Origin of the sequence: Stenotrophomonas sp. MYb57, from assembly GCF_002966815.1 — a bacterium.
In the GTDB taxonomy this organism is placed as follows: domain Bacteria; phylum Pseudomonadota; class Gammaproteobacteria; order Xanthomonadales; family Xanthomonadaceae; genus Stenotrophomonas; species Stenotrophomonas indicatrix.
On sequence record NZ_CP023271.1, the window covers coordinates 1106823 to 1219626 of the forward strand.

The 112804-nt window shown below is 66.4% G+C and carries 107 protein-coding genes (2 of these 107 only partly in view); 38 read left to right on the forward strand and 69 right to left on the reverse strand.

Annotated features, from left to right (window positions below):
- The 3 genes in view from CLM74_RS05080 to CLM74_RS05090 are tightly spaced (at most 16 nt apart) and all read left to right on the forward strand, a layout consistent with a single transcriptional unit that may run on beyond the window.
- Positions 1 to 24 carry the final stretch of a YqgE/AlgH family protein gene (locus CLM74_RS05080; RefSeq protein ID WP_025874032.1) on the forward strand. 543 nt of this gene lie to the left of the window's left edge, so only the last 24 of its 567 coding nucleotides appear in the window; the start codon falls outside the window, past its left edge; its stop codon occupies positions 22 to 24.
- On the forward strand, positions 17 to 484 hold the full coding sequence (ruvX, locus tag CLM74_RS05085) for a Holliday junction resolvase RuvX (protein ID WP_025874031.1): 468 nt from the start codon (positions 17 to 19) through the stop codon (positions 482 to 484). Before CLM74_RS05080 ends, ruvX begins: the two co-directional genes overlap by 8 nt.
- Before the next feature lie 16 nt (positions 485 to 500).
- A complete protein-coding gene (locus tag CLM74_RS05090; protein WP_025874030.1) occupies positions 501 to 1451 on the forward strand; it encodes an aspartate carbamoyltransferase catalytic subunit in 951 nt (316 codons plus the stop codon).
- 81 nt (positions 1452 to 1532) lie between these two features.
- Here CLM74_RS05090 and CLM74_RS05095 read toward each other — a convergent pair whose 3' ends face one another.
- From CLM74_RS05095 to CLM74_RS05175, 17 genes are all read right to left on the reverse strand, one after another.
- A complete protein-coding gene (locus CLM74_RS05095; protein ID WP_105164935.1) occupies positions 1533 to 2024 on the reverse strand; it encodes a transposase in 492 nt (163 codons plus the stop codon).
- 132 nt (positions 2025 to 2156) lie between these two features.
- Positions 2157 to 2954 (reverse strand): prolyl oligopeptidase family serine peptidase, encoded by a 798-nt coding sequence (locus CLM74_RS05100; RefSeq protein WP_105164936.1) that lies wholly within the window; start codon positions 2952 to 2954, stop codon positions 2157 to 2159.
- Between the two features lie 70 nt (positions 2955 to 3024).
- A complete protein-coding gene (locus tag CLM74_RS05105) occupies positions 3025 to 3291 on the reverse strand; it encodes a hypothetical protein (RefSeq protein ID WP_025874027.1) in 267 nt (88 codons plus the stop codon).
- Positions 3292 to 3302: 11 nt separating this feature from the next.
- The gene (gene mgtE, locus CLM74_RS05110; protein ID WP_025874026.1) at positions 3303 to 4664 is read right to left on the reverse strand and encodes a magnesium transporter; all 1362 of its coding nucleotides are present in this window, start codon (positions 4662 to 4664) and stop codon (positions 3303 to 3305) included.
- Positions 4665 to 4945: 281 nt separating this feature from the next.
- Positions 4946 to 6715 (reverse strand): phosphoenolpyruvate--protein phosphotransferase, encoded by a 1770-nt coding sequence (gene ptsP, locus CLM74_RS05115; protein ID WP_025874025.1) that lies wholly within the window; start codon positions 6713 to 6715, stop codon positions 4946 to 4948.
- A 2-nt stretch (positions 6716 to 6717) separates the two neighbouring features.
- Positions 6718 to 6987 carry an HPr family phosphocarrier protein gene (locus CLM74_RS05120; RefSeq protein ID WP_025874024.1) on the reverse strand — a complete coding sequence of 90 codons (270 nt, stop codon included), beginning with the start codon at positions 6985 to 6987 and terminating at the stop codon, positions 6718 to 6720.
- A complete protein-coding gene (locus CLM74_RS05125) occupies positions 6980 to 7372 on the reverse strand; it encodes a PTS fructose IIA component family protein (protein ID WP_025874023.1) in 393 nt (130 codons plus the stop codon). Before CLM74_RS05125 ends, CLM74_RS05120 begins: the two co-directional genes overlap by 8 nt.
- Positions 7373 to 7782: 410 nt before the next feature.
- Complete coding sequence (gene rapZ / locus CLM74_RS05130) at positions 7783 to 8667, reverse strand: RNase adapter RapZ (RefSeq protein WP_032951584.1); 885 nt, start codon at positions 8665 to 8667, stop codon at positions 7783 to 7785.
- Positions 8668 to 8694: 27 nt separating this feature from the next.
- On the reverse strand, positions 8695 to 9645 hold the full coding sequence (gene hprK / locus CLM74_RS05135) for an HPr(Ser) kinase/phosphatase (protein WP_004147299.1): 951 nt from the start codon (positions 9643 to 9645) through the stop codon (positions 8695 to 8697).
- Positions 9642 to 10094, reverse strand: coding sequence for a PTS sugar transporter subunit IIA (locus CLM74_RS05140; RefSeq protein WP_032977285.1), 453 nt, complete (start codon positions 10092 to 10094; stop codon positions 9642 to 9644). The genes hprK and CLM74_RS05140 overlap by 4 nt, the downstream gene beginning before the upstream one ends.
- A 21-nt stretch (positions 10095 to 10115) precedes the next feature.
- Complete coding sequence (raiA, locus tag CLM74_RS05145; protein ID WP_004147311.1) at positions 10116 to 10433, reverse strand: ribosome-associated translation inhibitor RaiA; 318 nt, start codon at positions 10431 to 10433, stop codon at positions 10116 to 10118.
- A gap of 58 nt (positions 10434 to 10491) precedes the next feature.
- Positions 10492 to 11931: an RNA polymerase factor sigma-54 gene (locus CLM74_RS05150; RefSeq protein ID WP_105163567.1), complete on the reverse strand. Its 1440-nt coding sequence runs from the start codon at positions 11929 to 11931 to the stop codon at positions 10492 to 10494.
- Positions 11932 to 11971: 40 nt separating this feature from the next.
- Positions 11972 to 12691, reverse strand: a complete 720-nt coding sequence (gene lptB / locus CLM74_RS05155; RefSeq protein WP_025874019.1) for an LPS export ABC transporter ATP-binding protein — start codon at positions 12689 to 12691, stop codon at positions 11972 to 11974.
- The gene (lptA, locus tag CLM74_RS05160) at positions 12691 to 13215 is read right to left on the reverse strand and encodes a lipopolysaccharide transport periplasmic protein LptA (protein WP_025874018.1); all 525 of its coding nucleotides are present in this window, start codon (positions 13213 to 13215) and stop codon (positions 12691 to 12693) included. The genes lptB and lptA overlap by 1 nt, the downstream gene beginning before the upstream one ends.
- Positions 13216 to 13320: 105 nt before the next feature.
- Entirely contained in the window at positions 13321 to 13896 is a 576-nt protein-coding gene (gene lptC / locus CLM74_RS05165) for an LPS export ABC transporter periplasmic protein LptC (RefSeq protein ID WP_025874017.1), read from the reverse strand.
- Positions 13893 to 14441: an HAD hydrolase family protein gene (locus tag CLM74_RS05170; protein WP_033830524.1), complete on the reverse strand. Its 549-nt coding sequence runs from the start codon at positions 14439 to 14441 to the stop codon at positions 13893 to 13895. Before CLM74_RS05170 ends, lptC begins: the two co-directional genes overlap by 4 nt.
- A gap of 66 nt (positions 14442 to 14507) precedes the next feature.
- Positions 14508 to 15509 (reverse strand): KpsF/GutQ family sugar-phosphate isomerase, encoded by a 1002-nt coding sequence (locus CLM74_RS05175; protein WP_025874015.1) that lies wholly within the window; start codon positions 15507 to 15509, stop codon positions 14508 to 14510.
- A gap of 54 nt (positions 15510 to 15563) precedes the next feature.
- Here CLM74_RS05175 and CLM74_RS05180 point away from each other — a divergent pair, with 54 nt between their 5' ends.
- Genes CLM74_RS05180 through CLM74_RS05190 form a run of 3 tightly spaced genes read left to right on the forward strand, consistent with a single transcriptional unit; the run spans position 15564 to position 17401 of the window.
- Positions 15564 to 15794, forward strand: coding sequence for a BolA family protein (locus CLM74_RS05180; RefSeq protein WP_025874014.1), 231 nt, complete (start codon positions 15564 to 15566; stop codon positions 15792 to 15794).
- 21 nt (positions 15795 to 15815) lie between these two features.
- Positions 15816 to 17090 (forward strand): UDP-N-acetylglucosamine 1-carboxyvinyltransferase, encoded by a 1275-nt coding sequence (gene murA, locus CLM74_RS05185; protein ID WP_025874013.1) that lies wholly within the window; start codon positions 15816 to 15818, stop codon positions 17088 to 17090.
- Complete coding sequence (locus CLM74_RS05190) at positions 17087 to 17401, forward strand: hypothetical protein (protein ID WP_105163568.1); 315 nt, start codon at positions 17087 to 17089, stop codon at positions 17399 to 17401. The genes murA and CLM74_RS05190 overlap by 4 nt, the downstream gene beginning before the upstream one ends.
- Before the next feature lie 115 nt (positions 17402 to 17516).
- Here CLM74_RS05190 and CLM74_RS05195 read toward each other — a convergent pair whose 3' ends face one another.
- The 7 genes from CLM74_RS05195 to purM all read right to left on the reverse strand — a co-directional run bounded on the left by CLM74_RS05195 (position 17517) and on the right by purM (position 22425).
- Positions 17517 to 18200 (reverse strand): DUF3108 domain-containing protein, encoded by a 684-nt coding sequence (locus CLM74_RS05195; protein WP_105163569.1) that lies wholly within the window; start codon positions 18198 to 18200, stop codon positions 17517 to 17519.
- Positions 18201 to 18202: 2 nt separating this feature from the next.
- Complete coding sequence (locus tag CLM74_RS05200) at positions 18203 to 19000, reverse strand: DUF3108 domain-containing protein (RefSeq protein WP_025874010.1); 798 nt, start codon at positions 18998 to 19000, stop codon at positions 18203 to 18205.
- Between the two features lie 68 nt (positions 19001 to 19068).
- A complete protein-coding gene (gene purN / locus CLM74_RS05205; protein ID WP_025874009.1) occupies positions 19069 to 19725 on the reverse strand; it encodes a phosphoribosylglycinamide formyltransferase in 657 nt (218 codons plus the stop codon).
- Positions 19722 to 20333, reverse strand: coding sequence for a DUF2238 domain-containing protein (locus tag CLM74_RS05210; protein ID WP_199776092.1), 612 nt, complete (start codon positions 20331 to 20333; stop codon positions 19722 to 19724). Before CLM74_RS05210 ends, purN begins: the two co-directional genes overlap by 4 nt.
- Positions 20334 to 20427: 94 nt before the next feature.
- The gene (locus CLM74_RS05215; RefSeq protein WP_105163571.1) at positions 20428 to 20850 is read right to left on the reverse strand and encodes a hypothetical protein; all 423 of its coding nucleotides are present in this window, start codon (positions 20848 to 20850) and stop codon (positions 20428 to 20430) included.
- A complete protein-coding gene (locus CLM74_RS05220; RefSeq protein ID WP_105163572.1) occupies positions 20847 to 21344 on the reverse strand; it encodes a hypothetical protein in 498 nt (165 codons plus the stop codon). Before CLM74_RS05220 ends, CLM74_RS05215 begins: the two co-directional genes overlap by 4 nt.
- Positions 21345 to 21366: 22 nt before the next feature.
- Positions 21367 to 22425 carry a phosphoribosylformylglycinamidine cyclo-ligase gene (purM, locus tag CLM74_RS05225; protein ID WP_105163573.1) on the reverse strand — a complete coding sequence of 353 codons (1059 nt, stop codon included), beginning with the start codon at positions 22423 to 22425 and terminating at the stop codon, positions 21367 to 21369.
- Between the two features lie 112 nt (positions 22426 to 22537).
- Between purM and CLM74_RS05230 the strand changes: the two genes are divergently transcribed.
- The 3 genes from CLM74_RS05230 to hda are packed head-to-tail and all read left to right on the forward strand — an operon-like array spanning position 22538 to position 25541.
- A complete protein-coding gene (locus tag CLM74_RS05230; protein WP_223482051.1) occupies positions 22538 to 23665 on the forward strand; it encodes a DUF2066 domain-containing protein in 1128 nt (375 codons plus the stop codon).
- On the forward strand, positions 23662 to 24834 hold the full coding sequence (locus tag CLM74_RS05235) for an AI-2E family transporter (RefSeq protein ID WP_080149494.1): 1173 nt from the start codon (positions 23662 to 23664) through the stop codon (positions 24832 to 24834). The genes CLM74_RS05230 and CLM74_RS05235 overlap by 4 nt, the downstream gene beginning before the upstream one ends.
- On the forward strand, positions 24834 to 25541 hold the full coding sequence (hda, locus tag CLM74_RS05240) for a DnaA regulatory inactivator Hda (protein WP_032977533.1): 708 nt from the start codon (positions 24834 to 24836) through the stop codon (positions 25539 to 25541). Before CLM74_RS05235 ends, hda begins: the two co-directional genes overlap by 1 nt.
- A 714-nt stretch (positions 25542 to 26255) precedes the next feature.
- On the opposite strand, the gene murU is transcribed toward hda, so the two are convergent.
- The 4 genes from murU to CLM74_RS05260 all read right to left on the reverse strand — a co-directional run bounded on the left by murU (position 26256) and on the right by CLM74_RS05260 (position 29900).
- The gene (murU, locus tag CLM74_RS05245) at positions 26256 to 26966 is read right to left on the reverse strand and encodes an N-acetylmuramate alpha-1-phosphate uridylyltransferase MurU (RefSeq protein WP_105163574.1); all 711 of its coding nucleotides are present in this window, start codon (positions 26964 to 26966) and stop codon (positions 26256 to 26258) included.
- 11 nt (positions 26967 to 26977) lie between these two features.
- Positions 26978 to 28003: a phosphotransferase gene (locus CLM74_RS05250; RefSeq protein ID WP_105163575.1), complete on the reverse strand. Its 1026-nt coding sequence runs from the start codon at positions 28001 to 28003 to the stop codon at positions 26978 to 26980.
- Between the two features lie 64 nt (positions 28004 to 28067).
- The gene (locus CLM74_RS05255) at positions 28068 to 28337 is read right to left on the reverse strand and encodes a GlsB/YeaQ/YmgE family stress response membrane protein (RefSeq protein WP_025874000.1); all 270 of its coding nucleotides are present in this window, start codon (positions 28335 to 28337) and stop codon (positions 28068 to 28070) included.
- Positions 28338 to 28406: 69 nt separating this feature from the next.
- The gene (locus CLM74_RS05260; protein WP_033830531.1) at positions 28407 to 29900 is read right to left on the reverse strand and encodes a M20 family metallopeptidase; all 1494 of its coding nucleotides are present in this window, start codon (positions 29898 to 29900) and stop codon (positions 28407 to 28409) included.
- A 237-nt stretch (positions 29901 to 30137) separates the two neighbouring features.
- On the opposite strand from CLM74_RS05260, the gene CLM74_RS05265 reads away from it, so the two are divergent.
- From CLM74_RS05265 to CLM74_RS05280, 4 genes are all read left to right on the forward strand, one after another.
- Positions 30138 to 30425 carry a helix-hairpin-helix domain-containing protein gene (locus CLM74_RS05265; protein WP_051562335.1) on the forward strand — a complete coding sequence of 96 codons (288 nt, stop codon included), beginning with the start codon at positions 30138 to 30140 and terminating at the stop codon, positions 30423 to 30425.
- A gap of 337 nt (positions 30426 to 30762) precedes the next feature.
- The gene (locus CLM74_RS05270; protein WP_105164937.1) at positions 30763 to 31830 is read left to right on the forward strand and encodes a L,D-transpeptidase; all 1068 of its coding nucleotides are present in this window, start codon (positions 30763 to 30765) and stop codon (positions 31828 to 31830) included.
- 17 nt (positions 31831 to 31847) lie between these two features.
- Positions 31848 to 32573, forward strand: a complete 726-nt coding sequence (locus CLM74_RS05275; protein ID WP_025873996.1) for a murein L,D-transpeptidase catalytic domain family protein — start codon at positions 31848 to 31850, stop codon at positions 32571 to 32573.
- 34 nt (positions 32574 to 32607) lie between these two features.
- Positions 32608 to 33216, forward strand: a complete 609-nt coding sequence (locus tag CLM74_RS05280; RefSeq protein ID WP_032975832.1) for a HutD family protein — start codon at positions 32608 to 32610, stop codon at positions 33214 to 33216.
- A 625-nt stretch (positions 33217 to 33841) separates the two neighbouring features.
- Here CLM74_RS05280 and CLM74_RS05285 read toward each other — a convergent pair.
- From CLM74_RS05285 to CLM74_RS05345, 13 genes are all read right to left on the reverse strand, one after another.
- A complete protein-coding gene (locus tag CLM74_RS05285; RefSeq protein ID WP_105163576.1) occupies positions 33842 to 35446 on the reverse strand; it encodes a sulfite reductase subunit alpha in 1605 nt (534 codons plus the stop codon).
- Positions 35443 to 36414, reverse strand: a complete 972-nt coding sequence (locus CLM74_RS05290; protein WP_105163577.1) for an FAD:protein FMN transferase — start codon at positions 36412 to 36414, stop codon at positions 35443 to 35445. Before CLM74_RS05290 ends, CLM74_RS05285 begins: the two co-directional genes overlap by 4 nt.
- Before the next feature lie 55 nt (positions 36415 to 36469).
- Positions 36470 to 37273, reverse strand: a complete 804-nt coding sequence (locus tag CLM74_RS05295; protein WP_025873992.1) for a DUF4198 domain-containing protein — start codon at positions 37271 to 37273, stop codon at positions 36470 to 36472.
- A 125-nt stretch (positions 37274 to 37398) separates the two neighbouring features.
- Positions 37399 to 37917, reverse strand: a complete 519-nt coding sequence (locus CLM74_RS05300) for a DUF2271 domain-containing protein (RefSeq protein ID WP_032975835.1) — start codon at positions 37915 to 37917, stop codon at positions 37399 to 37401.
- 40 nt (positions 37918 to 37957) lie between these two features.
- The gene (locus tag CLM74_RS05305; RefSeq protein ID WP_099842053.1) at positions 37958 to 38596 is read right to left on the reverse strand and encodes a PepSY-associated TM helix domain-containing protein; all 639 of its coding nucleotides are present in this window, start codon (positions 38594 to 38596) and stop codon (positions 37958 to 37960) included.
- Between the two features lie 236 nt (positions 38597 to 38832).
- Positions 38833 to 41253: a TonB-dependent receptor gene (locus CLM74_RS05310; RefSeq protein ID WP_105163578.1), complete on the reverse strand. Its 2421-nt coding sequence runs from the start codon at positions 41251 to 41253 to the stop codon at positions 38833 to 38835.
- 148 nt (positions 41254 to 41401) lie between these two features.
- Positions 41402 to 41797: a hypothetical protein gene (locus tag CLM74_RS05315; RefSeq protein ID WP_080149535.1), complete on the reverse strand. Its 396-nt coding sequence runs from the start codon at positions 41795 to 41797 to the stop codon at positions 41402 to 41404.
- A gap of 172 nt (positions 41798 to 41969) precedes the next feature.
- Positions 41970 to 42647 carry a Fe2+-dependent dioxygenase gene (locus CLM74_RS05320; RefSeq protein WP_105163579.1) on the reverse strand — a complete coding sequence of 226 codons (678 nt, stop codon included), beginning with the start codon at positions 42645 to 42647 and terminating at the stop codon, positions 41970 to 41972.
- Between the two features lie 10 nt (positions 42648 to 42657).
- The gene (locus CLM74_RS05325; RefSeq protein WP_105163580.1) at positions 42658 to 43377 is read right to left on the reverse strand and encodes a tetratricopeptide repeat protein; all 720 of its coding nucleotides are present in this window, start codon (positions 43375 to 43377) and stop codon (positions 42658 to 42660) included.
- Between the two features lie 70 nt (positions 43378 to 43447).
- Positions 43448 to 45730 carry a TonB-dependent siderophore receptor gene (locus tag CLM74_RS05330; RefSeq protein WP_105163581.1) on the reverse strand — a complete coding sequence of 761 codons (2283 nt, stop codon included), beginning with the start codon at positions 45728 to 45730 and terminating at the stop codon, positions 43448 to 43450.
- A 153-nt stretch (positions 45731 to 45883) separates the two neighbouring features.
- The gene (locus CLM74_RS05335) at positions 45884 to 46288 is read right to left on the reverse strand and encodes a hypothetical protein (RefSeq protein WP_105163582.1); all 405 of its coding nucleotides are present in this window, start codon (positions 46286 to 46288) and stop codon (positions 45884 to 45886) included.
- A 161-nt stretch (positions 46289 to 46449) separates the two neighbouring features.
- Positions 46450 to 46782, reverse strand: coding sequence for a non-heme iron oxygenase ferredoxin subunit (locus tag CLM74_RS05340; protein ID WP_025873985.1), 333 nt, complete (start codon positions 46780 to 46782; stop codon positions 46450 to 46452).
- Entirely contained in the window at positions 46779 to 47318 is a 540-nt protein-coding gene (locus CLM74_RS05345) for a GNAT family N-acetyltransferase (RefSeq protein WP_100435921.1), read from the reverse strand. The genes CLM74_RS05340 and CLM74_RS05345 overlap by 4 nt, the downstream gene beginning before the upstream one ends.
- Before the next feature lie 241 nt (positions 47319 to 47559).
- On the opposite strand from CLM74_RS05345, the gene CLM74_RS05350 reads away from it, so the two are divergent.
- Genes CLM74_RS05350 through CLM74_RS21435 form a run of 3 tightly spaced genes read left to right on the forward strand, consistent with a single transcriptional unit; the run spans position 47560 to position 54338 of the window.
- Positions 47560 to 52878 carry an RHS repeat domain-containing protein gene (locus CLM74_RS05350; protein WP_105163583.1) on the forward strand — a complete coding sequence of 1773 codons (5319 nt, stop codon included), beginning with the start codon at positions 47560 to 47562 and terminating at the stop codon, positions 52876 to 52878.
- A 3-nt stretch (positions 52879 to 52881) separates the two neighbouring features.
- Positions 52882 to 53835, forward strand: coding sequence for an RHS repeat-associated core domain-containing protein (locus CLM74_RS05355; protein WP_105163584.1), 954 nt, complete (start codon positions 52882 to 52884; stop codon positions 53833 to 53835).
- A complete protein-coding gene (locus tag CLM74_RS21435) occupies positions 53832 to 54338 on the forward strand; it encodes a hypothetical protein (protein ID WP_154879573.1) in 507 nt (168 codons plus the stop codon). The genes CLM74_RS05355 and CLM74_RS21435 overlap by 4 nt, the downstream gene beginning before the upstream one ends.
- A gap of 686 nt (positions 54339 to 55024) precedes the next feature.
- Here the strand turns inward: CLM74_RS21435 and CLM74_RS05365 are convergent.
- The 5 genes from CLM74_RS05365 to CLM74_RS05385 all read right to left on the reverse strand — a co-directional run bounded on the left by CLM74_RS05365 (position 55025) and on the right by CLM74_RS05385 (position 60328).
- Positions 55025 to 56281 (reverse strand): cysteine desulfurase, encoded by a 1257-nt coding sequence (locus tag CLM74_RS05365; RefSeq protein WP_025873982.1) that lies wholly within the window; start codon positions 56279 to 56281, stop codon positions 55025 to 55027.
- Positions 56278 to 57540, reverse strand: coding sequence for a Fe-S cluster assembly protein SufD (gene sufD / locus CLM74_RS05370; protein WP_025873981.1), 1263 nt, complete (start codon positions 57538 to 57540; stop codon positions 56278 to 56280). Before sufD ends, CLM74_RS05365 begins: the two co-directional genes overlap by 4 nt.
- The gene (sufC, locus tag CLM74_RS05375; RefSeq protein ID WP_025873980.1) at positions 57540 to 58304 is read right to left on the reverse strand and encodes a Fe-S cluster assembly ATPase SufC; all 765 of its coding nucleotides are present in this window, start codon (positions 58302 to 58304) and stop codon (positions 57540 to 57542) included. Before sufC ends, sufD begins: the two co-directional genes overlap by 1 nt.
- A gap of 73 nt (positions 58305 to 58377) precedes the next feature.
- Entirely contained in the window at positions 58378 to 59853 is a 1476-nt protein-coding gene (gene sufB, locus CLM74_RS05380) for a Fe-S cluster assembly protein SufB (protein WP_033830551.1), read from the reverse strand.
- Positions 59854 to 59872: 19 nt separating this feature from the next.
- Positions 59873 to 60328 (reverse strand): SUF system Fe-S cluster assembly regulator, encoded by a 456-nt coding sequence (locus tag CLM74_RS05385; RefSeq protein ID WP_025873978.1) that lies wholly within the window; start codon positions 60326 to 60328, stop codon positions 59873 to 59875.
- Positions 60329 to 60538: 210 nt separating this feature from the next.
- Between CLM74_RS05385 and CLM74_RS05390 the strand changes: the two genes are divergently transcribed.
- Positions 60539 to 61006 carry an SET domain-containing protein-lysine N-methyltransferase gene (locus CLM74_RS05390; RefSeq protein WP_010483549.1) on the forward strand — a complete coding sequence of 156 codons (468 nt, stop codon included), beginning with the start codon at positions 60539 to 60541 and terminating at the stop codon, positions 61004 to 61006.
- A gap of 172 nt (positions 61007 to 61178) precedes the next feature.
- Positions 61179 to 61721 (forward strand): type 1 glutamine amidotransferase domain-containing protein, encoded by a 543-nt coding sequence (locus CLM74_RS05395; RefSeq protein WP_025873977.1) that lies wholly within the window; start codon positions 61179 to 61181, stop codon positions 61719 to 61721.
- Positions 61722 to 61793: 72 nt separating this feature from the next.
- On the opposite strand, the gene CLM74_RS05400 is transcribed toward CLM74_RS05395, so the two are convergent.
- The 4 genes from CLM74_RS05400 to CLM74_RS05415 form a co-directional block, all read right to left on the reverse strand.
- A complete protein-coding gene (locus tag CLM74_RS05400; protein ID WP_025873976.1) occupies positions 61794 to 62390 on the reverse strand; it encodes a DUF1439 domain-containing protein in 597 nt (198 codons plus the stop codon).
- 81 nt (positions 62391 to 62471) lie between these two features.
- Positions 62472 to 63014: a hypothetical protein gene (locus CLM74_RS05405; protein WP_105163586.1), complete on the reverse strand. Its 543-nt coding sequence runs from the start codon at positions 63012 to 63014 to the stop codon at positions 62472 to 62474.
- A 70-nt stretch (positions 63015 to 63084) separates the two neighbouring features.
- Positions 63085 to 63393 carry a DUF3861 family protein gene (locus CLM74_RS05410; protein WP_025873974.1) on the reverse strand — a complete coding sequence of 103 codons (309 nt, stop codon included), beginning with the start codon at positions 63391 to 63393 and terminating at the stop codon, positions 63085 to 63087.
- Positions 63394 to 63697: 304 nt separating this feature from the next.
- Complete coding sequence (locus CLM74_RS05415) at positions 63698 to 64096, reverse strand: HU family DNA-binding protein (RefSeq protein WP_105163587.1); 399 nt, start codon at positions 64094 to 64096, stop codon at positions 63698 to 63700.
- Positions 64097 to 64466: 370 nt separating this feature from the next.
- Between CLM74_RS05415 and CLM74_RS05420 the strand changes: the two genes are divergently transcribed.
- Entirely contained in the window at positions 64467 to 64898 is a 432-nt protein-coding gene (locus CLM74_RS05420) for an OsmC family protein (RefSeq protein WP_105163588.1), read from the forward strand.
- Positions 64899 to 64985: 87 nt separating this feature from the next.
- Here the strand turns inward: CLM74_RS05420 and CLM74_RS05425 are convergent, their stop codons facing one another.
- Positions 64986 to 65864: a PhzF family phenazine biosynthesis protein gene (locus CLM74_RS05425; RefSeq protein ID WP_032975860.1), complete on the reverse strand. Its 879-nt coding sequence runs from the start codon at positions 65862 to 65864 to the stop codon at positions 64986 to 64988.
- 94 nt (positions 65865 to 65958) lie between these two features.
- Positions 65959 to 66831, reverse strand: a complete 873-nt coding sequence (locus CLM74_RS05430) for a PhzF family phenazine biosynthesis protein (RefSeq protein ID WP_105163589.1) — start codon at positions 66829 to 66831, stop codon at positions 65959 to 65961.
- Positions 66832 to 66906: 75 nt separating this feature from the next.
- On the opposite strand from CLM74_RS05430, the gene CLM74_RS05435 reads away from it, so the two are divergent.
- From CLM74_RS05435 to murD, 3 genes are all read left to right on the forward strand, one after another.
- Positions 66907 to 69501: a bifunctional aspartate kinase/diaminopimelate decarboxylase gene (locus CLM74_RS05435; protein WP_025873969.1), complete on the forward strand. Its 2595-nt coding sequence runs from the start codon at positions 66907 to 66909 to the stop codon at positions 69499 to 69501.
- A gap of 90 nt (positions 69502 to 69591) precedes the next feature.
- Positions 69592 to 70944 (forward strand): UDP-N-acetyl-alpha-D-muramoyl-L-alanyl-L-glutamate epimerase, encoded by a 1353-nt coding sequence (murL, locus tag CLM74_RS05440; RefSeq protein ID WP_025873968.1) that lies wholly within the window; start codon positions 69592 to 69594, stop codon positions 70942 to 70944.
- Positions 70925 to 72334 (forward strand): UDP-N-acetylmuramoyl-L-alanine--D-glutamate ligase, encoded by a 1410-nt coding sequence (gene murD, locus CLM74_RS05445; RefSeq protein ID WP_105163590.1) that lies wholly within the window; start codon positions 70925 to 70927, stop codon positions 72332 to 72334. The genes murL and murD overlap by 20 nt, the downstream gene beginning before the upstream one ends.
- A gap of 103 nt (positions 72335 to 72437) precedes the next feature.
- Here the strand turns inward: murD and CLM74_RS05450 are convergent, their stop codons facing one another.
- Positions 72438 to 73025: an SMI1/KNR4 family protein gene (locus CLM74_RS05450; RefSeq protein ID WP_025873966.1), complete on the reverse strand. Its 588-nt coding sequence runs from the start codon at positions 73023 to 73025 to the stop codon at positions 72438 to 72440.
- A gap of 129 nt (positions 73026 to 73154) precedes the next feature.
- Between CLM74_RS05450 and CLM74_RS05455 the strand changes: the two genes are divergently transcribed.
- Positions 73155 to 73946: a dienelactone hydrolase family protein gene (locus CLM74_RS05455; RefSeq protein ID WP_105163591.1), complete on the forward strand. Its 792-nt coding sequence runs from the start codon at positions 73155 to 73157 to the stop codon at positions 73944 to 73946.
- Positions 73947 to 74063: 117 nt separating this feature from the next.
- Here CLM74_RS05455 and CLM74_RS05460 read toward each other — a convergent pair whose 3' ends face one another.
- A complete protein-coding gene (locus tag CLM74_RS05460; protein WP_080149467.1) occupies positions 74064 to 75062 on the reverse strand; it encodes a polyprenyl synthetase family protein in 999 nt (332 codons plus the stop codon).
- Positions 75063 to 75277: 215 nt separating this feature from the next.
- Between CLM74_RS05460 and CLM74_RS05465 the strand changes: the two genes are divergently transcribed.
- Entirely contained in the window at positions 75278 to 76891 is a 1614-nt protein-coding gene (locus CLM74_RS05465; protein WP_105163592.1) for an alpha-glucosidase family protein, read from the forward strand.
- A gap of 411 nt (positions 76892 to 77302) precedes the next feature.
- Here CLM74_RS05465 and CLM74_RS05470 read toward each other — a convergent pair whose 3' ends face one another.
- Positions 77303 to 80062, reverse strand: coding sequence for a TonB-dependent receptor (locus tag CLM74_RS05470; protein ID WP_105164938.1), 2760 nt, complete (start codon positions 80060 to 80062; stop codon positions 77303 to 77305).
- 254 nt (positions 80063 to 80316) lie between these two features.
- Positions 80317 to 82371: a glycoside hydrolase family 97 protein gene (locus tag CLM74_RS05475; protein WP_105163593.1), complete on the reverse strand. Its 2055-nt coding sequence runs from the start codon at positions 82369 to 82371 to the stop codon at positions 80317 to 80319.
- A 236-nt stretch (positions 82372 to 82607) separates the two neighbouring features.
- On the opposite strand from CLM74_RS05475, the gene CLM74_RS05480 reads away from it, so the two are divergent.
- The 6 genes from CLM74_RS05480 to CLM74_RS05505 all read left to right on the forward strand — a co-directional run bounded on the left by CLM74_RS05480 (position 82608) and on the right by CLM74_RS05505 (position 89423).
- Entirely contained in the window at positions 82608 to 84800 is a 2193-nt protein-coding gene (locus CLM74_RS05480) for a Six-hairpin glycosidase-like protein (protein ID WP_105163594.1), read from the forward strand.
- On the forward strand, positions 84797 to 86284 hold the full coding sequence (locus CLM74_RS05485; protein WP_105163595.1) for an MFS transporter: 1488 nt from the start codon (positions 84797 to 84799) through the stop codon (positions 86282 to 86284). Before CLM74_RS05480 ends, CLM74_RS05485 begins: the two co-directional genes overlap by 4 nt.
- Positions 86284 to 87999 carry an alpha-amylase family glycosyl hydrolase gene (locus tag CLM74_RS05490; RefSeq protein ID WP_105163596.1) on the forward strand — a complete coding sequence of 572 codons (1716 nt, stop codon included), beginning with the start codon at positions 86284 to 86286 and terminating at the stop codon, positions 87997 to 87999. The genes CLM74_RS05485 and CLM74_RS05490 overlap by 1 nt, the downstream gene beginning before the upstream one ends.
- 153 nt (positions 88000 to 88152) lie before the next feature.
- The gene (locus tag CLM74_RS05495; protein WP_025873957.1) at positions 88153 to 88539 is read left to right on the forward strand and encodes an SseB family protein; all 387 of its coding nucleotides are present in this window, start codon (positions 88153 to 88155) and stop codon (positions 88537 to 88539) included.
- Between the two features lie 117 nt (positions 88540 to 88656).
- Entirely contained in the window at positions 88657 to 89121 is a 465-nt protein-coding gene (locus tag CLM74_RS05500; RefSeq protein WP_032975876.1) for a GNAT family N-acetyltransferase, read from the forward strand.
- Positions 89118 to 89423 (forward strand): hypothetical protein, encoded by a 306-nt coding sequence (locus CLM74_RS05505; RefSeq protein WP_033830565.1) that lies wholly within the window; start codon positions 89118 to 89120, stop codon positions 89421 to 89423. The genes CLM74_RS05500 and CLM74_RS05505 overlap by 4 nt, the downstream gene beginning before the upstream one ends.
- A gap of 155 nt (positions 89424 to 89578) precedes the next feature.
- Here the strand turns inward: CLM74_RS05505 and CLM74_RS05510 are convergent, their stop codons facing one another.
- The 3 genes from CLM74_RS05510 to CLM74_RS05520 all read right to left on the reverse strand — a co-directional run bounded on the left by CLM74_RS05510 (position 89579) and on the right by CLM74_RS05520 (position 94606).
- Positions 89579 to 93157, reverse strand: coding sequence for a M1 family aminopeptidase (locus CLM74_RS05510; protein ID WP_105163597.1), 3579 nt, complete (start codon positions 93155 to 93157; stop codon positions 89579 to 89581).
- 12 nt (positions 93158 to 93169) lie between these two features.
- Positions 93170 to 94069, reverse strand: coding sequence for an ABC transporter ATP-binding protein (locus CLM74_RS05515; protein WP_059063355.1), 900 nt, complete (start codon positions 94067 to 94069; stop codon positions 93170 to 93172).
- A gap of 72 nt (positions 94070 to 94141) precedes the next feature.
- A complete protein-coding gene (locus CLM74_RS05520) occupies positions 94142 to 94606 on the reverse strand; it encodes a GNAT family N-acetyltransferase (protein ID WP_105163598.1) in 465 nt (154 codons plus the stop codon).
- A gap of 335 nt (positions 94607 to 94941) precedes the next feature.
- Here CLM74_RS05520 and CLM74_RS05525 point away from each other — a divergent pair, with 335 nt between their 5' ends.
- Positions 94942 to 96438 (forward strand): ATPase domain-containing protein, encoded by a 1497-nt coding sequence (locus tag CLM74_RS05525; RefSeq protein ID WP_033830567.1) that lies wholly within the window; start codon positions 94942 to 94944, stop codon positions 96436 to 96438.
- A complete protein-coding gene (locus CLM74_RS05530) occupies positions 96428 to 98482 on the forward strand; it encodes a PAS domain-containing sensor histidine kinase (protein ID WP_105163599.1) in 2055 nt (684 codons plus the stop codon). Before CLM74_RS05525 ends, CLM74_RS05530 begins: the two co-directional genes overlap by 11 nt.
- A gap of 94 nt (positions 98483 to 98576) precedes the next feature.
- On the opposite strand, the gene CLM74_RS05535 is transcribed toward CLM74_RS05530, so the two are convergent.
- Entirely contained in the window at positions 98577 to 99608 is a 1032-nt protein-coding gene (locus CLM74_RS05535) for a LacI family DNA-binding transcriptional regulator (RefSeq protein ID WP_025873949.1), read from the reverse strand.
- Positions 99609 to 99892: 284 nt separating this feature from the next.
- On the opposite strand from CLM74_RS05535, the gene CLM74_RS05540 reads away from it, so the two are divergent.
- The 5 genes from CLM74_RS05540 (at position 99893) to CLM74_RS05560 (ending at position 104604) form a co-directional block, all read left to right on the forward strand.
- A complete protein-coding gene (locus CLM74_RS05540; RefSeq protein WP_105163600.1) occupies positions 99893 to 100468 on the forward strand; it encodes a single-stranded DNA-binding protein in 576 nt (191 codons plus the stop codon).
- 200 nt (positions 100469 to 100668) lie between these two features.
- On the forward strand, positions 100669 to 101559 hold the full coding sequence (locus CLM74_RS05545) for a TIM barrel protein (protein ID WP_199776077.1): 891 nt from the start codon (positions 100669 to 100671) through the stop codon (positions 101557 to 101559).
- 26 nt (positions 101560 to 101585) lie between these two features.
- A complete protein-coding gene (locus CLM74_RS05550; protein WP_033830571.1) occupies positions 101586 to 103271 on the forward strand; it encodes a GMC family oxidoreductase in 1686 nt (561 codons plus the stop codon).
- On the forward strand, positions 103271 to 103846 hold the full coding sequence (locus CLM74_RS05555; RefSeq protein WP_105163601.1) for a gluconate 2-dehydrogenase subunit 3 family protein: 576 nt from the start codon (positions 103271 to 103273) through the stop codon (positions 103844 to 103846). The genes CLM74_RS05550 and CLM74_RS05555 overlap by 1 nt, the downstream gene beginning before the upstream one ends.
- Positions 103831 to 104604 (forward strand): DUF1080 domain-containing protein, encoded by a 774-nt coding sequence (locus tag CLM74_RS05560; RefSeq protein ID WP_105163602.1) that lies wholly within the window; start codon positions 103831 to 103833, stop codon positions 104602 to 104604. Before CLM74_RS05555 ends, CLM74_RS05560 begins: the two co-directional genes overlap by 16 nt.
- Positions 104605 to 104634: 30 nt before the next feature.
- On the opposite strand, the gene CLM74_RS05565 is transcribed toward CLM74_RS05560, so the two are convergent.
- From CLM74_RS05565 to CLM74_RS05585, 5 genes are read right to left on the reverse strand one after another with little or no spacing between them, the layout of a single operon-like run.
- Positions 104635 to 104931, reverse strand: a complete 297-nt coding sequence (locus CLM74_RS05565) for a cytochrome c (protein WP_170919600.1) — start codon at positions 104929 to 104931, stop codon at positions 104635 to 104637.
- Between the two features lie 18 nt (positions 104932 to 104949).
- Positions 104950 to 105816 (reverse strand): sugar phosphate isomerase/epimerase, encoded by an 867-nt coding sequence (locus tag CLM74_RS05570; protein ID WP_105164940.1) that lies wholly within the window; start codon positions 105814 to 105816, stop codon positions 104950 to 104952.
- A gap of 19 nt (positions 105817 to 105835) precedes the next feature.
- Positions 105836 to 106960, reverse strand: a complete 1125-nt coding sequence (locus CLM74_RS05575; RefSeq protein ID WP_105163603.1) for a Gfo/Idh/MocA family oxidoreductase — start codon at positions 106958 to 106960, stop codon at positions 105836 to 105838.
- Positions 106961 to 106972: 12 nt separating this feature from the next.
- Positions 106973 to 108190, reverse strand: coding sequence for a nucleoside permease (locus tag CLM74_RS05580; protein ID WP_105163604.1), 1218 nt, complete (start codon positions 108188 to 108190; stop codon positions 106973 to 106975).
- A gap of 26 nt (positions 108191 to 108216) precedes the next feature.
- A complete protein-coding gene (locus CLM74_RS05585; protein ID WP_105163605.1) occupies positions 108217 to 109269 on the reverse strand; it encodes a sugar phosphate isomerase/epimerase family protein in 1053 nt (350 codons plus the stop codon).
- A 95-nt stretch (positions 109270 to 109364) separates the two neighbouring features.
- Between CLM74_RS05585 and CLM74_RS05590 the strand changes: the two genes are divergently transcribed.
- The gene (locus CLM74_RS05590) at positions 109365 to 110372 is read left to right on the forward strand and encodes a LacI family DNA-binding transcriptional regulator (protein WP_105163606.1); all 1008 of its coding nucleotides are present in this window, start codon (positions 109365 to 109367) and stop codon (positions 110370 to 110372) included.
- Between the two features lie 39 nt (positions 110373 to 110411).
- Here the strand turns inward: CLM74_RS05590 and CLM74_RS05595 are convergent, their stop codons facing one another.
- The 4 genes from CLM74_RS05595 to CLM74_RS05610 form a co-directional block, all read right to left on the reverse strand.
- On the reverse strand, positions 110412 to 110804 hold the full coding sequence (locus tag CLM74_RS05595) for a DoxX family protein (protein WP_105163607.1): 393 nt from the start codon (positions 110802 to 110804) through the stop codon (positions 110412 to 110414).
- A gap of 188 nt (positions 110805 to 110992) precedes the next feature.
- Positions 110993 to 112015 carry an ACR3 family arsenite efflux transporter gene (gene arsB / locus CLM74_RS05600; RefSeq protein WP_032951566.1) on the reverse strand — a complete coding sequence of 341 codons (1023 nt, stop codon included), beginning with the start codon at positions 112013 to 112015 and terminating at the stop codon, positions 110993 to 110995.
- 14 nt (positions 112016 to 112029) lie between these two features.
- The gene (locus tag CLM74_RS05605) at positions 112030 to 112536 is read right to left on the reverse strand and encodes an arsenate reductase ArsC (RefSeq protein WP_105163608.1); all 507 of its coding nucleotides are present in this window, start codon (positions 112534 to 112536) and stop codon (positions 112030 to 112032) included.
- 15 nt (positions 112537 to 112551) lie between these two features.
- On the reverse strand, positions 112552 to 112804 hold the 3' portion of the coding sequence (locus CLM74_RS05610) for a metalloregulator ArsR/SmtB family transcription factor (RefSeq protein ID WP_105163609.1). Its footprint extends 77 nt past the window's final position; only the last 253 of its 330 coding nucleotides appear in the window; its start codon lies beyond the right edge, outside the window; it ends in the stop codon at positions 112552 to 112554.

Consider the following 112804-nt stretch of genomic DNA (forward strand, 5'->3'; position numbering starts at 1 on the left):
ACCGATTACAGCGGCCATGTCTGAGCCGGCCCTCATCCGTCGCGATGGCACCGTACTCGGTTTCGATGTCGGCTCGCGCCGGATCGGCGTGGCGATCGGCAGTGCCTTCGCCGCGCATGCACGCGCGGTGGCCGTGGTCGATGTGCACGGCAATGGCCCCGACTGGGCGGCGATCGAACGCCTGCTCAAGGAATGGAAGCCCGATGGCCTGGTGGTCGGCGATCCGCTGACCCTGGACGGCCAGGACCAGCCCAACCGCAAGCGCGCGCAGGGCTTTGCCCGCCAGCTGCGGGAACGTTTCAAGCTGCCGGTGGTGATGATCGACGAGCGTTCCAGCTCGGTCGAGGCCGCCCGCCGCTTCGCCGTCGAGCGCGCCGAAGGGCGCAAGCGTCGCCGCGACGCGGCTGCGCTCGATGCCGTGGCTGCGGCGGTGATCATCGACCGCTGGTTGTCGTCGCCGGACGACGCCATTCCCATTCCCTGACGATACGAACCCCGCCATGACCGCCCAGCAACTCGATGACTCCGGCCGCCTGCGCCACCTGTTGACGCTTGAAGGTCTTCCCCGCGACACCCTGGTGCAACTGCTCGACCGCGCTGGTCAGATCCGCGATGCCGCGGTCGGCCGTGTCGGCAACAAGCGCCACGTGCTGGGCGGATCGGCGGTGTGCACGTTGTTCTTCGAACCTTCCACCCGTACCCGCAGCTCGTTCCATCTGGCGGCGCAGCGGCTGGGTGCGGACGTGCTGAACTTCGACGCCTCCACCTCGTCCACGCGCAAGGGCGAAACCGCCTGCGACACGCTGAAGAACCTGGAAGCGATGGGCGTGCGTGGTTTCGTCGTGCGCCACCCCGATGACGGCGCCGTGGCGGCGCTGGCTGCGGTGGCGGGCGAGGGCACCGCGCTGGTCAATGCCGGCGACGGCCGCAGCTCGCACCCGACCCAGGGCCTGCTGGACATGCTGACCCTGCGCCAGGCCAAGGGCCCGGACTTCTCGAAGATGAAGGTGGTGATCGTCGGTGACGTCAAGCACTCGCGCGTGGCCCGCACCGACCTGCATGCCCTGCGCACGCTGGGCGTGGGCGAGATCCGCGTATGTGGCCCGCAGTCGCTGCTGCCTGACGACGACACCCTCAAGGGCTGCGTGGTCGGTGATGATTTCGACGCGATGCTGGAAGGCGTCGACGCGCTGATGATGCTGCGCCTGCAGCGCGAGCGCATGGAAGAAGGCCTGGTGCCGTCGCTGGAGCAGTACCACGCACAGTACGGCCTGAACACCGCACGCCTGGCCCGCGCCGGCAAGGACGCAGCCGTGCTGCACCCGGGCCCGATCAACCGCGGCGTGGAAGTGACCGATGAAGTGGCCGACGGCCCGCAGTCGTGGGTGCTGCGCCAGGTCGCCAACGGCGTCGCCGTACGCATGGCCGTGCTGGAAACCCTGCTGGGTTGATTGCCTCCGATTGCTGCGTTGGTGGGTGCCAACCTGGGTTGGCAGGTGCACTGCTTTGGTAGATGCCAACCTTGGTTGGCACTATCCGTCCGTGCTGAATGCCTTTGGTCGATCACCCAAGGCCTCGAGCTCCCACTCGCACCATGCGTGCCGATACTGCCCCAACTGCGTCGTCAGACCCGCCCTGATCGGATTGCCCATCAGGTACATCGCATGCCGGTACAACGATTCGTCCGAGCGGATCGCATGATCGTGGTAGCAGGCCTGCCAGAAGCGCCCGCCCCTTCCCAATAACCGGTTTGCCTGCTGCGCCGTGCGCGATTTGAAGCGCTTCATGACGGTTTCCAGTGTTCCCGCGCGTAGTTCGAGCAGCCAGTGGATGTGATCGGGCATGACCACGTAGGCGATCGAGCGGGTGAAGCCTTCCTGATCCAGCCTCTGGAATTCCTGGATTGCCAGGGCTGCGGCAGCGTCGTTGGCGAACAGGGGCGCGCGACGATCCACGACGGTAGTCAGGATGTAGCTGAGACCGATGCTGGAGCGACGGCCGAGCAGGAGGCGGACGTTTTGCATGGCGCAAGCTTGGACGGACACGCTTGCGACGGACATCGGGGAATGGCTTGATCTTGGGTAGGCTGGTGCCAACCAAGGTTGGCATCTACCAGAAGGGGGCCAACCAAGGTTGGCCTCTACCGGAGCAAGCGCTCAGCGCTTCTGGGCGAACAGCCACGCCCACATCGCCGCGTCGGCGTAGGTGGCGTCCCAGGCGTTGTGGTTGCCTTCCGCGTACTCGGTATAGCGCACGTCGCGCGCGCCGGCGGTCTGGAACGCGGCATGCAGCCGGCGATCATCATCCGGTGGCACCACATCATCCAGCGCGCCGTGGAAGATCCAGATCGGGGTGCGCTGCAACCGTTGCGCGATCACCGCATAGGGATCCGCTTCGTTCGCCACCTGCTCGACGAACAGGGTAGGGCGTACCGCACGTGGTGCCAGCACCGCACCGCACACCGGCACGATCGCGGCAAAGCGCTTCGGATCGTCCAGCGCGATGTTCCAGCTGCCATAGCCGCCCATCGACATTCCGGTCAGGTACTGCCTTGCCGGGTCAGCGCCGAATTCGGCGATCGTGGCGTCCAGTGCCGCGATCGCCACCCGGTTGTTGCGGCCGCTCCATTCCTCGTCGCCGGGTACCTGCGGAAACACCGCCAGCGCGGGGAAGTCGGCCGCGTGCCGACGCAGGTACGGGCCAAGGCCTGCGTGGGTCTGCTTCACGCCATCGCCGCCGCGCTCGCCGGAGCCGTGCAGGAACAGCACCACCGGCAGCGGACCAGCTGCGCGCGCGGCGGCGGCCGGTATGAACACCTGGTAGTAGGCGGTGTCGCCGTCCACCTTCACCGCGCGTGCCTCGAAGTGGCCGCGGGCACCGGACGGCGTACTGGCACACCCGGTCAACATCAGCAGGGCCAGCAGCGGCAGCCAGCGCAGAAGCGATCGAAGCATGGCGGTTCCCATGAGGGCGATGTCGCCTCGATGGTAGTGCGCCGCGACCGGCCCGGCATCGTGCGCCGCATCACTGCGGGCGCGGGAAGCTGGCGATGATCTCCAGCTGCTCCTGTGCTTCGGCATTGCCGCCTGCGGCCGCGGCCTGCACCTGCGCCATGTCCGGGTGCAGCACCACCAGCAACGGGTTCTCGCACACCGGGCACACATACTCGGTGGCGTCCTCGTCCAGTTCCATCACCATTGCCCGCGAACTGCCTTTCCACTCGCAGGCGGCACAGGTGTGAAGCTGGTCGCGCCAACCCGGTGCAAAGTAGTTTTCGATCGTCGTTGCCATGGCAGTTCCAGTCAGTGCAGCAGGACCATGGTGGCCAGGCCGAGGAAAGTAAAGAAGCCCATCGAGTCGGTCACCGCTGTCAGGAAGATGCCGCTGGCCAGCGCCGGATCGAAGCCGAAGCGCTTCAGGCCCAGGGGCACCAGCACGCCGGCAAGCGCCGCGAACAACAGGTTGCAGGTCAGCGCGATGGCGATCACGGCCGAGAGTCCGGGCGAGTGGAACCAGGCGAGCACGATCAGGCCCAGCACCGAGCCGAGCACCACGCCATTGAGCAGGGCCACCCGCACTTCCTTCCACAGCAGCGTGCGTGCGTTGGAACTGCCGACCTGGCCCAGTGCCAGGCCGCGCACCATCAGCGCCAGTACCTGGGTGCCGGCGTTGCCGCCGAGGCCGGCGACGATCGGCATCAACACCGCCAGGGCGACCAGCTTGTCGATGGTGCCCTCGAAGTGGCCGACCACGCTGGAGGCCAGGAAGGCTGTGCACAGATTCACCGACAGCCACATCAAGCGGCGGCGCATCGCGCGCCAGACCGGGCTGAACAGGTCCTCGTCCTCGTCCAGGCCGGCGGCGCCCAGCGCCTGGTGCTCGGCCTGGCCACGGATGATGTCGACCACGTCATCGATGGTGATGCGGCCGATCAGGATGTTGTTGTCATCCACCACCGGCGCGGAGATCCAGTCATGGTCGGAGAACTGCCGCGCCACTTCCTGGTCGCTCTCGCCGACATCGATGGCAGGCTGCTCATCGTCGATCAGGCGGTTGATCGGGGTGGTGTCTTCGTGGGTCACCAGCGAGGCCAGCGACACCCGGCCCAGGTACTGGTGGCGGCGGCTGACCACGAACAGGTGATCGGTGTGGTCCGGCAGTTCGCCGCGCAGGCGCAGGTAGCGCAGCACCACATCGACGTTGACGTCGGCGCGTACCGTCACCACGTCCGGGTTCATCAGGCGGCCGGCGCTGTCCTCGGGGTAGGACAGCACCTGCTCCAGGCGCTCGCGGTTCTCGCGGTCCATCGACTTGAGGACTTCGTCGATGACCGTGTCCGGCAGGTCTTCGACCAGATCGGCCAGATCGTCGATGTCGAGGTCTTCGACCGCGGCGATGATTTCGTCCGGGTCCATGTCCGCGAGCAGGCTTTCGCGCACGTCGTCGCCGACGTGGACCAGCACCTCGCCATCGTCTTCCGGATCGACCAGGCCCCAGACGATCTCGCGTTTGCCCGGCGGCAGCGATTCGAGCAGGTTGCCGATCTCGGCCGGCGCCAGGGTATTGACCAGACGGCGTACCGGGCCCAGCCGACCGCTGTCCAGTGCATCGGACAGCATCCGCAACTGGCGCGCAGTCTTGTCGTGGCGTACGGCCTCAGCCATCGCAGCTCCCGCGGGATAAGAAAAGCCGCGATCCTGGCAAGGATGCGGCAACAGGGGTGTTCAGCGCGTCATTATCGCAAGGGGATGTTTCAGCGCATACCCCGCTGGCCACAGGCCACTGGGGTCCACGCATGCCACCTCATCCCCCGCCTGTCGGCGCGCTCCTTGAACAACAAGGGGCTGCTGCTCCAGACCGAATCCGCCGGGCATGGCCCGGCGCTACCAAAGGTGACACGCGGCGGTATCGCCGGGCCGTGCCCGGCGAGCGCGTAGCGCGGGGGTCAGGACGCGTCCGCCACAAGCGCCAGCCAGCGCTCGATGCCGCGGCGGTCACGCATGCCCAGCAGCTTCGGTGCGCGGGCGCGCAGGGCTCCCAGATCGGCATCACGGACAGCACGGCGTACTTCCAGCAGGGTGCCCGGGTGCAGGCTGAACTCGGTCAGGCCCAGTGCCAGCAGCAGCGGGGTCATCCGTGCGTCGCCGGCGATTTCGCCGCATACCGCCACCGGGATGCGATGGCGTGCGCCGGTCTCGATCACCATCTGCAGCAGGCGCAGCACGGCCGGATGCAGCGGCGAATACAGTTCGCCCAGTGCTTCGTTGTTGCGGTCGGCGGCCAGCAGGTACTGCACCAGATCGTTGGTGCCGATCGACAGGAAGTCGACCAGATCGATGAAGCTCTCCAGCGCCAGCGCGGCGGCGGGTACTTCGATCATCGCGCCCAGTGGCACGTGCTCGGCCACCATGTGGCCCTCGGCGCGCAGTTGCTCGCCCAGTTTCAGCATGCGCCGCCGTACCGCCAGCAGTTCGTCGCGGGTGCTGACCATGGGCACCAGCACGCGCAGCTTGCCGTAGGCCGAGGCACGCAGGATCGCGCGCATCTGGGTGTCGGCCACCTTGGGCCGGGCCAGCGACAGGCGCACGCCGCGCAGGCCCAGCGCCGGGTTTTCCTCGTTGCTCAGGGTCAGGCCGGTGCGGTCGGCCTTGTCTGCACCCAGGTCGAGGGTGCGGATGGTCACCGGCCGGCCACTCATGCCCAGCGCCGCATCGCGGTAGGTCTGGAACTGTTCTTCTTCGTCCGGCAGCTCGTTGCGCTGCAGGAACAGGAATTCGGTGCGGTACAGGCCCAGGCCGTGGGCGCCCAGCGCATGCGCCTGGGTCACATCTTCCAGCGATTCGGCGTTGGCCAGCAGTGCGATGTCGACCTGGTCGCGGGTGCGGCTGGGCTTGCTGCGCAGGCGGCCAAGCTCGCGCTGCTCGCGTGCGTGCTCCTTCAGGCGCGCCCGGTAATCACGCAGGTTGTCGGCCTGCGGGTTGACGGTGATGCTGCCGTCGGCGCCATCGATGATCAGCACGTCGCCGTCGATCACCTTGTTCAGCAGCTGCGGCACGCTGACGATCAACGGCAGGTGCAGGCTGCGGGCAAGGATCGCACTGTGCGAAAGCGCGCTGCCAGCGCTGGTGACGATGCCGACCACGCCGTGCGATTGCAGCTGGGCCAGCTCGGAAGGGGCGATGTTGTCGCAGACCAGGATTTCGCCGGCCAGGCCCTTCACCGCTGCGGGCCGTTCCGGCTGCAGGAACGCGTGGATGCGCCCGATCACATGGTCGAGGTCGTCCATGCGGCTCTTCAGGTAGGCATCGTCCATGCCGTCGAAGACTTTGGCCAGGCGGTCGCGCTGCAGGCGCAGTGCGTAGCCGGCACTGTAGGGGCCGCTGCGGATCAGTTCGTCCAGGCCGAACAGCAGTTCGGGATCGTCCAGCAGCAGTGCATGCAGGTCGAGGAACTCGCCCACTTCCTGGTTCAGCGCGCCATGCAGGCGCTGGCGCAGCTCGTGCATCTCCGTGCGCGCCGCGTCCACGGCGCGGTGCAGGCGTGCCAGCTCGGATTCAACCTGGGAGGGGGCGACGCGCTGTTCGGCCACTTCCAGTGCATGCGGCAGGCGCACGCGGGCGCGGCCCATTGCCGTGCCGCGGGCGGCGCCGTGGCCGGCCAGCAGCTGTACCGGCCGTTGGCCGGTAGGGGTTTGGCCGGCGCGCGCGCGCGGCACGCTCAGTTGTCCTCGTCGAAGCGACGCTCGAACAGGTCGACCACCGCATCCATCGCGGCGACTTCGTCTTCGCCGTTGATGCGGATGGTGACCGGCGTGCCTTGCCCGGCCGCCAGCAGCATCACGCCCATGATGCTCTTGGCGTTGATCTCACGGCCCTTGGCGGCCATGGTCACGTTGCAGCGGAACGGCGCCAGGGTCTGCACCAGCTTGGCGGTGGCCCGGGCATGCAGGCCCAGGCGGTTGCTCACAGTGAGTTCTCGTTCAAGCATCGTCGACTATCGCTCCATTACGGGTGCCCGCCGCCGCAGTGGCGGGCAGTTGATCCAGTCCCTGTTCCGGATAATTCATCACCCGCAGCAACATCGGCAGACTCAGCGCCGACACCCGGCGAACCGGGGTCCCCAACCGGGCCAGCTGCCCGGCAAGGTTGGCAGGGCTGGCGCCGTACAGGTCGGTCAGGATCAGCACGCCATCGCCCCCATCGACCCGCCGCAGAGCGGCCGAGGCGAGCGGGAGCAGAGCATCCAGGTCTGCGTCGAACGGTACTTCGAAAGCTTCGGTCTTCAGCGGCAACTGCCGCAGAAGCCGGGTCGCCACGTCGAGCAGGGCGATCCCGACCCCAGGATGTGTTACGAGGAGAATGCCACAGGTCATTACTGCACGTTAACAGGTCAAGGTGAATTGGCGATAGCAGCAGGAGAGGGGCACTGTGTCCCGTATTCAGCGTTGTTCGGGTCAGAGCCCTTTTTCGTTGAAAAAGGGATCCGACCCCATCCGTTTTTTCGATGCCTGACAGAGATTCATCCACGCATGGCGTGGATCTACCGTGTCGACCAAGGTCGACACCCACCAACAGCCAAACGACGATGCGCCGCTATCTGTCGAAGGCGGGGTGGGTCCGGTGTCGGGGGTGTCCGCGGCATGGATGCCGCGGCCAAGCCCCCAAGGATGGGTTTACGGCGTCCCCCGCCACCGGACCCACCCCGCCGTCCCACGTAATCCGGCTCTTGCCGTTGACGTTGCCGTGGTTTCTGCGGGTGCCGGGCGCAGCCCGGCCGACCCCCTCAATCCTGTTCGCGGTGGTACGTCGCCACGTCTTCCCAGCCCATCTCACGCGCATGGCGGGCCAGACGTTCGGCCAGGAACACCGAGCGGTGCTTGCCGCCGGTGCAACCGAAGGCCACCGTCACATAGCTGCGGGTGCCATCGCCCAGCTTGGGCAGCCAGGTATCCAGGAAATCCATCAGCTGCGCCAGGTAGCGCTGCACATCCGGCTGCGCCTCCAGGTAGTCGCGCACGCCGGGTTCGCGGCCGCTCAACGCACGCAGTTCCGGATCCCAATGCGGGTTGGGCAGCACGCGCGCGTCGAACACGAAGTCGGCCTCGGCCGGTACGCCACGCTTGTAGGCGAACGATTCGAACAGCAGCGACAGGCGGCTGGCATGGCCCATCGCAAATTCAGTGATGATCCGGCGCCGCAGCTGGTGCACGTTCAACGCACTGGTATCGATCACCGCATCGGCTTCGCGGCGCAGCGGCGCGATCAGCTCGCGCTCACGGGCAATCGCTTCGGGCAGCGACAGGCCCAGCTGGCTCAGCGGGTGCCGGCGGCGGGTGTCGGCGTAGCGCTTGAGCACCGTTTCATCGCTGGCCTCGAAAAACAGCACCTTGGCGTCGACGCCGGCATCGGTGGCCAGCTGCCGCCAGCTGGACAACTGGGTCAGGTCGCTCTGCCCACGCACGTCGATGCCCACTGCCAACCGGCGCGATGCCGCGCCGTCATGGTGGCTAAGCACATTGCGCACGAAATCCGGCAGCAGCTGGATCGGCAGGTTGTCCGAACAGTAGTAGTCCTGGTCCTCGAAGGTCTTCAGGGCGACGGATTTACCCGAGCCGGACAGGCCACTGACGATGATCAGGGTCGGGGCGGTGGGAATGACGGTGCTCATGGACGGGCTCTTCGAAGGACAGGGAGGTCAGGGCGTTCGCCGTTCCAGCAGGTTGCTGTGGCGGGCGATGAACATCGCCGCCGGGTCGATACCCTTGGTACGCAGAATGTGCAGGCGGGTGGCCGCCTCGGTCAGGACGGCCAGGTTGCGGCCGGGCATCACCGGCAGGGTGATCAGCGGCACGTCCAGGTCCAGCACGTGGCGCGTGCCCGAGTCGCCGGTCAGGCGCTCGTAACCATGGGGGGTGGGCTCGGTCATCGGCTTGGTCAGGTGGACGATCAGCCGAAGGTACTTGTTCTTCTTTACAGCGGTGTCGCCAAACATCTCGCGCACGTTCAGCACACCCAGGCCGCGCACTTCCAGCAGGTCCTGCAGCAGTTCCGGGCAGGTGCCATCCAGCACGTCGGGGGCGATCTGGGTGAACTCGGGGGCGTCGTCGGCCACCAGGCGGTGACCGCGGCTGAGCAGTTCCAGGGCCAGCTCGCTCTTGCCTGATCCCGCTTCACCGGTGATCAGCACGCCGATGGAGTAGATCTCCATGAACACGCCATGCAGGATCACCCGCGGCGCCAGCGTCCGGGCCAGGTGGTAGGACAGATGGTTGAGCAGTTCGTGGCCGCGCTTGGGTGACAACCACAGCGGCGTGCCGGATTCATCGGCGGCCGCGCGCAGGTCTTCCGGGCACGGCTGGTTGCGGGTCAGCACCAGCGCCAGCGGATGCGACTGCATGATCTTTTCGATGGTTTCCCAGCGCTGGCGTGGTTCCAGCGCGTCCAGCCAGGACAGTTCCTCGGTACCGAGGATCTGTACCTTGTTGGGATAGATCGCATTGAGATAGCCGGCCAGCGAAGGGCGTCGCGAGACCGTATTGCCGGCCTCCAGCTCGCGCTTCTCGCCGGATTTGCCCGCTGCCCAACGCAGGCCGAGCCGCTCTCGCTGCTGTTCGAACAGTTCGCGGGCAGTGATGCTGGTATTCATGCGGCGCTCGCCGGTGGGGTCAGGTCCAGGGCCTGGCGCAGCTCTCGTGCATCACCGGCCTCGCGCAACGCCTGGCGGATGCAGGGCGCGGAAAACAGCTCGGCCAGCTCGGACAGCAGCATCAGGTGTTGATGGGTGTAGTGGGCGGGAACGGCCATGGCGAACACCAGGTCCACCGGCTCGTCACCACCGAAATCGACCGGGGTCTGCAGACGCAGCAGCGCACCACGGGGACGATCCAGGGTCGGCGCACGACCATGCGGGATGGCGATGCCGTAGCCGATCGCGGTACTGCCCAACGCCTCGCGCTGGCACAGGTTGAGATAGATCTGTTCGGCGTTGGCCTGGCGGCAGGCCAGCAATCCGGCCGCGGCCTGCAGGACGCTGTCGCGGTCGGTGGCCGTGCAGAGCTGGGTCTGCACGGCCGCCAGGAGGTCAGTCAGGGGCATGTCTGCGGGGAGCGGTGGCGATCAGCCACCATTGTCGCCCACCGGCAGCGGTGCGTGCTGCTGTTTTTTCTCCTTGTGCTTGATCACCAGGCGGTCAAGCTTGTCCGCCAGCAGGTCGATCGCCGCATACATGGTCTGCGCATTGGCTTCAGCGTGCAGGGTCTGACCCGGAATATTGAGGCTGGCATCGACGTGGTGTTCAGTCTTCTGCAGCTTGAGCGTCACCCGCGCTTCGCAGTGCTGGTCGAAGTGTTTGCCGATCCGGGCCAGCTTCTCCTCTACATAGGACTGCAGGGCCGGGGTGACTTCGACATCTTTGCCAAACGTTTCGATGCGCATCGGGTTTCTCCTTTGATCGGAAGTGCCAATGAACCTCTCCGCCGGGCGCGGCGGCGCGTCAAACGATTCTGACTCTTTCGTGCGAGGCGGAGATGTTCATGGCCTCACGATACTTCGCCACGGTGCGGCGCGCTACTGGGATTCCCGACGATTTGAGCAGGTCAGCCAGCTTGGCGTCAGAAAGCGGCTTGCGTGGGTTCTCGTCATCGATCAGGCGCCGGATCATGGCCTGGATGGCGGTGCTGGACGCTTCGCCGCCGCCGTCGGTGTCGATGCCCGAAGCGAAGAAGGCGCGCAGCGGCAGGGTGCCGCGTGGCGTACGCACATGTTTGCGGGCGATCGCGCGCGATACGGTGGATTCGTGCAGGCCCAGTTCGCCGGCGATCTCGCGCAGGGTCAGCGGGCGCAATGCCTGTTCGCCGAATTCAAGGAAGCCGGCCTGCTGCTGGATCAGGCTTCGCACTACCCGCAACAGCGTCTCGCCTCGCGCCTGCAGGCCCTTCAGCAGCCAGCGCGCCTCCTGCAGCTGGCCGCGCAGATAACCGGCATCGGCGTCACCGCAGCGGCGGATCATCTGCTCGTAACCGCGGTGGATCACCAGCTTGGGGCCGGCATGGGCGGCCAGCGCGGCGCGCCAGATGCCGTTCTGCCGCCATACGACGACGTCGGGCACCACGTAGGTGTCCTGGGCGAGCGGGGCGATCTGGGTGCCGGGGCGCGGGTCCAGCGAGCGCAGCAGGGCCACGGCGGTCTCGACCTCGGCCAGCGGCTGTTTCAGCTGCTGGGCCAGGCCGGTCACGCCGGAGCGCGGCAGTTGTTCCAGTGGGCCGGCGGCAACCTGCCGGGCCAGGGCCAGGCACGGGGTATCAGCAGGAAGCACGTCCAGCTGCAGTTGCAGGCATTCGCCAAGGCTGCGTGCGGCCACGCCTACGGGGTCGAAGCGCTGGATCTGGTGCAGCACGGTCAGGATTTCGTCTTCACCGGCGTGGATCGCCGGCAACAGCGCTTCGGCGATGGCCGAGAGCGGCTCGCGCAGATAGCCGTCGTCTTCCAATGAATCGATCAGCGCGGCGCCGATGCTGCGGTCGCGCTTGGACAGGTGGGTCAGGTGCAGCTGCCACAGCAGGTGGTCGGCCAGGGTTTCGGTTTCGGCAACGCGTTCGGCGGCACTGCCGTTGTCGTCGTCGTCATCGAAACTACCGCCGCTGCCGCCACTACTCCAGTCCAGCTCGGCAGGCGCCCAGTCGTCGCCGCTGCTTTCAGCGTTGTCGGGCGGGGCGTCATTGTCGCCGCCCGCGTCCTCGCTGCTGCCGTCCTTGTCGACACCGGCGCCTTCGTCGCTGCTGTCCGACCAGTCCAGCAGCGGATTGCTCTCCACCGCCTGGGCGATTTCCAGCTCCAGCTCGATCGTGGACATCTGCAGCAGCTTGATCGCCTGCTGCAGCTGGGGCGTAAGCACCAGCTGCTGTCCCAACGATGTCTGCAGCCGAGTCTTCATGCCTGTGCCGAACGGAAGGGAGAGGGCCCGGCGGCCGCGGTTACAGCTTGAAGGAGTCCCCAAGGTAGACGCGACGCACGTCGGCATTGTCCAGGATCGCCTCGGGCGAGCCCTGGGCCAGTACGGTGCCCTCTGCGAGGATATACGCGCGGTCGCAGATTCCCAAGGTCTCGCGCACGTTGTGGTCGGTGATCAGCACACCGATGCCGCGTTGCTTGAGATGGGTGACGATGCGCTGGATTTCGCCGACCGAGATCGGGTCGACACCGGCGAAGGGTTCGTCGAGCAGGATCAGGCGCGGTTTGGCGGCCAGTGCACGGGCGATCTCGCAGCGACGGCGCTCACCACCGGACAGGCTGGCGCCGAGCTGTTCGGAAACATGCCCAAGCTGCAGTTCGTCGAGCAGGCTGTTCAGTTCGCGCTCGCGGCCCGCCGAATCCAGGTCCTCGCGCAGTTCCAGCACCAGGCGCAGGTTGTCGGCCACGGTCAGCTTGCGGAACACCGACGGTTCCTGCGGCAGGTAGCCCACGCCCTGCTTGGCGCGGGTGTACATCGGGTCGCCGGTGATGTCCTTGCCGTCCAGCACGATGCTGCCGGCATCGGCACCGACCAGGCCGACGATCATGTAGAAGCAGGTGGTCTTGCCGGCACCGTTGGGACCGAGCAGGCCAACCACTTCACCGGCGTCCAGGGTCAGCCCGAAGTCCTTGACGACTTCGCGCTGCTTGTAGCGTTTGCGCAGGCCAGTTGCGACGAGCATTACTTCTTGCCTCCAGCCGGAGCCGGAGCGGCAGCAGGCGTCTTGTTCTTCGGCGGAATCACGGTGCGCACGCGGCTGCCATCACCGCCGGAGTTCATTTCACCGCTGCGGGTGTTGTAGACCATGCGCTGGCCCGCATTGGTGCCGCGCGCGCTGGTGACCTTGTAGTTGCCGGTCAGGGTGATGATCTCGGTGGTGATGTCGTAGTCGATCCGGTCGGCCACCGCATCCATCCAGGTGCCATCGTCGAGCTGCTGTTTCATCTTGGCCTGCTTGCCGGTGAACACCGCACGCACGGCTTCGCCGCCCTTGAGGTAGATCTCCGCTTCGGACGAGCGCAGGTCCAGGGTGCCCTGGGTGATGATCACGCCACCGGACAGCACGGTCTTGCCATCACCGGTGAGGGTGCCGGACTGCGCACCGGAATCAATGTTCATCGCTTCGTTGCGGTCCGTCGACTTGGCAAAGGCGACAGCGGGGACAAGAAGACTGAGTGCGAGCACGGCTGCAAAGGGAATCTTCATCGGGGTCCGTTCTACCGGTGGTGGCCCTCCGGCGGGACCGGGGGCGGCGGGTGGGGGCTGCCGGCTTCGCGCCTGTCGGGAAGACGTCGCGGGCGGGCGGCGGAATCAGCGCTTGGGCGTGTAACGGCCCTTGGACTGGCTGAGGAAATGATACGTGTTGTTCTTCGAATCCACCTCGAACCCGACGCCGGACTGCTCCATGCCGGGCCGGGTCATGGTCACCAGGGCATCGGTGCGGGCGCGGTTGTCCTTCGGGAATACATCCAGGTGGTCGGTGCGGAAGGTGGTCGGGACCACGCCCGGGCCGGCCGGGCTGTCGCCGGCGACGTTGCCCCGCAGCTTCATCTCGTCGCCCTTGGCACTGAGCCAGCCGGTCTGGGCGCGCAGCGTCCAGTGCTTGCCATCCTTGTCGGGCATTTCGAACAGCGGCGTGGTGATGTTGAGCGTCTGGTCACCACGCTGGCGTTCCAGCAGGGGCGCGCGCAGGGTGGTCGATTCCTTGCCATGTTCGTCCAGGGCGACGATCTGGAAATCGTGCAGGATGTAGTCCACGCCGGCGTCCTGGCCTTCGACGGCAGGTGCCTTTTCGCGGTTGCGCAGCGCCGCCCAGCTGCTCAGCAGGGCCGCCAGCAGCAGGCCGACGCCGAGGATCATCCGCCAGTTCAGGGTGGGGGCATTCATGCGCCGAACCTCGCCAGCACGGCGTCCACGCGGCCCTGCGCGGCCAGCAGCACGTCGCACAGCTCGCGCGCGGCACCACGGCCTCCGTCGGCACGGGTGATCCAGTGCACGCGCTCGGCGATCCACGGATGGGCATTGGCCGGAGCCACCGCCAGGCCGACCGCGCCCAGTGGCGCCAGGTCGGGCAGGTCGTCACCCATGAAGGCCACCTGCTCCAGGCCGATGCCGTGCTGGGCGCACAGCGCCTGCACGCTGGCCAGCTTGTCGCCCACGGCAATCTGGGTGTCGATGCCCAGGTCGGCGCCGCGCTTGAGCGCGGACTGGCTGTTGCGCGCGGTGATCAGCACGGGGTGGATGCCGTGCTGCTGCAGCAGTTTCAGGCCCAGACCATCCTGCACGAAGTACGCCTTGCTCTCGTTGCCATCCTTGTCGTAGTACAGCCGACCGTCGGTGAGGGTGCCGTCCACGTCGAAGCAGGCCAGGCGGATACCGGCCGCAACGGCATGCAGGTGGGTGGGGAAGGCGGGCAGGGGGGACCAGGGCATCAGGGCATCGGACTCGGTGGTTGCGGGCTCGTTGGTACAGACTGAATGGGGTCTACGGACTGTCGGTTAAACCACCCGCGCCCGCAACAGGTCATGAATGTTCAGGGCGCCGACCGCGCGGCCCTGGCTGTCGACCACGATCAGGCCGGTGATCTTGTGGGTTTCCATCAGCCGCGCAGCCTCCACCGCCAGCTTGTCGGCGCTGATGGTGCGCGGTTGCCGGGTCATCACATCGGCGATCCTGGCGGTGCGCACGTCCAGGTCGGTGTCCAGGGCGCGGCGCAGGTCGCCGTCGGTGAACAGCCCGATCAGCACGCCCTGGTCGTCGACCACGGCGGTCATGCCCAGGCGCTTGCGGCTCATCTCCATCAGCGCTTCGCTGAGGCTGGCGCCGACATCGACCTTGGGCAGGTCCTCGCCGGTGTGCATGACGTCGGTGATGTGCAGCAGCAGGCGGCGGCCGAGGCTGCCGGCCGGGTGCGAACGGGCGAAATCGTCGGCGGTGAAGCCGCGTGCATCCAGCAGGGCCACCGCCAGCGCGTCACCCATCGCCAGCGAGGCGGTGGTGCTGGAGGTGGGCGCCAGCGCCAGCGGGCAGGCTTCGGCCGGCACGCTCACATCCAGGTGGAAATCGGCGGCGCTGGCCAGGCTCGACTGCGGGCGGCCGGTCATGGCGATCAGCACATTGCCTTGGCGCTTGAGCACCGGCAGCAGCATCAGCAGCTCATCCGATTCACCCGAATAGGACAGGGCCAACACCACGTCGTCCTCGGTGATCATGCCCAGGTCACCATGGCCGGCCTCGCCCGGGTGCACGTAGAACGCCGGGGTGCCGGTGGAGGCCAGGGTGGCGGCGATCTTCCGCGCGACATGGCCGGACTTGCCCATGCCGGTGGCGACTACCCGGCCGCGGCTGCCCAGGATCGCCCGGCAGGCCTGCTGGAAGGCATCGCCGAGGCGGTCGGCCACGGCGTCCAGCGCCTGCCGTTCGATCTCGAACACGCGCCGGCCACTGGCGACCAGGGCGGCAGGGTCGGCGGAACGGGGGGGCAACAGGGATTCGGCCATGCGGACGCCACGCAGCGGAAGTAGAATGGACGCACATTTTATTAGGAAAGCCCGTTGGACGCCGACACCATCCGCAATCTGATCGAAACCGGCCTGCCCGGCGCCCGCGCCGACGTGCAGGGTGACGATGGCGTGCATTTCGAAGCGACCGTGGTCAGCGAGGCCTTTGCCGGCAAGCTGCCGCTGGCCCGCCACCGGATGGTGTATGCCACTCTGGGTGACCTGATGGGCGGCGCGATCCACGCGCTCGCACTGAAAACCGTGACCCCGGCCGAAGCCGGCTGAACCGCAGAAGATCCCCAATACATGGCCAAGATCGTTGTGACCGGCGGCGCTGCGCTGCACGGTGAAGTAAGCATCTCCGGCGCCAAGAACGCCGTCCTCCCCATCCTGTGCGCGACCCTGCTGGCCGATGCGCCGGTGGAGATCACCAACGTGCCGCATCTGCACGATGTGGTCACCACGGTGAAGCTGCTGGGCGAACTGGGCGCGAACGTGACCATCGACCAGGGCACGCTGTCGCGTGGCAGCGCGATCGTGGTCGACCCGCGTCCGGTCAACCAGCATGTGGCTCCTTATGAGCTGGTCAGGACCATGCGCGCCTCGATCCTGGTGCTGGGCCCGCTGCTGGCCCGTTTCGGCGCCGCCGAAGTATCGCTGCCCGGCGGCTGCGCGATCGGTTCGCGCCCGGTCGACCAGCACATCAAGGGCCTGCAGGCACTCGGTGCCGACATCGTGGTCGAGAACGGCTTCATCAAGGCCACCGCCAAGCGCCTGAAGGGTGGCCACTTCACCTTCGACATGGTCAGCGTGACCGGTACCGAGAACGTGCTGATGGCCGCAGTGCTGGCCGAAGGCACCACCATCCTCGACAACGCGGCGATGGAACCGGAAGTCACCGACCTGGCGCATTGCCTGATCGCTCTCGGCGCGAAGATCGAAGGCCTGGGCACCGCCCGCCTGGTCATCGAAGGCGTCGAACGCCTGTCCGGTGGCCGCCATGAAGTGCTGCCCGACCGCATCGAAACCGGCACCTTCCTGGTGGCCGCAGCGATGACCGGTGGCAAGGTCACCGTCAACCGCGCGCGCCCGAACACCATGGACGCGGTGCTGGCCAAGCTGGTGGAAGCCGGCGCGACCATCGAGACCACCGAAGACAGCATCACCCTGGACATGCACGGCAAGCGGCCGAAGGCAGTCAACCTGACCACCGCGCCGTATCCGGCGTTCCCGACCGACATGCAGGCGCAGTTCATGGCGCTCAACTGCGTGGCCGACGGCGTGGGCGTGATCAATGAAACGATCTTCGAGAACCGTTTCATGCACGTCAACGAGCTGCTGCGCCTTGGCGCGGATGTGCAGGTGGAAGGCCACACGGCCATCGTGCGTGGTCACGAGCGCCTGAGCGGTGCACCGGTGATGGCAACCGACCTGCGCGCGTCAGCGTCGCTGATCCTGGCCGGCTTGATGGCCGATGGCGATACCACCATCGATCGCATCTACCACCTTGATCGCGGCTACGAAAACATCGAAGAAAAGCTGTCTTCGCTCGGCGCCACCATCCGGCGCGTAGCCGCATGATCCTGCGCGGCAGGTTCAGCCGTCGCCGCAAGGCGCTTCTGGTGCTGGTGCTGATCGTGCTGGCGTGGCTGGGCTATGCCTGGTACGCCAACATCGCCATCACCAAGGGCATCGAGCAGAAGGACATGGACTGGAATGGCGACGGCACGGTAACCCGTGAAGAGATCATCCAGTCGTTCTACGCGGTTGCGGTGAACGACAGCCAGGAGGGCAGCCGCCATTGCCGCACGTTCGTGCGCCGATCCACGGGCGAGCAGATCCGGGTCGACTGCCGCACCGAGTTCAAGCCGGCGGAAGAAACGAAGAAATGAAAAAACGCCCGCGAAAGCGGGCGTTTTTGTGTGCGGGGCGTGAATCCACGCTTGGCGTGGATCGACGTTGGGCGGTAGCGCCGGGCCATGCCCGGCGAGCGCGCAGCGCGTTCGGTCAGTTCATCGCCTTGATGGTCAGGTCCAGCGCATCGCGGCCGCTCTCACGCTGCAGCATGCGCGCCGGCACCGGGAACTCCGGCACGATCCAGGCGATCAGCTCCTTGTTGCCGTCGACGCGAGAGACCTTGGTGGCCTCGTAGCTCTTGCCGCCGACGGTGACCGATTCCTTGCCCACCACGCGGTAGGTCATGTTCTTGATACGGCCTTCGTCGACCATGCGATAGGTCAGCGGCTTGCCGGCGGCCAGGTCGCGGGCGATGGCCAGGTTGATCAGCAGCGCGTCCATGTCGCCGGCCCTCAGGGCGATCGGTCCGGCGCGGTCCGGCTTGATGTCGCCGGTCCAGGTGGCCTGGTTGCTGGTCCAGTTGTAGTTGGCCTGCACATTGCGCTTCTTCACCAGCAGCGCAGAGCGGTCCTGGCTGCTGAGCGGTCGCAACTGCCCGCGCACTTCCTCGAACACCGTGGTCTGGCTCAGGTCCGCCAGCTGGTTCTTGACCTGCAGGCTGTAACGCCACTTGTTGGTGCCTTCGCTGGCCAGGGTCATGCTGCCATTGGCCTGCATGCCCATGTAGCTGGCGAGGTAGTCGGCCTTGAACGGCTGCAGGGCCATGGCCGGCAGGCTGGCCACCGACAGTGCGGCAGCGGCGATCCAGGTCAGGGGGCGGGTCAGGGTGTTCATGCTCAGACTCCTTGGTATTCGATCAGGCGCAGATCGACGCGATCTTCGCCGTCTTCACGTTGCAGGATGCGCACCGGGGTGGGGACACCGTTGGCGATCCAGAGAATGGTTTCATTGTTGCCGCCGTTGGTGCGATACACCCGCAGCGCGTTGTAGGACAGGTCGCCGACCTCGACGTTCTCGGTCTGCGGCGCAGCCTGGTAATCGTGCTGGCGCACCTTGCCCATGTCGACGTAGCGATAGTGCATGGCCGCGCCGGGACGGGCGTCGCGCATGATCGCCAGGTTGATCAGCAACGCGCTCTGGTCGCCGGCCTGCAGTGGAATCGGCTGGGCGCGCTTCTTTTCCACGTCGCCGCTCCATTGCGCGGTACCGGCCTGCCAGTTGTAGGTGCCGACCGCCTTCTTGCCGAGGAACAGGCCCTTGCGCACCGTGCTCTGGCTGAGCGGCGCATACACACCGCTGCGCTCCTCGAACACCGTGCTCTGCTCGATGTTCAGGCCGAGCACGCTGGCAAAGCCGCGGCGGCCGACCACCTGCATGTCCACCCGCCACTGGCTGCCGCCGGTGTGGGTGACCTGCATGGTCGCATCGCCTGCTTCCTTGCCCTTGAAGAACGCCTGGTAGGTCGCGCTGAACGGCTGCAGCGGCGGCGGCTCCCAGGCCAGTGCAGGCAACACCGGCGGCGCCACCTCCGCAGGTGCCGGCGCAGCGGGCGCTGTTGCCTGGCCCCAGCCCGCACAGGCAAGGACGGCAAGCGGCAGCAGCAGAGTTGTACGCAGCAGGGACGTGGTCTTCATGGCCGACAGGAACCGCAGGAGGGGAGCAGGATGCCAGCCCCGCAGTCAGCGGGGCGTGTGCACGGGCGTTACCGGTTCAGGTTTCCGGCGGAATCTAGAGCCAAGGGGCTAAACAGGGGGTGACCGTCGAACATCGGCTGGCCTTCCCGTTCAGCCAGGCGGCCTGCACAGAGCAGTTCCAGGGTGGCGATCAGCAGCGGATGCTCCACCGCAAGCACGCGTTCGGCCAGGGTCTGCGCATCGTCGCCGGCAAGCACCGGAACCCGGGCCTGCGCCAGCACCGCGCCGGCATCCAGTTCCGGCACCACCAGGTGCACGCTGGCGCCGTGCTCGCTATCGCCGGCCTCAAGCGCCCGTGCATGGGTGTGCAGGCCCTTGTGCAGCGGCAGCAGCGAGGGGTGGATGTTGACCAGGCGGCCATTGAACCGCTGTACGAAATCGGCGCCCAGAATGCGCATGTAGCCGGCGCAGACGATCCAGTCCGGCGTGGATGCTGCCAGCGCATCACCCAGCGCCTGCTCGTAGGCGGCGCGGTTGCTGAATTCCTTCGGCGCATGCCCCCAGCGTCGATCCGTTGCCACCCGCTCCAGGGCGGTCGCATCGGGACGATCGGAGAACACGCCGACAATCTCGGCCTGCAGTCGCCCTGCCGCGATGGCGTCGACAATGGCCTGCAGGTTGCTGCCGCGCCCGGATGCCAGCACCGCGATTCGGCGGATGCTCATCGCACCACGCTCCGGCGTACCAGCGGCCACAGCAACAGGCTGCCCAGGGTCGCCAGCAGCATGTCCGCATGCGCGTCCCACATGTCGCCCTGCTGGCCGTTGTAGGCCTCAGCCGCTTCCGGCGACAGGGCAAGGGCGATGCCCCATTCCAGCCACTCATACACCAGGCTGGAACACATCACCGCCATCACCGCCAGGGTGAATGCCTGGCCGATGCGCAGCGCAGGCCAGGAATGTCGCGCCAACTGCAGCAATGCGGGGGTGAAGCAGACGCCATAGAGGAAGTGGATCAGGCGATCGAAGTGGTTGCGCTGCCAGCCAAAGACTGCGTCCGGCGACCACCCGAGCAGCGACTGCAGCCATGCGTCATACGGCACGTTGGAGTACAGCCAGCGCGCGGCCACGCAGTGGATGGCGATGAAGCCGCAGATGGCGATGAACGCGCCGTTGCCCAGCTGCCAGCGCCGGTCCACCCACCACAGGGCCAGCAGGCCGATCACCGTCAGCGAACTGTGCAGGGTCTGCTCGAGCGGCCACAGCGGATGGATCCAGGTGGCGGCGAAGATGCCCAGCACCGCGACCAGTGCGGCCTTCTTCGGTGCCGACAGGGAGTGGGTGGCGCGGTTGCGGGCGAGCGTGGAGGCAGCGGGCGTGGACATGTCGGGGCGATCAGCAGAAGAGACGGAACATGCGCTTGCCAGCTCAGACGCTGACGTGGTCGCCGCGGTCGAACAGGGCGGCGATCTCCGGCTTGCGCAGGAAATACACCGCGTAGGCGGTCAGGGCCATGCCCAGTGGGCCGGCCATCACCGCTGCCCAGACCGCGCCGCGACACCAGGCCAGGTGGCTGCGCTGGCCAAGCAGCCGCGCGGTGCGCAGCTGCAGGAAACCCAAGCCGATGGCCAGCAGCGACACCGCGGCGTACACCGTCGCCAGCACCGCGCCGTCGTCCATTCCGCGTTCGAAGGCGACGATGCCGACAAAGCCGAGGAAGACCAGCGCTGCCAGCCAATGGAAGCCGGCCAGCGCGTAGAACAGGATCTTCAGGTTGTGCAGGTGGCTTGCGGTCTGCAGGTCGGCCAGGGCCTGCCGTGGCAGCGGCGGTGGGTTCATTCCATCGCTCATGCCACACCCGCCTGGCCAGCGAAGGCGGCTTTCACCTGCGGGCGCAGCAGCACGACCAGGGTGAACACGCCGAGGATGGTGCCGATGGGGGTGAACAGGCACGCCAGCCCCGCCACGATCATGCACAGCAGGTAGCGGCGCTGCCGTGACAGGCAGCGGCCGGCATAGGCCACGAAGCCTGCCAGGGTAAGCCCGCCGAGCACGATGCAGACGCCCATCACGGTGAACAGCCAGCCGACGAACTGCTGCTCTTCCGGCGATGACGGTTCACCGCCGGACTTCATCGGCAGCGAGCCGGACAGCATGGCGATGCCCAGCACGATGTGCAGGACGAAGACCAGCGAGAACACCGCCATCAGGCCAGCGACCACATAATGGCCGATCGCCAGCTGGCGCAGCTGGGTGGCGTCCTGCGGGCCGAACACCGGCACGGCCGGGTTCGGCGGCAGCACCGGCGGAGCCGGCGGCGTCGACAAGGGAGGAGGTGCGTCCATGCGGGTTCCTTTGTCCAGTGGATCAGGCGATGTGGACGCGTTCGCCGCCCTGGGCGGTGACCACCTGGCCGATCGTCCAGTGCTCCAGGCCTTCCGCCTTGACCGCAGCGGATACGGCCTCGAGCTGTTCCGCAGCGACGATCAGCACGAAGCCGATGCCGCAGTTGAAGGTGCGCCACATCTCGCTGTCTGCCACCGCGCCTTCCTTCTGCAGCCACTGGAACACCGGCGGCAGGGTCCACGACGAGGCCTGGATGTCCAGGCCGAGGCCCTCGGGCACCACGCGGATGATGTTCTCGGTCAGGCCGCCACCGGTGATGTGGGCCATGCCGTGGATGGCATCGCCGTGCGACTTCAGCAGCGACAGGATCGGCTTGACGTAAAGGCGGGTGGGGGCCATCAGCGCATCGACCAGCTTGACCCCGCCTTCCAGTTCCAGCTCGGCCGGGCGGCCGGCGCGGTCATAGATGCGACGGACCAGCGAATAGCCGTTGGAGTGCGGGCCGGACGAGGCGATGCCGATCAGCACGTCGCCGGCGGCGACATTGGCGCCGTCCTTCAGTTCACTCTTTTCGACGGCCGCGACGGTGAAGCCGGCCAGGTCGTACTCGCCCGGCGCGTACATGTCGGGCATCTCGGCGGTTTCGCCGCCGATCAGGGCGCAGCCGGCCTCGGTGCAGCCATTGGCGATGCCGCCCACGACCGCGGCGGCGGTGTCGATGTCCAGCTTGCCGGTGGCGAAGTAGTCCAGGAAGAACAAGGGCTCGGCGCCCTGCACCAGCACGTCGTTCACGCACATGGCGACCAGGTCGATGCCGATCGTATCGTGGCGGTTCAGCTGGTGGGCCAGCTTCAGCTTGGTGCCGACGCCGTCGGTGCCCGACACCAGCACCGGCTCGCGGTACTTGTTGGACAGGTCGAACAGGGCGCCAAAGCCACCCAGGCCGCCCATCACCTCCGGACGGAAGCTGCGCTTGACCAGGGGCTTGATCCGCTCGACCAGTTCGTTGCCGGCGTCGATGTCGACACCCGCGTCACGGTAGGTGAGGGGAGAAGGGGCGGAAGACGGGCTGTTGGTCACGGGCGTCGGCGCTGGCAGGGGTTGAATCGCCGATTTTAACAGGCCGCATTGGCGCAAAGGCCGTATTCGGGCAACAATTCCCCCCGGATACGTCGAGCCAATGGATGTCCTGATGCGCCGCAGCCTGTTTTTGACCCTGCTCCTTGCGCTGTGCCTGCCGGTGGCCACGATGGCCCAGAGCGGCATGCGAACCGAGGGGGATGTTGCCACTGCCAGTGGTGCGTACGAGGCCGAAGTGCCCGTCAACAGCCAAGCCGAGGCTGACCGCAACGGTGCACTTGCCCGCGCGTTGAGCGTTGTACTGGGCAAATTGTCCGGCGATCGCAGCGTCATGTCGCGCCCCGGCGTGGCGCAGGCGTTGCGCAATGCCAAGGACTATGTGGCCAGCTACGACTACAAGCAGGACCAGAGCGTGGGCGCCAGCGGTGCGCCGAGCTTCCGTACCCTGCTGGTCGCGCGCTTCCGCGAGGATGACGTGGACGGGCTGGTGTCGGCCCTGGGCCTGCCGCTGTGGCCTCAGCCCCGGCCGAAGCCGGTGCTGTGGCTGGCCGTCGACGACGGCAGTGGTCCGCGCCTGGTCAGCGTGCAGCAGGCCAACGCTGCGCGGCCGCTGCTGAGCCGGGCCATCGAGCGCGGCTACAAGCTCGGCCTGCCCAGTGGTGGCGCCGCCGAGCAGGCCCTGGCCGGTGCCATCTGGCGCCAGGACAGCGCTGCTGTCGCCCGGGCCTCGTCGCGCTATTCGCCGCCGATGCAGCTGATCGGCAAGCTTTACCGCGCCAATGGCGGCTGGCAGGCGGACTGGGTGTTCGTCGACAACGGCCGTGAACTGAACAAGTGGACCAGCAAGGACGCCAACGCCATGCGCGCGATGGCCGCCGGTGCCGATGGCGCTGCCGACGCGCTGGTCAAGCGTTATGCCAAGGCCGGTGCGGCCACCGGCCAGGCGGGCACCTACCGCGTGGTGGTGACCGGCATCAACAGTGCCGACGAATACCTGCGCCTGGCCGCCGGCCTGCGTGAAGTGGCGGTGGTGCGCAACGTCACCCCGCTGCGCGCGACCGCCGACCACCTGGAACTGAATCTGGAAATGACCACCGGCCTGGCCGGCTTCAACCGCATGCTTGGCGACAATGGCGTGCTGGTGCCGTCGGCGACACTGCCGGCCCTGCCGACGCCGATCGACGATACGACCGGTGCGCCGGCACCGGCGCCGGTCAGCAATGAGTACCGCCTGCGATGATCCTGTCCCCGGAAGCGGAAATCGCGCAGTTCCTGCGGCGGCTGAAGTTCATCCTGCTGGCCGGCCTGATCGGCTGGGTCGTGTGGCTGCTGGCGCCGATCCTGACGCCATTCGTGCTGGCGCTGGCGCTGGCCTGGCTGGGCGATCCGCTGGTGGACCGCATCGAGGACACCGGCCGCTCGCGCATGACCGGCGTGGTGCTGGTGTTCGTGGCAATGGTGCTGGTGATCGTCGCGCTGCTGCTGGTGCTGGTGCCGATGATCGAGCGCCAGATCAGCACCCTGATCGCCGCGGCTCCGCAGGCGCAGGCTTGGCTGATGGAGAAGGGCATTCCCTGGTTCGAGCAGAAGACCGGGCTGGAAGTGATGCAGTGGATGGATCCGGACCGTGTGATCGAATGGGTGCGCAGCCATTGGCAGCAGGCCGGCGGATTCGCCACGACCTTCATGGGCTACGTATCGCGTTCGGGCTTCACGGTGGTCACCTGGGTGGTCAACCTGTTGCTGCTGCCGATCCTGGCGTTCTACTTCCTGCGTGACTGGGACAAGCTGGTCGAACGCGTGGCATCGGTGATCCCACGCAACCAGATCGGCACGATCACCACGCTGGCACGTGAATCCAACGAGGTGCTCGGTGCGTTCATCCGCGGGCAGTTCCTGGTGATGCTGGCGCTGGGCGTGATCTACGCCGGTGGCCTGTCGCTGGTCGGGCTCAAGCTGGGCCTGCTGATCGGCCTGATCGCCGGCCTGATCAGCTTCATTCCCTACCTGGGCGCGACCACCGGCATCCTGATGGCGATCGTGGCTGCGCTGGTACAGGCGCAGGGGTTCGACCTGAAACTGCTGATCCTGGTGGGCGTGGTGTTCACCGTTGGCCAGCTGCTGGAGAGCTACGTGCTGACCCCGCGCATCGTCGGCGACAAGATCGGCCTGCACCCGGTGGCGGTGATCTTCGCGGTGATGGCAGGCGGCCAGCTGTTCGGCTTCCTGGGCATGCTGCTGGCGCTGCCGGTGGCGGCGGTCAGCAATGTGCTGTTGCGCTATGCGCACCAGCGTTACCGCCAGAGTGAGCTGTACGCCGGCGAGAAGCCCGCGATCGTGCTTGATGGTGTGATCGACCAGCCCCATATCATCGTGCCTGGCAATGACAAGGGTCCGGAACTGAAGTGATTGGTGTGCCGCAACTTCCGCTGGCCCTGCATTACCCGCGGGACCAGCGGCTGGAAAGCTTCATCGGCGCGCCGGACGGCGCGCTGGCGCAGCTGCATGCCATCGCGGTAGGGGCCAGCCACGACTGGGTGTACCTGGAAGGCGCGGCCGGCACCGGCAAGACCCACCAGGCGCTGGCGATGTGCTCCAGCGCCGAGCAGGCGGGGCGCCTGCCGACCTATGTGCCGCTGGCCAGCGTGGTCGGCCGGGTGCGGGTGGCGCTGGAAGGGCTTGAGCAGCGCGAGCTGGTGGCGCTGGATGGCCTGGATGCGGTGGCAGGCAATCGTGAGGATGAAATCGCGCTGTTCGATTTCCACAACCGCGCGCGCGCTGCCGACGTGACGGTGCTGTACACCGCACAGAAGTCGCCGGGCGAACTGGGCTTGGTGCTGCCGGACCTGCGTTCGCGCCTGGGCCAATGCGTGCGCGTGCTGCTGCAGCCGTTGGACGAGGAAGGCCGCGCGGCGGTGCTGCGCGAGCGCGCGCTGCGCAGAGGGCTGGCGATCGACGAGGCCGCCATCGAGTGGCTGCTGTCGCACACCGGGCGCGAGCTGGGTGGGCTGATCACGCTGCTGGACTGGCTGGATCGCGAGTCGCTGGCGGCGAAGCGGCGGATCACCGTGCCGTTCCTGCGCCAGGTGCTGGAAGAAGGCCGTCCTCGTTACTGAGGGGTGTGGTTCGGCAGGGCTGCGCCCTGCACCCGCCGAAGCCAGGGCAACGTCAACGTCAACGTCAACAGCAAAAGCTCGCTATCCGTGGGATGGCGGGGTGGCTCAGGTTGCGGGGGACGGCGCAAGTACGTCCCTGTAGCCTCGGTCGCGCCATCCATGGCGCTCACGCCCCCGCAACCTGAGCCACCCCGCCTTCGACAGGTTCCCGCGATCTGCCGTGTCGGCGTTCTGCACTGCTGTTGGTGGGTGTCGACCTTGGTCGACACGTGTCTTGCTTGTAGTGGGTGACGACCGTTGGTCGTCACAAGAGCGAAGCGACCCGCTTCTGCGTTTCTTTTTTCTTTTTCGTGGCTGGACGCGCACGGAATTTGTCAGAGGTCGTTGGCGCCATGGATGGCGACAAGTAGATCCACGCCATGCGTGGATGAGACTTTCCCAGGAAGGACTGCCTTGGATCCGACGTTCTCTGCTTGTGGTGGGTGACGACCGTTGGTCGTCACCAGAGCGAAGCGACCCGCTTCTGCTTTTCCTTCTTTTCCGTGGCTGGACGCACACGCAGACTGTCAGAGGTCGGGCGGGTGGGCCATGCAGGGGCGTTGGCGCCATGGATGGCGCCATCGAGCTTACAGGGACGTACTTGCAGCGTCCCCTGCATGGCCCACCCGTCCGGCCAAGCACGGCTTTTGATTCAAGCGACCAACCACGAGGGGCTCAGCCGTTCGCGGTCAACTCCGCATCCAGCGCATGCAGGCGATCAACGGTCCCGACATCGGTCCAGCGCCCGCGATGATGCTGCCCCGTCATCAACCCCTGTGCCATGAAATGCTTCTGCAACGGCACCACCGAAAACTTCGGTGGCACACGCTCGCTGCCCGGTGCCTCACCGATCACCGCACGCCAATCGGCCACGATCGACGGACGATAGACGCCGATGCCCGCATAGGTCAGGCACGGGCCTTCGCGGTCATGGTGCAGCACACCGTGCGCGTCCAGCCGGTAGTCGCCAGCGGGGTGCTGCGCCGGGTTGTCGACCAGTACCAGATGCGCTTGGCCGGCCGGTTCACGCGGCAGCGTGGCGAAATCGAAATCGGTCCAGATATCGCCGTTCACTACCAGGAACGGATCGTCCCCCAGCGCCGGCAATGCATTGAGGATGCCGCCACCGGTTTCCAGCGGGGTATCGCCTTCGTGCATGAAATGCAGGCGCAGGCCCCACTGGCTGCCATCGCCCAATGCGGCCGGGAACTGCTCGGCGAGCCACGCGGTATTGATCACCACGTCGTGGATGCCGAGCGCAGCCAACCGCTCCAGATGCCACGCGATCAGGGGTTTGCCGGCCACTGCCAGCAGCGGCTTGGGCGTGTGCAGGGTGAGGGGGCGCATGCGCTCACCCAGGCCGGCGGCGAAAATCAGTGCCTTCATCGATGCGGCCTTCAGCGCTGCACGCGCATCGGCGCGGCCAACTCGGCCAGTGCCGGTTTGATCCGCGTTTCCAGCAACTGCTGCAGGGGCGCCAGCTCGCGGTAGCGCGGCAGCACTTCATCGAGGTAGGCGATGAAGCGCGGCGCATCGTCCAGGTAGTGGCCCTTGTTGTCGCGATAGCGCAGGCGGCAGAACAGGCCGAGGATCTTCACGTGGCGCTGGATGCCCATCCAGTCGGCATCGCGCAGGAAGGTGGCACGGTCGGGTACCGGCAGGCCGGCATCGCGTGCGCGCTGGTGATACTGCGCCAGCCATTCGTCCACGCGCTGCAGCGGCCAGCTCAGGAAGGCATCCTTGAACAGACTTACCGCGTCGTACGCGATCGGGCCACGCACCAGGTCCTGGAAATCCAGCACCGCCGGGCCGCCATCCACCGGCATCAGGTTGCGCGGCATGTAGTCGCGGTGGGTCATCAGCTGGGCCTGGCCCAGCGCGTTGTCCATCAGCCGACGGTGCACCAGCTGCAGGCCTTCGATCTCGCCGCAGTCCAGTTCAAGGCCAAGATGGCGTTGCAGGAACCACTCGTTGAACAGGCCAGCATCACGCTGCAGCAGTGCTTCGCCGAACTGGCCGAAATCGGCCGGCACCGGAATGGCCTGCAGGCGCAGCAGCTGATCGATGGATCGGCTGAACCACTCGTCGGCATTGCGTTCGTCGAGGATCTTCGCCAGCGTCGGGCCGCCCAGGTCTTCCAGCAGCAGGAAGCCGGCGTCGAGGTCCTGGGCAAGCAGGGCGGGCACGCGCAGGCCGTGATCGTGCAGCAGGCCGCGCATGCGCAGCCACGGCGTGGGGTCTTCCAGCCCCGGCGGGGCGTCCATCACGATGTGGCTGCCGCGCTGGCTGGTGGTGCGCCAGTAGCTGCGCATGCCGGCGTCGACCGAGGCGCGTTCGACCACGGTGTTGCTGTCGTCAAGCTGGGTACGGGCCCATTGCAGGCGCTGTGCGCTGCGCTGGGGATCAGAGGCGGGTTCGGTCATGCAGGCATATCCGGGCGCGCCGGGCGCGCCAACGTCGGGGCAGAATGGAAAAGGAGAGGGCGGCTCAGCGGCGGCCGCTGAACAGGCGCAGGATCGCCAGCACGACGACCGCACCCAGCACCGCGCCGAGGAAGCCGGCCGGTTCACCGGGCGCGTACCAGCCCATGTACTGGCCGAACCAGCCGGCCAGCAGCGCGCCGATGATGCCCAGCACGATGGTCAGCAGGCAGCCCATGCGGTTGTTGCCGGGCATGAAGAAGCGTCCCAGCAGGCCGACGAAGAAGCCGACCAGGATGATGTAGAGCCAGCTGGTGCTGCCAAACAGACCGTTCATGCGATCAGTGCTCTGGAAGGTTGGACGCAGCCTAGCAAGGCCGGGCTGCGTCCGTCACTGCGTGCTGGATCAGCAGCAGCCGTGGTCGCCGTGGCGGGTGCCGCTGTCGGCGGCTACCGGCGAACCGCTGGTCTCGCCACGCAGGCTGGCCGCGTAGTGCTCGCTGATCACCTTGGACACGCACGCGGTGACCTTCTTGCCCATCGGGATGTGCAGGAACTCGTTCGGGCCGTGGGCATTGGAGTGCGGGCCGAGCACGCCGGTGATCATGAACTGGGCGCCCGGGAACTTCTCGCCCAGCATGCCCATGAACGGGATCGAGCCGCCTTCACCCATGTACATCGCCGGCTTGCCGAAGAAGGTCTGGCTGGCATCGTCGATGGCCTTGGTCAGCCACGGTGCCATCGCCGGCGCGTTCCAGCCGGTGGAGGCCTTTTCCAGGTCCAGGGTGACCTGCGCGCCGTTCGGCGGATCGCGCAGCAGCGCTTCCTTCAGCAGCTCGCCGCAGGTCTTGCCATCGGCAGTGGGCGGCAGGCGCAGCGACAGCTTCACTGCGGTATGCGGGCGCAGCACGTTGCCGGCCGATTCCAGCGGCGGCATGCCGCCGATGCCGGTCACCGACAGCGCCGGGCGCCAGGTGCGGTTGAGCACCAGCTCGGTCAGGTCGTCGTTCATCGGCTTGAGGCCATCGACCAGCGGGAATTTCTCGAAGATCGCGGTGTCGACCACGTCGGCCGCACGCTTGGCCTGTTCCAGGCGCTCGGCCGGGATCTCCACGTTCATGCCGTCGATCAGGATGCGGCCGGTGTCCTGGTCCTCGATGCGCGACAGCAGCTGGCGCAGCAGGCGGAAGCTTGACGGCACCACGCCGGAGGCATCACCGGAGTGCACGCCTTCGTTGAGCACCTTCACCGAGAAGTTGCCGCCGGTCAGGCCGCGCAGCGAGGTGGTGCACCACAGCTGGTCGTAGTTGGCACAGCCCGAATCCAGGCAGACCACCAGCGACGGCTTGCCGATGCGGTCAGCCAGATGGTCCACGTAGGCCGGCAGGTCGTAGCTGCCCGACTCTTCACAGGCTTCGATCAGCACCACGCAGCGGGCATGCGGCAGGCCCTGGGCCTGCAGTGCCAGCACGGCGGCCAGCGAGCCGAAGATGGCGTAACCGTCATCGGCACCGCCACGGCCGTACAGCTTGTCGCCGCGCAGGACCGGGGTCCACGGGCCCAGGTCGTCGTCCCAGCCGGTCATCTCCGGCTGCTTGTCCAGGTGCCCGTAGAGCAGGATGGTGTCGTCGCCGGTTTCGGCGCCGGTAGCCGGAATTTCCAGCAGAATCAGCGGGGTACGGCCTTCCAGGCGCACCACTTCGACCTTCAGGCCGGGCAGGTCCTGGGCCTTGGCCCAGGTTTCCATCAGGGTGACCGCCTGCTCCATGTAGCCGTTCTGCACCCAGTTGGCGTCGAACATCGGCGACTTGTTGGGAATGCGGATGTAGTCGACCAACTGCGGGACGATTTCGCTGTCCCACTTGTCATTGACGAATTGGCCGAGCTTGGCGCTGTCCATCTGAAACTCCGGTTGCATGGCTGATCCGCCCATTCTACGCCTCGGCCAAGGGTAGGGTTTTCCCTACATCACGTCGGGTATTTGGCTGGCTTTTAGAAATCCGTGAACCCTATACGCTGTGTGCATGTGGTGACGGACACTGTTTCGACCGACGGGATTGCCGGTCGGGACGGTCAGAACCACAAGGAGATACACGTCGTGCCTTGGTTTGTCGTGTTAAGGGCGCTGGTGCTGGGAATGTGGATCGCGGGAGCGCAAGCTGCCGAGCCGATCGACATCAACCGGGCCGATGCCCAGGCGCTGCAGCAGGGATTGACGATGGTCGGGGCTACCAAGGCTGCGGCGATCGTCGAGCACCGGCGCAGACACGGCCCGTTTCACCGCGTCGAGGACCTGACGCAGGTGAAGGGGATAGGGACATCGATCGTCGAACGGAATCGACGACGGATCACCGTTGGCAACACGATGTTGCCTGCGGATCCGGTACCCGGATCGGTACCGGTGCGAACCGTACCCAGGCGCTGACAACAGGAATCGTCGGAATCTGCAGGATGCAGGTTCAATGGCTGCGGACAGGATGGCTGCAGCCGCCGACCGTCGCAGGGATGCGGCACCAATCACCAGGATGGTGGCATCACAGACCTGTGGAAGGGGCTGAGATACAAACAGGACAGACGCGGCCGCGTGCAGGACGCAACGCCGCCCCCGCTTCGCAGGATGCGAGGGGGTGGCAGCAGGCCGACAGGGACGTGACGATTGCCCGGTACGACACATGGCTGTGTCGCCGGGCAATTTCTTTTGGCGCGGCTGCGACGTGCCCATGGTGTACGGTGAGGTCTTCGCATGGAATGGAACCCGCTGGATGCACCTGCACCGTTTGACCTTGATGCTCGCCGTGGCCTTGGCACTGCCGTGCGCCGCACAGGCGGCCGCCCCCTCCAAGCCTGTCGTGGCCACGACTTCCGAAGTACGCGGGCCGACCGACCTCAAGCCGGGCGAGTACCTGTGGCATCCGGAAGTCTCGCCGGCCGGTCCGATCGTGCTGGTGGTGAGCCTGGATGAGCAACGGGCTTACGTGTACCGCAATGGCATTGCCATCGGCCTGACCACGATCAGCTCGGGCAAGACCGGCCATGAGACGCCGACCGGTGTGTTCACCATCCTGCAGAAGGACAAGGACCACCGCTCCAACCTCTACAACAGCGCACCCATGCCGTACATGCAGCGGCTGACCTGGGACGGCATCGCCCTTCACGGCGGCAGCCTGCCCGGGCATCCGGCCTCGCATGGCTGCGTGCGCCTGCCGCAGGCCTTCGCCCAGAAGCTGTTCAGCGAAACCAAGCGCGGCGATACGGTGGTCGTGGCCGATGCCAAGAGCGCGCCGATGACGCTGGCCTATCCGGCGGTGCTGGCGCCGGTGAATGCACGCGGCCAGGCCCTGCCGGAAGGCGAGGGCGGTGCTCCCGACAAGGCCTGGTGGGATGATGCGGCCGCACCCAGTGGCCAGGTCGGCATCCTGGTCAGCCTGCACGACCAGCGCTTGTACGTGCTGCGCGATGGCGTGATGATCGGTGAGTCGCCGCTGAAGGCCGACGCGCTGCCAGCGTTCCAGGGCACCACCCTGTTCGTGATGGGCCAGGGCTACAGCGATACGCCCAGCCCGCTTGATGCACAGCAGCGCCTGCACCAGTGGACGGCCTATCCGCTGCTCGGCCAGGACCGCGCCCAGGCCACGCCGGACCTGCTGGCCACGCCGTCGTTGCCGATGGCCCTGCCGGCCGATTTCGCCCGCCAGCTGTACCAGGTACTGGTGCCGGGCACGACCCTGCTGGTGACGTCGCTGCCGGCGGTGCGCCCAAGCGCGGCTGAATCGGGAATGCAGCCGGTCTTGGAATCAGAGCCGCCAGCGTCCACCCTCAAGGGATCCTGAGACCTCCCTACGTGCCCATGTCTGCTTCCCGCCTGTGCCGGCTGGCCGCCCTTGGTCTGCTGGCAACCACTGCCAGCGCCCCGGCCGGGGCACAGACGCCCATTGCCGCCATCAGCGCCGATGACCTCGCCGCGCAGCTGGCACGCACCGCGCCCAAGGCCGACCGTCGGGTTCTGCAGTTGGCTGCCCACGCCATGCGCTGCGCACTGCAGCGGCCGGAGCTGGGTGTCAGCAGTGAACGCCTGAGCGTGATCGATTACTCGCGGCCATCCACCGAGCCGCGGATGTGGGTCTTCGATCTCGCCCGCCAGCGGCTGTTGTTCGAGGAGTGGGTGGCGCACGGCCGCAACAGCGGCGAGAACCGCACCGAACATTTCTCCAACCGCGATGGCAGCTTCATGTCCAGCATCGGTGCGTTCACCGCGCAGGAAACCTACATGGGCGGCAACGGCTATTCGCTGCGCCTGGCAGGGTTGGAGCCGGGGTTCAACGATCGTGCACGCGAGCGCGCCATCGTCATCCACGGTGCGCCGTATGTGAATCCGTCCACTGCGCAGTTGCAGGGGCGGTTGGGGCGCAGTCTGGGCTGCCCGGCGGTGCGGTTGTCGGTGGCCAAGCCGCTGATCGACGCGCTGCGAGGCGGCACGATGGTGTTTGCGTACTACCCCGACAAGGACTGGCTCAAGCACTCACAGCTGCTGGGCGGCGATTGCGGTACGGCTGCGGGTCTTGCAACGCGTTGATGCGTTGCGGCGCGCGGCATGATGCAATGCGCGCATGAACATCGACTCCCTGTTGCAGACCCCGAGCCAGGTGATTTCCAGCCTGGACTACCGCCGCGAACGCTGGCGCAACGGCCTCGGCTGGACCCGCGAGATCCTGCGGTTGCCAGCGCAGGGCGATGATTGGGCGTTGCGCCTGTCGGTGGCCGAGATCGAGCAGGACGCCGCGTTTTCCGCATTCCCGGGCGTCGAGCGCGAACTGGTGCTGCTGCAGGGCAATGGCGTGCGCCTGCGTTTCGAGGACGGCCGCGTAGCCGAGGTGCTGCCACCGCATGGGCGCGTGCGTTTTGCCGGTGAAGCTGCGCTGCACGGCGAGCTGGTGGACGGCACCACCCACGATTTCAACCTGATGTGGAAGCGCGGACTGCTGCAGGCCGAGCTGCTGCATCGTCCACTGGTCGGGCCGATGTTCTTCTTCTGCGAGCCGGGCGTGGCCTGGGCCCTGCACCTGTTGGGCGGGCAGGCCACGTTCGGCGCGGACAGCGGATTGCCTGCGATGCAGGCCGGCGATACCGCGTGGTTGGCCGCCGGTGAGCGTCAGCGGCATGCATTGCAGGGCGGCGGCGAGTTGTTGGCGATACGGGTGAGCGCGGCGGGCGGCTGAGCCAGCGTCGGCGCTCGGAGGCAATCATCCACGCATGGCGTGGATGTACTGCAGCATGGTTGTCACCCTGGATCCGGGTAGATCCACGCCATGCGTGGATGCGGCAGCCGATATCGCAGGTGCGGACAAGGGATCGCCGCCAGCCGTTCAGTAGATCCACGCCATGCGTGGATGCGGCAACCGATATCGCAGGTGCGGACAAGGGATCGCCGCCAGCCGTTCAGTAGATCCACGCCATGCGTGGATGCAGCAGCCGATGCCGCAGAAGGGTGCGAACAAGGGATCGCCGCCAGCCGTTCAGTAGATCCACGCCATGCGTGGATGCAGCAGCCGATGCCGCAGAAGGGTGCGAACAAGGGATCGCCGCCAGCTGTTCAGTAGATCCACGCCATGCGTGGATACAGCAGCCGATATCGCAGGTGCGAACAAGGGATCGCCGCCAGCCGTTCAGTAGATCCACGCCATGCGTGGATGCAGCAGCCGATGCCGCAGAAGGGTGCGGACAAGGGATCGCCGCCAGCTGTTCAGTAGATCCACGCCATGCGTGGATGCAGCAGCCGATGCCGCAGCAGGGTGCCAACAAAAGTTCGCACCCACCAGGAGGCAATTCGCCCCAAACGTTCGCTCAATACACGTCGCGCCGGTAACGACCGGCCAGCAGCAGCGCTTCCTTGCCGTCGGCACCGAGCACCTGCTCGATCACCGCATCCACTGCCGGGGCCATGCCCTGCAGGCTGCCGCAGACCAGGATCGTCGCGCCGTCATCGACCCACTGCCGCAGCGTGGATGCTTCGGCCAGCAGGCGATCCTGCACGTAGCGATGTGCGCCGCCATCACGGCTGAACACCGTATCCAGGCGGGTCAGCCTGCCGTTGCCGAGCATCGCCTGCAGTTCATCGCCGAAGTGGAAGTCATGCGCGGCCGAGCGTTCGCCGAACAACAGCCAGGTGCGGGCACCGCCAATGCGTGCGCGTTCGTGCAGGTGCGCGCGCAGGCCGGCGATACCAGTGCCGTTGCCGATCAGCAGCAGTGGAACATCAGCGGCGACGCCATGGAAATTCTCGTTGCGGCGCAGGCGCATCTGTACCGGCCCGCCGATCGCGGCGTGGTCGCACAGCCAGCCACTGCCGATGCCCGGCGTGCCATCGGCACGCAGCTGCCGGCGCAGCAGCAGTTCCACCGCGCCGTCGTCCATCACCGAGGCGATGGAGTATTCGCGATGTGGCAGGGGCTGCAGTGCCGCCAACAGCCCAGGCAGATCGCCTGCTGCAACCAATGACGGCAGGTGCGAGCGCGCAACGCGGGCGAGCAGCGTAGTGCCGTCGTCCAACACGGTGTCCGCATCGAAGCCCTGCGTCTGCAGCCAGTCGCGCGTGTTCCGTTCGGCATGCTGCGGACCGACCTCGGCGATGTCACCGGCCTGCCACTGCGCGCCGCTGCCGGTCGGGGGCTGCAGGCGCAGCCAATAGACCGGACCACCGGCGCTGCCGGGGTTGAGGTGGGTACGCTGCAGCAGCGTCCACGGCTGGTACTCGGCCGGTGTCCAATCGGGAAGTTCGCTCGCGCCGCCGCCGAGTTGGCCAAGCAGTTGCTGCCAGTGGCGCAGGGCAGCTGGATCGGCGTTGTCGACTTCAATGGCATCGAACAGCGGATGTGCTCCGTGCTGGCGCAGCCAGTCGTGCAGCTGGTGGCCGAACGCGCAGAAATGCCCGTAGCTGCGATCACCCAGTGCGAGCACCCCGTACTGCACGTGGTGCAGCGGCGGCGGCGTGCTCATCACCTTGCGCAGGAAGGGCAGGGCGTGGTCGGGTGCATCGCCTTCGCCGGTGGTGCTGACGATGAACAGTACACGCGCGCTGCCCGCCAGCAGGGTGGCATCGACCTCATGCAGACCGCGCAGGCGCACCGGCATGCCGGCCGAGCGCAGAGCCTGCGCACTGCGCTCGGCCAGTTCGCGGGCGAAGCCGGTCTGGCTGGACCAGACCAGCAGCATCGGTGGGTTGCCGCCTTCGGGCGTGTCGTCGCGCGGACGGCTGCGCCACCACAGCACGCCACACGCCAGCAGATACAGCGCGGTGGCGGCCAGCGCGATGCCCCATTGCCGGGCCGGCGGTGCACCCTGCCACCACGCTTCGCCCAGGTGCAGACGCAGCAGTGCCCCGCCGATCACGGCCAGCAGGGCCAGTACCATGACGTTGCCAACGGTCGCGCGCGGGAAACGCATGCTCATGCAGCCTGCTCATCCAGCAGCTGCTGGAAGGCGCTGCTGAGGGTTTCGCGTGGGCCGGTGGTGGTGCGTTCCAGATAGCGCGCGGCCAACCCCTCGCGCTCTGCCAGCGCGATGCCTGCATCGCGGCCGAGTACGGTCAGCGCGGTGGCCCAGGCGTCAGCGTGCATCGCGTCGCTGGCGACCACGGTGACGGCGGCTGCGACCTGCCGTACCGGCGTGCCGCTGCGCGGGTCAAGGCTGTGGCTGTAGGCCACGTCATCGTCGTGATAGTGGTGCCAGCGATCGCCGGAGGTGGCCACCGCCTTTCCGTCCAGCGCCAGGACACGCGGTGGCGTATCGGTGTGGGCATCTTCTTCCGGCGCCGACTCCACCAGCACGCGCCACGGCTGGCCGTCCGGCTTGCGGCCGTAACCGGCCAGTTCCCCACCGACTTCAATCAGTGCGGCATCGACACCCTGGCCGCGCAGCCAGGCGGCGACGTGGTCGACGCCGAAGCCCTTGGCGATCGCCGAAAGATCCAGCTCCAGGCCACCGGGCTGCAGCAGCGCATCGTCCTGCCAGTGCAGGCGCTGCCAGCCGCAGCGTGCACGGGTTGCCTGCAACGTGGCGGCATCGGGTGCGCGCCGTGCGCCGGCATGGGCGCCGAAGCCCCACAGCGCCACCAGCGGGCCGACGGTGGGGTCGAACGCACCGCCGCTGGCTGCAGCGATGGCCTGCGCGCAGGCCAACACATGGCGTGTTTCGATGGGAAGCACGAGGTACTGACCTGCGTCGGCACGGTTGTAGCGGCTCAGGTCGGAACCCGCTTCCCAGGTGCTCATCTGCGCGACCACTTCATCCAGACGTGCCTGGATGCCAGCATGCAGTGGATGCAGGTCGCGCTGGCGCGGTACGACCAGTGACACGCTCCAGGTGGTGCCCATGGTGGTGCCGCCCAGCCGGGCGATGTCGAGTGCGGTAGAGGTCATGGGTATGCGTGGCAGGCTGCGATACCAGGGCGTGCCGGGTATCGCAGCGCTGTCTTTACTGCGGCAGCACTTCCAGCGTGGCGACGTAGCTGAGGCGGCGCTTGGCGGCCTGCTTGACCGAGGTCTTCTTGTCCTCGGTGCCGGTTTCCAGCCAGTACATGCCGGCTTCCGGCCAGGTCACCTTGATCTCGCCCTTGGCGTCGCTGGTCAGCTTCTGCTCGTCCTGCGCGTTGCGGTAGCGGGTGCCGCCGCGCACGATCTCGAACTCCAGGCCTGCGGTCGGCTTGCCGTCGACCAGTACGCGGAAGGTGGCTTCCTCGCCGGCGAACAGGTCGTTCGGGTGACCGACGGCCACCAGTTCGATGCCGCGGTTGGTCGGCTTCAGCGCGGTGTCGTTCGGCGCCCCGTTGGTGACGAAGGTCTCCACGCGGCCGACCGACTGGCTCACTTCCAGCTTCTTCGCATCCTTGGGCAGTTCGCCGAAGGTGGCGGCGGTACCGCGCCAGCGCTTGCGCTCGCCGTTCAGCTCATAGGTGGCCGACAGGCCGTCGTTGACCGAGGCGATGCGGTAGGTGCCCTGCTGCTTCAGCTCGACGTCGAACACGCTGCGGTACTTGCCGGTGGCCGCGTTCTGCGCCTGCACGGTGCTGCCATCCGGGGCGGTGATCACCACCGATTCCAGGCGCAGCGGCACGTGATTGAAGTAGAACAGGTCGTTGGAGACCGCACCGTCGACGGTGATCCACGGCGCGTTGCCGGCGATCACGGTCTGCGAGGGCAGCAGCCAGGCCTTGTGGGCCAGGGCAGAGAAGGGAAGGGCAGCGGCCAGAGCGGCGGCGAGGACGAGCGTGCGCTTCATGCGGAAGACTCCAGGATGATTGATGGGGTCAGAGCCCTTCCTGCGGAAGTGATCCGACCCCTGGGGTGCTGCGATGGGGTCGGATCCCTTTCCAGCGGAAAGGGCTCTGACCCCGGCTCAGGCAATTACGGTTTGACGGCGAGGGTGACCTGGCCCAGTTCGGTGGCGCCCTGCGCGCGACCGTTCTGTGCGGCGGTGGCCGGCCAGGTGAAGGGAATCTTCAGCAGTTCACGGCCGCCGACTTCGCGCACCGCTTCCACCACCAGGGTGTAGTTGCCCGGGGCCAGCTGCTTCAGTGCGGGCTGCTTGTCGTTGAACGACAGCGCGTGCTTGCCGGCCGGGCGGGTCGGGCCGGTCACGCCGTCCACCGGCACCTGCAGGGTGCGGCCGCTCTTGCGCCACCACTGGCGCAGGTCGGGCAGCCACTTGGTGCCATGGCCTTCGCTGTTGCTGGTCTGCTGGTACCAGACCGACAGGTTGGCGGCGACCTTCTGGTCGGCGCCTTCCAGCCACACCGCCACATACGGGCGGTGGTACTCGGCCACGTTGAGCTTGGGCACTTCGACGTTGATGTCGAGGGTGGTGGCGTAGGCCGGCGAGGTGGCCAGCAGGCCGCTGAGGGCGATGGTCAGGGTGACGCGCATGGGGCGGCTCCGGAAGAACGGATGGAAGTCACAGTGGAAGTCAGTGGATCAGCAGCAGGGCGATCAGCAGCGGGATCATCAGGCCCAGGCCGACCAGTGGCCAGGTCATGCGTCGCTGCCGCGCATGCAGGTGCAGCAGGAACAGGCCGGTGATGCAGAACACCAGGCAGGCCACGGCGAACACGTCCAGGAACCAGCCCCATGCGGGGCCGGCATTGCGGCCCTTGTGCAGGTCGTTGAGATAGGACACCGCGCCGCGCGAGGTGGATTCGTATTCCACCGTGCCGGTTTCGCGGTCGATGCTCAACCAGGCGTCGCCGCCGGGGCGTGGCAGTGACAGATAGATTTCCTCGGCCGACCATTCGGCGGGTCGACCGCCGATGGAGATGCCCAGCTGATCGTCGAGCCATTGCCGGGCCGGGCGCGGCAGTGGTGCATTGCCGTCCTCGCGGGAGCCCAGACCGCCGAGCAGTTCGGCCGGCAGTTCCAGGTGCTGGTTCTGCACCTGTGGCTTGGCTTCGATCTTCGCGGCATGGTTCAGCGTCAGACCGGTCACCGCGAACAGGAGCATGCCGATCAGGCAGACCGCAGAGCTGATCCAGTGCCACTGGTGCAGGGTACGCAGCCAGAAGCCGCGGCTCTGCTGCTGCTGCACGGTGGAAGATGCGGGACGGCTCACGGCACGGTTCGGGACGGATGAATACTGGCCATTACATCATTGATGAGAATTGCTCGCAATTAGATGTCGTTGTGTATCCCTGAAGGGGTAGTGCCGGCCGCTGGCCGGCAATCCCATGCCACCTGAAAACATCGCGCGGTCGCCGGCCAGCGGCCGGCACTACCACGGGTCGGTGGATCCACGCCATGCGTGGATGGAGAGGTGCCGACCAAGGTCGGCACCCACCAGAGCGACGATCAGAACTTCGCGTTGAGCGAGATCCAGTAGCTGCGGCGCTGGTCCTTGGTGGCGTAGTCGTCCACGCAGTTGTACTCGCTGGGGCTGGTCAGCAGGCACGACTGCGAGACGAAGTTCTTGTCGAACAGGTTGTTGACCCGCGCGTTGACCGTCAGCCACTGCGTGGCCTTCCAGCTACCACCGAGGTGGAAGAGGGTGTAGTCCTCGTAGTAACGGGTGTGACTGGCACCGGCGGCATCAAGGATCGTGTCGCGGTAGCGGTCGTAGCGGCCTTCGCCGATCAGCGACAGGCTGATGGCATCGTTGAGCTGCCAGTTGAGGCTGGCGTTGGCCATGTGCTTGGCCGGCATGGTGCCGGTGATCGGCAGGCCCTTGCCGGAACCGGCGGTCTGCTCGCTCTTGGTCCAGGTGTAGTTGCCGCGCAGCTGCAGGTTGTCCAGCAGGTCGACGTGGCCGGCCAGTTCTGCGCCACGTGTCTCGGCCTTGTCGATGTTCACGCTCTGGGTGAAGGTGCTGTAGCCCAGCGACGCCCAGCCCGGGCCGATGTCCACGCAGTAGCCACTGCCGGCCGGCGCGACTTCACAGTTGGGGAACGTGCCGCCGCTGGCGATCTTGTCTTCGAACTTGTTGATGAAACCGGCGACGTTGAAGCCCCAGCGCTGGCCCTCGTAATAGGCGGCCAGCTCGTAGTTGGTGCTGGTTTCCGGCTTCAGGTTCGGCGAGCCCACCAGCGGCAGCACGCCCTGGCCACCAAAGCCGGTGATGCCGGGGAACAGCTGGTCCGGACGCGGGGTCTTGTAGCCGGTGCTGACGCCACCCTTGAAGGTCCAGGCATCGGTGGCATTCCAGACCAGGTAGCCGCGCGGGCTGAGGTGGCTGCCGAAGATGTTGTGGTCGTCGTAGCGCAGGCCGAAGGTGGCGGTCAGGGTGTCGGTCAGCGACCAGTTGTCCTCGGCGAACAGCGCCCACATGCGGTGCTTCTGTTTGGTGTTGCTGCGGTAGCCGGCACCGTCCATGCCGAACACGCCGTCCACCATGTCGGTGTCGTTGTACTGGCCGCCCACGGTCAGCTTGTGCGCACCGAAGTCGAGGTCGAGCATCGTGTCCAGCACGTAGCCTTCCAGTTCCATGGTACGCAGCGGCCGCGGCAGGAACGCCTGCAGGCGTGCCTGTTCGCTGGTGTTGAGTGCGGCCAGGCCGTTGTTGCGGCCGGCGGCACAGTTGTTGGCGGCACCGGTGCGGCGGCAGACGTCGTTCCACAGGGTCTGCAGGCCGGCGCGCTCGTCCAGCGTCAGCGGCAGCGAGCGGCCGAGGTTGTTGCTCTTGCTGTGGGTCAGCGAAGTCTGCCAGGTGCCGAAGCTGTAGCGGCCTTGATGGGTCAGCGAGAGCTGGTCGCGCTCATAGCGCTGGTAGGCGGTGTAGCCCACGCGCGGCTGCACCACGCGGCGGGTGACGGTGCCGCTGCCATTCGGGTTCGGCACCACCGCGTTGCCCACGCGCCACAGGCTGGCCAGGCTGTCGAGGGTGCCGGTCTGGCCTTCGCTGTTGTCGTACTTCTGGCGTGAGACGTCGTAGTCCAGCCACAGTTCGTGGTCGTCGTTGACATGGAAGTTCAGGCGCACGCCGCTGTTCCAGTTGGTGTTGGCCACCGACTTGCCGCCGCCGCCGAAACCGATGCTGCGTTCCCACAGCGTGCCGTCGGGCAGGGTCAGTGCATCCCATTCGGGATTGGATGCCTTGGCGTCGTAGTAGCTGCCGCGCACGGCCAGGCCCAGGCGATCCTTGACCAGCGGGCCGCTCAGGTACAGATCGGTGCTGCGCGCGTCGCCGAACTGGTCGTCCTGCTGCACGGTGAAGCCCTGGGTGACCGCACCGTGCCAGCTGCCCTGGTTGCGGCGGGTGATGATGTTGATGACGCCGCCCATTGCATCCGAGCCGTACAGCGTGGACATCGGGCCACGCACCACTTCGATGCGCTCGATCGCATCCAGCGGCGGCAGGTAGGCGAACTGGCCACCACCGAAGTTGTTCGGATACAGCTGGCCGGCGTTGCTCTGGCGGCGACCGTCGATCAGCACCAGGGTGTACTCCGACGGCAGGCCGCGCATGGAGATGGTGGCGCGGCCGTTCTTGTCGGTGGCTTCCAGGCCGACGTCGATGCCTTCGACGTCGCGCAGGGCGTCGACCAGGCTGGTGTAAGGGCGCTTGCTCAGCTCTTCGCGGCTGACCACGCTGATGCTGGCCGGTGCATCGACTACCTTCTGCTCGAAACCGGAGGCGGTCACCACCACCTTGTCCAGCGTCTGCGGCGCGCCGCCGGCGGCACCATTGGCGTAGGCGGGCGCCGCGACCGCAGCCAGCACAGCGCTGGTCAACAGGTGGCGGGACAGGGACGAACGGACACGATGGCGCTGGGCCATGGCAGATACCTCGAAGGATGTAGGGCAGCGCGATGCAGGGCGCGGAACGCGCACGGCAGGGCAGGGATGGCCCGGTCAGGGGCGGCAGGGGCGAAACAGGCAGCGGCGAGCCGTCGCAACCGCGCAGGCGGTCACGGCGTGCCGTGGATCAGGCGAGCGGCGGCGCCTGGCCGCGTTGCTGGCGGCGCCCGGGCGCATCGGCCCAGGGCATGTCCGGTACGGCCAGCGGCCAGTGCGGACGCGCGCCGGAGGGAACCGACGCAGAGGGAACCAGATCAAGTTCGGTGCGCAGCCAGTGGCTGGCCAGCAACAGCGGCGGGATCGGCTTGTCCGTGGACTTGGCCGGTGCCGAGGCGCAGCGCCGCAGTTTGGCCGGCGCTTCTTCCTGCAAAGGGCCTTCGCCGCCGCGCTCTTCCAGCGGCTGCTGCAGCGCCTGGGGCGCGGCAGCGTGGGCGACCGGCAGCAGCGGCAGGGTGCCCAGCAACAGCGTCAACATCGCCACCCACGCCAGCAGGCTGGCCAGCGCAGGCCGACGGCCGCGCATGGCGGTGCCGAGCTGTACAAGCCGAAGCGGGCGAGGGCGGAACGGGCGACGCAAGCGGAGATCCCTGGCTGGCCGGAACATCCGGCGTCAACGGGGCGTGATTGTAATGAGACCCGTTAGCCGTTGCAAATGAGAATGATTGCCAAATTGCGACAGGGGTGGCCTGATCGGTTCAGACCTCGCTCCAGCGTCGCAGCAGGTTGTGGTACACGCCGGTCAGCTGCAGCACCGCATCGGCATCGCCATTGGTCTGCCGCAGGCGCTCGATGGAAGTATCCATCTCCCACAGCAGACGACGCTGCACATCGTCGCGGATCATGCTCTGCACCCAGAAGAACGATGCCACGCGCGCACCGCGGGTGACCGGATTGACCTTGTGCAGGCTGCTGGAGGGATACACGATCAGATCACCGGCCGGCAATTTCACTTCGTGCTCGCCGTAGGTATCACTGATGATCAGCTCACCGCCGTCGTACTCGTCCGGGTCGGACAGGAACAGCGTGCAGGAGATGTCCGAGCGCAGCTGCTCGCCGTTGGCCAGGTTCATCACCGCGCCATCGACGTGGAAGCCGTAGGTGCCGCCGCCGCTGTAGCGGTTGAAGCGCGGTGGCAGGTACTTCAAGGGCAGCGCGGCGCTGAAGAACAGCGGATGCCGTGCCAGGGCCACCAGAATGGTTTCGCCCAGTTCGCGGCGCAGCGGCGAAGCTTCAGGCAGCTGCTGGTTGTGCTTGGCCTGCGCGCCGAGGTGGCCGACGGTCTCGCGGCCATCGGTCCAGTCGGCTGCGTCGAGCCTGCTGCGGATGTCAGCCACCTGTCCGGCGCTGAGGATGTCGGGGATGTGCAGCAGCATGCGGAAGTCCTCAGCAAGCAGACGGTGCGACCAGCGCGCGCACCTGCGGGTAGGGTGAGGCGGCCAGCTCGGGCACGATATGTGCCATGAACGCGGGACTGCCGTGATGCAGCGCCAACTGCAGCCAGTGCACGGCCTGTTCGATCTCACCGGCCTGCAGAAGGATGGAGGCGTAGTTGGCCTGGCCGCGGAAATCGCCGGCCTCGGCCGCGCGCCGATACCAGCCCAGTGCAGCCTGCGGATCGCGACCGGTGTCCAATCCATCTTCCAGATGCCGGGCCAGCAGGTTCATCGATTTGGCGTGGCCCAGATGGGCCGCGCGGGTGTACAGCGCCAGTGCCTGTGCACGGTCCTGTGGTACGCCGCGGCCGGTGGCCAGCAGGTTGGCCAGGTTGTACAGGCCCCAGTCCAGTCCGGTGTCGGCGGCGCGCCGGTACCAGACCGCTGCGAGCGAAGGATTGGCGGTGGTGCCCTGGCCCAGCTCATGGCAGCGGCCAAGCATGTTCATCGCCATCGGCGCGCCGTTGTTGGCTGCAGTCTCGTACCAGAGCAGGGCCGCAGCAGCGTCCTGGGGCGTGCCTTTGCCTTCCATGTGCATCTGCGCCAGCAGCAGCTGCGCCTCCACCTGCCCGGCCTGTGCTGCATCGCGCACGCGCGCGAAGGCAGCCTGCGGGTCGTGCAGCAGCAGGTCGGTCAGGGCGTCGGAATCAAAGGGGATGTTGGAAGCCATGCGCGGAGTATCGCCGGAAACAAAAACGGCGGCAGGAGATCCTGCCGCCGCGTGGGTGCTGCGGGTTACATCAGAACTTCACGTTCAGTGCCAGGGTGGCCGAACGACCCGGGGCGATGCTCGCGTAGTGCGACGCGTAGGCCTTGGTGAAGTAGGTCTTGTCGGTCAGGTTCTGCACGTTCAACTGCAGGCTGATGTTGTCCTGGATCGCGTAGCTGGCCATCGCATCGAAGCGGGTGTAGCTGGGGATCCACTTGGTGTTGGCCACATCACCGTACTGCTTGTCGGAGTAGTTGGCGCCGGCGCCGACGGTCAGGCCGAACGGGAAGCGGTAGGTGGTCCACAGGGTGGCGCTGTGCTTGGCGGTGTTCGGGAACACGTTGCCGTTGTACGGCGAGGGCACGTAGATGTTGGACGGGCAGGTGCGGCCGGACACGGCGCAGACGAAGCCGTTGTCCTTCAGTTCCGAATCCAGGTAGGTGTAGCCGCCGTACAGGCTCCAGGCGTCGGTCAGCTGGCCGGTGAAGCCCAGTTCCACGCCGTTGATTTCCTTCTTGCCGGCGTTCTGGCTGGTGCCGTTGTCGACGGTCACGCGCGCGTTGTCCATCACGGTGTGGAAGATCGCCGCGGTCAGGTTCAGGCGGTTGTCGAACAGGTCCCACTTGGTACCCAGTTCGAGGTTCTTGGTGTCCTGCGGCTTGAGGTCGGCCACGGCCGCGCTGAGGCCATCGGAACCATCGCCACCGTCCATGCCCGGCGGGGTGGAGGAGGTGCCGTAGGACAGGTAGATGCTGCCGTTGGCGGTCGGCTTGAAGACAATGCCGGCCTGGTAGTTCAGGAAGTCATTGTCGTTGCGCACGCGGGTCGGCGCCTTGCCGGCCACCGGGGTGGTCAGGGTGGTGGAGAAGTCGTCGTAACGCAGGCCGACGTTGATCATCCACTGCGCGTTCAGTTCGATGGTGTCGAACAGGTAAGCGGACTTGGTCTTGGTGCGCTGCTCGACGTCCAGCGCCTTGTCGCTGCGGTACACCGCATGGGTGGCCGCCCACGGATCGTTCGGGTTCGGGTTGTCGAAGCTGGTGCAGTTGTAGCCGGTGGCCGCGCCGATGGTGGGGCACTTGCTGCTGTTGGTCAGCGGATTGTTGGTGCCCGGGGTCATCAGGTAGCTGCCTCGGGTCATCTTCTCGTCGCTGTATTCCGCGCCGGCGCTGTAGCTGTGCTTCAGTGCACCGGTCTGGAAGCTGCCGGTCAGGCTCAGCTGGTCGGCGAAGCTCTTGACGTCGACGGCGCGGCTGTTGGTACGGCGCCACAAGGTGCCGTAGTTGTTCGGGTTGCCCTGGCTGTCGTCCGGCTGGGTCCACAGGTAATCGTTGCTGGTGTTGCCCAGGCGCGCGATGTTGCGCAGCTTGTGGCTGCCGAAGTCGTAGCTGCCGTCCAGCGTGCTGATGTCGGCGCGGGTGCGCTGGAAATCGCGGTCCACCAGGCCGTAGTAGTTGTTGCGGTCGGGCACCATCGGGCGGCCGTCGACCCACTTCGACACCGGCGCGCCGTTCGGGTTGCCATACGGGAAGCCGCCTGCGTCGGGCAGGTCGTCGCTCTGCATGTGGTAGTGGCTGGCGATCAGCTGCGCCGGGCCGTTCAGGCCGAACGCGATCGACGGCGCGATGCCCCAGCGGCTGACGTTGGCCGCGTCACGACCGGCAATGTCCGACTCGTGCTTCATCAGGTTCAGGCGTGCGGCGATGCCATCGCCCAGCACGTAGTTGGCATCCACGGTGCCGCGTGCGTAGCTGTCGGTGCCGATGCCCATGCTGGCAGTGGTCTCGTTCTTCAGCTTCGGGGTCTTGCTGACCAGGTTGAGGCTGCCACCACCGGAGTCACGACCGCCGTAGGCCGAACTCGGGCCCTTGACCACTTCCACCTGCTCCAGGTCGAACACTTCGCGGGTCTGCGAACCGACGTCGCGCAGGCCATCGACAAACATGTTGCTCTGCGAGTCGAAGCCGCGGATGAAGGGGCGGTCACCGGTCGGGTTGCCGCCTTCGCCGGCGCCGAAGGTGATGCCCGGGACCATGCGCAGCGCATCCTGCAGGTTGGTCGCACCGGTTTCGGCGATCAGCTTCTCCGAGACGATCGAGACCGACTTCGGAGTGTCCAGCAGCGCGGCGGTGAACTTCGGCGAGGACGGGTTGAACCAGCTGCCGCGCACCTGGACCTTGTCCAGCTCGGTGGCCTTGCTGGCGCCGGCGTCGTCGGCGGCCTGCGCGGCCAGCGGCGCGAAGCCGGCGGCGAGGGTGGCGGTGGCCAGTACGGAAACGCGAGGTGCGTACTTGCGGGTCTTGATGTGGGTCATGGGTAGGTTGGCGATGGCTTGGATCGGGAATGAGCGAGAGCTGGCCAGCACGACTCAATGGCGCGATGGCGGCGGCGAGGTTCGGGCAGTGCCAGGCCATGCCTGGCGGCAGTTCAGACGAGGCGAGGCGCACGGCAATGGCCGCAGGGCGCCTCAGATGGCGTGCGGTGCCGGAGGTGCGTGGCCGGGATTCAGGCGCAGCGAGGGGTCGTGCCGCTGCCAGCGCAGGGCATCGGAGTGCCACAGCGGGATGTGGGCCACCAGCGCAGCACGCGGCGGCGCAGCGCCGGCACAGGGCGTGCTGCCCTCTCCGTCCAGCGGAGGCTCCGGGGCCGGCGCAGCGTGGTGGGGGCATTCGTCGCTGGAAGGAGCCGGCAGCGGAGCGGCCTGGTCCATATTGTCCAGATGCGCCTGCCAGCCGGCGTGGGTGGCGTGGCCGCCGCGCCCTTCGTGCAACGCCGACCAGCCCAGCAGCAGCGTCAGCAGCGCGGCCACAAGCAGCGGCCCCCCCTGACGGGCAAGCTGGCACAGCGTGGCAGTGGGCGCGGACGAAGCCATGGCGCAGGCGGAGGCGTTACGAAGATGTTACATAGGATAACATCAACGATAATGATTCGCATGTACGGGCGTGGCAGGCCACCCGGAACGGACCCGAAAGGCCCTGGCTGGGCCCTCAGGCTGTTTCAGTAGATCCACCCCATGGGTGGATGCCTTGAACTTCAATCGCGGTCGTCGCGGGTCCAGATGGCGTCGTGTTCGCGCTTCACCGGAAACTTCGGCACTGCGGTATAGGCCGGCGCACACAGGGCGCGGCCATCACGCACGTCGAAGCGCGCGCCATGCAGTACGCATTCAACGCTGCCCTCGGCGGTGTTGAACTCGCCCGAGGACAGCTCAAATTCCTCATGCGTGCACTGGTCTTCCAACGCGTAGAGCTCGCCGTCGAGGTTGAACACCACGATCGGTGTGCCGGTCACTTCGTCGAACACGCTCTTCATTTCGCCCGGCAGCAGTTCGGCGCCGGCACAGACAAAGGTCCAGGCCTCGCTCACGCGGTGGCTCCGGCCAGCGGCTTTTCCAGGATCTCGAAGCGCAGGTCGTCGCGCTTGGGGATGCCGAAACGTTCGTCACCATACGGGAACGGCTTCTTGATGCCGGTGCGCTGGTAACCGCGGCGCTCATAGAAGGCGATCAGTTCGTCGCGGATGTCGATCACGGTCATCTGCATCACCGGCACGTTCCATTCGCGTGCGGCGAGGGCTTCGGCCGCGTCCATCAACTGCTTGCCGACGCCGCCGCCCTGCTGGGCCGGGTCGACCGAGAACATGCCGAAGTAGCCCTTGCCGTCGACGTCGGCGACGTGGGCACAGGCCACGAGCTGGCCGTCGCGTTCAGCCAGCAGGATGGTCGAGCGCGGGCGGTCCAGGTCGCCCTGGATGCCTTCGGCATCGACGCGGGCGCCGTCCAGCAGGTCGGCTTCGGTGGTCCAGCCGACGCGGCTGGCGTCGCCGCGGTAGGCCGAGGTGACCAGGGTGATCAGGGCGGGGATGTCGGCCGACGTGGCGGCGCGGAAGGTCAGAGTGCTCATGGGGGCATTCTAGGTGGGGCGGGGGCGGGCGGGGAGCTTGCTGATTCGGCTGGCTTTGCCGAGTGTGTCGGATACGCCTTGTTGACATGATCTTCATTTTTCATTCATAAATGAAGCAATGCCCGCCCACCGCGTTCAAGCGTGTGGTTGTCTGCCGGAGTGGGCACCGTCCGATCTGATCATCGACAGTGGCGCGATGTGGGCGGGGCCCTCAAGGAAGGTCGATCCAGGGAGGATCTTCATGCAGTCACGGCTCATTGCTCATCCGCGCGCGGCAAACACCATCAAAGCCCTGCTTCTGACAGCACTGGCCTTCTGCGTACTGGCACCGGTTCCCGCCTCCGCCCAGCTCGTGCCTACCTGGCGCCAGGAGTACGACAAGCGCTTGAAGTACGGCGACCTGGTCGAGCCCTTGAAGGGCGAGATCTTTGGCGAGCAGGTCAACCTGTATGACGGTTCGATCAGCTTCAAGGCCACGGATATTTCGATACCGGGCAATGGCAGCTTGCCGATGACGCTGAGCCGAAGCTACAGCGACGGTGACGGCAGTAGCGAGAGCCCGTTCTCCGATTGGGGCCTGGATATTCCGTCATTGTCTGGTGTCTACGGCGACCTGCCGGAAACTGCTGCTGCCGGCTATTGGGCGCCGGCAGCACGCTGTTCGACGGTGGGTGCGCCACCTGCGCTCGAGGTCTGGAATCGCCGTCATACGCAGATCGTCAACTTCAATACGCATACGTTCTGGGACGGCGTGCGCCTTTCCCTGCCGGGGGGCGGCGGAGAGCCGGTGCTCGGGGGCAGCGGTGACCCGCGCCAGCCGCAGCCGCAGTTTGGCGAGCCTGCGCCCTGGAGCACGAAGGGAGGCTGGACGTTCAGTTGTTTGACTGCGTTGAAGAGCGGGCATCCGGGGCAGGGATTTCTTGGCCATGCACCGGATGGCACCAAATACTATTTCGATTGGATGGTCGCCAGGCCCAACACCGCCGCGACGTTGCAACCGTACGGGCCGGAAAGCAATGCGCTGCTCAATCGCAAGCGTGTGTTTCTGTACCCATCTCAAATCGTGGATCGATTCGGCAACTGGGTGCGCTATGAGTGGAGCGGCGATCGGTTGCTGCGCATGGTTGCCAACGATGGTCGGGAGATCAGCCTGGCCTATAACGCGAAGGGCTTGATCGCTTCTGCCACGACAGCAGGGCGTACGTGGACCTATGGCTACACCGAGGCAGATATCCTGAGGACGGTGACGCTGCCGGACGGAACCCAGTGGGTCTACAACCTGCCGCCGCTTTCAGTCACACATAAGTATGCCGACTACATCGGGCAGAACATCTGGGAGTACATGGATTATCCGGCAACGTGTTCTCGCATGAACAAGATCGTGCCTAGTGAGATTTCCATGACCGTCCAGCATCCTTCGGACGCCTTGGGAACCTTCCTGTTCCGGCCGTTCCGCCACGGGCGCAAGAACGTCTCTTTGGATTGCCAGACTTCCGGCGACAATCACTTGTTTGCTGATGGTTGGAACTACACGCCGATCTATCGTGACGCAATGTCCCTGGTGGCCAAGACCATCAGTGGTCCGGGGATGCCAACTGCGCAATGGACCTATCAGTACACCAATCTTGATGGCGCCTACGCGCAGGATCTCGGCGGCCCGGCGATTCCTCCGGGCCAGGCCGAACCGAAGGTCACCACCGAAACGCTGCCCGATGGTGTTGTGCGTGTGTATGAGTTCGGCAAGGAGGTGGCGTACAACGACGGTCTGCTGCTGTCGACCACCACGCGCTCGGGCGGCTCCGTCGTGCGCGTCGACCGCAACAACTACTATCCCGACGCCCAGCTTGACTCGGCGCCATTCCCGAAAGAAGCCGGCAAGGACTTCAAGTACGGTGCGAACGACCTCAAGGCACACTACAACAGGCCCGTGCAGTCCACCGTGGTGGAACAGGATAGCGTGCAGTTCACCCGCACGGTCCAGGCTTTCGATGCCTTTGCACGCGAGGTGAGCGTCGTCGAGGGCAATTCAGCCGGACAGGGCCGCGCCAGCACAACCACCTACTACGACAACCTGGCGCTATGGGTGAATGGCCAGTCAGCGCGCAGCGTAGTCAATGGTGTCGAGCAGTCACGCACCGAGTTCGACACGACCAATGCGTTGCCGCTGCGCGCTTATACCTTCGGCCGGTTGGCGCAGCAGGTGACCTACGCGGCTGATGGTACGGTGGCATCGGTTGCCGATGCCCGTGGCAACACCAGCCACCTGTCCGCGTGGAAGCGCGGTGTCCCGCAGCAGTTGCGGATGCCGGCCACGGCTGAATCTCCCAATGGGGCGACGCGCACCGTTGTGGTGGACGACAACGGCTGGATCACCTCGTTGACCGATGAAATCGGAGCAACCACCAGCTTCAGCTACGACAGCATGGGGCGCCTGCGCAGCCAGCAGTTCCCCGGTGGCGACACCGTGAGCTGGAATGCGGTCACCATGGACCTGCAGCGGTTGGGCGGGCCGCAGTTCGGCGTGCCGGCCGGCGCCTGGAAGCATTCACGAACCCAGGGCGGGCGACGGACCGATACCTATCTGGATGCCATGTTCCGCCCGGTGCTGGTCACTGAAAATGCAGACAACGCTCTCGATAGCGCAGTCGTGACCCGCTACGACACCACCGGCAAGACGGTGTTCGCGTCCTATCCGGTTCGCCAGCTTTCCGACATCAATGCGGCGTTTGACGGCACCACCACGCAGTACGACGCGCTGGGCCGACCGGTCATGGTCAGCCAGTCGTCCGAACTGGGTGCCTTGGTGACCCGCACCGAGTACGTGGGCAACCTGTCGGTGAAGGTGACCAATCCGCGCGGCCAGTCGACCACAACACGGCATCTGGCCTATGACCAGCCTAGCTACGACATGCCGCTGACGCTGCAGCACCCGGAAGGCGTAGTGACCGAGATCCAGCGCGACGCTCTCGGCAAGCCGCTGGCGATCACCCGTCGCAGCGCCGACGGCAGCCAGGCACTGACCCGCCGTTATGTCTATGACGATTACCAGCAACTCTGCAAGACCATCGAGCCGGAAACCGGGGCGACGGTGCAGGACTACGACGCCGCCGGCAATGTTCTGTGGTCGGCTGCCGGCACGGGCCTTGCCAGCAGCGCAGACTGCAACCGCAGCGAAGCACTCGCGACTGGCCGCGCCGTGCAGCGCACCTATGACGCTGCCAATCGACTGCTGGCGCTGACCTTCCCCGATGGCCGCGGCAACCAGACCTGGTCGTATACGCCGGATGGACTGCCCGCAGAAATCAGTACGCAGAACGATGCCGGCCGTCCGCTGGTCATCAATCGTTACCAGTACAACCATCGTCGGCTGCTCAGCAGCGAGACGCTGCAACATCCAGACTTCGGCAATCTGAGCCTGGCCTATGGCTACGATGGCAACGGCGCGCTTGCCAGCAACACCTACCCGGGCGGGCGCATCGTCAGCTATGCCCCGGACGCCCTCGGCCGCGCCACATCGGTGGGGGGCTATGCGAAGGAGGCCAGCTATTTTGCCAACGGCGCCTTGGCGCGCTTCGTATATGGCAACGGCATTGTCCATACGATGAGCCAGAATGCTCGCGGTCTTCCTGACCGAAGTCGCGATGCCACCGCTGCGGCCGCAGTGCTCGATGACAGCTACGACTACGATGCGGTTGGCAACGTGATGGCCATCTCTGATGGCTTGCCGGGTGCACCAGGCAATCGTGACATGGCCTATGACGGGCTGGATCGGCTGCGCTCGGTTACCGCGCCGGGCTTTGGCAACGCGCTGTATGAGTACGACGCACTGGACAACCTGCGCCGGGCCAAAGTCGGCAGCCGGGATCGCATGCATTATTTCGATCCGACCAATCGTCTGGTCAACGTTGTCGATACTGGCAGCAGCGCGACCGTTGTCGGTCTCGGCTATGACGTGCAGGGCAATCTTTCGATCCGCAATGGCCAGACGTTTGGTTTCGACTACGGCAACCGCCTGCGTACGGTGGGAACGACGGAGGCCTATCTGTATGACGCGCATGGACGCCGGTTGAAAGCCTGGAATAGCGAGTCGGGCGTCATCTACTCGTTCTATGACAATGGCGGCGTGCTGCGCTTCCAGCGCAATGAGCGCACGGGAAAGCAGACGGACTATCTGTACCTGTCCGGCAGTCTGGTGGCGCAGGTGCACGGCGAGGCTGCACCCAGTGTTCCTGCGCTGAGCGCCCCAGGCTACATCACCCAGGGCAGCGTCAACCTGACGTGGAGCCCGGCCGGTGGCGCCAACCGCTACGAACTGCAGCGCGCCCAGGCAGGTAACTGGAGCACGATTTTCGACGGCGCGGCGCAGGCATTCACCAGTAGCGGTCTGGTCACCGGCACCTATCAGTTCCGTGTGCGCGGGTGCCGCGTGGTCTGTGGCGAGTGGAGCAACACCGCCACGGTCGCCGTCGAGCTGCCGCCGGCTGCAGTGCCTGCGCTGAGCGTACCGGCAACTGCATTCAACGGCAGCTACAGCATCAGCTGGTCGGCCTCTGCCGGCGCAGAACGCTTTGAACTGGAGGAGAGTGCCAATGGCGGAGCCTGGACGCAGGTTCACAATACGGCGGGCCAATCCAAGGCATTCAGTGGCAAGCCGGCAGGCACTTTCAACTATCGTGTCCGTGCATGTAATCCGGTGGGGTGTACCGAATACAGCAATGGCGCCGCGGTGACGGTGGTCTACCCGCCTGTCGGTGCTCCTGGAGTATCAGCGCCGGCTCGATCGGCACCCGGCAGCATTGGCATCGGTTGGAACGGGATTGGTGGTGCCGACCGCTACATGCTGCAGGAAAGCACCAATGGCGGTGGCTGGGTGACGCTGGTGGATGCACACGTGGTGTCCTTTGCAACGCCCGCACGCGGAGTGGGTACTTATGCGTACCGCGTCGCCGCCTGCAACGGCGCGGGATGCGGGCCTTGGTCAGGATCTGCGACGGTTGCAGTGATCGGTGCGCCGACGATCGAGCCGGTGATCAACGCCCCAGGGCTGGTGAATGTGCCGCAGTACAGTCTCAGTTGGTCTGTGCCTGCCAACAGCGAAAGCTTCATCCTGGAGGAGAGCGCCAACGGCGGTGGATGGACCGTGGTGCATAACGGCGGTGCGAACAGCTTCGGCGCGGACCGCGCCAAGGGCAGCTATGCCTATCGCGTGCGTGCCTGCAACTTCGTGGGGTGCAGCCCTTACTCGGGCATCGTGACGGTAACGGTGGCACTTCCTCCAGGGACGCCCCATTTCTATCTGGCCGAATGGCTGACCACGCGCAAGGCGCCCTATCAGGTGCAGTGCTCGGTGGGGTGGAGCCAAATGGCCGACGCCACTGAGTACCAGCTTGAGAGTGGTGGCGGTGGCAAGCGTCTGTATACCGGGCCCAACGCCTATGTGAGTGCGAACGGCAATGCGTATTGTGCCGGCAACTATCGTGTGCGGGCCTGCAATGCAGGCGGTTGCTCGTCGTGGTCAGCCGACCATCCCGTCACCCGCGGTGTACTGAGCTGGGACTGAGCCATGAATGGAATCACTTCTTTACTAATTCGCGCAGCGCTTCTTGTGGTGACGATGCTGGCGTGTATTGCGCCGGCAGCAGCCCAGGAGGTGGTGGAGTATATCCACACTGACGCACTGGGCTCACCGGTGGCGATCACCGATGCCAGTGGAAATGTCATCGAGCGCACGGTATATGAACCGTATGGAGGCGTGGTCAACCGGCCGTGGAAGGATGGACCTGGGTACACCGGGCATGTGGTGGACTCGGGCACAGGTCTGAGCTACATGCAGCAGCGGTACTATGATGTGGAGACTGGGGCATTTCTATCAGTCGATCCAATAGCCTCATCAGTTGCTGCTTTTGGACGCTACGCGTACGCGCTGGGGAACCCGTATCGGTTCCTTGATCCGGATGGAAGGCAGCCCAAGGAAGCTCGGCAGGCTATTACCGGGAGCAAAATAAAAAATAATGGTATCGCCGCTGGAGTAAGGGTGGCGGCAATCGGAGGGGCTCTTCCGTCTGGTTTTACTAAGGAGAATGCGCAGGCTCGGTATGATGCTATGAAGGGTGTTGTCGATGCTACGAAGGGTAAGATGGAGTCAATTGCGAACGCAAATTCAGACGATGCTGCCAAGGTCTTTTCACAGGTTTATCAGAAATACTCTATTAGATTCGGATGGGAGGTGAGTGCGGAAATCGTGATGAAGAATAGCGGTGCTTTTCATCTTTCCGATATTGGGATTTCCGCTGATGTTCGTCGCGAAGACTGGTTGGGGGGCTCTGCTGGACGACCGTTGCTTGGAGGGATCAACATTCATACGCATCCAGTTCTGGATGGCTTCAAGACGGCGTACTCGCCGTTCTCATATGGTGATATTCAAACTTTCAGAACGTCCAAGTCCACAAATTACGTGTCCGATCCGTCGGGGGTGTATAAGATGAATTCGAGTGGTGAGTCGGAGATGATCAAATGAAGCAGATTGGGGTCGTGGCTTCTGCGGCGTTTCTTGCATTTCAGTTGGCAGCATGTCAAATGCCTGCAGAAGATCATGCGTCGCACAGAGTGAGCTGCGGTGAGACGGCGCAGAATGCGTGCAGGGTGACTTTCAGGGCGCTTGCAAGCGATGCTAGTGGATTCAATGGCCGCATGATTCGGATTGAAGGTTATCTTGCTGTTTCTCGGGATCTATTTGTCCTGAATTCAAGCAAGGAGTTTTATGAGGCAGGAGTGACCGACGAGACTTCTATCAGGATTAGAGGTCCGATGGATGTCCAGGAGCGCATCTTTCAAGAGCATGCTTACTCTTGGGTGTCAGTGATTGGAACCTTCAGGGATAGAGAAAAGACTGGAACAACTGAGGATCTATTGCTCGGGGAAATTTTCGCGCCTCTTGAAGTGCGTCCGTTGGGGTTGCCGGTCGAAGTTAAGCGCCAGACTTTCGGAGACGTGTTGCTTGATCTTGAGGATATCAAGTAACTTTCCACCTTTGCATTGATGATGGCGTGGCTGCCCCTGATGGCAGAACTCAGGGGGGGGGGCTTCTAGGTCGTCGCAGGAGTCGTCAGCAATGCGTCTGAAAGTACTGCTAAGAATAGGCGCGGCAATCTCTGCGGCTTGATTGATGCTTGAGGGCAGTAATGTGGATTCGAGAATGGAGGCGCAGGCTGCGGCATTCCTGGTGAGATTTCTTTGCATGACCAAGAGATATTGGCGTTATATGCTTATTCCAACTCCAAGGGTCCTTTGATGGCCTTTTGCAAATTGGTACTTGGTCCAGTGCTGTTTCTTGCTGCGGCAATGGATTGTTCGGCCCATGAAAAAATAGTGGGCGCGTTGATGTCTGTTTGTCGGTCATAAGTGCATATGTTTCCGCGTCTCGGGAATGGGCTGAGTATGTCTGCGTTGTCGTTCCTGAGGCTGGGGGTGGCGGGCTCCGTGGGTATGCTGTAATGCATCGCGCAGGCAAAGTTAAGGTGCCTTCCGAAGAGCTTAAGTCATTTCATGTTTACTTGGATTCAAAATGCAAGGCCGTGGTCGGTGAACTCGGGTGTCAGTGACGAGAGCCTGCCGTTGCGAATGGTCGTGTTTGCCGGTGCTCCTCGCAAAAGAAAAACGCCACGGTCTCCCGTGGCGTACGTATCTTTCCAGCGGTTACTGAAGCCTTACCCCAGCAACTTCCGCACCTTCGTCAACGCAGTCATGAACCGCTCGATCTCTTCATGCGTGTTGTAGAACGCCAGCGACGCACGGCAGGTCGCCGCCACGCCGTAGTACTGCAGCAGCGGATGCGCGCAGTGCTGGCCCGAGCGCACGGCCACACCCTCCAGATCCAGCAGGGTAGCCAGATCGTGCGCATGGGCGCCGTCGATCAGGAATGACACCACCGCCGCCTTTTCCGGTGCCTCGCCGATGATGCGCAGGCCGTCAACCCGGCGCAGCTCTTCGGTGAAGTGCGCCAGCAGCTCGGCTTCGCGCGCTTCCACGTGGTCCAGGCCGACGTTCTGCAGATAGTCCGCCGCCACGCCCAGGCCGATGAAGCCGGCGATGTTGGGGGTGCCGGCTTCGAACTTGTGCGGGGCGTCGTTGAACACGGTGCCGTCGAAGCTGACTTCCTTGATCATCTCGCCGCCGCCCAGGAACGGCGGCATGGCGTCCAGGTGCTCGCGACGCGCCCACAGCGCACCGGTGCCGGTCGGGCCGCACATCTTGTGGCCGGTGATGGCGTAGAAGTCGCAGCCGATCGCGGTGACGTCGACCTTGCGGTGCGGGGCGGCCTGCGAGCCGTCGACCACGGTGACGATGCCGCGCTTGCGCGCTTCGCGGCAGATCTCGCGGACCGGGTTGATGGTGCCGAGCACGTTGGAGACATGGGCCACGGCCAGCAGCTTGACCTCGGCGGTCATCGCCGCGCGCAGTGCGTCCAGGTCCAGCGCGCCGTCGGGAGTGATCTCGGCCACGCGGATGGTCGCGCCGGTGCGCTGGGCGACCAGCTGCCACGGCACGATGTTGGCGTGGTGTTCCATGCGCGACACCAGGATCACGTCGCCGGCCTTCAGCCGGGGCAGGGCCCAGGAGTAGGCAACCAGATTGATCGCGAAGGTGGTGCCGCTGCACAGCACCAGGTCGTTGCTGCGCACGTTGAGGAAACGGGCCAGCTTGTTGCGTGCGCCTTCGTAGGCGTCGGTGGCCTCGGTACCCAGCGCATGCACGGCACGGCTGACGTTGGCGTTGTAGCGGCGGTAGAACTCGTCCACCGCGCCGATCACCTGCACCGGCTTCTGGCCGGTGTTGGCGTTGTCGAAATAGACCAGCGGCTTGCCGTGCACTTCGCGCATCAGCAGCGGGAAGTCCAGGCGCACGCGTGCCCAGTCGGGGGCGTCGGCGGGTGCTTCGATCGGTCGCGGGGTGGACAGGTTCATGCCACGCCCGCCTCAGCCAGGGCCTTGTCCAGCCGGCGTGCCAGCTGTTCGCGCAGCGCTTCGGGCAGCACCCTCAGCGGCTCGTGGCAGAACGCGGCGCTCAGCAGCGCCTGCGCCTGGGCCTGCGGCAGGCCGCGCGAGCGCAGGTAGAACAGCGCGTTGGCGTCGAGCTGGCCGACGGTGGCACCGTGTGCGGCCTTCACTTCGTCGGCGTCGATCACCAGCGTCGGCTGGGTATCGATCTCGGCGTCGGCCGACAGCAGCAGGTTCTTGTTGGACAGGTTGGCGTCGGTGCCATCGGCACCGGCACGGATCTGGATGCCGCCATGGAACACCACGCGGCTGCGGTTGGCCGCCACGCCACGCCACTGCAGCTCGGCGCTGGTGTCGCGGGCGATGTGGTCGATGCCCAGGCGGGTATCGACGTGGCGGCGACCGTTGCCGAGCAGCACGCCATTGGCGGTCAGCTGGGCGTTGTCGCCTTCCAGGCGCACGTTCAGCTCATGGCGGCTGAGCGCGGCACCCAGCTCCAGGTCCACGCGGTGGTACTGCGCGTCCTTGGCCAGCACCGCGTCGGTACGCAGGAAGCTGGTCTGGCGCGCGCTGCCGGCCTGCACGCGGGCGTGCTTGAGCACCGCATCGCGGGCGACGTGGGCGTGCAGTACCGTGTTGTCCAGATGCGCCGAATCACCGACGCTGAAGCGGTGCTCGACCACGCCCAGGCTGGCGCCGGCACGCAGTTCGATCAGGTGGCGGTGGTGCCAGGCCAGATCGGTGTCGCCGGCCACGCTGGCGAATACCAGCTGCAGCGGCACCTCGACCTGCACGCCGTCGTCCACGCGCAGCACCACGCCTTCATCGGCGAGGGCGGCGTTGAGGCGGGCGAACACATCGTCGCTGCGATCGTAGCGGCGGCCGAGGAAGCGCACGGCGTCCTCGCCAGCGGCCAGTGCAGAGGACAACGTCTCCAGCTGCACGCCGGCCGGCAGGCCCTGCACGTCGCTCAGCGCGTCGTTGAGGCGGCCATTGACGAACACCAGGCGCGGTGCGGGGATGTCCTCCAGCGCGGCGGCATCCAGCAGCGCCGGGGCCAACGGTGCGGCCGCGAAGCTGCGACGCTCCAGCTGGCGCAGCGAGGTGTACTTCCAGGTTTCGCTGCGTGCGCCGGGCAGGCCGTCGCGCAGCACGCTGTCGAGCACTTCGCGGCGCGCATCGCTGCCGCAGAAGGCCTGGGCCATGGAATCGAGCAGGGCGCTCATCAGACCGCCGCCTCGGGCACGACCCGGTCCTTCAGGAAGTCATAGCCGTGCGCTTCCAGTTCCAGCGCCAGTTCCGGGCCGCCGCTCTTGACGATGCGGCCATCGGCCAGCACGTGCACGACGTCCGGCTTGATGTAGTCCAGCAGGCGCTGGTAGTGGGTGATGACCAGGAACGAGCGGTCGGCGCTGCGCAGCGCGTTGACGCCGTCGGCCACGCTCTTCAGCGCATCGATGTCCAGGCCCGAATCGGTTTCGTCCAGGATCGCCAGCTTCGGCTCGAGCACGGCCAGCTGGAAGATCTCGTTGCGCTTCTTCTCGCCACCGGAGAAGCCTTCGTTGACGCCACGGTGCAGCAGTTCGTCCTTCAGGTGCAGCACGGCCAGCTTCTGCCGCACCAGCTTGAGGAACTGCATGGAATCGAGCTCTTCCTCGCCGCGCGCCTTGCGCTGTGCATTCAGCGCGGCGCGCAGGAAGTAGGTGTTGTTCACGCCGGGGATTTCCACCGGGTACTGGAACGCCAGGAACAGGCCGGCAGCGGCGCGCGCTTCCGGGTCCTGGTCGAGCAGGTCGACGCCTTCGAACTGCACGCTGCCTTCGCTGACCTCATAGCCGTCGCGGCCAGCCAGGACATTGCCCAGGGTGGACTTGCCGGCGCCGTTGGGGCCCATGATGGCGTGCACCTGGCCGGGCTTCACTTCCAGGGACAGGCCCTTGAGGATTTCCTTGTCGCCGATGCGGGCGTGGAGGTTTTCGATCTTCAGCATGGTGGGGGTTTCCGTGGTGCGGGCCGTGGCCCGCCGGTAAAGAGAATGCGTTGTGCGAGGGCAGGGCGGGCGATCAGCCCACCGAACCTTCCAGCGAGACTTCCAGCAGCTTCTTGGCTTCCACCGCGAATTCCATCGGCAGTTCGCGGAACACCTGCTTGCAGAAGCCGTCGACGATCATCGACACCGCGTCTTCCTGGCTGATGCCACGGGCGCGGCAGTAGAACAGCTGGTCGTCGGAGATCTTCGAGGTGGTGGCCTCGTGCTCGACGGTGGCACCCGGGTTCTTCACCTCGATGTAGGGGAAGGTGTGGGCGCCGCACTGCTTGCCGATCAGCAGCGAATCGCACTGGGTGTAGTTGCGCGCGCCGTCTGCGTTGCGGTCGATCTTGACCAGGCCACGATAGGTGTTCTGGCCGCGGCCGGCACTGATGCCCTTGCTGATGATCTTGCTCTTGGTGCGCTTGCCGACGTGGATCATCTTGGTGCCGGTGTCGGCCTGCTGGCGATGGTGGGTCAGTGCCACCGAGTGGAACTCACCGACCGAGTCGTCGCCCAGCAGCACGCAGGACGGGTACTTCCAGGTGATCGCCGAGCCGGTCTCGACCTGGGTCCAGGTGACCTTGCTGCGCGCGCCACGGCATTCGGCACGCTTGGTGACGAAGTTGTAGATGCCGCCGACGCCGTTCTCATCGCCCGGGTACCAGTTCTGCACGGTGGAGTACTTGATCTCCGCATCGTCCAGCGTCACCAGCTCGACCACCGCCGCATGCAGCTGGTTCTCATCGCGCATCGGCGCGGTGCAGCCTTCCAGGTAGGACACGTACGCCTTCTCTTCGCAGATGATCAGCGTGCGCTCGAACTGGCCGGTGTGGCCGGCGTTGATGCGGAAGTAGGTGCTCAGTTCCATCGGGCAACGCACGCCCTTGGGAATGAACACGAAGCTGCCATCGGAGAACACCGCAGAGTTCAGCGCGGCGAAATAGTTGTCGCCGACCGGCACCACGGTGCCCAGGTACTGTTTGACCAGTTCCGGGTGCTCCTTGATGGCTTCGGACATCGAGCAGAACACGATGCCCTTTTCGGCCAGTTCCTTGCGGAAGGTGGTACCGACGGACACCGAGTCGAACACCGCGTCCACCGCTACGCCGGCCAGCTTGGCGCGCTCGTGCAGCGGCACGCCCAGCTTGTCGTAGGTGTCCAGCAGTTCCTTGGGCACGTCATCCAGCGAGGCGTACTTCGGGCCCTTCGGCGCGGAGTAGTAGCTGAGCGCCTGCAGGTCGATCGGGGCGATCTGCAGCTTGGCCCAGTTCGGCATCGGCATGGTCAGGAAGTGGCGGTAGGCGTCCAGGCGCCACTGCGTCATCCATTCCGGTTCTTCCTTCTTGGCCGACAGGGCGCGGATGGTGTCCTCGTCCAGGCCGGCGGGAAGGGAGTCCGACTCGATGTCCGTGATGAAGCCGGCCGAATACTTGCGGCCGAGCTGCTCATGGATCTCGCGGTTGGGGGTGTCGTCGCTGGCGACGGTTTCGATGGTTTCGGTGGCCATGGGGGGGGCTGCCTACGGATCAGGAGACGACGTCGACAGCGATGGTGCGGCGCTGTTCTTCGTCGACAAGGGGAAGAGGGGGCAGGATCTGCGCCAGGCTGACATCGCGCAGGGCCTCGGAGACCACGTCGTTGATCAGCCGCCAGCTGCTGCGCGCACCGCACTTGGGCGCCATGCCGCACTGGTGGTGGTCGTGGCTGCACTCGGTCAGGGCCAACGGCCCTTCCATGGCTTCAACCACTTCAAACAGCGAGATCTCGATCGATGGGCGGGTCAGCCGGTAGCCGCCGCGGACGCCGCGCAGGCCTTCGACCAGGCCGGCCTGGGCCAGTGGCTTGAGCACCTTGCTGACGGTGGGCGGCTCCAGACCGGTGAATTCGGCCAGCTCGGTGGCACTGAGCACCTCGCCCGGACGGGCGGCGAGCACGGTCAGTACGACGGTGGCGTAATCGGTGAGCTTGGTGACGCGCAACATGGGATGCGAGTGGTTCTTAAAGCGGACTGAAATTGTACGCTTTTATTCGCCGGCATCCAACCCGGCCATTCAGCGGGCGCTTGGGCCCGGCCGGAGGGCAGTCGCCAAGGGCCGCCATCGGGGCGACATGCTGCGGCATGGGGGTGATTTTCGCAATCACCCGGAATGGGCGAGAATCAACGTTCCTTCCGCTGCAAACGTCTCTTGCCGATGCCCAAGAAGATCCAAGCCCGCAAGTCCGCCATCCACGGCAACGGTGTGTTTTCCGTGGCCCCGATCAAGCAGGGCGAGCGCGTGATCCAGTACAAGGGCCTGCTGCGCAGCCACGGCGATGTCGATGCCGATGACAGTGGCGACGTGGAAAGCGGCCATACCTTCCTGTTCACCCTCAACGACGACTGGGTGATCGATGCCAACTACAAGGGCAACGACGCGCGCTGGATCAACCACAGCTGCGACCCCAACTGCGAGGCGGTGATCGAGGAAGACGAAGACGGTGACAGCCGCGGCGACAAGGTCTTCATCGAGGCGCTGCGCGATATCAAGGCGGGCGAAGAGCTGACGTACAACTACGGCATCACCCTGGCCGAGCGCCACACGGCCAAGCTGAAGAAGATCTGGGAGTGCCGCTGTGGCTCGCCCAAGTGCACCGGCACGATGCTGCAGCCCAAGCGCTGATCCGGTAGCGCCGGGCCATGCCCGGCGAGCGCGAAGCGCGGGCGGAACCAGAAGCCGCCGGGCACGGCCCGGCGCTACCCGGGCGATTCTCCACCTGCCGTGCACGTGAGGGTCACCGCCGTTCAAGGGCCACTCGGCCACCCTGTGCGCTCCCCCTTATCTGGAGCACGACATGGCACAGCGTCTACGCGGCAAACAGATCGCCATCCTCGCCACGCATGGTTTCGAGCAGTCCGAACTGATCGAGCCCAAGCACCTGCTGGAAGCGGAGGGCGCGCGCGTGAGCGTGGTGTCGCCGGCCAAGGAGGCGAGCATCAAGGGCTGGAAGGACAAGGACTGGGGCGATTCGGTCGCCGTGGATCAACCACTGGATGGCGCCGACGCCGGCCGTTTCGATGCGCTGGTGCTGCCCGGTGGCGTGATCAATCCGGATACCCTGCGCACCAACGAAGCAGTACTGGATTTCATCCGCAGCATGGCCGGTGCCGGCAAGCCGGTGGCGGCGATCTGCCACGGCCCCTGGCTGCTGATCAACAGCGGGCTGGCGGAGGGACACGAGGTCACCTCGTGGCCGTCGCTGCAGCAGGACCTGGCCAATGCCGGCGCGCGCTGGCGCGACGCAGAAGTGGTGGTGGACGGCAACCTGATCACCAGCCGCAAGCCCGATGACATTCCGGCCTTCAGCGAGGCGGTGGTTAAAGCGCTGGCGGCGTGATGTGGCGCTGGTAGTGCCGGCCGCTGGCCGGCACGTGCGTGAAAGGATTGCCGGCCAGCGGCCGGCACTACCTTATTTGCCGAGGATGCCCGCCGGCACCAGGTCGCCCAGGTTCTGGTTGAAGGTCACCACCAGCTTGCCGTTCTTCACCTGCGCCGACTGCACCTGCAGGGCACCGAGCAGGCCGGCCACGGCCGGGTCCAGCTTGTAGATCGGTTCGCGCTGGGCGTAGTCGCTCAGCCATGCGTTCAGCAGGCCACGGGTCCGTGAATCGAGACGGCCACCCTGGCTGGCCGGAGTAAAGTCATCCACGCTCGGCTGCTGCAGGTGGAAGCCCTGGGTCTGCGCGTCATAGCGCAGGCCACTGCTGAGCTTCACCGTACCCAGCTTGGCCGGGTTGCCGCCGGCGGTGGCCAGCGCCACGTCCATGCCCAGGTTCAAGCGCTCGCCTGCGGGCAGGCTCAGCTGCGGGTGGCTCATGGTCAGCGCGATCAGGCCGCCCAGCGCGTCCTGCGTGCGCGGGAAGCTGCCGTCCAGATACTGCTGCACGTCGCTGGCGCCAACCGCCAGTTCACGACCGGAGATCGAAGGGGCGGCCTGCGCACCGATCGCAGCAGCAATCAGCACGGTCGAGGCGGCTAGGCGGGTCATCAGGGAACGCAGGCGCATGGCGGTGACCGGAAGAAGGATCCAAGAGGCCTACAGAGTAGCTTTGCCCGCTGAATCGCGGGTACACACGGTTGCAACGGTTCAGTCCAGCGTTGGTTGCAGGCTGGCCGACTGGATCTGCCAGCTGCGGCCATCGGCGCTAGGCTGCACGCGGTACCAGCCGTGGTAGCGGAAGGTGCCGTTGGCGGTCACCGCGCGGATCTTCACTGGCACCTCCAGCAGGCGTGGCGGCTGCCCATCGTCGCGGGGCAACGCCACGTCACTGTCCAGGCGCAGGTTGCGCACGTCGGGCAGCAGGCGCAGCACGGCATCGTCGGCATGACGCGGGTCGGCGGGGGCATAGGCCCAGGCCGCATCGCTGCGCGATGTGTTGCGGTTGAGCAGATCCAGCATGTAGCGGTTGAGCATCGCTGCGGGCGTTTCGCTGCCGTTGGCAACGGCGCCATACAGCGGATCGATGGCGATCGCGTCAACGGTAGCGGCCTGCGGTGCCGCTTTCGTCGTTGGCACCGACGGGGCGGTTGTGGCGCCGCTCGCGTCGCGCTCGGCTGCATCGACCGGGGGCGCCGGGTTCGAACACCCCGCCACAAGCAGCGGGATCAACAAGGAAATAAAACCGCGCATGTCTGCCTCCTCCCCGAGGCAGCCTGGAAGGCGGCAGTGTAGAGGCCGGGGGCCGCTCAGCGCGAAGTGGTCAGCGCGAAGAGGGAAGCTGTTCCAGCGCGTCCAGCGCCGGCAGGACCTGCGCGGCGACCGCTGCCAGTGCATGGCCGTCGGTGTCGGCATGGCGCTGCACGATGTCACGCAGCAGCTGGGTGGCCACCACCAGGGTGGCACGTTCGTCACCGCTCAGGCCTGCCGTGCGCGGGGCCGATTCCAGCAGGCGCATCAGGTCGCGGCTGGCGCGGTGCTCCAGTTCGATGGTGCAGCGCCCGGTGCACTGGTGCCCGTCCTTTTCGATCGGGGTCACCGAGATCCGGTAGCGGGTGGAAGGGCTGGCCATGGGGGTGCTCGCGCTCGTGGGGAGGAATGGCACCACCATAGGCAAGGCGTCGGCCGGCGGCGATGGCCGGCGCTGCACGCAGTGTTCCACCCGGTTCGTTCCTGCGCTGGAAAAACAGCGGCGCGGCCATGGGCGGCGGGCCTGTGCGGGAAATTGCGTGGGCGCGGGAAACGCTGTGTTGCGGGGGCGCAGTGGACGGCATCCACGCATGGCGTGGATCTACGGCAGAGCGAGCGCGGATGCGCGGCAAAAAAAACGGGACGGCCAAGGCCGTCCCGTCAGGTATCCGCTGCAGGGCGCGCGCTTAGAGCGCAGCGTCCTTGAGCTTCTTCAGCGGGCGAACCTTGAGCTTGGTGGTGGCCGGCTTGGCGGCGAACCACTGCTCTTCCTTGGTGAACGGGTTGATGCCCTTGCGCTTCGGCTTGGCCGGCACATTGACGGTGGTGATCTTCAGCAGGCCCGGCAGGGTGAACGAGCCGGCGCCCTTCTTGTGCACCGAGGAAGCGACAGCGCCTTCCAGCGAGGCCAGCACAGCGCGGACGTCCTTGGCGACAACGCCGGAGACTTCAGCGATGTGTGCAACCAGGCCCGACTTGGTCAGCACTTCCTTGATCGGCTTCGGAGCGGCCGGCTTGGCGGCTACCTTCGTCGCGACTTTCTTCACTGCCTTCTTCGGGGCAGCCTTCTTAGCGGTCTTTGCCATGGTTTCCTGTTCCGTGAACGGTTGGTTGTTTGGTCGGCGCCGAACCCCGTCGGCAAGCGCAATGTAGGGCAACTCTTGGGCGCCGCCAATAGCCTGGAGCGCTGAAAGTGCATGTTTTTTCATATCCAGGCCGATTCAGTACATGGCCGGCAGTAGGGGGAGCGGGTGCGGTGGTGCGCTGCACCGCAGTGTCGGTGATTTCGACTGGATGGGCGAAATGACTGAAAACAAGGGGGAAATCGCCAGAGTGCTGGCGAAGAAGTGTCCAGTCGTTGGCTCGGGACAGGCGCGCCGCATGCGGCGGGGCGACGCAGGGCTAACGCGGCGCGTGCCAGGGTATTGGTTCATCACAGCCACAACGGAGCAGGACATGGGAATCTCGCGACACGCTACCGCGCATTGGGAAGGCGACCTGAAGTCGGGCAAGGGCCAGTTGAGCACGCCGCAGAGTGGTCTTCTGGACAAGACCCGCTACGGCTTCAACAGCCGTTTCGGTGATGAAAAGGGCACCAATCCCGAAGAGCTGATCGCCGCCGCGCACGCCGGATGTTTCACCATGGCGCTGTCGGCCAAGCTCGGCGAGGCAGGCTTTACCCCGACCTCGCTGGATACCGAAGCCAAGGTCGATCTGTCGATGGAAGGCGGCCCGCAGCTGTCGCAGATCCGGCTGGAAGTGAAGGCGGTTGTGCCGGGAATCGAGGCGACGCAGTTCCGCGCGATCGCTGATGACGCCAAGCAGAACTGCCCGGTTTCCAAGGCGCTGAGCGCGGTGCCGATCAGCCTGGAAGCCGAACTGGGCTGAGAAGGTAGTGCCGGCCGCTGGCCGGCAACCACATGAAACCGGGTATAAGGTGGCAGCCGGCCAGCGGCCGGCTCTACCGCCTTGCGTTCACCAATCGATGGTGCCGGAAATCACCGTCTGCACCTGGCCGCCGGACCAGACCTCGCCCTCTTCATCGACCAGCAGCGTCAGCCGCGCATCGTGGCCGACTTCGCGTCCCTGGCTGACGTCGAAGGGCTGGCGGCCGCGCGGAAGGGCGTCGCGCAGGTCCAGCCAGGCCGCCAGCACAGCGTTGGCTGCGCCAGAAGCGGCATCCTCGAAGCGGCGCCCATTGCCGACGAAAGCGCGCACGGCCAGGTCGTAACCTTCGCTGCCATCGGCAAAGGCATAGGCGAACACGCCCATGCTGTCGGTCGATTCAGCCAGCGTGGCGATCGCATCCCAGTCCGGGTGCAGGGCGCGCAACGCTGCCTCATCCGCGACCTCTACGACCCACCAGCTGCGGCCACCCTGCATGCGGGCCGGCGGCAGCGAACCCAGCGGCCAGGTGCGCAATGCGGCCTGCAGGCGTGGGTCATCGGTGGCGGCGATCTCGGCCAGCTGTGCACGGGGCGTGCGGATGGCGATGCGCTGCTGCGCGCCTTCGCCGGTCACGCGCAGTGGCAGCGCACCGGCGATGCCGTCCTGAACCAGTACCCCGTCGACCGGCATGGCCAGTCCGGCCTGCAGCACCGCGTGGGCGGTGCCGACGCTGGGATGGCCGGCGAACGGCACTTCCTTCTGCGGGCTGAACATGCGCAGCCGATAGCTGGTGCCGGCCGTCTGTGCCGGGAACACAAACGTCGTTTCGGGCAGGCGGGTCCAGCGGGCGATGGCCTGCATCGTCGCATCGTCCAGGCCTTCGGCATCGAGCACGACGGCCAGCGGATTGCCGGCGCCCGGGCGCGGGGAAAACACATCCAGCTGCAGGAAGCGGCGGGTGGTCATCGGGCAGGAACTCCAGGAAACAGGCGGCATAGGGTAACGCGGGGCCATGCCCCGCGAGCGCGCAGCGCGGCAGGCCGCCGGGCATGGCCCGGCGTTACCAGCGGATGTGGCCGTCGATCACCAGCTGCACCTGGCCGCCGATCCACACCGTGTCCTGCGCATCCACAGTGACCTGGACGCGGCCATCGCGGCCGACCTCGCGGCCCTGGCTGGCCACATAGGTCCGGTTCTCGCCGGGCAGGGCATTGCGCTGCCGAAGCCAGGCGCCGATGAGCGCATTGGCGCTGCCGGTCACCGGGTCTTCCGGCACGTTGGGCGCATCGGCGGGGCAGAACGCGCGCACCACCAGGTCGTGCCCGGTATCGGCTTCGAGCGCGAACACGGCGATGCCGAGCGCGTCGGTGGCAATGCTCCAGTCGCGCAGGGCCGCCATGTCCGGTGCCAGCGTGCGTACGGCCTCGGCGTCGCGCAGCGGCAGCAGCCACCAGCGCGGGCCGTTGTCCCACAGCTCGGCGCGCTGGCCCTCGGCGGCAGCGGCACGCAGAGTGTCAGGAATGTCGCCTGGCAGAGCCGGCAGCGGCCGTGCCACTGGGCTCGCCAGGCGGATGGTGGGCGCGTTGGCCGGCCCGGTGACCTGCACCGGCAGCAGGCCGGCCGCGCACTGCTGCACCAGGGCCCCGTCGCGTGGCTGCGCCAGGCCGCAGGTGACCGCAGCCCAGGCGGCGCCCACGCTGGGGTGCCCGGCGAAGGGCAGCTCGCTGGCAGGGGTGAAGATGCGCACGTGGTAGTCGGCGCCGGCAGCGGTGGGGCGAAGGAAGAACACGGTCTCGGACAGGTTCAGCCAGGCGGCCAGGGCCTGCATGCGGTCGGTGGACAGTCCATCCGCGTCGAACACGACACCGAGCGGGTTGCCGGTACCGGGCTGGTGGGCGAAGACATCGAGCTGCAGGTAGCGGTAGGCGGTCATTGACGGGTGTATTGGGCTTAGAATCGAAGGTTCCGCCCCCTCGGGCGGCTTCCCCACATTACACATAGCCTATCCATGTCAGCTTCCCCCCTTGTCGATCGTTGGATCGTACTGAAGTTCGGCGGCACCTCGGTGTCGCGTCGCCACCGCTGGGACACGATCGGGAAGCTGGCGAAAAAACGGGCCGAAGAGACCGGTTCGCGCGTTCTGGTGGTGGTTTCGGCGCTGTCCGGGGTCACCAATGAACTGACCGCGATTGCCGATGGCGCGCCGGACAGCCGCGATCGCGTGGCGGCGCTGGTCGAACGCCACCAGGCCTTCCTGGACGAGCTGGGGCTGGGCGCGGAGGTGCTGGCCGAGCGGCTGGCCGCGCTGCAGGGCCTGCTGGACGACCCGCGTGCGCCCAGCCGTCCTCTGGACTGGCAGGCCGAAGTGCTCGGCCAGGGTGAACTGCTGTCTTCCAGCCTGGGCGCGGCCTACCTGCGTGCCAGCGGCCTGGATTTCGGCTGGATGGATGCGCGCCAGTGGCTGGACGCGCTGCCGCCGCAGCCGAACCAGAGCGACTGGTCGCAGCGCCTGTCGGTGAACTGCCAGTGGCGCGCCGATGCGGAATGGGCGCAGCGCTTCCGCGCGCAGCCCACGCGCCTGCTGATCACCCAGGGGTTCATCTCGCGTCACGCCGACGGTGGCACTGCCATCCTCGGCCGCGGCGGCTCGGATACCTCGGCGGCATACTTCGGTGCGCTGCTCGGCGCCAGCCGCGTGGAGATCTGGACCGATGTGCCAGGCATGTTCAGCGCCAATCCCAAGGACGTGCCGGACGCGCGCCTGTTGACCCGCCTGGACTATTACGAAGCGCAGGAAATCGCCACCACCGGCGCCAAGGTGCTGCACCCGCGCTCGATCAAGCCGTGCCGCGATGCGGGCGTGCCGATGGCGATCCTCGATACCGAGCGTCCGGAGCTGCCGGGCACCAGCATCGACGGCAATGCCGCGCCGGTGCCCGGAGTGAAGGCAATCAGCCGTCGCAACGGCATCGTGCTGGTGTCGATGGAAGGCATCGGCATGTGGCAGCAGGTCGGCTTCCTCGCCGATGTATTCGGCCTGTTCAAGAAGCACGGCCTGTCGGTGGACCTGATCGGTTCGGCCGAGACCAACGTCACCGTATCGCTGGATCCGTCCGAGAACCTGGTCAACACCGATGTGCTGGCCGCGCTGTCGGCCGACCTGTCGCAGATCTGCAAGGTCAAGGTGATCGTGCCGTGCGCGGCGATCACCCTGGTCGGCCTGGGCATGCGCTCGCTGCTGCACAAGCTGTCGGACGTGTGGGCGACCTTCGGTCGTGAGCGCGTGCACATGATCTCGCAGTCGTCCAACGACCTGAACCTGACCTTCGTCATCGACGAAGCCGATGCCGATGGCCTGCTGCCGATCCTGCACGCCGAACTGATCGACAGCGGCGCGATGCCGGTGGAAGAGACCGAAGTGTTCGGCCCGCGCTGGCGCGAAATCGCCGGCACCGTGCGCCCGCGTGGTACGCCGTGGTGGCGTGGCCAGCGTGCGCACCTGCTGCAGCTGGCCGATGCCGGCACCCCGCGCTACGTCTACCACCTGCCGACGGTGCGGGCGCGTGCCCGCGCGCTGGCGGCGATCAAGCCGATCGACCAGCGTTATTACGCGATCAAGGCCAACAGCCATCCGGCCATCCTGCAGTTGCTGGAGGCCGAAGGTTTCGGCCTGGAGTGCGTGTCGCACGGTGAGCTGAAGCATGTGTTCCAGGCCATTCCGGAACTGTCGCCCAAGCGCGTGCTGTTCACCCCCAGCTTCTGCCCGCGCAGCGAGTACGAAGCGGCGTTCGCGCTGGGCGTGACCGTCACTGTCGACAACGTCGAAGCCCTGCAACGCTGGCCGGACCTGTTCCGCAACCGCGAACTGTGGCTGCGCGTGGACCTGGGCCGTGGCGAAGGCCATCACGCCAAGGTCCGCACCGGTGGCAAGGAATCCAAGTTCGGCCTGCCGATCGCGCGCGTGGACGAGTTCGTGCGCGCGGCCACCGAGCTGGGCACCCGCGTGGTCGGCCTGCATGCGCACCTTGGCAGCGGCGTGGAAACCGCCCAGCACTGGCGCCTGATGTGCGATGAGCTGGCTGGCTTCGCGCGCCGCATCGGCAGCGTGCACACCATCGACATCGGTGGTGGCCTGCCGATCCCGTACAGCGAGGAAGACGAGCCGTTCGACCTGGATGCCTGGGCCGAGGGCCTGGCCGAGGTCAAGGCGCTGCATCCGGCGTTCCGCCTGGCGATCGAGCCGGGCCGCTTCCTGGTGGCCGAGTCGGGCGTGCTGCTGACCCACGCCACCCAGGTGGTGGAGAAGGATGGCGTGCGCCGCGTCGGCCTGGATGCCGGCATGAACACGCTGATGCGCCCGGCCCTGTACGACGCCTGGCACGACATCGAGAACCTCAGCCGCCAGGGCGGTTACGCCGAAGCGGCGTTCGATGTGGTCGGCCCGATCTGCGAATCCAGCGATGTGTTCGGCAAGCGCCGCAAGCTGCCGGTGTCGACCGCGCCGGACGATGTGATGCTGATCGCCGACGCCGGTGCCTACGGCTATGTGATGTCCAACACCTACAACCAGCGGGCGATGCCGCGCGAAGACGTGATCGAATGATCGCCGCCTTCCGCGCCCTGCACCCGCCCACCGACACGTCCCGCGCCTGCGCGCGGGCACGTGCCTGACCGTGCTTGAACTGGATTCACCATGACTGCTTTCGATAAACACCAGGTTTCCCGCTTCCGTTTCGTCCGCTGCGAATTCGCCGCGGACACCGGCGTGGCCAAGCTGGTCTACGCCTTCGATGACGGCCCGGAAATGGTGGAAACCGTTACCGTGCCCGGCGCCCCGTTCGTGCTGGAACCGGCCCGTGCCGATGCCGTGCAGCGCGCGCTGCGGCTGCTGCACCTGATTGCCGGCGTGAGCTACTACAAGGCCGGCGTGCCCGATACGGTCAGCATCGACAGCTACAGCATCGATGCCGATACCGCAGCGCTGGTGGAGACCATCTACCTCAACGGCCTGGGCGAATTCGCCTACCGCAACGGCCTGAACCTGCGTGGGCGCTTCCGCCTGCCGGTGCAGGGCGAAACGGTGCAGGCACCGGTGCTGGGCCTGCAGGCGCATGCGCTGGTGGCCATCGGCGGTGGCAAGGATTCGCTGGTCAGCATCGAAGCGCTGCGCCGCGCCGGCGTGGACGAGACGGTGACCTGGATCGGGGGTTCGCAGTTGATCCGTGCCTGTGCCGAGCGCACCGGGCTGCCGACGTTGAACCTTGGCCGCGCGCTGGCGCCGGAGTTGTTCGAACTCAACCGCCAGGGCGCATGGAACGGGCACATCCCGGTCACTGCGGTGAACTCGGCGATCATGGTGCTGGCTGCGCTGCTGCAGGGCGTGGACCAGGTGGTGTTCTCCAACGAACGTTCGGCCAGCTACGGCAGCCAGATTCCGGGCACCGGCGAGGTCAACCACCAGTGGTCGAAGGGCTGGGCGTTCGAGCAGGCCTTCGGCATGTACGTGCAGAAGCAGGTGGCCGCTGATCTGCAGTACTACTCGCTGCTGCGGCCGATGTCGGAGCTTGCGGTGGCCCGCCAGTTCGCCAAGAGCGATTTCTACGACGCGCATTTCTCCAGCTGCAACCGCAACTTCCACATCCTTGGCGAGCGCCCGGTGAACCGTTGGTGCGGCGTCTGCCCGAAGTGCCACTTCGTTTTCCTGGCGCTGGCACCCTTCATGCCGAAGACCCGCCTGGTGCGCATCTTCGGCCGCAACCTGCTGGATGACATCGAGCAGGCTGGTGGCTTCGATGCGCTGCTGGAATTCCAGGACCACAAGCCGTTCGAATGCGTGGGCGAAGGCCGCGAATCGCGTGCGGCGATGGCCACCCTGGCGCAGCGCCCGGAGTGGAAGGAAGACGTGCTGGTGAAGCGCTTCTGCAATGAAATCCAGCCGCAGCTGGATGCGGCCGAGCTGGAGCTTGCACCGCTGATGCAGCTGCAGGGCGAACATCGTATTCCGGCGGCGCTGTGGGAACGGGTGCGTGAAGATTTCGCAGCTTGAAGGCAAGCGCGTAGCGCTGTGGGGCTGGGGACGTGAGGGGCGTGCTGCGTATGCGGTGCTGCGCGCGCGCCTGCCATCGCTTGGCCTGAGCCTGTTCTGCCCGGCCAGCGAGGTCGCGGCCGCGCGTGCGGAAACGCAGGGCGTGCTGGACGTGCGTGGTGAACCGTCGGCCGAGGCCTTGGCGGCATTCGAGGTGGTGATCAAGTCGCCGGGGATCAGCCCGTACCTGCCGATCGCGTTGGCGGCGGCGGAGCAGGGCACCCGCTTCATCGGCGGCACGGCGTTGTGGTTTGCCGAACATGCCGATGCCGATGGCTCCGTGCGCGACACGATCTGCGTGACCGGCACCAAGGGCAAAAGCACCACCACCGCGCTGGTCGCGCACCTGCTGCGCGCAGCGGGACATCGCACCGGCCTGGTCGGCAACATCGGCCTGCCACTGCTGGAAGTGCTGGACCCGCAACCGGCGCCTGCGTACTGGGCGGTGGAGCTGTCCAGCTACCAGACCGGCGAGGTCGCGCGCAGTGGTGCGCACCCGCAGGTGGCGGTGGTGCTGAACCTGTTCCCGGAACACCTGGACTGGCACGGCAGCGAACAGCGCTACATCGAAGACAAGCTGCAGCTGGTGACCGGGGCCGCGCCGCGCGTTGCCGTGCTCAATGCCGCAGACCCGCATCTGGCGGCGCTGTCGCTGCCCGGCAGCGAGGTGGTCTGGTTCAACCAGCCGCAGGGCTGGCACATGCGCGGTGACATCGTGCATCGCGGCGGGCAGGCGGTATTCGATACCCGCAATACGCCACTGCCGGGCCGCCACAACCGCGGCAACCTGTGCGCGGTGCTGGCCGCGCTGGAGGCGCTGGGCCTGGATGCCGTGGCGCTGGCGCCGGCGGTGCAGGATTTCCGGCCGCTGCCGAACCGCCTGCAACGCATCGGCCAGGCCGATGGCCTGACCTACGTCAACGATTCGATCAGCACCACGCCGCATGCCAGCCTGGCGGCGCTGGAGTGCTTTGCCGGCCAGCGCATCGCGTTGCTGGTGGGTGGGCATGATCGTGGCCTGGACTGGACTGATTTCATGCAGCACATGGCGCACGACGTGCCGCCGGTGGAGATCGTGACCATGGGCAGCAACGGCCCGCGCATCCACGCGATGCTGCAGCCGCTGGCCGACGCCGGCCGTTTCGGCCTGCATGCCGCTGCCGATCTGCCCGACGCGATGTCGCTGGCGCGTCGCGCACTGGGCGAACAGGGTGGGGTGGTGCTGCTGTCGCCGGGCGCGCCGAGCTATGGCGCCTACCGCGATTACGTTGCACGCGGGCGGCATTTCGCCGAGCTGGCCGGGTTCGACCCGGATACGATCAGCGCGATTCCGGGTATCGGAATCGCCTGACGGTCGTGCCGGCCGGTGGCCGGCAACCTGGGGATTTCATCCACGCATGGCGTGGATCTACTGGAGAGCCGAGCCCACGCCGGCTGCCGTCACCACGACGCGGTCAACGTTCCTCGTCGAGGAAGCTGTAGTCGCGGTCGATCAGCTGCTGCAGGTAGGCATCGAAGCTGGGGGCGATGACCGCGTAGCTGTCCGGGTCGTGCAGGTAGCGCACCACCTGTCCAACGCTGCCGCCGGGTGCGGGATCGAAATCCAGATACAGCATCGAGGTGCCGCCGTTGTTCATGCAGTGCGAGAAGCACAGGCGGCGGCTCATCGGCAGGTCGGCATCGATGCCGGCACCAAGGATCTCCGGTTCTTCTTCCAGCCATTCCTCGTAGATGGAACGGATGCTGTCGTCCCATTGCTGCTGGTCTTCGAAGATCTGCGCGATGGAGCGCAGGTAGTACGGGTAGTCGCCCACGTCCGAGCCCAGCATCAGCACGCAGACCTCGCCCTTCGGATAGTCGCGGAAGTGCGTGCCGTCCACGCGCGAAAGCAGCTCGACCAGGCTGTCGGGCACCTGCGGCCACTGCGCGCGCAGCCGTTGCAGGTCGGCCTCGCTGGCGCCTTCGGTCCACGCCCATTGCGGGGCATCGTCCTCGGGCAGCCGCGGGATCAATCCAGACAGAAAGCGATCAACAAGGTTCATGCAGAAAAGGGGACGGAGGGGATCAAGTCGTATCCAACCACACCTGCGTCACGCCGCCAATGCAGAATGCGACGCGGGAGGGGCGATTACGGCTTAATCCCCTCCGTCCCCTTTTTCTGGAGCAGGCGCATGAACCGTTGGCGTTGCGGCGTGGCGATGGTACTGGGGCTGGCAGCGATGCCAGCGTGGGCGGCGATGAAGACCCAGCCAGTGGAGTGGAAGCATCAGGGCACGACCTTCAGTGGCGTGCTGGTCTATGACGAGGGAGATGCTGACAAGCGTCCCGGCCTGGTGATGGTGCCGAACTGGAAGGGCGTGAACGAATCGGCCATCGAGAAGGCCAAGCAGCTGGCGGGCGATGACTACGTGGTGCTGGTGGCCGATGTGTACGGCAAGGGCGTGCGGCCGAAGACCGATGCCGAGGCCGGACCGGTGGCGACCAAGCTGCGCAATGACCGGCCGCTGCTGCGGGCGCGGGCGCTGGAGGCGGTCAACGTACTGAAGGCGCAGGCGGGCAAGGCACCGCTGGACGCCAGCCGGATCGGCGCAGTGGGCTTCTGCTTTGGCGGCACCACGGTGCTGGAACTGGCCCGCGCCGGCGCGCCGCTGGCGGGCGTGGTCAGCCTGCATGGCGGGCTCGGCTCCCCCTTGCCGGCGCAGGCCGGCGGCAGCCACCCGTCGGTGCTGGTGCTGAACGGCGCCGACGACAAGAGTGTGACCGCCGAGGATATTGGCAGTTTCCAGAAGGAAATGGATGCGGCCAAGGTGGACTGGGAGTTCACCAACTACAGCGGTGCGGTGCACTGCTTTGCCGAGCGCGATGCCAACAGCCCGCCGGGCTGCCAGTACAACGAACGCGCCGCCAAGCGTGCCTGGAAGGCACTGGATGAGTTCTTCGAGGAGCGGTTCGAGAGGCGTTGAAAAGGTGTGCCGACCAACGGTCGGCACCCACCCGCTGTTGCAGGTCCGTGTCCGCCGGGCATGGCCCGGCGCTACCAGATCGCGCGCGGTAGCGCCGGGCCGTGCCCGGCGAATCCATCAATGCGAACGCTGTACCGCGTAGCGGGCCAGGCCGCGCAGGGCGGCGACGGCATCGTTGTCGGCCAGGCCGTCAAGCGCCCGTTCGGCGGCCTCTGCATATTCCTCGGCACGACGGCGGCTGTATTCCAGACCTCCCGTGGCGTGGATCGCCGCCAGCACTTCCGGCATCGCCGAGGCGTCACCGTTCTGCACGATCGCGCGCAGGCGCTGGCGGGTGGCCTCATCGGAATGGGCCATGGCATGGATCAGCGGCAGCGTCGCCTTGCCTTCGGCCAGGTCGTCACCCAGGTTCTTGCCCAGCTCGTCGGCGTTGGCTGAATAATCCAGCACGTCATCGGCGATCTGGAAGGCGTAGCCCAGGTGCATGCCGTAGTCGTACAGGGCCTGCTGGGTGGCTTCATCGACACCACTGGCCAGTGCACCCAGGCGCGTGCCGGCGGCGAACAGCACCGCGGTCTTGCGCTCGATCACGCGCAGGTAGGCGGCTTCGTCGGTATCCGGGTTGTGCACGTGCAGCAGCTGCAGCACTTCGCCTTCGGCAATGCGGTTGGTGGTGTCGGCCAGGATCTGCATCACCGGCATCCGGTCCAGCTCGACCATCAGCTGGAAGCTGCGCGAGTACAGGAAGTCGCCCACCAGCACGCTGGGCGCGTTGCCCCACAGTGCATTGGCGGTGCTGCGGCCGCGGCGCAGGCTGGATTCGTCCACCACGTCGTCGTGCAGCAGGGTGGAGGTGTGGATGAACTCGATGATCGCTGCCAGCTGGTGGTGCTCGGGGCCGGAGCCGCCGACCGCATGGCCGGCCAGCATCACCAGCATCGGCCGCAGGCGTTTGCCGCCAGCGGAGATGATGTGGTCGGCGATCTGGTTGATCAGCACCACATCCGAGGACAGCCGGCGGCGGATCAGGGCATCGACGGCAGCCATGTCGGCTGCGGCAAGCGACTGGATCTGGGACAGGCCCAGGGCGGGACGGGTGTCTTCAGTGATGGTCATGCGATCAGGCTTTCAGGCTCATCCCTGATTATAGGCGTTGCCTGTGAATTGGGGAGGAAACCGGGGGCCAGGCCACCGCCGCGCGCCACCGGGCGTGGCGTCTGGCGTGAATACGTATGCAGGCAGCGCCATCGTCGTGGGCCGCCGCTAAGCTTGCGGGAGTTGGTTTTCGGCCCGCTTCCAGCGGGTCCCGCATGCCCGGAGGGGGGCTGTCGATGTCGCACTATCCATGGTGGCGCGGAGCCGTCATCTACCAGATCTACCCGCGCAGTTTCCTCGACGCCAACGGCGACGGGGTAGGCGACCTGCCCGGCATCATCCAGCGCCTGGACCATATCGCCGCGCTGGGCGTGGATGCGATCTGGATCTCGCCGTTCTTCCGATCGCCGATGGCCGACTTCGGCTATGACATCGCCGACTACCGCGATGTCGATCCGCTGTTCGGCAGCCTGGACGACTTCGACCGGCTGCTGGCCAAGGCCCACGGCCTGGGCCTGAAGGTGATGATCGACCAGGTACTCAGCCACACCTCGATCGAGCACGCCTGGTTCCGCGAGAGCCGCCAGGACCGCAGCAACCCGAAGGCGGACTGGTATGTGTGGGTGGATCCGCGCGAAGACGGCACGCCCCCCAACAACTGGCTGTCGCTGTTCGGCGGCGGTGCCTGGCAATGGGAGCCGCGCCGCGAGCAGTACTACCTGCACAACTTCCTGGTGGACCAGCCGGACCTGAATTTCCACCACCCGGAGGTGCAGCAGGCGACCCTGGACAACGTGCGCTTCTGGCTGGACCGGGGTGTGGATGGCTTCCGCCTGGATGCGATCAATTTCTGCTTCCACGACGCGCAGCTGCGCGACAACCCGCCCAAGCCGGCCGACAAGCGCGTCGGCCGCGGCTTCAGCGCGGACAACCCGTACGCCTACCAGTACCACTATTACAACAACACCCAGCCGGAGAACCTGCCGTTCCTGGAGCAGCTGCGCGCCCTGCTGGACCAGTACCCGGGGGCGGTGAGCCTGGGCGAGATCTCCTCGGAGGATTCGCTGGCGACCACCGCCGAATACACCCAGGATGGCCGCCTGCACATGGGCTACAGCTTCGAGCTGCTGGTCAACGATTACAGCGCGGCCTACATCCGCGACACCGTTTCGCGCCTGGAAGCGGCGATGACCGAAGGCTGGCCGTGCTGGGCGGTGTCCAACCACGATGTGGAGCGGGCGGTCAGCCGCTGGGGTGGCCATCCGGCCGACCCTCGCCTGGCGCGGATGCTGGTGGCGCTGCTGTGTTCACTGCGCGGTTCGGTCTGCCTGTACCAGGGCGAGGAACTGGGCCTGGCCGAGGCCGAAGTGCCGTTCGAGGCGCTGCAGGACCCGTATGGGATCACCTTCTGGCCCAACTTCAAGGGGCGCGACGGCTGCCGCACGCCGCTGCCGTGGATCGACGCGCCGCTGGCCGGCTTCACCACCGGCAAGCCGTGGCTGCCGATCCCGGCCGAGCACCAGGCGGCGGCCGTGGCGGTGCAGGCGCAGGATCCGCATTCGGTGCTGTCGGCCTTCCGCAGCTTCCTGGCCTGGCGCCGTACCCAGCCGGCCCTGCTGCACGGTGACATCCGGTTCCTGGACAGTGCCGAGCCAGTGCTGCTGTTCGAGCGTATGCTTGCAGATGAAACTCTCCTGCTGGCCTTCAACCTGTCGGCCGAAGCGGTGAGCCATCCGCTGCCGGCGGGCAACTGGCAACAGGTGGCTGTGCCGGGCCCGGATGCGGGGACGGTGCAGGGCAATGAACTGCAGCTGCCGCCGCGTGCGGTGTATTGCGCACGACGCAGCTGACCGATTTCTCCGGTGGCGGTACTTGCGGGGACGGGGCCGAAGCGCCCCGTCCCTTTTTTGTGGGCGCGGTTCCGGTGCAGGACATCCACGCATGGCGTGGATCTACCAGGGGGGTGCCGAATGGATGCCCGCCACGCATTGATTGCGATGCGGCGGGGGAGAACCACGGCATGCGTGGATGGGTGATGGATGCGACGGTAGATCCACGCCATGCGTGGATGGGGCCGTACCGATCACGCTTCACTGGCCATCGCGTTGTGCGCACAAAGGAAAACCCGCTGCCTGCGCAGCGGGTTTCCGGTCCTGTTCCCTGTGTCCTGTCGCCGGGCGTGGCCCGGCGCTACCGATGGCGGTACCGGCCAGCAGCCGGCACTACCGAGTCCGGGTCGCCGGGCATGGCCCGGCGCTACCTCAGAACTTGTAGTTCACGCCCAGCATGTAGGTGCGGCCCCACTCGATGTACTCCAGCGGGCGATCCTTGGTGCCGGCGTAGGTGCGGTACGGCTCGTTGGTCAGGTTGCTTCCCTGCAGCAGCAGGGTCAGCCCACGCAGGCTGCTGCTGTCGCTGAAGGTGTAGCTGACCTGCGCATCGGTCACGTTCTCGCCCACGACATAGCGCAGGGTGCGGTTGCCGTTGAAGTTGCCGATCTCGCCGATGAAGTCCGAACGGCGGCGCTGGCTCACGCGTGCTTCAAAGCCACTACGCTCGTAGTAGGCAGTGAAGTTGTACACGCGCTTGGACAGGCCGGGCAGGCTGATCGGGTCGGTGCCCACGCTGGATGCGCTTTCCGGATCCAGGATCTGGATGTCGCTCTTGTTGAAGGTCGCGCTGGCCTGCACGCCGAAGCCACGCAGGCTGTCGGTCAGCATTTCCAGCGGGAACGACGCGGTCAGCTCCAGGCCCTTCAGGGTGCCGCCCTTGCCGTTCACCGGGGTCGAGAACGTGCCGGTCGGCAGCACCGGCACCACCATGCCCGGCGGCGGCACATAGTCGCCCAGCAGGCCGGTGAAGTCGTAGTTGTCCACCGACTGGGTGTAGACGTAGCTCTTCAGGTCCTTGTAGAAGATCGCGGCGGCCACGTAGGCCTTCTCGCCGAAGTACTTCTCATAGGACAGGTCCAGCGCGGTGGCGCGCCACGGGTCCAGCAACGGGTTGCCGCCACTGCCGCCGGGGCGACCGGTACCGGTATCCACGCCGAACTCCAGGCCCGCGCGCATCTGGTCCACGCGCGGGCGCGCGACCTGCTTGGCTGCGGCAAAACGCAGGGTCTGCTCATGCGGGAACATGAAGGCCAGGTTCAAGCTGGGCAGCCAGTCGTTGTACTTGCGGCCGTCCGAGTAGGGCTGGATGTTGTTGCCGGCCGCCTGCGAGCTGTCCCAGTAGCGCGAGTCCGAGCTCTGGTCGGTGTGCTGCATCTGCACGCCGATATTGCCGCGTACGCCCACCACACCGATGTCGGTGTTGATGTTCAGGCGCGCCCAGGCGGTGGTGATCTTTTCCTGCACCGTCCACGACTTGGGAATCAGGTAGTCCAGGTTGTCGACCGGATTGAAGGTCATGTAGCGACCGACCGCGCCAGGCACGTTCCAGGCCGGGATGGTGCCCAGGCCGGCGAAGCCGAGGTTGACCGGGCGGTACTGCAGATCCGGTGCGATGTTGGCATCGCCCTGCGCGCCCAGCAGGATGTTGCCTTCGGACTGGGTCTTCACCTTGCGGCGGTCGGCATAGTTCACGCCGATATCCAGATCCGGTGCCCACGACGCCATTGCTTCGGGCAGGGCGATGGTCGCGGCCAGCTTGCCACCCTTCAGGCGGTCTTCCACCTTCGGCACCTTGCCGTAACCAGAACCGTAGATGGTGTTGGTCAGGAACAGCGCGTCCGGGTTGGAGTAGTTCAGGCCCGGGCTGATCTGCGAGAAGCCATCCTGGCGGAACTGCACACCGACCGTATCCAGCTGCGGCATCGGGGTCAGCTGCAGGTTGTTTTCCAGGTTCAGTTCGTCGCGGGTGGCCTTGGAATAGTTCAGGTCGGCAACCAGCTTGACGCTGCCGAAGGTGAACTCGTTGTTCCAGCCGAACGCATCGATCTTGTCCTTGCGCTTGTTGTACATGCCGCGTACCAGCGGGTACACGCCACTGGCGGTGCCACCGGTGAAGGTGCCATTGGCATTGACCTGCGGGTTGCTGACCAGCAGGCCCGGGGTGTAGTTGCCGTTGTAGTTGCTGAGGTTGAGCTCGAACTGGTTGGCGGTGTCGATCTGCTCTGCTTCGGTGTGGAACGCGTCGAAGGTGCTGGTCCAGCTGTTGTTCGGCCGAAACTGGATCGTGGCCATCACACCGTCGCGCTTGTTGTTGCCGGTGCGGCGCAGCGCCTTGATGCCGTCGGTGAAGTAGGTGCCAGCGGCAACACCGGGGCGGTTGCCGTTGGTGGTGTGCTCGGTGGTCCACGGCTCGTACAGGCCCACCTGGTTTTCCTGGATCGGCATGTCGCTGTGCGCGTAGCCGATGGCGATGCCGAGGGTCTTGTCCAGGAACTGGTCGATGTAGCTGGCGCTGAAGCGGTTGCCGTACGGGTCGGTGTCGGCGGCGCGGCCGAGCGAGCTCTTCTGGTAGCGGCCGCTGACGGCGATGACGCGGTCGGGGAAGCTGAGCGGACGTGCGGTCTGCATGTCGATGGTGCCCGACAGGCCCTGGCCGACCAGCGCTGCATCGGGGGTCTTGTACACGGTCACGCCGTTGACCAGCTCGGACGGATACTGGTCGAACTCGACGCCGCGGTTGTCGCCGGTGCTGACCACTTCACGCCCGTTGAGCAGGGTGGTGGCGAAATCCGGCGACAGGCCGCGCACGCTGATCACCTGCGCACGACCGGCCACACGCTGTGCGGCAAGGCCAGGCAGGCGCGAGATCGATTCGGCGATGCTGACGTCGGGCAGCTTGCCGATGTCCTCGGCGGAGATGGCTTCGACCACCGAGGTGGCGTCCTGCTTGGTGGCGATGGCGCTTTCGATGCCGCGACGGATGCCGGTGACCTGCACGGTGTCCAGGTTGGTGGCGGCGGTGCCGGTTGGCGGGGTTGCCGTGCTCTGCGTGGACTGCGCTGCTGCCAGCGATGGCGTCAGTACGACGGCCAACGCGATGCTCAGCGCACTGCGCTTGTGGTTCAACATTTTCCCCTCCCAGGCAATGTTGTAGTGCGATTCGTGGTCGTCCCGATGGTGTCGAGGACGTGCGACGCGGTGGCCGCTGTCGTCGCCGCTATGGTAGGCAGCGCGTTCTTCGTGGGAATCACCCTGCATACGTATTCAATGGCGTTTGCAGGGTTGTAATCGCTTCCAGATCATCATTCCGGTAGTGCCGGCCACTGGCCGGCAACCATCCACGTCGCAACGATGCCGGCCAGCGGCCGGCACTACCTGCGCATTCACAGCGGGGTGAAGCGGATGGCCTGTCCGCCGCCCGGCGCCAGCACCAGCGTGAGTGAATCGGTGCTGCTGACCTCGCGTGTTTCGCGCTTGAAGGCGAAGGGACTGGTGCGGAAATCCGCGCCATCGCCATCGCGGTAGACCTCGGCGCGGTAGCGCACGCCCGGCTCCAGGAAACCCAGCGACACCGGCAGCACGCGGCCGTTCTCGTCGGTGATGCTGCCCAGGAACCAGTCGCGGCTGTTGCGGTCGCGGCGCACGATCGTCACGTAGTCGCCGACCTCGCCATCGAGCACGCGGCTCTGCTCCCAGTCCACCGCCACGTCCTCGATGAAGCGGAACGCTTCGCGGTGCTGCAGGTAGTGCTCGGGCAGGTCGGCAGCCATCTGGATCGGGCTGTACAGCACCACATACAGGGCCAGCTGGCGGGCCAGCGTGCTGGGAATGGCCTGGCCGTGGCGGCCCTTCAGGCTGAGGATGCCGGGCGTGTAATCCATCGGCCCGGCCAGCATGCGGGTGAACACCAGGTTGACCTCATGTTCGGGCGGGTTCGGTGGCTGGCCCCAGGCGTTGTATTCCATGCCACGTGCGCCTTCGCGGGAAATCCAGTTCGGGTAGGTGCGGCGCAGGCCGGTGTCCTTGATCGGCTCGTGCGGGTTCACCGACAGGTGCCGACGGGCGGCTTCCTGCACCACCTTCAGGTGATGGCGGGCCATGAACTGCCCGTCGTGCCACTCGCGCCACAGCGGGCCGCCGGCCGGATTGCGGCGATCAACCTGGCCGTCGTCGCAGACGTAGCCGGTCTTGAACTGGTCCACGCCAAGCCGCGCATACAGATCCAGCGCAGCACCCAGCTGGTCTTCGTAGTGTTCGATCGCACAGCCGGTTTCATGATGTCCGACCAGGTGCACGCCCTTCTTCAGCCCGTACGCCGACAATGATTCGATGTCGAAATCCGGCGTGGCGCGGGTGAAGTCGAAGTCGTAACCGTTGCCGACCCAGTTGCCGTCCCAGCCTGGATTCCAGCCCTCCACCAGCACACCACGGAAGCCGTGCGCGGCGGCGAAATCGATCACCTTCCGCGTCTTTGCGGTGGTGGCCGCATGCTTCGGTCCGGTGGCCCAGCTCTCTTCATCCAGGTGCATCGACCACCACACGCCCAGATACTTGGCCGGTTTCACCCAGCTCACATCGCCCAGCGCATTGGGCTCGTTGAGGTTGAGGATCAGGTCGGACTCGACCAGGCCGCCGGCACGGTCGGCGATCTGCAGGGAGCGCCATGGCGTGGCGAAGGGCAGGGCGCGGCGCACCTTCCAGCCTTCGGCCGAAGGCGAAAGCTGGGCGCGCAGGCGCTGGCCCTCGGTGCGGCGCAGCCACATGCCCGCGTAGTCGACCAGTGCCGCCTCATGGATGGCCACGTGCAGGCCGTCGTGGCTGCGCAGGGTCATCGGCGTGTGCACCAGCGGCACTTCGCGCAGCGGGGTGCGCTGGTACAGGTATTCGTAATGGATCGGCTCGCCCGCGGGTATCCACCATGCGGTGGACTCCGGCGCGATGGCGAACTCGGTCAGCTCGTCATCGATGATCGCTTCGCGCAGGTTCGGTTGCTCGGGGAACACATAGCGGAAGCCCAGGCCGTCGTCGTAGACGCGGAACACCAGGTCCAGCCGGCGCTTGCTGCCGGTGCTTTCGGCCAGGTGCACGGTCAGTTCGTTGAAGCGGTTGCGGGTGAGCCGGCGCTCGCCCCAGGGCTGTTCCCAGCTGTCATCGACACTGCGCCGTTCCTGCGCCAGCAGGCTGAAGTCGCGGTCGAGGCGGCCATCGCGCAGTTCAAAACCCAGCTTCGAATCGGCCACCACGGTCTGGCCGAGGCGCTCGACGCGGTAGCGCGCGGTACCGCCGTCCAGCACCAGGCTGACCTTCAGCACCTTGTCCGGTGATTCGACGCTGGCGATCTGCGGTGCCGCCGCCTGTGCCAGCGTGGCCCATCCCAGCAGGGCCAGGCCGAAAGCGTGCGCGAACACTGCGCGTACCGTTGTGGGTGACGTCGGCATTTCCCCTCCCAAGGCGCCGTTGACAGACCCGGACCATAAGCCAGCCCGGCAGGCCTGCCGGTACTGCACGCCATGAATACGTATGCAGCTGGACGCAGTCGACAGCCCCGCGTCTACCATGGGGCCAGGGCACCTTGAGGGAGGTGCCGCGCCCGCACGCCGGCAACGGCAGTGCGGACCCACAACGGTGCAGAGAGGGAGGGAGGTCGACGGGCGCAAGCCGGTCTGCCGCTTCGATGCTGAAGATCATTTGCCTGACCGCTGCCCTGGGGGCAGCGCTGGGGACGACCGCGCACGCGGCCGACCTGACATTCGACGGCCGCCAGGCGCGCGCCGAATCCGCTGCCAAGGGCAGCTTCGTGCTGCATGCGCCGAAGGGTGAGGTGCGCATCGCCGCCGCGCCCATGCGCAGCCAGACCGGCAGCGTGATGTTCGATGCGCTGTTCGCGCTGGCCCAGCAGGAAATGGACCAGGACCGGGTGGATGCCATCCGCGATCCGGCCTTCGACGAAGGCCGTCCGGTACCGTGCGAGTGCTTCCAGACCGGCGCGCGCTGGCCGTATGTGTGGACGCGTGACGTCAGCTTTGCAGCCGATCTGGCGCTGGCGAAGCTGGACCCGAAGCGCACCCGTCAGTCGCTGCAGTTCAAGTTGTCGGCTGCGCGCGACGGGCATACGCCCGGCCTGTTCGTGGCCCAGGACACCGGCTCCGGTGGCAGCTGGCCGATCAGCAGCGACCGCGTGGTGTGGTTCCTCGCTGCCCGACACCTGCTGGATGATCCTGCGTTTGCCGAGCAGGTCTGGCAGGCCCTGCAGGGCACATTGGCGCAGGACCGGGCGATGGTCTTCGACGCGCAGGTGGGCCTGTATCGCGGCGAGACCTCGTTCCTTGACTGGCGCGAGCAGACCTATCCGGACTGGACGCGCGAGGACGTGCGCTTCATCGGTGATTCCTACGCGCTGTCCACCAACGTGCTGCATTACCAGGCGCTGCGCCTGGCGCAGCAGATGGCCGCGCAGCTGGGCGACGAGCGCAGCGAGCAGTACAGAGCCTGGGCCGATGCACTGGCGGTGCAGATCGACGCGCGCTTCTGGCGCGAAGACATGGGCCAGTACATGAGCTACATCGGCGAGGCGGCGCACCCGGTGCCGTACGCCAAGATCGATCTGCTCGGCCTGTCGCTGGGCATCCTCGCCGACGTGCTGCCCACTGAACGTGCGCGTCGTGCGCTGGCGGACTATCCGATGGGCGCTGCCGGCAGCCCGGTGGTGTGGCCGCAGGAAGCGAAGCAGCCGATCTACCACAACCGTGCGATCTGGCCGTTCGTCAGCGCGTACTCGCTGCGCGCGGCGCGCAAGGTGGACGATGCGCCGCGCATTGCTGCCGAGATCCGCTCGCTGATGCAAGGGGCGGCGCTGGCAGGTTCCAACATGGAAAACTACGAGCTGGTCAGCCAGGCCGTGCACGTGGACGAAGGCGCGTTGAGCGGGCCGGTGGTCAACTCCGAGCGCCAGCTGTGGTCGGTGGCCGGCTATCTGTCGATGGTCACCGAAGGCGTGTTCGGCGTGCAGGACGACGGTCGCGTGCAGCCCAAGCTGCCGGCCGAGCTGGTGCCGGAGCTGTTCGGAAAGCAGAAGCGGATCAGCCTGGAGGCGGGCGGCAAGCGCTATGTGCTGGAGCGCCCGAAGCAGGTGGGCGCTGGCTTGTTGATCGCGGGAAAAACGCGTACGCGCGGCACCACGACCACCGTGCAGCTGGTCGCTGCGCCGGCAGCCGTGAGCCGTGATGTGCCGCGTGCCGATGCCAATGCACGAGCACCGGCCACGCCGCTGGCACCGCAGGCAAAGCGCAGTGGCAAGGGCTGGTCGGTCGCGGTGGCTGCCGGCCAGGTCCTCTGGCAGGACGGTGTCGCGGCCACGGCCAGCAAGGGCCAGGTGCGCGTCGGCGATGATGGCCTGCAGCACTGCCTGAGCCTGACCCGGCGCGAAGGTGCGCTGGAATCCCTGCACAGCCCGATGGTCTGCGTCGGCCCGCAGCAGGTGCTGCGGGGCAGCCGGCAATGGCAGTTCAATGCAGCCAGGGCGGGCCACGTGCGCCTGCGCCTGCAGTACAGCAACCCGAACGGCCCGATCAACACCGGTGTGACCGCGGCGGTGAAGCAGCTGGCCGTGCAGTGCAAGGGCCAGCCTCCGCAGCGGCACACGGTAACGCTGCCGCACAGCGTGGCGGCGCAGGACTCGACCGCGGCAACCTTCGCGGTACCCAAAGGCCGCTGCACGGTGACGCTGGAAGAGGGCTTCAACATGAGCGCGCTGCAGCACTTCGCGCACTACACCGGCGGCAAGGGCGGGCGTGATGGCGTGCTGAACCAGGCCCAGGTGCAGGCGCTGAAGATTGCGCCGGTGGCGGCAGCAGAGGACGCACGATGAGCCGTCCTGCAAAGCCGCAGTTGTCGTTCTGGCAGATCTGGAACATGTGCTTTGGCTTCCTTGGCATCCAGTTCGGCTTTGCCCTGCAGAACGCCAACGCCAGCCGCATCTTCGAAACGCTGGGTGCAGACATGGACGCGGTGCCCGGACTGTGGATCGCCGCACCGCTGACCGGCCTGCTGGTGCAGCCGGTGATCGGCTACCTGTCCGACCGCACGTGGACACGCTGGGGACGGCGCCGCCCGTTCTTCATGATCGGCGCGGTGCTGACCACGCTGGCCCTGCTGGTGATGCCGAACTCGCCGACGCTGTGGATCGCGGCCGGCACGCTGTGGGTGCTGGACGCCTCGATCAATGTGTCGATGGAGCCGTTCCGCGCCTTCGTTGGCGACCAGCTGGCACCGCGGCAGCGCCCGGCCGGTTATGCGATGCAGAGCTTCTTCATCGGCGTCGGCGCGATCGTTGCCAGCTTCCTCCCCTTCATCCTGGCCCACTTCGGTGTTGCCAACACGGCAGCGGCGGGCGAGGTGCCCGATACCGTGCGCTATGCGTTCTACTTCGGCGCGGTGGTGCTGCTGGCGGCGATCACCTGGACGGTGGTCAGCACCCGTGAGTATTCGCCCGACGAGCTGGCCAGCTTCGATGACTCCGAACCACCGGCGCATCACGCCGGGACCGCGGTCACCGGGCCCGCGCCGTGGACGCAGGTTGCGCTGTGGCTCGGTCTCGGCGCGTTGCTGGCGGTACTGATCGCGTGGCGCCACGGCGACAAGATGCTGTACGTGCTGGCCGGCCTGTGCGCGGGTTACGGCGCACTGCTGGCGGCAGCGCGGGTACTACCGGGCACGCACATGCTGGCCGCCATCGTCGGCGACCTGCGCGCGATGCCGATCACCATGCGCCGGCTGGCCTGGGTGCAGTTCTTTTCCTGGTTCGCCCTGTTCGCGATGTGGATCTTCACCACGCGCGCAGTGGCCGGCATGCATTTCGGCTCCACCGATGTCGAATCGGCGGCCTACAACGAAGGTGCCAACTGGGTGGGCGTGCTGTTCGGTGCCTACAACGGTTTCGCCGCACTGGCCGCGCTGCTGATCCCGCCGATGGTGCGGGCGATCGGCCTGCGCTGGAGCCACCTGGTCAACCTGTGGCTGGGTGGGGCAGGGCTGATCTCGATGATGTTCATCGACGATCCGCAGTGGCTGCTGCTGTCGATGGTCGGCGTCGGCTTTGCCTGGGCCTCGATCCTGTCGCTGCCCTATGCGCTGCTGTCGGACAGCGTCCCGGCAGCGAAGATGGGCGTGTACATGGGCATCTTCAATTTCTTCATCGTGATCCCGCAGCTGGTCGCGGCCAGCGCGCTCGGTTTCGCCCTGCGTGCATGGCTGGGGGGCCAGCCGATGCATGTCCTGGTGCTGGGTGGCTGCAGTCTGTTGATTGCCGGTCTGTGCGTGTTGCGGGTTCCGTCCCGTCCGGAGGTGGTGTGATGCGTGTTGCCCTGTCTGCTGCTGTATCCCTTGTGCTGTTCGCTGGCCATGCCTCGGCTGCGCCACGCCCGGCCTATGTTGGTACCACCGAGCCGTTCGCCAGTGACGCGGTGTACTTCGTGGTCACCGACCGCTTCGTCAACGGCGATCCGTCCAACGACCATCGCGACCAGGGCGGCAAGCACCGTACCTTCGATATTCCGGTGCCATGCCCGGACAAGGTGGACGGCAACATCGGCTATCTCGGTGGCGATTTCCGTGGTGTGCTCGACAATGCCGACTACATCCGCAACCTCGGTTTCGGCGCGGTGTGGATCACGCCCATCGTCGACAACCCGGATGAAGCCTTCACCGGCAGCAAGCCGATCAGCTGTACCAGCACCCTGACCGACCGTGGCAAGACCGGCTACCACGGCTACTGGGGCATCAACTTCTACACGCTGGACGAGCACCTGCCGAGCAGGGACCTGGATTTTGCCGGGTTGACCAAGGGCCTGCACGGCGCCGGCCTGAAGGTGGTGCTGGACATCGTCGGCAACCATGGTTCGCCGGCTTGGACCATGCCCAAGCGGCAGCCGCAGTTCGGCCAGATCTTCGACAAGGACGGCAGGCTGATTGCCGACCACCAGAACCTGCCGCCACAGACGCTGGACCCGAAGCACAATCCGCTGCACGCGTTCTACAACAACATCGGCCCGGTCGACAGCAAGGACGGCTCGATCTTCGATGGCAACCTGGCCGAGCTGGGCGACTTCAACCAAGACAACCCGGCAGTGATGGACTACCTGGTGGGGGCGTACCTGCAGTGGACCGCGCAGGGTGTGGATGCGCTGCGCATCGACACCATCGGCTGGCTGCCGCATCCGTGGTGGCACGAGTTCGTCAACCGCATCCGCGCGCAGCACCCGGGCATGTTCATGTTCGGCGAAGCGTTCGACTACAACGCCGCCAGCATCGCCGAACACACCTGGCCGGCCAACGCCAATGTCAGCGTGCTCGACTTCCCGCTGCGCGGCGCGCTGGAGCAGGCCTTCGGCAGCGCCGGCAAGGGCTTTGAAACGCTGGCTGAGCCGCTGCACCTGACCGGTGGCCCGTACGCCAACCCGTATGAGCTGATGAGTTTCTACGACAACCACGACATGCCGCGCCTGCAGGCCAGCGACAGCGGCTTCATCGACGCGCACAACTGGTTGTTCACCGCGCGCGGCATTCCGGTGGTCTATTACGGATCGGAAACCGGCTTCATGCGCGGCCGTGCGGAGCACGCCGGCAACCGTGCCTACTTCGGCCAGCCGCGGGTGGATGCAGCCCCGCAGAGCCCGATCTTCGCCCCGCTACAGCGCATCGCCAAGCTGCGCGAGAGTACGCCGGCGTTGCAGCGCGGCCTGCAGGTGAACGAACGTCTGCAGGGCGATGAAGCGGTGTTCTTCCGTGTGCTGCAGCATGGCGACGTGGCGCAGACCGCGCTGGTGCTGCTGAACAAGGCCGATGCCGCGAAGACCTTCAGCGTGGACCGCTACCTGCAGCCCGGCCTCTGGCGCGACGCGCTGGACGGTGGCCAGGTGACGGTGAAGGGCAGCCTGAAGGCGGAGGTGCCGGCGCACGGGGTGAAGGTGTTTGTGCTGGATGCGGACGTGCAGCAGCCGGCCCTGCAGGCCGAACTGGACAAGGCCATGGCAGACCAGCTGGCGCGCGACCAGCGACTGAAGCGCTGACCGCGCAGTGACCAGCGGAAACGGTAGTGCCGGCCGCTGGCCGGCAGCCTCTTCGTCGTTGGAGCCAGTGCAGTTGCCGGCCAGCGGCCGGCACTACCTGGTGTGGCGGCATCCGGCACAATAGGCACCCCCTGATGCCGCGCCCGTACTGCCATGACCGACCTTGCCCCGCAGACTCCCATCGAAACCCTGCTCAAGGCCGCGATGGACGGAACAGTGCCGATCCGGGCATTCATGGAGGCCTTCGTTGCTTCCCAGGTGGTGCTGCTGACGGGCAGCCTGGTCACGCCCGATGGGAGTGGCTTCGATCCGCTGCTGTTCGACAAGCAGGGCACCCTGCACGTGGCCGTGTTCACCGATCCGGCGCGGGTGGGCATCTACAGCCAGCAGGCCGAGCATCAGGTCCGCTGGCTGATGCTGGACGTGCTGCGCCGCGTGCCGGGCGGCTACGGCGTGGTGATCAACCCGGGCACTACGCTGGGCTTCGAGATCTCGCCCAGCGGCGTCGGTGAGATCCTGAAGGACTTCTCGCAGGGCTGAGGTGCATATCGCCGGGGAGCCGATCCCATGCACGGTTGGATTGATTGCAACGATTTGCAGTGACTGCAGGGGTGAAGCATGCTTTCCTGAAGGACGATCAGGACAGCGAGGTTACCCATGGAGTTCAGGATGCTGGCGCCGGCGGCGCCGGAGTGCGAGCAGCTGGCGCAGTGGTATCACGCGCAGTGGGGAAAGGATGCAGGCTTCACTCTGGAAGATGAGCGTCTGCGGCTGCGCAAGCCCAAGGACGCGCAGGGATTCCCGCATCTGCTGGCGGCAATCGATGATGGGCAGGTGGTCGGCGCCGTGCAGCTCAAGCGCGGTGAGATGCCCGGTTTTCCCGAGTATGAGCACTGGCTGGGAAGCGTGTATGTGGCCGACAGCCAACGCGGGCGAGGGTTGGCCAGCACGCTTGTCGAACACGCAGTGAAGCAGGCCCGGTCGATGGGCATATCGCAGCTCTATCTGCAGACCGAGTCGCTGGACGGTGGTCTGTATGCGCGGTTGGGGTGGAAGCCCGTTGTCGAGTCCGACACGCGTGGCTTCCCGGTGCTGGTGATGGTCCGCGGGTTGAGCGCATGAGCACCGCCTCGGCCCGGCATTCCCGTCTTGCCCTGGTCTTCCTGATCGGCGCCATCGTCGCAGCCCTCATCGCCGCGCCATTGCTGAGCGCGGTCGGCATCGTGCAGTGGCCGGTGTTCGTCATCGCCTGGCTGATCAATCTTGGCGCGGCCTGGCATCTGGGCGTTTGGGCAGGGCTGCAGGGCCGTTCGGAGTTTGCCTTCATGTTGCTGGCTGCACTCGGCACCGTGGCGTCGATCGTGATCTACGTGCTGCTGGCGGTGCTGGGGCCGAAGGCCGGTTCGCAGGGCCCCGCAGCGTAGCCCAGGGCGTCAACCGGTCAGTACGGCATCCACGCCGCGCATGGATGCATTCCAGTAGATCCACGCCATGCGTGGATGCATCCCCGTAGATCCACGCCATGCGTGGATGCCGTAGGAGATCGGTGCCGGCCCGAAGGCCGGCACCGCCGCTCACATCACATCGTCACCTTGCGCCGGTTGTCTTCGCTCACCCGGTCGATCAGCTTGTTGTACGGATCGAAACCGGCCTCGTCCGGCTTGGCATCCACCGTCACCGTGATCGTCGGCGCTGCCGTGGTGATGTGATGGCGCTGCAGGTACAGCACCTTCTGGTCGCGTTCCTTGCCCGAGGGACCATTGGCGAACACACCGATCTCGACCCAGTCGTCCAGCGTGGCCGGCGTTTCCTTGCCCTGGCCATCGGCATGGACCTTGGCGGCGTGCAGCTTCAGGGTGACGTCGTAGCGGCCATCGGCACGCTTGCGCGCGCTGGCGGTCTCCAGCCGGTTGTCGTACAGCGTGATCTTCTCGAACAGATCGGTCAGCAGCTGCTGGCGGTCGGCCGGGGTCTCCGCACGCAGGTAGTCCAGCAGCTCCCGCGAGGTGGTGTACGGCGGCTGCTGGTAGCCCTTGTCCTGCAGGAAGCGCTGCAGGGCGCGGTTCAGCGCCTGTTCGCCGATTTCCTCACGCAGGCGGTAGAACACCAGCGAACCCTTGCGATAGTGGATGTACTGCTGGTTCTCCACCCGTTCCAGCGGCAGTTCCTCGATGCGCTCGCCGCCACGGCCGGCCAGATAGCGGTCCAGTTCGGTCTTCAGGAACTGGCGCATGTGCGCGCGGCCGTACTCCTTTTCCATCACCATCAGCGCCGAGTACTGCGACAGCGATTCGGACAGTACCGTGGCGCCCTGCACGTTGGCACCGATCACCTGGTGCGCCCACCACTGGTGTGCGATCTCATGCGCGGTGACGTAGAACACGTAGTCCACCTTGTCCGGGTCACGCAGGTCGGCGATGAAGCCGATCGACTCGGAGTAGGGGATGGTGTTGGCGAAGGACTGGGCAAAGCTCTGGTAGCCCGGGAACTCGATGATGCGCACCTGGCGGTGCTGGTAGGGCGTGAAGTTCGCCTCGTAGTAGGCCAGCGACTTCTGCACCGCCTCGATCATGCGGTCCACGTTGTAGGCATGGGCCGGGTCGAAGTACACCTCGATCGGAATGTCCTTGTACATGCCCTTCTTCATCTGCCAGCGCGCCGACAGATAGGCGTAGAAGTTGAGCATGGGCCGGTCCATCGCATAGCTGAAGCAGCGGCGGCCGTTCACGGTGGTCTCGTGCTGCAGGTAGCCCGGGGCCAGCGCGACCTGGTCCGGTGCGGTGCAGATGGTGGTACGGAAGTCCAGCCAGTCGGCGTCGTCGGAGATGTAGGTGTTGGCACGTGCTGCTTCATCCTCCAGCTTCGGCATGCGGGTCGGCTCACCCAGCCCGCGCTTGCGCCGTTCGTTGCGGTCCTCCAGCTCGCCGCGCGGGTCGTAGCCGAATGACGGCAGCAGGGTGCTGTTGAAGAACGTGCCGTTGTCCACGATGTTGCTGGGTGCCTGGCCGGCGGTGATGCCCTTGGGGCGTTGTTCGACGCGGAAATGCACCTGCCGCTGCTCGCCGGGTTGCAATGGCGTGGCCAGGCGGTAGATGCGGTAACCCAGGTCGACATCATGGAAGGCCAGGGTCTGCCCGCCCAGGTCGACCTTGACCAGATTGCGGTCATCGCCCATCGCGATGTGGATGTCACTGATCGGGGCAGCGTGGGTGTTGCGCACCGTCCAGTCGGCATCGATGACCATCGACTGGGTTTCCGGATGCAGGTCCACTCGGTTGTCGACGGCGATGATGCGCGGTTGCGGCAGGTTCCTGTACTTGGACAGCTCGCGCTCGTAGCGCACCTGCAGGTCGCGCTGCTGGTCGGGAGACAGGAATTCATTGCGGATGTTGGTGCTCCAGTACAACCATCCGCCGAGCGCGACAAAGCCGAGCAGGGATACGGCAAAGCCCGCGCCGGTAGGACCGCGCAGGCGGCGTGCCGCCAGCTTCAGCCGGTCACGCGCACTGGCGCCGACGCCGCGCACCCAGAACGCGGAGGCAAGGAACAGCAGCGCGGCCAGCAGCAGGCCCCAATAGGCCTGGAAGACCAGCTGCCCAGGCAGGAAGTGGCCGTAGCCGTTCATGTCCGAGTACGGGGCGTTGGGCCAGTTGCCGAAGTTGTACAGGTTCTGTGTGTAGTCCAGCAGGCCCAGCGCGACCTGCGCGATCATCACCACGATCAACAGCGCGTAGCCGAAGAACTTGTTGTTGGTCAGGACCTGCAGGACCAGCGCCATGCCGCCCATCAGCACATAGAACACCGAACCGAGGGCCAGCACCTTCAGGTACAGCAGCGGCTCCAGGTGGGTGTAGCCCTGCACCAGCTGCATGGCCATCGACACCACCGCACCGATGGCCTGGAAGCAGGCGACGATCACCACCAGGGTGGTCAGCCGGGCCAGCAGCGGTACCCAGTTGGGTACGGGCATGGCGTCGTTGACTTCGTTCAAGCGGACCGCGCGCTCCTTCCAGACCAGTTCGCCGGAATAGAACAGCACGATGATCACCAGCAGCCAGCTGTAGGCGCCCTGCAGGGCCGACAGCATTTCGGTGGTGACCGGCCAGATCGGCGTGCCATAGACCGCGCTCTGGTGCAGGGCGGCGGGGATGAAATTTGCCAGGCCCAGCACCAGCAGCACGATGAACGGCACCCCGCGCAGGACGCCGAGGGTGTCAAAGCGCACCTGGCGCACGAACTGGTGCCAGCCGGTTGCCGCGCTGAAGCGGGGGCGCACGCGCGGCGCGGTGATCGCCGCAGGTCGCGGCGCATCGGCGCTGGCCACGGCCTGGCGACGGCCCCAACGCCTGCGCCCACTGCCGGTACGCTCGGTGCGGAACAGAGCGAAGGTGGCGGCGAACAAGACGGCGGCCACCCCCAGCCACAGGGCACGGTTGGCCAGCAGGTAGCCCGCCACCTCGGGCAGGCGGGTGTTGCTCTGCTCGGCGGCCCAGTAGCGGACCGTGCGGCCGAGCGCGCGCATGCCCAGTGGCTCGGTCAGCGTGGCGACCCAGACGTTGTCGATATCGCTCAGCAGCGAGGCACTCACGCCATACAGCACGAAGTAGCCGACCAGGCCGATGTAGACCCACAGGATCGAGCGCGTCAGCGCCGCCAGCAGCGACAGCAGGGCGGTGGTGAACAACACGTTGGGCAGCACGATCCAGGTGAAGGCCCAGGCATAGCTGGCCAGCGAAACCGGGCCGACGCGGGCCTTGTCCACCCAGGGCATGAACGGCCCCAGGAAGATGCCCAGCGCGATGATCAGGTAGACCACCAGGCTGGCGCAGATCGCTGCCAGGATGCGTCCGGCCAGGTAGTCGCGGCGCTTGATCGGGCTTGCGAAGATCAGCTCCGAGGTGCCCAGCTCGAAGTCGCGCAGCAGTGCATTGCTGACGAACAGGGTGGACACCAGCATGCCCATCATGGTGAAGATGCCCATGAAGCGCGCGATGACGATCGGCGCATTGCTGTGCACGTTGTTGACGCCGCCGCCGATCTGTACGGCTTCGGAGGAGGCGGCGGCGAAGGCCAGCGCGGCGAACAGGAACGCCAGCAGCCACAGCAGCGGCGAACGCAGCTGCTCGCGCAGCTCGAAGCGGAAGAAGGTGAGGATCATGGTGTGCTCCGCTCAGGCTGCACGGGCACGCGCCTGCAGGCGCAGGCGCTGGAAGTACACATCCTCGAGATCGGGGGCCACTGCAGTGAAGCCATCACCGGGGTCGCTGGCGCTGTGCACGTGGATCACCGGGCGGCCGCCCACCAGGCGCGAGGACAGCACCGTGTAGCGCGCCTCGTGGTCGGCCAGTTCGGAAGGCTCCACCTGCTTGCGCCAGACCTGCTGCTGCAACGCCTCGATCGCATCGGTGGGGCGACCGGTCAGCAGCACCTGGCCCTTGTTCATGATCGCCATGGTGGGGCACAGGTCGGTCACGTCCTCGACGATGTGGGTGGACAGGATCACCGCCACGTTCTCGCCGATGGCCGCCAGCAGGTTGAGGAAGCGGTTGCGCTCTTCCGGATCAAGGCCGGCGGTGGGTTCGTCGACGATCACCAGGCGCGGGTCGCCCAACAGCGCCTGGGCGATACCGAAGCGCTGGCGCATGCCGCCGGAATAGGTGCCCAGCTTGCGCTTGCGCGCATCCCACAGGTTCACCTGCTGCAGCAGGCCATCGACCACCTCGCGGCGCTGACCGCGCTGGGTCAAGCCCTTCAGTACGGCAAAGTGCTCCAGCAGGTCCAGTGCGCTGACCTTCGGGTACACCCCGAAATCCTGCGGCAGGTAGCCCAGCCGGCGGCGCACGGCATCCTTGTCGCGCAGCACGTCGATCGGCGACTCACCCGGAATGCTCAGGGTGGCACTGCCGCTGTCGGCTTCCTGCAGGGTGGCCAGCGTGCGCATCAGCGAGGATTTCCCCGCGCCGTTGGGCCCGAGCAGGCCAAACATGCCGCGGGGAATATCCAGTGTGACCCCGTTCAACGCGTGTACGCCGTTGGCGTACGTCTTGGACAGCGAATCGATCTTCAGCATGCGACGTACACCTTTCCGTGTGTTGATCTGCTGTTTATCGCGCTGAACGGGGGCGGCGTCATGCCCCTTTGGTCATGGTGCCGTTGGCGGGCGGCCCAGCTCCCAGCACAGCAGCGCACCGTCCTCGGCATCCATGCGCTGGCCGGCCACGCAGAAACCGTTCCGGCGCAGCACAGCCTGCGAGGGCAGGTTGGCCACGGCGGTTTCCGCCTTCAGCATGTGTACGCGCGGGTCGGTCCACGCCCATTGCACGAACGCGGCCAGTGCGGCGCCGGCAAGCCCGCGTCCCTGGTGGGCCGGGGCGACGCCATAGCCGAGGGTGAGTACGCCGGCGCGCGGCGCGCAGGTCAGGGACAGCAGGCCAACCGTGTGGCCGGCCTCGACGATCCGCCATGCGGCTGGAGCAAAGCGGGGCTCGATGGAGGCGGTGAGGTCGGCCAGCATGGCGATCACATCGGGCGGGGCGACCGCTTCGTCAGCGGGATCGGTGCAGGACAGCAGAGCGCGCACGTCGTGCGCGGACGCGGGAATGAGCATGGGAACCTCGACAGGGAACTGCCCGGAAGGGCATTGCCGGTACGAGGGCAGGAGCGTGGGCCTCAGCCCAGGTGCAACGCGCCGTCCGCCGCCGTCACCGGTGCGGTGTGGGAAATGCTGGCGGAGGACAAAGGCCTTCTCCCGGAAGGGTGGATTGGTGCGTCGTGGCGCCAATCTAGCGCATCGCACGCCCGTCGGCACTGGCGTGCGGGCCCAGGGCCGGAACCGGCGCCAACGCCGTGAAGGCATTCTGAATGCGGATCTGGACTTGCGCTGGATCACACAATGCGTCGACAGGGGCGCCGATAGGCTTTCCCCCTCAAACGTCGACGTCGATGCAGGCACGCATGCGGATCACAACCGGAATTGAAGGACTGGACAGCATCATTGGCGGCGGGTTGCCGCAGGCGCGGCTGTACCTGCTTGAGGGGCCGCCGGGCTCCGGCAAGACCACGCTGTCCCTGCAGTTCCTGCTGGAAGGCCTGCGGCGCGGCGAGCGCTGCCTCTACATCACCCTGTCCGAGACGGCCGAGGAGCTGCGCGAAGTCGCGTTGGCGCACGGCTGGTCGCTGGACGGTCTGCACCTGTTCGAGCTGGGTTCGGCCGAAGGGGCGATGGGCAATGGCCGCCTGCAGTCGGTGCTGCATTCGTGGGAAATGGAGCTGGACGAGACGGTCAACCTGATCATGTCCAAGGTGGACAGCATCGGGCCGACCCGGGTGGTGTTCGATTCGTTGTCGGAACTGCGCCTGCTGGCGCAGGATTCGCTGCGCTATCGTCGGCAGATCCTCGCACTCAAGCAGTTCTTCGCGCCCAAGAGTGCGACGGTTTTCCTGGTGGACGACCTGACGTCCACCGGCGATGAGCGCGACGGCCAGCTGCACAGCCTGTGCCACGGCGTGGTCTCGCTGGAACGCCTGACCCTGGACTTCGGCCCTGCCCGGCGCCGCATGCAGGTGCAGAAGCTGCGGGGCGTCGATTTCGTTGCCGGCTACCACGACATGGTGATCCGTCGCGGTGGCGTGCAGATCTTCCCCCGCCTGATCGCCTCGGAACATCACGGACGGTTCGTCGGAACGCCCATCAGCAGCGGCGTGGCCGAGATCGACCGGCTGCTGGGCGGCGGTCCGCTGCGCGGTACCTCCACCCTGTTGACCGGCCCGGCCGGCAGCGGCAAGACCAACGTGGCGCTGCAGTATGTGTGGGCGGCCTGCGAGCGCGGCGAGCGCAGCTGCATCTTCGAGTTCGACGAGCGCGTGGGCACGCTGCTGGCACGCGCTTCGGCGCTGGATATCGATCTGGACAAGCATCTGCGCTCCGGCATGCTGGAGATCCTGCAGATCGACCCGGCCGAAGTGTCGCCCGGGGAGTTCTCCTGGAACCTGCGCAAGTCCGTGGAGGAGCGCAACTGCCGTGTGCTGGTGATCGACAGCCTCAACGGCTACGTGACCGCCATGCCGCAGGAAAAACAGCTGATGCTGCAGCTGCACGAGATGCTGTCCTACCTCAACCAGAAGGGTGTGGCGACCTTCATGATCAACCCGCAGCATGGGCTGGTCGGCACCATGTCCACCGGCAGCCTCAATGTGTCCTACATCGCTGATGCGGTGGTGCTGTTCAGATTCTTCGAAGCCAAGGGACGCATCCGCAAGGCGATCTCGGTGATCAAGAACCGCGGCGGTGCGCATGAAGACACCATCCGCGAACTGAAGATCGACGGGCGCGGCATCACGGTCAGTGCCGCATTGGCCGATTTCCAGGGCATCCTCACCGGCACGCCGGAGTTCGTCGGCGACAGCGCAGCGCTGCTGGGCCAGTCCGATGTCCGATAGCGATGAGGGCGGCACCGTTGTCCGTATCGTCGCTCCCTTCGGCCGTGATGCCGACAGCATCGCGGCGGTGCTGGCCGGCGCAGGGTTGAGGACAGGCATCGCGCCAAGCCTGGAAGTGCTGGCTGAGCAACTCGATGACTGCACCGGGCTGGTGGTGGTGACCCAGGAAGCGGTGGCACGCGGTAGCGAGGTACTGCTGCAGGCGCTGCAGCAGCAGCCGGCCTGGTCGGACATTCCGTTCATCCTGCTGCGCTCGGCGCGTTCCTACCGGCGTTCCACCCGTGAACCGTTGTTGCCCGGCTCGATCAACGTAGTGGAGATGGACCGGCCATTGGGCAGCATGTCGTTGCTCAGCGCTGTGCAGGGCGCGCTGCGCGCGCGTGGCAAGCAGTTCGTGGTGCGCGACCAGGTCGCCGCCTTGGCCGATGGCCGTGCGGCGCTGGCGCGCAGCGAGTCCGAGCTGCGCTTGATCGCCGATGCAATGCCGGTACTGATCGCATTCGTGGACCGCTCGCTGTGCTTCCGCTTCGCCAACAAGGCCTATGAAAACTGGTTCGAACTGGCTACCGGCGAAGTGATCGGCACGCATGTGCGCGAGGTCATCGGCGAGACCGTATGGCAGCAGCGTCGCCCGGCGATGGAAGCCGCGTTGGCCGGTCGCGAGGCCATGTTCGAGATCGTCTGGCCACATCGCGTGTATGGGCGCCGGGACTGCGAAGTGCGTTACTCGCCGCGCCGCAATGGCGAGGGACGCATCGACGGCTTCCACGTGTTCGTCACCGATATCACCGCGGCCAAGCTGGCCCTTGCCAGCAGCCAACAGCACGCGCACGCGCTGGAGGCGATGGTGGCCGAGCGCACCCGTGAACTGGAAGCGCAGATGGCGGCGCGCGAGGCCAGCGACGCTGCATTGCGGCAGTCACAGAAGATGGAGGCGATCGGCCAGTTGACCGGCGGCATCGCCCACGATTTCAACAACATGCTGACCGGCATCCTGTCCGCGTTGGACATCGTCCGGCTGCGCCTGGACATGGGCCGGGTCGACGACCTCGAACGTTTTCTCGACACCGCCACCGCCTCGGCCCAGCGTGCCGCGGCACTGACCCAGCGCCTGCTGGCGTTCTCCCGGCGGCAGTCGCTGGATGCGCGTCCGGTGGAGCTCAACACGCTGCTGGTTTCGGTGCAGCACCTGCTGCACAGCACCCTGGGCGAGGCGGTGCGCATCCACGCCGAACCCTCGCCGCTGCCCTTGCACGCCACGCTGGATGCCAACCAGTTCGAGAGCGCGCTGCTGAACCTGGCCATCAACGCGCGTGATGCGATGCCGGACGGCGGCGATCTGACTCTGCGTGCCTCGTCGGTAAGCGTAAGGGAAGGCCAGTACACGGCCGTGCCTGCCGGTGACTACGCACTGGTGGAGGTGGCCGACACCGGTGCCGGCATGGCGCCGGAAGTGGTCGAGCGCGCCTTCGAGCCCTTCTTCACCACCAAGCCCATCGGCAAGGGAACGGGGCTGGGCATGTCGATGGTGTACGGCTTCATGCAGCAGTCCGGTGGCCACATCGCCATCCAGTCCAATGTCGGCGAGGGAACGACGGTGCTGCTGTTCATTCCGTTGTCGGAGGCCGTTGTGGAAGACGCGCCTGCACCTTCGCAGCCGATCCGGCGCGGCGCCGGCCAGTCCATCCTGGTGGTGGAGGATGACGAGCAGGTACGGATGCTGGTGACGGTGGTGCTGGAAGACCTGGGGTATCACGCGCAGGTGGTGGGTGATGCCGATGCGGCGATTCCCATCCTCACTTCGGCGCAGAGCATCGATCTGCTGGTCACCGATGTCGGGCTGCCGGGGCTCAACGGGCGACAGCTGGCGGAGATCGCGCGGCAAACGCGGCCAGCGCTGCCGATCCTGTTCATGACCGGCTATGCGGAAAAGGCACAGGAGCGCGCGGCCTTCCTCGATGAAGGCATGGCGATGATCGCCAAGCCCTTCCTGCTGGATGAGTTCAGCATGGCGGTACGCACGGCCATGCCGGGCGGCGCGTAGCGATGCAGGTCCTGTAGAGCCGGGCCATGCCCGGCTGTCGTCGGCCTTGCGTCCCACGCATGCATGCCGAGCATGGCCTGGCGCCACCGAAGGGCTACGTGCGCAGCGACGACTCGCGCACCACCAGCTTCACCGGAATGCTCTGGCCTTCCACCGGCTGCCGGCCGATCAGCGCCAGCAGCTTCTCCACCAGCAGCTGGCCGGCCTGCTTGGTGTCCTGCTGCACGGTGGTCAGCGGCGGCGACACCGAGGCTGCCAGCGGGATGTCATCGAAGCCGGTCACCGCCACGTCCTGCGGCACCCGCAGGCCCTGCTCGCGCAGCGCGCGCACCGCGCCGATGGCGATCAGGTCGCTGGCCGCGCAGACCGCATCGATGGAACGGTCCTGGGCCAGCAGTGACAGGCACGCCTCATGCCCGGAGGCCTCGGTGGTGATCGCATCGTGCTGCAGCGCCGGGTCGGCGGTCAGGCCATGCGCACGCAGCGCCTCCACGTGGCCGCGATAGCGCTCCTGGAATTCCGGGTAATGGCTGGAGGCATGGCCGAGGAAGGCGATGCGGCGGCAGCCCTGTTCCAGCAGGTGGGCGGTGATGTCATGCCCGCCCTGGAAGTTGTCGCTGCCGATCGACACCCCCGGCTGGCCGGGCAGGGCCGCGCCCCAGCGCACGAAGTGGGTGCCTTGTTCCACCAGCCGCTGCAGGCGGTCGCGCGACTGGTGGTAGTCGCCATAGCCCAGCAGGATGATGCCATCGGCCTTGTTGCTGTCTTCGTAATCGGCCTGCCAGTCGGTGGACAGCTGCTGGAAGGACACCAGCAGGTCCTGCCCATGCAGCGCGCAGGCACGGGTGATCGACCCCAGCATCGAGTGGAAGAACGGGTTGATCAGCGAGTCGTCGTTGGTCGGGTCCTCGAAGAACAGCAGGGCCAGCGTGCCGGCATTGCGCAGGCGCAGGCTGGAGGCATTCTTGTCGACCTTGTAGTTCAGCTCGCGGGCGATGCGCAGGATGCGCTCGCGGGTCTCGGCGTTGACCATCGGGCTGCCGCGCAGGGCCCGCGACACCGTGGGCTGGGAGACCCCGGCCAGGTGGGCGATGTCCAGGGAGGTGGCTTTGCCTTTGATGGTCATGGGGGCCGGCAGGGAAATGATCGGGGAATGATGCCATGGGGCGCCGATGGGCTGGCGCCGCGCGCCGGGGCAGGGCGCGCGCAGTGCCCTGCCCAGGGGGCTGCAGGCCGGATTCCGGCCATGGCCGGGGGCTTTCCCGACCCAGGTGTCGGCCGAGGGGATGGTAAGATGACCCGTTCTCGTATTCCCCCAAATTTCCCGGGGGCGACCCCAGCGCTCTGCACCCCCGCCCGGGGACGTGCTATCACTGGCGGCCTGCCCCTGGACAACGGACGAAGGTACCTATGGCGCGCGGCATCAACAAAGTCATCCTGGTCGGCAACCTCGGCAACGACCCGGACGTGAAGTACACCCAGAGCGGCATGGCGATCACCCGCATCAGCCTGGCTACCACCAGCGTCCGCAAGGACAAGGATGGCAACCAGCAGGAACGTACCGAATGGCACCGCGTGGTGTTCTTCGGCAAGCTCGGCGAGATCGCCGGCGAGTACCTGCGCAAGGGCAGCTCGGTGTACGTCGAAGGCAGCCTGCGTTACGACAAGTACACCGGCCAGGACGGCGTGGAGAAGTACTCCACCGACATCGTCGCTGACGAAATGCAGATGCTGGGCGGCCGCGGTGAAGGCGGCGGCGGTGGCGGCGGCGGTGGCAACTTCGCTGGCGGCGAGCGCCCGCAGCGCCAGCAGGCCCCGCGCCAGGAATACGGCGGCGGCGGCAACCAGCGTGGCGGCCAGGGCGGTGGTTACAACCAGGGCGGCAACCAGGGCGGCGGCTACGGCCAGCAGCGTCCGCAGCAGCAGCAGCCGCAGCAGTCGGCGCCGCCGATGGATGACTTCGCTGACGACGATATTCCGTTCTGATCGAACGCTCGTTCGCAGCAGAAAAGAAAGCCCCGCTCATGCGGGGCTTTCTTTTTCTGTGATTCCTGCGGAGTTGTGCCTCGCAGCATTGATTTTCGTGCACCGCGACTTGCAAACAGACAATTTCCTCCCCTATGGTGCAATCGATTGCATTGCCGTGAATCGTTGCGTTTGATACCGGTTGGGAGGCCGGCAGGTGGATGTCCATCCATTCGATCAGACCGGCCCCGGGCCTCACGCGGCGCGATGCGCTGCGCATGGCGGCCGCTGCGAGCCTTGGCTTGGGGGCGGCGGGCGTTCTGCCTGCGTTTGCCGCCACTGCGCCGCTCAAGGGCAACCTGAAGCACGCCGTGGCCCGCTGGACCTTCCCGCAGCTGTCGGTCGCCCAGCTCTGCGCGACGGTGAAGGACATCGGTTTTGCCGCGATCGACCTGGTCGGCCCGGAAGACTGGCCCACCCTGAAGGCCCATGGCGTATACAGCTCGATGTGCAACGGCGCGGAGCTGGGCCTTACCAAAGGCTTTGCCGGCCGTGAGTTCCACGACCAGCTGGTGGAGCGCTACACGCGGCATATCGACCTGGTGGCCGATGCCGGTTACCGCAACCTCATCTGCTTTTCCGGCAACCGCAACGGGATGGACCCGCAGGAGGGCATGGCCAATGCCGAGGCCGGCCTCAAGCGCATCCTCGGGCACGCCGAGAAACGTGGCGTGGTGCTCGTGATGGAGCTGCTGAACTCCAGGGTCGATCATCGCGACTACCTGTGCGACCACTCCGCCTGGGGCGTGGAGCTGTGCCAGCGGCTCGGCTCGGACAACTTCGGCCTGCTGTACGACATCTATCACATGCAGATCATGGAGGGCGACATCATCGCCACCATCGGCAGGCACCACGCCTGTTTCAAGCATTACCACACCGCGGGCGTGCCGGGCCGGCACGAGATCGGGGACCAGCAGGAACTCAATTACCCCGCCATCTGTCGCGCGATCCGCGACACCGGTTTCGATGGGTATCTGGCGCAGGAATTCATGCCTGCGGCACCGGATCCCGTCGGTTCGCTGCGCGAGGCCATCCGCCTCTGCGACGTATGAAACGATATCCACCAGGTGAGAGATCCATGGCAGACAATCATTACGACGCCATCGTTGTTGGCTCGGGAATCAGTGGCGGTTGGGCGGCGAAGGAACTGACCGAGAAGGGCCTGAAGGTCCTGATGCTGGAACGCGGACGCAACATCGAGCACGTCAAGGACTACGTCAACGCGATGAAGGAGCCGTGGGATTTCCCGCATCGCAACCGGCCTACACAGGCGATGAAGGCCGCCTTCCCGGTGCTGATGCGCGACTACGCGCTGGCCGAGAACCTGCAGGGCATGTGGGCCGACGAACAGGAATCGCCGTACATCGAGACCAAACGATTCGACTGGTTCCGCGGCTACCACGTGGGTGGCCGTTCGCTGATGTGGGGCCGTCAGAGCTATCGCTTCTCCGACCTGGATTTTGAGGCGAACCTGAAGGACGGCATCGCCACCGACTGGCCGATCCGCTACGCCGACATCGCACCCTGGTACGACCATGTCGAGAAGTTCGCCGGCATCGCCGGTACGCGCGAAGGGCTGGACGTGCTGCCGGACGGCGAGTTCCTGCCGCCGATCCCGTTGAACATCGTCGAAAAGGACGTGGCCGCGCGGATCAGGAAGGCCTTCGGCGGAACCCGGCACATGATCCACTCGCGCACGGCGAACATCACCAAGCCGATGCCTGAGCAGGGCCGCGTCAACTGCCAGTACCGCAACAAGTGCATCCTCGGCTGTCCCTTCGGTGCCTATTTCTCCACCCAGGCGGCGACACTGCCAGCGGCGATGAAGACCGGCAACCTGACCTTGCGGCCGTTCTCCATCGTCAAGGAAGTGCTCTACGACAAGGACCGCAAGCGAGCGCGGGGCGTGGAGATCATCGACGCAGAGACCGGCCAGACCTACCAGTACACGGCCAAGGTCATCTTCCTCAACGCCTCCTCCTTCAACTCGACCTGGCTGCTGATGAACTCGGCCACCGATGTGTGGGAGGGTGGGCTGGGCTCATCGTCGGGTGAGCTGGGACACAACGTGATGGACCATCATTTCGGCGCGGGTGCCTCCGGCCGGGTCGAAGGCTTTGAGGACAAGTACTACTTCGGCCGTCGTCCCTGCGGCTTCTACATTCCCCGCTTCCGCAACGTGGCCGCTGACAAGCGCGGCTACCTGCGCGGTTTCGGCTACCAGGGCGGTGCCAGCCGCACGGGGTGGTCGCGCGAGATCGCCGAGCTGAACATCGGTGCCGACCTGAAGGAGGCGCTGACCGTTCCTGGTGACTGGCGCATCGGCATGACCGGCTTTGGCGAAATGCTGCCGCACCACGACAACACGATCCGCCTGGACCGGGACCGCAAGGACAAGTGGGGACTGCCGGTGCTGGCGATGGATGTATCCATGCGCGCCAACGAACTGGCCATGCGCAAGGACATGGCCGCCGATGCCGCCGAGATGCTCGAGGCCGCCGGCGTCAAGGACGTGGAGATGCACGACAACGACTACGCCCCGGGCAAGGGCATCCATGAGATGGGGACCGCGCGCATGGGCCGTGACCGCAGAACGTCCGTGCTGAACCAGCACAACCAGGTCTGGGATGCGCCCAACGTCTATGTGACCGACGGTGCCTGCATGACCTCCAGCGCGTGCGTGAACCCGTCGCTGACCTACATGGCGCTGACCGCGCGGGCCGCCGACCACGCCGTGCGCGAACTGAAAGCGGGGAACCTCTGATGGACCGCCGCGAACTGCTGAAGATGATCGTCGCCGCCACCGGCGCGGCGATGATCGGCCTGCCTGCGCTCGGTCAGGCACAGGCTCCCGCCGCAGGGGCGAAGACGCGCTTCTCGGACGCGGATGTCGGCACGCTGGACGAGATCGCCGAGACCATCCTGCCGCGGACGAAAACGCCGGGGGCGAAAGACGCAGGCGCCGGTGCGTTCATGGCGACGTTCGTCAGCGACTGCTACACCGCCCGACAGCAGGCGACGTTCCGTGCTGGCCTGTCCGATATCGACAAACGCGCCGGCGGCCGCTTCGTTTCACTTGCGCCGCAGGCCCGCACTGAACTGCTGCGCGCGCTGGATGCAGAGGCCAGGAAGCACGCGGTCGAGGTGACCGAAACCGGCACCGCCGAGGCAGGAGAACCGATGCCGCATTACTTCACGATGTTCAAGCAGCTCACCATCTTCGGTTTCTTTACCTCGAAGGTTGGCGCGACCGAAGTGCTGCGTTACGTCGCCGTGCCGGGCCGCTACGACGGCGACCTGGCCTATGTTCCCGGCACGCCCGCATGGGGGACCAGCTGATGGATCACGCCATGAAGATCGCGCCGCTATTGATCGCCGCCGGCGTGCTCGCCGCGGCACCGGCGTTCGCGCAGGCCAACACCGAGCCCACGCGCGACCCGGCAAAGACCGAGGTGTGGACGCCCGTGCCTGCAACCGTGGCCACGCCGCCGGGCAAGGCGCCGTCCGACGCCATCGTGCTGTTCGATGGCAAGGATGCCTCCGCCTGGGAGTCGGAGCAGGGTGGGCGTGTGCCCTGGACCGTCGCCGACGGCGCCATGACCATCGTGCCGGGCAGCAAGGGCATCCGCACCAGGCAGCGCTTCTGCGACATCCAGCTGCATGTCGAGTGGCGCACACCTGTCGAGACCAAGGGTTTCGACGGCCAGAACCGGGGCAACAGCGGCATCTTCCTGCAGGAACTCTATGAGCTGCAGGTGCTGGACAGCTACAACAACCCGACCTATGCCAACGGCCAGGCCGGCTCCATCTACAAGCAGGCCATGCCGCTGGTGAACGCCTCGCGTGCACCGGGGCAGTGGCAGGCCTACGACATCCTCTGGAAGGCGCCGCGCTTCTCGCCGGGCGGCGGGCTCATCTCGCCCGCGCGCATCACCGTGCTGCACAACGGCGTGCTGGTGCAGGACGACACCGTGCTGGCGGGCAGGACCGAGTACATCGGCGCGCCCTCGTATTCGCCCCATGCGTGCGCGCCGCTCTACCTGCAGGAACATGATTCCAAGGTCAGCTACCGCAACATCTGGGTGCGCGAGCTGTAGCGGCACGCGGCCGGCGTGATCGCCGGCCGTCTACTTGGCCAAGTAGCTGGCGATGTCATCTATTTCCTGTTGCGACAGCTGGGAGAACGGCGGCATCAGTCCGCCGCCCTTCCTGATCTTGTCCTTGATCTGCGCGGCATCCAGGCGCTTGCCGATGTCGGTGAGCGCGGGGAATGCGCCCGGCATGCCGGCGCGATCCGCACCATGGCAGGCCGTGCAGTTCGCTGTGTAGAGCTTTGCGCCGGCTGCAGGGTCGTCCTTGGACCATGCCGTGGTTGCCAGCATCGCCGCACAGAGAATCACAGCCACTTTCAGCATCGTTTTCAATCAGGACTCCTTCGCGTACTAGCGCTGCGCGCTGGCTGGCAGGCGGGGGGACAGGTGTTCACGCAGGTAGTCCGCGCCGGTCTGGATGACCTTGGCCGGATCGCGTGGCTGGTCGTGCTCGAGGATGTACCAGTGCACGCCGGCCGCTGCGGCGGCTGGCAGGATCGCGCGCCAGTCCAGCACACCCTGGCCGACGGCAGCGAAGCCGCCCTCGTCTTCGGCGTGGCCCTTGGCTGCATTGTCCTTGGCGTGCACCGCGAACAGGTGGCCGCGGAACTTGCCGAGCATCACCGCCGGGTCCAGGCCTGCACGCGCGACCCAGGCCAGGTCCAGCTCGGTCTGCAGGTCCGGCCCGGCCGCTGCGAACAGCAGTTCCAGGCCGGTCCGGCCATTGAAGTCGACCAGTTCGAAGTCATGGTTGTGGTAGGCCAGGCGCATGCCCTTGGCCCGTACCTGCTTGGCGATCGCGCCCAGTTCCTTGCCCAGCGCGGTCCAGCCTGCGGCATCGGTCGGCCGATCCTTCGCGTCCAGGTAAGGCACCACCAGGGTGGTGTTGCCGATCGACCGGTTGAAGGCCACCACGCCGTCCAGGTCCTTGCGCAGCTCGGCCAGTTGCACGTGGGAGGAAATCGCCCTGATCGAATATCGGTCCAGCAACTGCTTGAGTTCGCTGGCGCTGACGCCCTGCGTGCCCACCGTTTCCACCGCATCCACGCCGGCGTCGTGGACGATCTTCAACTGCTGGTCGAGCGGGCCGGCGTTGCGCAGTGTGTACATCTGCACGGCGATGGGCTTGTGCGGGCTGGCGGCTTCGTGTGCCAGGACGGGCAGGGCAGCGAACAGCAGCAGGGCGAGGGTGGCAGTTCTGCGGGCAGGCGTGTTCATCATGAGATGCTCCCGGGGTTCAACCGATGGCGGTCCAGGCACGGGTCCTGGCCGAGGTGATGACGCGGTCGACGATCAGCGCCGAGCGCACGCCGTCTTCGAAGGTGGGCAGGCCATCCGGTCGCTCGCCTTCGATGGCGCGGTAGGTGTCGGCGACGAATGCCTCGAAGCAGTGGCCGTAGCCCTGCGCGTGCCCGGCCGGCAACAGCGATAGCCGGCGCTGTTCGGCACTGCCGGCGCCCGGCCCGCGCACGAAGACTTCCTCGCGCTGGTCGGGCTTGCCGATCCACAGCCGCTCGGCGTCTTCCTGGTTGAACGCCACACTGGCCCTGGCACCATCAATCTCGAACCAGAGGCGGTTGTGGCGTCCGGCCGATACCTGGCTGACCGTCAACGATGCCAGCGTCCCGGCGCCGGTACGGAACATCGCTGCGGCCACGTCCTCGCTGGTGACCGCCTGCATCGCGCCACCGGCCGCTGCTGTGGTGAAGCTCTGCCCGGTGTCGGTGCTGCGTTCGGCGATCACCGTGTCGAATGCCGCGCTGACCTCGGCGAAGCGCTCGCCGCTGACCCATTCCACCAGGTCGCACCAGTGCGAGCCGATGTCGGCGAACACGCGCGACGCGCCGCCCAGCGCCGGGTCCACGCGCCAGTTGTTGCTGGCCGGGTCCAGCAGCCAGTCCTGCAGGTAGCTGCCATGAATCAGGTGCAGCGGCCCCAGTTCGCCATGGGCGATGCGTGCGCGCGCCTCGCGGACCACCGGGTGGTAGCGGTAGACGAAGGGCACCGTGGCGACCAGCGCGTTGGCGGTAGCCAACGCCGCCAGCGCCCGGGCGTCCTCCAGCGTGGTGGCCAGCGGCTTCTCGCAGACCACGTGCTTGCCGGCTTCCAGTGCGGCCTGTGCCATGGGGCGGTGCAGGTGGTTGGGCGTGCATACGTGCACGACCTGCACCTGTGGATCGGCGACCACCTCCTCGATGTCCCGATAGGCACGCGGGACACCCCACGCCTGCGCCACGTCGCGTGCGCGCTGCGGAGAAGAGGCGGCCACGCCACGGATGTCGGCGCCCGCCAGCAGCGCCGCGCGACGGTGCACGGCACCGATCATTCCCGTGCCGACGATGGCGATTCCAGGCTTTGGCATCAGGTAGGGTCCTCAGGGCGTGGAAGGTGCGGCCGCAACCACTGGCCGGTCGCGGAAAAGCAGCAGGAAGGCGATCAGCACGAGCAGCGCGACCCCTGCCGGGAACAGCCAGATCTGCTGCCAGTCCGGACCGGCTGCAGTGGTGAAGTGCTCCACCACCGCGCCGGACAGGAACGTGCCGATCAGCATGCCCACGCCATACGTGGCCAGGGTGATGAATCCCTGCGCGCTGCTGCGCGCGGCCGGGCCGGCATGCGTATCGGTGTAGATCTGGCCGGTGACGAAGAAGAAGTCGTAGCAGATGCCGTGCAGCACGATGCCGATCACCAGCAGCGAGAAGCCGCCGCCCGCATCGCCAAAGGCGAACATGACGTAACGCACGACCCATGCGGCCATGCCCACCGCCAGCATCGTCTTCACCCCCAGGCGCACGAACAGGAACGGCATGGCCAGCATCAGCAGGACTTCGGAGACCTGTCCCAGCGACTGCAGGCCCGCCGCGCCGCGCACGCCCAGATCGTTGAGATACGGGTTGGTGAAGTTGTAGTAGAACGCCAGCGGGATGCAGATCGCGATGGACGCCAGGAAGAACACCAGGTACGAGCGTGACTTCAGCAGGCGCAGCGAATCCAGCCCCAGGATCTGTCCCAGGCCGGCGTCGCGCTGCCGTGCCAGCGGCGGGGTGTGCGGCAGGGTGAACGCATACAGGCCCAGCGCCAGCGACGCCATCGCCGCCATCCGGAAGGTCAGCTCGAGCCGATGCGCCTGTTCCCAGCCCAGCCAGCCGATCAGCACGCCTGCCACGATCCAGCCGACGCTGCCGGCCACCCGCACCAGCGGGAACTGTTTCTCGGGCGACTGCATGTGCCGCATCGCCACGCTGTTGGCCAATGCCAGCGTCGGCATGAACAGCAGCATGTAGCCCATGACGCAGGCGGAGAACATGCTGAAGCTGGTTGCGGTGGACGCCAGCCACATCAGCACTGCGCCAGCCAGGTGCAGGACCGCAAGGATGCGCTGCGCCGCGAAGTAGCGGTCAGCGATCAGGCCAATCAGGAAGGGCGCGACGATGGCACCGATGGACTGGCTGAGGAAGGCCGTCGCCACCTGGCTTGCGCTGGCCTGCAGCGGGCCCTGCACCAGATAGGTTCCGAGGGTGACGAACCATGCCCCCCAGATGAAGAACTGCAGAAACATCATCGCGCCCAAGCGCGACATGGTGTGCGTCATGGCTTGCCCTCCCAGGCAGTGATGTCTCAGATCCCGAGCATGCGGCGCAGTGATCCGGGATCGGTGCCGCTGTCGGCAAAGTCGTCGAAGGCGCGTCCGGTCACGCGGATGATGTGGTCGCGGATGAAGGTGGCTCCTTCCCGTGCACCGTCTTCCGGGTGCTTCAGGCAGCACTCCCATTCCAGCACTGCCCAGCCGGGGAAGTCGTACTGGGCGAATTTCGAGAAGATCGCCTTGAAGTCGATCTGGCCATCGCCGAGTGAACGGAACCGCCCCGGACGATCGATCCAGTCCTGGTAGCCGCCGTACACGCCACTGCTGGCACTGGGGTGATATTCCGCGTCCTTGACGTGGAAGATGCCGATGCGATCGTGGTAACGGTCGATGAAGCCGAGGTAGTCCATCTGCTGCAGCAGCAGGTGGCTGGGGTCGTACAGGATTTTCGCGCGGGGATGGTGGTCCACCACGTCGAGGAAGCGCTCGAAGGTCGCGCCGTCATGCAGGTCCTCGCCGGGATGGATCTCGAAGCACAGGTCCACGCCGCAGGCGTCAAAGGCATCCAGGATCGGGCGCCAGCGTCGGCCGAGTTCGGCGAAGGCTTCGTCCACCAGCCCGGGTGGCCGCTGCGGCCAGGGATAGAAGTATGGCCAGGCCAGTGCGCCGGAGAACGTGGCATGCGCGGTCAGCCCCAGGCGCTGGCTGGCCTTGGCGGCCAGCAGCAGCTGCTGCACCGCCCAGGCCTGGCGGGCGGCCGGATCGCCACGCTTGTCCGGCGGCGCGAATCCGTCGAACAGGCTGTCATAGGCCGGATGGACGGCAACCAGCTGCCCCTGCAGGTGGGTGGACAGCTCGGTGATCTGCAGGCCATGTCCGCCCAGCATGCCGCTGACGTCGTCGCAGTACGCCTGGCTGCGCGCCGCCTCGGCCAGATCGAACAGGTGGGGCGCGCTGGTCGGCACTTGTACGCCAGAATAGCCCAGCCCCGCGGCCCATCCGGCCAGCGTGTCCAGCCGATCAAAGGGAGGTGTGTCGCCGATGAACTGCGCCAGGAACAGCGCTGGACCCTTGAGCGTCTTCACGTTGATTCGCCCTCGATGCAATCGATTGCATTATCCTAGCAGGGGCATTCGAAAGACCCGTTGTGCACTGCACAGCGGAAGGAAGAGGTAACGCCATGGCCACCATCTACGACATCGCAAGGCACGTCGGCGTCTCCGCAGGCACGGTGTCGCGAGCGCTTTCCCGGCCGGACAAAGTGCTGCCGGCTACTCGCGCGCGCATCGAGCAGGCCGCTGCTGCGCTGGGCTACGTGCCCAACACGGTGGCCAGGACCCTCAAGACCCAGCGCAGCGGCAAGATCCTGGTCACCGTGCCGGACATCGCCAACCCGTTCTTCGCGCAGATCCTGCAGGGCGCGGAGGATGCGGCGCAGGCCGTTGGCTATGCCGTCCTGCTGGGCGACACCCAGAACCTGCCCGAGCGCGAGGAGCGCTACGCGCAGATGCTCCGGCGCAACGAGGCCGATGGTCTGATCGTGCTGGGGCATCGCCTGCCGCCGACGGCGCGCGAGATTGTCCAGCAACGAGGTACCGCTGCACCGGTGGTCAATGGCTGCGAGTTCGATCCCGCGCTGGGCATCCCCAGCGTCCACATCGACAACGCGGCCGCCGCGCGCGCTGTGATGGAGCACCTGTACGGACTGGGGCACGAGCGGATCGCTGTGGTGGGCGGACCGCCCGACAATCCCCTGCACACGCAACGGCTGGAAGGCGTGCGCGCCGCCGGCAGGGCGCGTGGCCGCCTGCGCAACCTCAGCGTCGTGCCGGGTGACTTTTCCGTGGAGTCCGGCCATGCGGCCGCGATGGCGCTGCTGCCGCCCGCAACCGCACCCACCGCGATCTTCTGCTTCAGCGACCAGATGGCGCTGGGTGCGTTGGCAGCCTGCCGGGATCTTGGCATCCGCGTGCCGGATGACGTCTCCATCGTCGGCTTCGACGACCTGGCGTCATCGCGTTACCTCACGCCTCCGTTGACGACCATCAGGCAACCGATGCGCGAGATCGGTGAGCGCGCGGTCAACCTGCTGCTCGCCATCATCGAACAGGTCGATGTACCGCTTCAGCAGACGCTGGATTTCAGCGTGATGCTGCGGGGTTCGACGGCCCCGCCCAAGGGTCGCTGAGGCAAGGGCAGGGCGGCGGGATGCCGCGCTTTGCCCGGCTCAGGGCTTGCCGCGCCTGGCGTCCACGCTGAAGCGGCCAGGCCCGCCGCAGGCCAGCAGCAGGAAGCCGCCGGCGATGGCCAGATTTTTCAGGAACATGATCTGCTGCACCGGGTCGGCGAGCTGGTGGTGGAAGATGAAGGCCGTGACCAGGCTGAAGGCGGCGAGCACCGCTGCCACTGCCCGGGTCTGGAAACCGAGCAGGATGCACAGGGCCGTGCCGATCTCGAACAGGATGGTCGGCCACAACAGGATGCCGGGAAGACCCATCGCGGCCATGTAGCCCTGTGTTGCCGCCGGGTCGGACAGCTTGCCCAGGCCCGATACCAGGAACAGCAGCATCAGCAACACGCGGGCGGCCAGCTTCGCAAGGGAGTGAAGTGATGTGTCCACGGCAACGTCCTCAGGGTGGGCAGGGCGGGGGATGATCAACAACCATGCAGGGCGGTATGCCCTTGCCCAACCGACCGGGGCGCTGCAGCAGGAGCTCCTGTCCGGCCATCGAATCCCATCACGGGTGAAGTGGATGTTGAGAGCGATGGCGCCGGCAGCTTGGGCGACCTGCGCGGTGCGTCCTTGCCTCAGCGCCGCTCGTACCAACCGCGCGATGCATTGACGATGCGCACCACCGACAGCATCACCGGTACTTCGATCAGCACGCCGACCACGGTCGCCAGCGCCGCGCCGGAATGCACGCCGAACAGGCCCACGGCGGTGGCCACGGCCAGTTCGAAGAAGTTGCTGGCGCCGATCAGCGCCGAGGGACCGGCCACGCAGTGGGCAACACCCAGGCGCCGGTTGAGCAGGTAGGCCAGCCCGGAGTTGAAGTAGACCTGGATCAGGATCGGCACCGCCAGGATGGCGATGACCAGCGGCTGCCGAACGATCTGCTCGCCCTGGAAGCCGAACAGCAGCACCAGCGTCAGCAGCAGGGCCAGCAGCGAGACCGGGCCCAGCGTCCGCAGCGCGGACTGCAGGCCAGCCTGGCCGCGACGGGCCAGCATCCAGCGCCGCAGCAGTGCGGCCACCAGCACCGGCGCGATGATGTACAGCGACACCGACAGCAGCAGCGTGTCCCACGGCACGCTGATCGCCGACAGGCCCAGCAGCAGCGCCACCACCGGTGCATAGGCCACCACCATGATCGCGTCGTTCAACGCCACCTGGCTGAGGGTGAAATTGGCATCGCCGCGGCACAGGTTGCTCCACACGAAGACCATCGCGGTGCAGGGCGCTGCTGCCAGCAGGATCAGCCCGGCGATGTAGCTGTCGATCTGCGCGGCGGGCAGCGCGTCGGCGAACACGTGGCGCAGGAAGAACCAACCCAGCAACGCCATCGAGAAAGGCTTGACTGCCCAGTTGATGAACAGCGTTACGCCGATGCCTTTCCAGTGCTGGCCGAGCTGGCGCATCGCACTGAAATCGACCCGCAGCAGCATCGGGATGATCATCAGCCAGATCAGCACCGCGATGGGCAGGTTGACCTTGGCCACCTCCGCCGACGCCAGCGCAGCGAATGGCTGCGGCAGCGCGTGGCCAAGCAGGGTGCCGGCCACGATGCACAGCGCCACCCACAGGGTCAGGTAACGCTCGAACAATCCCATCGGTGCCGGTGCGCTCACGCCTGGCCGTCCCCGGGCTGCACGAAACCAATGCGATCCAGCGCGTCTTTCAACGGCCCGCGGTCGGACCATGTGTCTGCGGGCAATGCCAGCAGGGCCAGCAACCGTGCCTTGACGATGGCATGGGCCTGCGCGAATGCAGCCGCCTTGTCCTCCGCGCTGCCATCCACGGCGGCCGGATCAGGCAGGCCCCAGTGCGCGCGCACGAAATCGCCGAACACCACCGGGCATGCCTCGGCGGCCGCGGCATCGCACACCGTGATCACCAGGTCCATCGGCGCGCCGTCGGCGAACTCGTCCCACGATTTGCTGCGCAGGCCTGCCGTTGCAATGCCCTCGGCCTGCAATTGCGCAAGTGCGAACGGATTGACCTCGCCGGTGGGCTGGCTGCCGGCGCTGAAGACCTCGAAGCGATGACCGGCCCACGCCCGCAGCGTGGCTTCGGCAAGGACGCTGCGGGCGGAATTGCCCGTGCACAGGAACAGGACGCGTTGGGTGGTCACGAAGCAGATCTCCGGTCAGCAGGCGCAATCAGGGGAGGTGGGGCTGCAGGCCGGATCGGGCGAGCCTGCGCAGCAGTTGTGGGTGAGGTAGTCGATCAGGCCGGTCATCGCGCTGAAGTTGGCGCGGTAGCAGACATTGCGGCCCTGGCTCTCGCTCTCGACCAGCCCGGCCTGCAGCAGCTCCTTCAGGTGGAAGCTGAGCGTGGCCGGCGGTACCTGCAGGGCGGCGGCGATGTCACCGGCCATGCGTCCGGACGGGCCGGCTTCG

Bases quoted from the DNA above. Each gene is read 5' to 3' on its own strand.
- ruvX (WP_025874031.1), top strand. From the start codon at position 17: ATGTCTGAGCCGGCCCTCATCCGTCGCGATGGCACCGTACTCGGTTTC.
- CLM74_RS05090 (WP_025874030.1), top strand. From the start codon at position 501: ATGACCGCCCAGCAACTCGATGACTCCGGCCGCCTGCGCCACCTGTTG.
- CLM74_RS05095 (WP_105164935.1), bottom strand. From the start codon at position 2,024: ATGCAAAACGTCCGCCTCCTGCTCGGCCGTCGCTCCAGCATCGGTCTC.
- CLM74_RS05100 (WP_105164936.1), bottom strand. From the start codon at position 2,954: ATGCTTCGATCGCTTCTGCGCTGGCTGCCGCTGCTGGCCCTGCTGATG.
- CLM74_RS05105 (WP_025874027.1), bottom strand. From the start codon at position 3,291: ATGGCAACGACGATCGAAAACTACTTTGCACCGGGTTGGCGCGACCAG.
- mgtE (WP_025874026.1), bottom strand. From the start codon at position 4,664: ATGGCTGAGGCCGTACGCCACGACAAGACTGCGCGCCAGTTGCGGATG.
- CLM74_RS05120 (WP_025874024.1), bottom strand. From the start codon at position 6,987: ATGCTTGAACGAGAACTCACTGTGAGCAACCGCCTGGGCCTGCATGCC.
- CLM74_RS05125 (WP_025874023.1), bottom strand. From the start codon at position 7,372: ATGACCTGTGGCATTCTCCTCGTAACACATCCTGGGGTCGGGATCGCC.
- rapZ (WP_032951584.1), bottom strand. From the start codon at position 8,667: ATGAGCACCGTCATTCCCACCGCCCCGACCCTGATCATCGTCAGTGGC.
- hprK (WP_004147299.1), bottom strand. From the start codon at position 9,645: ATGAATACCAGCATCACTGCCCGCGAACTGTTCGAACAGCAGCGAGAG.
- CLM74_RS05140 (WP_032977285.1), bottom strand. From the start codon at position 10,094: ATGCCCCTGACTGACCTCCTGGCGGCCGTGCAGACCCAGCTCTGCACG.
- raiA (WP_004147311.1), bottom strand. From the start codon at position 10,433: ATGCGCATCGAAACGTTTGGCAAAGATGTCGAAGTCACCCCGGCCCTG.
- CLM74_RS05150 (WP_105163567.1), bottom strand. From the start codon at position 11,931: ATGAAGACTCGGCTGCAGACATCGTTGGGACAGCAGCTGGTGCTTACG.
- lptB (WP_025874019.1), bottom strand. From the start codon at position 12,691: ATGCTCGTCGCAACTGGCCTGCGCAAACGCTACAAGCAGCGCGAAGTC.
- lptA (WP_025874018.1), bottom strand. From the start codon at position 13,215: ATGAAGATTCCCTTTGCAGCCGTGCTCGCACTCAGTCTTCTTGTCCCC.
- lptC (WP_025874017.1), bottom strand. From the start codon at position 13,896: ATGAATGCCCCCACCCTGAACTGGCGGATGATCCTCGGCGTCGGCCTG.
- CLM74_RS05170 (WP_033830524.1), bottom strand. From the start codon at position 14,441: ATGCCCTGGTCCCCCCTGCCCGCCTTCCCCACCCACCTGCATGCCGTT.
- CLM74_RS05175 (WP_025874015.1), bottom strand. From the start codon at position 15,509: ATGGCCGAATCCCTGTTGCCCCCCCGTTCCGCCGACCCTGCCGCCCTG.
- murA (WP_025874013.1), top strand. From the start codon at position 15,816: ATGGCCAAGATCGTTGTGACCGGCGGCGCTGCGCTGCACGGTGAAGTA.
- CLM74_RS05190 (WP_105163568.1), top strand. From the start codon at position 17,087: ATGATCCTGCGCGGCAGGTTCAGCCGTCGCCGCAAGGCGCTTCTGGTG.
- CLM74_RS05195 (WP_105163569.1), bottom strand. From the start codon at position 18,200: ATGAACACCCTGACCCGCCCCCTGACCTGGATCGCCGCTGCCGCACTG.
- CLM74_RS05200 (WP_025874010.1), bottom strand. From the start codon at position 19,000: ATGAAGACCACGTCCCTGCTGCGTACAACTCTGCTGCTGCCGCTTGCC.
- purN (WP_025874009.1), bottom strand. From the start codon at position 19,725: ATGAGCATCCGCCGAATCGCGGTGCTGGCATCCGGGCGCGGCAGCAAC.
- CLM74_RS05215 (WP_105163571.1), bottom strand. From the start codon at position 20,850: ATGAGCGATGGAATGAACCCACCGCCGCTGCCACGGCAGGCCCTGGCC.
- CLM74_RS05220 (WP_105163572.1), bottom strand. From the start codon at position 21,344: ATGGACGCACCTCCTCCCTTGTCGACGCCGCCGGCTCCGCCGGTGCTG.
- CLM74_RS05230 (WP_223482051.1), top strand. From the start codon at position 22,538: ATGCGCCGCAGCCTGTTTTTGACCCTGCTCCTTGCGCTGTGCCTGCCG.
- CLM74_RS05235 (WP_080149494.1), top strand. From the start codon at position 23,662: ATGATCCTGTCCCCGGAAGCGGAAATCGCGCAGTTCCTGCGGCGGCTG.
- murU (WP_105163574.1), bottom strand. From the start codon at position 26,966: ATGAAGGCACTGATTTTCGCCGCCGGCCTGGGTGAGCGCATGCGCCCC.
- CLM74_RS05250 (WP_105163575.1), bottom strand. From the start codon at position 28,003: ATGACCGAACCCGCCTCTGATCCCCAGCGCAGCGCACAGCGCCTGCAA.
- CLM74_RS05255 (WP_025874000.1), bottom strand. From the start codon at position 28,337: ATGAACGGTCTGTTTGGCAGCACCAGCTGGCTCTACATCATCCTGGTC.
- CLM74_RS05260 (WP_033830531.1), bottom strand. From the start codon at position 29,900: ATGGACAGCGCCAAGCTCGGCCAATTCGTCAATGACAAGTGGGACAGC.
- CLM74_RS05265 (WP_051562335.1), top strand. From the start codon at position 30,138: ATGTGGATCGCGGGAGCGCAAGCTGCCGAGCCGATCGACATCAACCGG.
- CLM74_RS05270 (WP_105164937.1), top strand. From the start codon at position 30,763: ATGCACCTGCACCGTTTGACCTTGATGCTCGCCGTGGCCTTGGCACTG.
- CLM74_RS05275 (WP_025873996.1), top strand. From the start codon at position 31,848: ATGTCTGCTTCCCGCCTGTGCCGGCTGGCCGCCCTTGGTCTGCTGGCA.
- CLM74_RS05280 (WP_032975832.1), top strand. From the start codon at position 32,608: ATGAACATCGACTCCCTGTTGCAGACCCCGAGCCAGGTGATTTCCAGC.
- CLM74_RS05285 (WP_105163576.1), bottom strand. From the start codon at position 35,446: ATGAGCATGCGTTTCCCGCGCGCGACCGTTGGCAACGTCATGGTACTG.
- CLM74_RS05290 (WP_105163577.1), bottom strand. From the start codon at position 36,414: ATGACCTCTACCGCACTCGACATCGCCCGGCTGGGCGGCACCACCATG.
- CLM74_RS05295 (WP_025873992.1), bottom strand. From the start codon at position 37,273: ATGAAGCGCACGCTCGTCCTCGCCGCCGCTCTGGCCGCTGCCCTTCCC.
- CLM74_RS05300 (WP_032975835.1), bottom strand. From the start codon at position 37,917: ATGCGCGTCACCCTGACCATCGCCCTCAGCGGCCTGCTGGCCACCTCG.
- CLM74_RS05310 (WP_105163578.1), bottom strand. From the start codon at position 41,253: ATGGCCCAGCGCCATCGTGTCCGTTCGTCCCTGTCCCGCCACCTGTTG.
- CLM74_RS05315 (WP_080149535.1), bottom strand. From the start codon at position 41,797: ATGCGCGGCCGTCGGCCTGCGCTGGCCAGCCTGCTGGCGTGGGTGGCG.
- CLM74_RS05320 (WP_105163579.1), bottom strand. From the start codon at position 42,647: ATGCTGCTGCACATCCCCGACATCCTCAGCGCCGGACAGGTGGCTGAC.
- CLM74_RS05325 (WP_105163580.1), bottom strand. From the start codon at position 43,377: ATGGCTTCCAACATCCCCTTTGATTCCGACGCCCTGACCGACCTGCTG.
- CLM74_RS05330 (WP_105163581.1), bottom strand. From the start codon at position 45,730: ATGACCCACATCAAGACCCGCAAGTACGCACCTCGCGTTTCCGTACTG.
- CLM74_RS05335 (WP_105163582.1), bottom strand. From the start codon at position 46,288: ATGGCTTCGTCCGCGCCCACTGCCACGCTGTGCCAGCTTGCCCGTCAG.
- CLM74_RS05345 (WP_100435921.1), bottom strand. From the start codon at position 47,318: ATGAGCACTCTGACCTTCCGCGCCGCCACGTCGGCCGACATCCCCGCC.
- CLM74_RS05350 (WP_105163583.1), top strand. From the start codon at position 47,560: ATGCAGTCACGGCTCATTGCTCATCCGCGCGCGGCAAACACCATCAAA.
- CLM74_RS05355 (WP_105163584.1), top strand. From the start codon at position 52,882: ATGAATGGAATCACTTCTTTACTAATTCGCGCAGCGCTTCTTGTGGTG.
- CLM74_RS21435 (WP_154879573.1), top strand. From the start codon at position 53,832: ATGAAGCAGATTGGGGTCGTGGCTTCTGCGGCGTTTCTTGCATTTCAG.
- CLM74_RS05365 (WP_025873982.1), bottom strand. From the start codon at position 56,281: ATGAACCTGTCCACCCCGCGACCGATCGAAGCACCCGCCGACGCCCCC.
- sufD (WP_025873981.1), bottom strand. From the start codon at position 57,540: ATGAGCGCCCTGCTCGATTCCATGGCCCAGGCCTTCTGCGGCAGCGAT.
- sufC (WP_025873980.1), bottom strand. From the start codon at position 58,304: ATGCTGAAGATCGAAAACCTCCACGCCCGCATCGGCGACAAGGAAATC.
- sufB (WP_033830551.1), bottom strand. From the start codon at position 59,853: ATGGCCACCGAAACCATCGAAACCGTCGCCAGCGACGACACCCCCAAC.
- CLM74_RS05385 (WP_025873978.1), bottom strand. From the start codon at position 60,328: ATGTTGCGCGTCACCAAGCTCACCGATTACGCCACCGTCGTACTGACC.
- CLM74_RS05390 (WP_010483549.1), top strand. From the start codon at position 60,539: ATGCCCAAGAAGATCCAAGCCCGCAAGTCCGCCATCCACGGCAACGGT.
- CLM74_RS05395 (WP_025873977.1), top strand. From the start codon at position 61,179: ATGGCACAGCGTCTACGCGGCAAACAGATCGCCATCCTCGCCACGCAT.
- CLM74_RS05400 (WP_025873976.1), bottom strand. From the start codon at position 62,390: ATGCGCCTGCGTTCCCTGATGACCCGCCTAGCCGCCTCGACCGTGCTG.
- CLM74_RS05405 (WP_105163586.1), bottom strand. From the start codon at position 63,014: ATGCGCGGTTTTATTTCCTTGTTGATCCCGCTGCTTGTGGCGGGGTGT.
- CLM74_RS05410 (WP_025873974.1), bottom strand. From the start codon at position 63,393: ATGGCCAGCCCTTCCACCCGCTACCGGATCTCGGTGACCCCGATCGAA.
- CLM74_RS05415 (WP_105163587.1), bottom strand. From the start codon at position 64,096: ATGGCAAAGACCGCTAAGAAGGCTGCCCCGAAGAAGGCAGTGAAGAAA.
- CLM74_RS05420 (WP_105163588.1), top strand. From the start codon at position 64,467: ATGGGAATCTCGCGACACGCTACCGCGCATTGGGAAGGCGACCTGAAG.
- CLM74_RS05425 (WP_032975860.1), bottom strand. From the start codon at position 65,864: ATGACCACCCGCCGCTTCCTGCAGCTGGATGTGTTTTCCCCGCGCCCG.
- CLM74_RS05430 (WP_105163589.1), bottom strand. From the start codon at position 66,831: ATGACCGCCTACCGCTACCTGCAGCTCGATGTCTTCGCCCACCAGCCC.
- CLM74_RS05435 (WP_025873969.1), top strand. From the start codon at position 66,907: ATGTCAGCTTCCCCCCTTGTCGATCGTTGGATCGTACTGAAGTTCGGC.
- murL (WP_025873968.1), top strand. From the start codon at position 69,592: ATGACTGCTTTCGATAAACACCAGGTTTCCCGCTTCCGTTTCGTCCGC.
- CLM74_RS05450 (WP_025873966.1), bottom strand. From the start codon at position 73,025: ATGAACCTTGTTGATCGCTTTCTGTCTGGATTGATCCCGCGGCTGCCC.
- CLM74_RS05455 (WP_105163591.1), top strand. From the start codon at position 73,155: ATGAACCGTTGGCGTTGCGGCGTGGCGATGGTACTGGGGCTGGCAGCG.
- CLM74_RS05460 (WP_080149467.1), bottom strand. From the start codon at position 75,062: ATGACCATCACTGAAGACACCCGTCCCGCCCTGGGCCTGTCCCAGATC.
- CLM74_RS05465 (WP_105163592.1), top strand. From the start codon at position 75,278: ATGTCGCACTATCCATGGTGGCGCGGAGCCGTCATCTACCAGATCTAC.
- CLM74_RS05470 (WP_105164938.1), bottom strand. From the start codon at position 80,062: ATGTTGAACCACAAGCGCAGTGCGCTGAGCATCGCGTTGGCCGTCGTA.
- CLM74_RS05475 (WP_105163593.1), bottom strand. From the start codon at position 82,371: ATGCCGACGTCACCCACAACGGTACGCGCAGTGTTCGCGCACGCTTTC.
- CLM74_RS05480 (WP_105163594.1), top strand. From the start codon at position 82,608: ATGCTGAAGATCATTTGCCTGACCGCTGCCCTGGGGGCAGCGCTGGGG.
- CLM74_RS05485 (WP_105163595.1), top strand. From the start codon at position 84,797: ATGAGCCGTCCTGCAAAGCCGCAGTTGTCGTTCTGGCAGATCTGGAAC.
- CLM74_RS05490 (WP_105163596.1), top strand. From the start codon at position 86,284: ATGCGTGTTGCCCTGTCTGCTGCTGTATCCCTTGTGCTGTTCGCTGGC.
- CLM74_RS05495 (WP_025873957.1), top strand. From the start codon at position 88,153: ATGACCGACCTTGCCCCGCAGACTCCCATCGAAACCCTGCTCAAGGCC.
- CLM74_RS05500 (WP_032975876.1), top strand. From the start codon at position 88,657: ATGGAGTTCAGGATGCTGGCGCCGGCGGCGCCGGAGTGCGAGCAGCTG.
- CLM74_RS05505 (WP_033830565.1), top strand. From the start codon at position 89,118: ATGAGCACCGCCTCGGCCCGGCATTCCCGTCTTGCCCTGGTCTTCCTG.
- CLM74_RS05510 (WP_105163597.1), bottom strand. From the start codon at position 93,157: ATGATCCTCACCTTCTTCCGCTTCGAGCTGCGCGAGCAGCTGCGTTCG.
- CLM74_RS05515 (WP_059063355.1), bottom strand. From the start codon at position 94,069: ATGCTGAAGATCGATTCGCTGTCCAAGACGTACGCCAACGGCGTACAC.
- CLM74_RS05520 (WP_105163598.1), bottom strand. From the start codon at position 94,606: ATGCTCATTCCCGCGTCCGCGCACGACGTGCGCGCTCTGCTGTCCTGC.
- CLM74_RS05525 (WP_033830567.1), top strand. From the start codon at position 94,942: ATGCAGGCACGCATGCGGATCACAACCGGAATTGAAGGACTGGACAGC.
- CLM74_RS05530 (WP_105163599.1), top strand. From the start codon at position 96,428: ATGTCCGATAGCGATGAGGGCGGCACCGTTGTCCGTATCGTCGCTCCC.
- CLM74_RS05535 (WP_025873949.1), bottom strand. From the start codon at position 99,608: ATGACCATCAAAGGCAAAGCCACCTCCCTGGACATCGCCCACCTGGCC.
- CLM74_RS05540 (WP_105163600.1), top strand. From the start codon at position 99,893: ATGGCGCGCGGCATCAACAAAGTCATCCTGGTCGGCAACCTCGGCAAC.
- CLM74_RS05545 (WP_199776077.1), top strand. From the start codon at position 100,669: ATGTCCATCCATTCGATCAGACCGGCCCCGGGCCTCACGCGGCGCGAT.
- CLM74_RS05550 (WP_033830571.1), top strand. From the start codon at position 101,586: ATGGCAGACAATCATTACGACGCCATCGTTGTTGGCTCGGGAATCAGT.
- CLM74_RS05555 (WP_105163601.1), top strand. From the start codon at position 103,271: ATGGACCGCCGCGAACTGCTGAAGATGATCGTCGCCGCCACCGGCGCG.
- CLM74_RS05560 (WP_105163602.1), top strand. From the start codon at position 103,831: ATGGGGGACCAGCTGATGGATCACGCCATGAAGATCGCGCCGCTATTG.
- CLM74_RS05570 (WP_105164940.1), bottom strand. From the start codon at position 105,816: ATGAACACGCCTGCCCGCAGAACTGCCACCCTCGCCCTGCTGCTGTTC.
- CLM74_RS05575 (WP_105163603.1), bottom strand. From the start codon at position 106,960: ATGCCAAAGCCTGGAATCGCCATCGTCGGCACGGGAATGATCGGTGCC.
- CLM74_RS05580 (WP_105163604.1), bottom strand. From the start codon at position 108,190: ATGACGCACACCATGTCGCGCTTGGGCGCGATGATGTTTCTGCAGTTC.
- CLM74_RS05590 (WP_105163606.1), top strand. From the start codon at position 109,365: ATGGCCACCATCTACGACATCGCAAGGCACGTCGGCGTCTCCGCAGGC.
- arsB (WP_032951566.1), bottom strand. From the start codon at position 112,015: ATGGGATTGTTCGAGCGTTACCTGACCCTGTGGGTGGCGCTGTGCATC.